This is a genomic window from Nocardioides sp. NPDC023903 (genome assembly GCF_040639295.1).
Lineage (GTDB): Bacteria > Actinomycetota > Actinomycetes > Propionibacteriales > Nocardioidaceae > Nocardioides.
In genome coordinates this window covers 1-113648 of record NZ_JBEZZS010000012.1, presented here as the reverse complement: position 1 = coordinate 113648, position 113648 = coordinate 1, and the positions used below count along the sequence as shown (strand labels likewise).

Genomic DNA, 113648 nt, shown 5'->3' with positions numbered 1-113648 from the left:
GTCGTCTCCCACCGTCCCGCACCGGGCTTCCCGGTGCCGACCGTGATCGCCGTGGTCGAGCTCGAGGAAGGCCCACGGATGATGACCAACCTGGTCGAGGCGGATCCGGACGCCCTCGAGCTCGACATGCCGGTGGAGGTGCGCTTCGAGCAGCGCACAGGCGTCGCCGTGCCCGTCTTCGCCCCCGTGAAGGAGTACGCCTGATGAGCCGCGACGTCGTCATCATGGGTGCCGCCGAGACCGACATCGGCAAGCTGCCCACCACCTCGACCCTCGAGCTGCACCTCGAGGGCGCCCGCCGGGCGCTCGCGGACGCGAACCTGACCAAGGACCAGGTCGACGGCATCGCCTCGGTCTCGATGCCCGGCCCGATCCAGGTCGCGCACAGCCTCGGGATCACGCCGACTTACATCGACGGCACCGGCGTCGGCGGCTCCTCGTTCCTCTTCCACGTACGTCACGCGACGGCAGCGATCAAGGCGGGCTACGCCGACGTCGTGCTGGTGACCCATGGCGAGTCCGGCCGGTCCCGGGTGGGCGCGCCGATGCACCCCCGTGCCAACGACTCGGTGATGGCGCAGTTCGAGATGCCGTACGGCATCACCGGTCCGCCGACCAGCTTCACCGTGCCCGCTCGCCGGTTCTTGCACGACACCGACAACACCCTCGAGCAGCTCGCCGAGGTCGCGGTAGCGCAGCGGCGCTGGGCCTCCCGCAACCCTCGGGCCATGTTCCGCGACGAGGTCAGCGTCGACGACGTCCTCGGCGCCAAGATGATCGCCGACCCGTTCACCCTGCTGATGTGTTGCCTGGTGACCGACGGTGGTGGCGCCCTGGTCGTCGCCTCCCGCGAGTTCGCCGAGGCGCACGGCAGCGACAAGCCGCTGGTCCACATCCTCGGCACCGGCGAGGCGGCCACCACGCCGCTGATCTCGCAGATGGAGGACATGACCCGCTGCAAGCAGTTCACGCTGTCCAGCCAGGCGGCGTTCAAGGAGTCGGGCACCTCCCCTACCGACATCGACCATCTGATGATCTACGACGCCTTCGCGCACGTCCCGCTCTACGGCTTGGAGGACATGGGCTTCGTCGGCCGCGGGGAGTCCGGTGCGTTCGTCGCCGACGGGCACACCTCACCCGGCGGACGCCTGCCGATGAACACCAACGGCGGCGGCCTGTCCTACACGCACACCGGCATGTACGGGATGTTCGCGATCCAGGAGTCCGTACGCCAGCTGCGCGGCGAGGCCGCCGCGCAGGTCGACGGGGTCGGCACCAGCCTGGTGCTCGGCAACGGCGGCATGTTCATGAGCGCGGCGACGCTGATCCTCGCCAACCAGCGCTGACCCACCACCCGAAGGAGCAGACCCATGGCAAGCACCGACCGACAGGTCGTCATCATCACCGGGGCGGGCCGCGGCCTCGGCCGCGCGCATGCGCTCGAGTTCGCCCGCCGCGGAGCGGCGGTCGTGGTCAACGACCTCGGCGCCGGCCTCGACGGCACCGGCAAGGCCGACGACCCCGCGCAGCAGGTCGTCGAGGAGGTACGCGCGCTCGGCGGCGAGGCGATCGCCAACGGCAGCGACATCAGCGATCCCGAGGGCGCCGAGAAGCTGTTGCAGGACGCCCTCAACGAGTGGGGCAGGGTCGACGTACTGGTCAACAACGCCGGCATCCTGCGCGACCGGATGCTGGTCAACATGTCCATCGATGAGTGGGACGCGGTCATCAAGGTCCACCTGCGTGGCACTTTCGCGCCGATGAGCGTGGCCGCCCAGCACTGGCGTGAGCTCTCCAAGCGGGGCGAGGACGTCGACGCCCGGATCATCAACACCACCTCCTCCTCCGGGATCTACGGCAACCCGGGGCAGATCAACTACGGCGCCGCCAAGGCCGGTATCGCGGCGATGACCGTCATCGCCGCCCAGGAGCTGCGCCGCTACGGCATCACCGTCAACGCGATCGCTCCTGCGGCGCTGACCCGGATGACCGAGAACCTCAACCCCAACCGGCCTCAGGTGGCCGAGGGCGAGTGGAACCCGGGCGCACCGGAGAACGTCTCCCCCGTGGTGGCCTGGCTGGCCTCGAAGTCCGCGCGCGACGTCACCGGCCGCGTCTTCAACGTACGCGGCGGACACGTGAGCGTCGCCGAAGGCTGGGTCGCCGGCCCGACCGAGGAGAAGGACGGCCCGTGGACCGTCGAGGAACTCGACGTGGTGCTGCCCAGCATGATCGCGGACGCACGGGCGAACTCGCTCACCAGCGGAAGGACGCCCGAGGCATGAGCCTGGACCAGTCCGTCATCGGCGTGCGCTCCGAGCCCGAGAAGCGGTCCTGGACCAGTGCCGACACCCTCCTGTACGCCCTCGGGGTCGGCGCCGGGCACGACGACCCGCTGACCGACCTGAGCTACACCAGCGGGCACGGCGACGATGCCTGCCCGGAGCAGAGGGTGCTGCCCACGTTCGGGGTCATGGTCACCTGGGGCGCCAGGCGCGGTGGGCGGAGGATGGGCGTCTTCAACCCGGCCATGCTGGTCCACGCCGAACAGGAGGTCGTCCTGCACCGGCCGCTGACCGCCGAAGGCACCGTCTCGCTCACGTCCCAGGTGACCGGCATGTACGACAAGGGCTCGGGCGCCCTGGTCGCGAGCCAGGCCGAGGCGGTCGATCCGGCAACGGGCGAACCCGTCGTGACCACGCGCAGCTCCGTGTTCATCCGGGGTGAGGGCGGCTTCGGCGGCGACCCGGGGCCGAAAGTCGCCTCGCCGATTCCCGAGCGCGATCCCGACGAGCTGGTGACGATGCCGACCTGGCCCGGCCAGGCTCTGCTCTACCGGCTCAGCGGCGACCGCAACCCGCTGCACTCGGACCCGCGCTTCGCCGCGCGGGGTGGTTTCGAGCGGCCGATCCTGCACGGGCTGTGCACCTACGGGGTCACCGGCCGGGCGCTGATCGGCACGATCGCTGGAGGCGATGGGGACGCGATGGCCTCGATGGCCGGCCGGTTCTCGGCGCCGGTGCTTCCCGGCGAGACCCTGCAGGTCGCGATCTGGCGGGTCGACGAGGTGACGACCGCCTTCCAGACCTGGAAGGAGGACGGCACCGTGGTCATCGACCGCGGGCTGGCCACATGGCGCTGATCCTCCGAAGCTCCCCGGGAGCTACTCGGCCACCTGAGCCACGGGCTCGGCGACCTCCCCGACGAAGAGGCGTTGGGCCAACGCGATCGCGTGCCGAGCCACCCGCCGAGCCTGGCGCTTGGTCTCGCACGCGGCCGTCATCCGGGCCGCCTCACCGATGAGCGCGGTCAGGATCGCACCGAGCAGCTGGTTCTCGTCGCTGACGCCGAGGCCGAGCACCTGCAGGTTGCGACGGATCCACTCGATGTTGCGCTGGCGGCGCATCATCTCGAATCCCGGCGGGCCGTCGCCGGCGTAGAAGACCGGCAGCAGCTCGCGGTCCTCCCAGACCGCGTCGAGGTAGGCCAGCGCACCCGCCTCGAACTGGTCGAGCGGCGCCTCGACGCCGCTCTTGCGCGCCTTCGCGACGCTGGCGGCCGCAGCCGCGGCCAGCCGGTCGACGTACTCCTCCCACAGGGCGAGGTAGAGCTGCTCCTTGCCACCGAAGTGGTGGTAGACGCTCCCGACGCTGGAGCCGGCACGGGCCACGACGTCGGAGACGCTGGCCACCGCGTAGCCCTTCTCCGCGAAGACCTCGCGCGAGGCGTCCAGGAGCTGACGGCGCGTCTCCTCGGTCTTCGCCCAGCGACGCCCGCCCGGGCGCTGCGATTCGACCTCTAGGGCCATCGTTCACTCCTCGTCGTGGTGCCGGGATCTTCTCACAATATGCGGATTTCCTCTTGACGACGAACCGCTACTGCGTGACTCTTCTCATAGTCCATTCTAGAAAACGATTCTAGAAACTCACTCTAACCGAAGGAGCGGGCAATGATCGACTTCGCGCTGGGAGAAGAGCATCGAGCAGTCAAGGAGGCCGTGCGCCAGTTCGTCACCAAGGAGGTGATGCCGCTGGAGGACCAGGTCCTCCTCAACGAGCGCAACGGTCGTCCCGCGCTCGAGCCGGGACAGCTCAAGGACCTGCAGGCCAAGGCCCGGAAGTACGGCTACTGGGGCATCAACACCCCGGAGGAGTACGGTGGCATGGCCGCGGGAGCGGTGATGTCGGCGATCATCGCCGGTGAGGCCGGCCGCACCTTCGTGCCGTTCCGCTTCGGCGGCAGCGCGGACAACATCCTCTACGCCGGCACCGAGGCGCAGAAGCAGGAGTACCTCATCCCCACCATCGAGGGTGAGCGCCGCAGCTGCTTCGCGATCACCGAGCCCGGCGCCGGCTCCGACGCCCGCAGCATCCGGTCCAGGGCGGTCCGTGACGGCGACGACTGGGTGATCAACGGTGAGAAGGTCTTCATCACCAACGGCAACGAGGCCGACTTCGTGATGGTCTTCGCCGTCACGGACCCGGAGAAGGGTGCCGACGGCGGCGTCACCTGCTTCTTGGTCGACCGGGCGATGGGCTGGGAGTCCACGCCGATCCCGACCATGGGTGAGTGGGGCCCGGCGGCGCTGAGCTTCCAGGACGTACGCGTCCCGAACGACCACATCCTCGGCGAGGAGGGCAAGGGCTTCGAGCTGGCGATGCAGTGGATCGGCAACGGCCGCTTCATGATCCCGGCCGGGGCCATCGGCGCCGCGGAGCGCATGCTCGAGATGGCCATTGAGCACGCCAACAACCGGCACTCGATGGGCCAGGCGATCGCCAACTACCAGTTCATCCAGGGCCACATCGCCGACAGCGCCGTCGAGCTGGAGGCCGCCCGCTGGCTGACCCTGCACGCCGCGTGGCAGGTCGAGAACAAGATGGACGCCCGGCACACCTCCTCCATCGCGAAGCTGTACGGCACGAACATGGCCAACCGCGTCGTCGACCGTGTCCTCCAGATCCACGGCGGGATGGGTTACACCAAGGAGCTCCCGCTCGAGCGCTGGTACCGCGAGCTGCGGCTGCTGCGCATCTTCGAGGGGACCGACGAGATCCAGCGCCGTACGATCGCCCGAAATCTCCTCAAGGGCAACGTCAAGGTGGGAGCGTCGTTGGCATGAGCACCGTCGACGCCGACCGACTGCAGGAGTTCTTCCGCCCGAAGTCGGTCGCCCTGGTGGGGGCGACCGACAAGTCGGGCTGGTCACTGAGCACCTACAACAACCTTCTCCAGCACGGCTTCTCCGGTGACGTGCACCTGGTGAACCCCAAGACGCCTGTCGTCCACGGTGTCGAGACCCACCGCAGCCTCTCCGCCATCCCGGGACCGGTCGACCTCGTCTACGTCATGACGCCGATCGAGGTCGTACCGCTGGTCCTCGAGGAGGGCGCTGCCCGCGGCATCCGGAACTACGTCATCCTCACCGCCGGCTACGGCGAGGTCGGTGAGGAGGGCGCGGTCCGCGAGCAGGAGGTCGCCGACATCGCCCGCAGGCACGACCTCACCGTCCTCGGCCCGAACGGCAACGGGTTCATCAACGCGGCCGACTCGATCACGCCGTACGGGCTGCCGATCCCGCCGCCGCTGCTGGGTGGGTCCGTCGGGGTCGTGCTGCAGAGCGGTGCGCTGGCCAGCAACGTGCTGGCCTTCGCCCAGGCCCGCAACATCGGGATCTCGCTCCTGGTCTCGATGGGCAACGAGACCGCGATGTCGGTGACCGACGTGATGAACGCGCTGGTCGACTCGCCGCAGACCAAGGTGATCGCGCTCTTCCTGGAGAGCATCCGGCACCCGGAGGAGTTCGCGGAGATCGCCCGGCGGGCGCTGGCGGCGGGCAAGCCGATCGTGGCTCTCAAGATCGGCCGCAGCGCCAAGGCATCTCGGACCGCACAGGCCCACACGGGTGCGTTGGTGGGTGACGACAAGACCGTCGACGCCGCCTTCCGTCAGCTCGGCGTGATCCGCGTGGGCTCGTTGGAGGACCTGATGGTCACCGCCGGCATGCTCGCCGAGACCGGCCCGCTCCCGGGCAACCGGATCGGCGTCGTCACCCCCTCGGGCGGCGCCTCCGAGATCATCTCCGACCGCGCCGAGGACGAGGGACTCGAGCTGCCGGAGTTCGCCGAGGCGACCACGGCAGCGCTACGAGAGGTGCTGCCACCCTTCGCCACGCCGAACAACCCGCTCGACGTCACCGGCTACGTGCTGCTCGACCGCCAGCTCATGTCGAAGGCACTCGGCGTCGTCGCCGCCGATCCCGGTGTCGACGTCATCATGCTGCTCCAGGACATGCCCCGGACGACACCCGACTTCGACCTCGCGGTGGAGACGTACCGGCACACGGCCGGGGTGATCCGTTCTTCGCCGAAGCCGGTCGTGATCGTGGGCAACGTCCTGATCGACGTGAGCGAGACGGGGCGGGCCCTTCGGGAGGCGGCGAGCTACCCGCAGATCGCGGGTGGCATCGAGCACGGGATGACGGCGCTGGGCCACGCGGTCCGCTGGTCGCAGACCTACCGGCGCCATCAGGCCGGTGCGGATGCGCCGGTCGAGGTCGAGGTGTCGGTGGCGGACGGGCTGCCACCGCGCACTGGGACGTGGACCGAGCGTCATGCGTCCGCGTTCCTTGCTGCCAACGGTATCCCGATGGTGCCGTCCCGGGTGGCCACCTCCCCCGACGAGGCCGCGCGCCACGCCGAGGAGGTGGGCTTCCCCGTGGTGCTGAAGGCGGCCGCCGACGATCTGGAGCACAAGAGCGACCTCGGCGGCGTGGAGCTCGGGTTGCAGGACGCGGAGTCGGTTCACGCCGCGGCGACGCGGATCGCCGCCTCCCTCGCGAAGGCGGGCCACGACGGCACCACGACCGTCGTTCAGCCGATGCGCTCGGGTGGCACGGAGCTCCTCGTCGGTGTCGTCCGCGACCCGTCGTGGGGGCTCACCCTGGCGGTCGCGATGGGCGGCATCTGGGTCGAGATCCTCGGCGACTCCCAGCTCCGCCTGCTGCCCGTCTCGGAGGCCGAAGCCCGACAGGCGGTCGAGTCGCTGCGCAGCGCCGCCATTCTCCGGGGCGCCCGCGGCCAGGCTCCGGTCGACCTGGACGCACTCGCCGGCGTGGTGGCCAGGATCGGCGCGATCGCCGTGGCTCTCGGCGACGAGCTCGAGTCGCTCGAGGTCAACCCGCTGCTGATCTCAGGGGATCGGATCGAGGCGCTCGACGCGCTGATCACCTGGCGGAGCTGACCCGCTCACGAGGCCCGGGGCGCGAACAGCGCCTCGGGCCGGAGTGGCCTCGCGACGACCGGTCTCGGCGTCGGCTAGATTGCCGTGACCGCAAGCCCGAGAAGGAGCTCAGATGACCACCCCACTGGCACGTACGGCACAGATGATGGCGATCGCATTCATGACCATGGTCGTGGGCCTGGGGGTCATCGTCGCGCTCAGCATCCCCGACGCCGACCTGCAGCTGCCCTCGGCGTACGTCATCGGCGGGCAGGTCGCGGCAGGCGTGGTCATGGCCGTGCTGTGCTCGGCGATCGGCTTCCGCACCGTTCCGGTCACGCCCGGGACTGCGCCGGAGAAGGCGACCAGCGAGGGCCTGCAGAAGCACCAGACGTCGATGATCCTGCGGCTAGTCCTCAGCGAGGTCGTCGCGCTCGTCTCGCTCGCCCTGGCCTTCGTCCTCACCGAGGGACAGCTGATGACGTACGTCATCGGCGGGGCCATCTCGCTGGTCCTGATGGCCTACTTCGCCTACCCGTCGGCACGCAACGTCCGCAAGGTGGAGGCCAGCCTCGACAGCGCTGGTGCGCCGTCGAGGCTGGCAGAGGCGTTCGGCGTGGGTGATGGTCCGGCCAGCACCCACAAGGTGCTCTAGACCGTCAGGTCGATCCCCTCGGCGGCGAGCGCCTCGCGGTAGGCCTCGACGTTGCGCATCTTCACGTTCTCGTAGCCCCGCACCATGTCCGGGAGCTCCGCGAGGCGGACGGCCCGGGCGTAGGACTCCTCGGTGAGGTCAGCGGCGAGGCCGGTGACGAGCGCGGAGTAGTGCGCGAGCAGGGCCCGCTCGGTGCGGCGTACGTGGGCCTGACCGAACGGGTCGAGGAACGTGCCGCGGAGGAACTTCATGGTCGCCAGCAGGCGGAGCATGAAGTGGGTGCGCGGACCGAAGGTCATCTTGCGACCCTTCAGGAACGCCCCGAACACCGGCGGGGAGAGCTTGAAGCTGATCTTGCCCTGGACCTCGGCACGGACACCGTCCAAAGCGGCCGGCGCGGTGAGCAGCCGGGCGACCTCGTACTCGTCCTTGTAGGCGGTGAGCTTGAACAGGTAGCGGGCAACGGCCTCGGAGAAGCGGGTGTCCGTGGTCACCGCGCGCTCGGCGTTCCAGATCCGGTCGACGGTCTCGACGTAGTCGCGGGCGGTCGCCTGGTTCTGGAAGGCGACGAGCTTCGGCGCGCGGACCTCGGCCAGGCGGCGCACCTCGCCGTCGAACGACGCTCCGTCCAGAGCCGGTACGGCGACCTGCTCGACCGGCGCGGTGGAGGTGCCGGTGACCTTGGCGAACTCCTCCGGCGCGGCGACCGAGGCGCGGCCCCAGCGGAAGGCGGCGACGTTGGCGCTGACCGCGACCCCGTTGATGCCGATGGCCTCCTCGATCGCCTCGGCGGGGATCGGAAGCGCGCCGGCCTGGTAGGCGGCGCCGACCAGCAGGAAGTTGGCCGCGGCTGTGTTGCCGAAGAGGGTCTCAGCGGCGGCGAGCGCGTCGAAGGCGCGCAGCGAGGACGTCGCGCCGTTCACCCGGGTGAGCAGCTCGTCGTCGGCCGGGTAGGCGATGTCCTTGTCGTAGACCATCGGCCCGGTCGGCGTCTTGCTGGTCGACACGACCGCCCGGGTCAGCGCCGGGTTGCCGTAGGCGAGGTTCTTGCCCTCGGCCAGGGTGAGCAGGTCGAAGCCGAGCAGAGCGTCGGCCGACCCCGGAGTGACCCGGTTGGACGGATCGATCGCGCCCGGGCCGAACCGCAGGTGAGCCGTCACCGGGCCCGCCTTCTGGCTCATCCCGACCTGGTCGAGCGACTCCACGCCGAAGCCGGCGCGCAGCGCGGCGGTCGCGAGCACCTGGTTGACCGTGACGATGCCGGTGCCGCCGATGCCGGCCATGAAGACGCCGTACGTCCGCTCCAGCTCGCCGTAGCCCGGGTCGGCCACCGTCGGCGGCTCGGGGGTCGACTTCTTCGCCTTCTTGACGGTCGGGTCGGTCTCGACGGCCATGAAAGAGGGGCACTCGCCCTCGACGCAGGTGTAGTCGGTGTTGCACGAGGTCTGGTCGATGCGGGTCTTGCGGCCCAGCTCGGTCTCGACCGGCTGCACGGAGAGGCAGTTGGACTTCACGCCGCAGTCGCCGCAGCCCTCGCACACGGCCTCGTTGATCACGATCTTGGTGTTGCGGGCCTCGATCGTGCCCCGCTTGCGCTGACGCCGGGCGTCGGCGGCGCAGTGCTGGTCATAGATCAGGACGGTCACGCCCTCGACCTCGCGCAGGTCCCGCTGGGCGTCGTCGAGGCGGTCGCGGTGCCAGAGACGTACGCCTGCGGGGAAGTGGGCGCGGCGGTAGCGCTTGGGCTCGTCGGCGACGACGATGATCGCCTTGACGCCCTCGTTCATCAGCTTGTGGGTCAGCTGTGCCATCGCGACCTCGCCCTGCCGCTTCTGGGCACCGGTCATCGCGACGACGTCGTTGTGGAGCAGCTTGTAGGTGATGTTGACCCCGGCCGCGACGCACGCCTGGATGGCCAGCTGCGCGGAGTGGAAGAAGGTGCCGTCACCGACGTTCTGGAACGTGTGGCCGGCGTGGCTGTAGGGGGCCTGCCCGATCCACTGCGAGCCCTCGCCGCCCATCTGGGTGATGCCGACGACCGCGCTGTCCTCGCGCTGCGAGGCGGTCACCAGGGTGTGGCAGCCGATGCCGCCGCCACCCAGGCTCCCATCCGGGAGTGCGGTCGAGCGGTTGTGAGGGCAGCCGGAGCAGAAGTACGGCGTGCGCGAGGTCGAGAGCAGCGGCAGGTCGATCCGGGCGGGCCCGGCGGCCTTCAGCTGGGCGTGGCCCTTCAGCGCACGGCGCAGCGGCGCGAGCAGGCGGCCGGCGGTCAGCTCACCGTCGAGCGGCACCAGCGGAACGCCGTTGCGGTCCTTCTTGCCGATGATGACGGGAGCCGACGGCTCGCCGTAGAGGATCTCGCGGATGCCCTGCTCGATGAAGGAGGTCTTGTCCTCGACGACGATGATCTCCTCGAGCCCGTCGGCGAACTCCGAGACGATGGTCGGCTCGACCGGCCACATCATGCCCAGGCGCAGCACCCGGACACCGGCGGCCATCAGGTCGTCGTGGCCGAGGCCGAGGTCCTTCAGGCCCTGGCGCATCGAGTCGTAGCACGAGCCGGAGGCGACGATGCCGACCTTGGCGTTCGGCGCCTTGACCTCGATCCGGTTGAGCCGGTTCTCGGCGGCGTACGCCTTCACGACGCCCATCCGGGGGCCGTAGAGCTTCGCCTCGGCGCCGACGATCCGGTCGGGGAAGAGCTCGATCTTGGTCGGCTCGTACGTGTAGGGAACGCCCTCCCACTGGGTCTTGGGCGTGACCGGGTCGAGGACGCCGATCTCCGGGTTGACCACCCAGGCGCCGTCGGCGACGTCCGCGACGATCTTGAGCGCGACGACGCAGCCGGAGGCGCGGGAGAGGGCGATGCCCTCCATGCCGTACTCGACGATCTCGGCGGCGTTGCGCGGGAACAGCACCGGGATGCCGAGCGAGGCCAGGGTGCGCTCGCTGACCGCGGGCACGGTGGACGACTTGGCGGCCGGGTCGTCGCCGACCAGCATCAGCATGCCGCCGGTGGGGTGGGCGCCGTACATGTTGGCATGACGCATCGCGTCGAGCGCGCGGTCGACACCGGGACCCTTGCCGTACCAGACCCCGGTCACGCCGTCGTAGCGCTCGGTGTCGAGGGTGACCGCCGACTGCGAACCCCACACCGCGGTCGCGGCGAGCTCCTCGTTGAGGCCGGGGACCACGGTGATGTCGGCGTCGGCCATCTCCTTCGGCAGACCCAGCAGCAGCTGGTCGAGACCACCGAGCGGGCTGCCCGGGTAGCCGGAGATGAAGGTGCCGGTCCGCAGGCCGCGGCGCTGGTCGAGTGCGCGCTGCTCGACGAGCATCCGCGCGATCGCCTGGATCCCGGTGAGCAACACCGGGCCGGCTCCGACTCGATAGCGGTCTGCCAGGTCATAGGCCTCGAACGAGGTCCCGGGCTCGAACACTGCGGTCATATGGGTGACTCCTCAATCTGCCGGGCGGCGCTGGTGGTCCGTCTGGAGCGTTGTGCCGGGACTGCCGGGTGAGGCTGTCCCGAGGAACCACCCGCAGGGTGTGCGGGTGGCCTGAGTCACATCATCATGGATGGGGCGGGCGTGATGCCAATCACCAGGCGACGCTGAGGTACTGCGTCTCCAGGTACTCCTCCAGCCCGGCCCGCGCGCCCTCGCGCCCGATGCCGCTCTGCTTCACCCCGCCGAACGGCGCCGACGGGTCGGAGACGAGGCCGCGGTTGACCCCGACCATCCCGGCGTCGATCCGTTCGGCCACGTGCAGCGCCTCGCCCATCTCGCCGAAGACGTACGCCGCCAGGCCGAACTCGGTGTCGTTGACGGAGGCCAGCAGCTCCTCGGTGTCGTTCCAGACCACGATCGGGGCCACCGGCCCGAAGATCTCCTCGCGCAGCAGCGGCGAGTCGGCCGGTACGTCGGTCAGGACCGTGGGCGCGTAGAAGTAGCCCTCCGAGGTGGGGACCTCGGCGCGGTGGGCGATCACGGCTCCGGCGGCCACGGCGGCGTCGACGAGGCCGGTGACGGTGGCGTACGCCTTCGCGGAGATGAGCGGGCCGATGTCGCTGCCCTGCTCGGCGGGGCCGACCCGGAGCGCCTCCACGGCCGCACCGAGGCGGGCGGTGAACTCCTCGGCGACGTCGGCGTGGACGTAGAGCCGGTTGGCCGCGGTGCAGGCCTGTCCCCCGTTGCGGAACTTGGCGACCATCGCGCCCTCGACCGCAGCGGCCACGTCGGCGCTCGAGGTCACCACGAACGGCGCGTTGCCGCCGAGCTCCATCGAGGTGTTCACGACCCGGTCGGCGGCCTGGCGGAGCAGGATGCGGCCGACACCGGTCGAGCCGGTGAAGGAGATCTTGCGGACGCGTACGTCGGCGAGCCAGGTGCTGACGATGGCGGGAGCGTCCAGGCCGGGCACCACGTTGACGACGCCGTCGGGCACGCCGGCCTCGGCGATCAGCCGGGCGACCGCGAGGGCCGTCAGGGGCGTCTCGGCGGCGGGCTTGAGCACGACGGTGCAGCCGGCCGCGAGGGCCGGGGCGATCTTGCGGGTGGCCATCGCGGCCGGGAAGTTCCACGGCGTCACGAGGGCGGCCACGCCCACCGGCTTGTGGGTGACGATGGTGCGAGTGCCGCCGGCCGGCGAGGGACCGAAGTCGCCGTGCGGACGTACGGCCTCCTCGGCGTACCAGCGGAAGAACTCGGCGGCGTACACGACCTCGCCGCGGGCGTCGGCCAGGGACTTGCCGTTCTCGAGCGCGATCAGGGCGGCGAGCTCGTCGGCGTCGCGCAGCATCAGGTCGCGTACGCGGCTGAGCAGGTCGCTGCGGGTCCGCGGCGGCAGCGCCGACCACGCGGGAAGTGCCGCGGCGGCAGCGTCGACGGCCGCGGTCGCGTCCTCGGTGCTGCCGTCGGCGACGTCGGCGACGAGCTCACGGGTGGCGGGGTTCTCGACCGCGAAGACGCCGGCGCCGCCCGGACGCCACCGGCCGCCGACGAGGACTCCGCTGCCGGGCTCGAGGGCGTCGAGGTAGCTGGGCTCGGTGTTCATCGGCTGGGTGCTCGTGGTCACTTGGTCTCCTCCAGTGCGGTCGTGAGTACGTCCAGGGCCTCGTCGAGCAGCTCGTCGGAGATGCTCAGCGGGGGCAGGAAGCGGATGACGTTGCCCCAGGTGCCACAGGTCAGGGTGATGACACCCTGGCTGTGAGCGTAGGCGGCGACGGCCTTGGCCACCGCACCATCCGGGTTGCCGGTGGCCGGGTCCACGAACTCGGCGGCGATCATCGCGCCCCGGCCGCGTACGTCACCGATGCGCGGGTCGCCCGCCTGCAGGTCACGGAGCCGGCCGAGGAGACGCTCCTCGATCGCGCGGGCCCGGGTGAGCAGGTCCTCGGCCTCGATGGTCTCGATCACGGCCAGCGCGGCGGCGCAGGCGAGCGGGTTGCCGCCGTAGGTGCCGCCCAGACCGCCGGGGTGGACGGCGTCCATGACGTCGGCGCGGCCGGTCACCGCGGAGAGCGGCAGACCACCGGCGATGCCCTTGGCGCTGACGACCAGGTCCGGGACGACGTCGTCGTGCTCGACGGCGAACCAGGTGCCGGTGCGGCCGAAGCCGGACTGCACCTCGTCGGCCACGAAGATCACGTCGTTGGCGCGGCACCACTCCGCCAGCGCGGAGAGGAAGCCTGGCGCCGGGACGATGAAGCCGCCCTCGCCCTGCACCGGCTCGATCACGACGGCGGCGAGGTTCTCGGCACCGACCTGCGTCTCGATGAGGGAGGTCGCCCGGGCCGCAGCCAGCTTGCCGTCGATCTCGGGGGCGTCGCGGAACGGGTAGGACATCGGCGCGCGGTAGACCTCGCCGGCGAAGGGCCCGAAGCCGTGCTTGTAGGGCATGTTCTTCGCGGTCATCGCCATGGTGAGGTTGGTGCGCCCGTGGTAGGCGTGGTCGAAGACGACGACCGCGTCCTTGCCGGTGTACGAGCGGGCGATCTTGACCGCGTTCTCGACGGCCTCGGAGCCGGAGTTGAACAGCGCCGTGCGCTTATCGTGGTCGCCGGGAGTGAGCCGGGCGAGCTGCTCGGCGACGGCCACGTAGCCCTCGTAGGGCGTGACCATGAAGCAGGTGTGGGTGAAGGCCGCGACCTGGTCGGCGACGGCGTCGACCACCCTGGCGGCGCTGGAGCCGACGGTGGTCACCGCGATGCCGGAGCCGAGGTCGATGAAGCGATTGCCGTCGACGTCCTCGACGATCCCGCCGGCCGCGCGGGCGGCGAAGACGGGCATGGTCGTGGCCACACCCCGGCTCACGGCCGCTACCTTGCGGGCCATGAGCTCCTGGGAGCGCGGGCCGGGAAGCGGCGTACGCAGGAGACGGGACTGTTCGAGGGTCGAGGGCTCGGTCATGGGTTCAGCATGATCCTCCACGACACATGTCGTCCAAGACCTTTTGACTACTACAATCATGTCTCGTGAGCATGGATCTGCGGCTGCTGCGCTACTTCGTCGCCACCGCTGACGCGGGCTCGGCGACGCGTGCCGCCGAGGTGCTGCACGTGACCCAGCCGGTCCTGTCGCGGCAGCTTCGTCAGCTCGAGGCGAACCTGGGCGTGCCGCTCTTCGCAAGGGAGGGACGGCGGCTGCGCCTCACCCGGACGGCCGAGGATCTCCTCCCCCGCGCCCGCGACCTGCTCGCACACGCCGACGACCTCGAACGCGCCGTCGAGGTGCTCGCCTCCGGCAGGCTCGACGAGCTCCATCTCGCCGTGCCCTCCACGACGCTCACCGACGTGCTCGCGCCGTTCCTGGCGACGCTCGGGCCCGACGACCCGGTCGCGATGGTCCGCGAGCTCGACCCGCGCGGCGCGGTCGCGGCCGTCCGCGCCGGCGCCGACCTGGCGATCGTCACCCGGCCGCCGGCCCGGTCGCTGGCCTCGCGCGCCCTCGCCGTGCTGCCGGTGTGGGCCTATGTCCGGCCCGACGACCCGTGGGCGGGGCGGGGGTCCGTGGACGTACGCGATCTGGTGGCGCGGCCGCTCGTGCTGCTCACCGAGGACCTGCGGCCGCGGCCGCTCCTGGACGCAGCGGTCGAGGACGCCGCCGTGGGCTACGGCGACGTCCTCGAGGTGTCCAACGCCCAGGTCGCGCAGGCGCTCGCTGCCTCGGGCCGCGGGATCGCGGTCGTCTCCGACGACCCGCGCTTCGGGTTGGTGCCGCTGCACATCGAGGCACCGCCGGGGAGGGTCCGGATCAGGCTGTACGCCGCCTGGGACCCGCAGCACCACGCCGCCGAGGCGCTCGCGGCCCTGGCCGAGCGGCTCTCGGCGTTCTGCGTCGAGCGCTACGGCGCCGAGGTCGCCGTCCGCTGAGCTGACATCGCCGTCAGGGCGGTCAGGATCCGCTCGGTGACCTCGTCGACCGGACCGAGGCCGTCGACGATCGCGAGCAGGTCGCGCTCGGCATACTCGTCGCTGAGTGGCCCGGTCTCGGCGGCGTACACCTCCAGCCGCCGGCGGATGACCGACTCGGTGTCGTCGGCGCGGCCCTGCTCCCCGGACCGAGCCAGGAGCCGGCTCACCAGCTCGTCGGGGTCCGCCTCGAGCAGCACCACAGCGTCGAGCCCGACGCCGGAGAACTCGAGGAGCGAATCGAGCTCGGCGACCTGCTGCGGGGTGCGCGGATAGCCGTCGAGGAGGAACCCGCCGGCACAGTCACGCTCGGCGAGGCGGTCGGCGACCATGGCGTTGGTGATCTCGTCCGGGACGTACTCGCCCGCGTGCATGTACGTCTGTGCTGCCACGCCCAACGCGGTCTGCTGGGCGACGTTCGTCCGGAAGATGTCGCCGGTGGAGATCGCCGGCACGGCGAAACGCTCGGCGATGACGGCGGCCTGGGTGCCCTTGCCGGCACCGGGCGGTCCCATGATGAGGAGGCGCATACGAAGGGTGGACCTTTCTCGAGGGGTGGCGCGCTCACCCCCACGATGAGCGCGCCAGGTCGGAGGCTAGGCGTCGCTTCGCTGCGATCACGTTGCATCCGGGCAGACCTCAGGCAGACCTCTCGGTCAGCGGCCGTCGATCCGGCGAGCGATCTCCTCGCCCACACGTACGGCCCCGTCGACGTGCTGGAAGCCGTGGCCGGCGACATCGCTGCTGCCGAACTCGATCGGCCCCAGCGGCTCGCGCAGCACCGCACCCCAGCGGGTCAGGCCGCCCAGGTCGAAGCTCGTCCCGTACGCACCGCCGGTGAGCTCCTGGTGCTGCCAGTCGCTCTCGACGAAGGTGAGCGGCTCGAGCGCCACATCCCCGAAGTACGCCGCCAGCGACTCGAGCACCTGGCGGCGGCGCTCGGCGTCGGAGAGCCGGCCGACCGCGTCCGCGCGCTCGTCGGAGACGAAACCGACCAGCGTTCCGCGCTGCTCGCCCTCGGGGGTGTTGTCGTAGACCTCGTGGACCAGCTGCCACGGCGCGAAGCCGGTGCCGCTGAGGCCGTCGGCACGCCAGAACGGCGTCTCGTACTGCGCCTGCACCTTGATGACCAGCCCGAACGACTGGTGCTCGCGAGCGATCCGGTGCTCGGCCGGCAGCTCGGGGCTGAACCGGATCCGCTTGACCAGGGTCGGCGGCACCGCGAGGACCAGCCGGTGCGCGGCGTGGATCTCGGTGCCGACGTGGACGACGGCGCCGTCCTCGTCCCACTCCACCAGCGTGACGTCCTGCCCGAGGCGTACCCGGTCCCCCAGCCGCTCGGCCAGGGCCAGCGGCACCCGCTGCAGGCCGCCGACGACCCGGCGGTCGAGGATCACGTCGGCGTCGACGAGGTTGCTGAACGACCCCGCGCTGGCGGCCATCTGCACGGCTTGGAGCGCGGAGAACGAGTGGGCGGGCTTCGTCAGCATCGCCGGCCCGATGTAAAGGGCGATGTTGTCGACGGCGACCGGGTCGTCGCACTGCTGCTCGAGCCAGGCACGGAACGAGACGCTGTCAAGGTGGTCGGCGTCGTCGAGCTCCCACGGCCGGGCCGGGTCCATCGCGGCGGCCAGGCCATCGAGCGTCTTGGTCAGCTGCGCGATGGCGGCTGTGGTGGCCGCCCCGACCGGCAGGTCGTCGGCGAAGCGGTGCGCCACCCCCGCCTTGTCGACGTAGAGCGACTCGCCCTCGCGGAAGCGCGGGTAGGTCGGCAGGCCTAGCTCGTCGAGGATCCCGATCAGGGCGTCCTGGTCCGGCGAGACCCACTGGCCGCCGATCTCGAAGTCGGCCTCTGCCCCGGGCGCACCGTGTGCCTCGGTACGCAGCCGGCCGCCGACGCGGTCGCGCGCCTCCAGGACGAGCACGTCCTGGCCCGCCTGGGCCAGTCGCCAGGCCGCGGTCAGGCCGGTCACACCGGCGCCGACCACGATCACGTCGTGGGTGGTCATGTCAGTTCTCCTGTTTGTCAGTGTCGGTGGGCCGCCGGTCAGGGCGCTGGGCGAGCAGCGGAAGGCTCGGGTCCCAGCGGGTCCCGTCGGCCTCGTCGCGCTTACGGCGGGCGATGCCCGAGAGCGCCTCGAGGACGACCCGGTTGGCGAGGAACGAGGTGATGTCGGCGTGGTCGTAGGGCGGTGAGACCTCGACGACGTCGATCCCGACCACCGGCAGCTCGTAGGCGATCCGGCGGACCGAGTCGAGCAGCTGACGCGCGGTCAGGCCGCCCGGCTCCGGGGTGCCGGTGCCGGGCGCGTGGCCGGGGTCGCAGACGTCGATGTCGACCGAGAGGAAGACCCCGTCGCACTCGTCGGTCGCGATGGTGAACGCCTCGGTGAGGCACTCCTCTAGACCGCGGTGCACGATCTCGGTCATCTCGTAGGACCGCATGCCCTGCTCGGCCATCCAGTCCAGCGTCTCCGGCTCGGGCCAGTAGCCGCGCAGCCCCATCTGCAGGAACCGGTCGCCGCGAAGCGCCCCGGACTCGATGAGCCGGCGCATCGGCTGGCCGTGCCCGATCAGTGAGCCGAACTCGATGTCGCCGGTGTCGGCGTGGGCGTCGAAGTGGATCATCGAGACGCGTCCCTGACCGAGGTGCTGGGCGACGCCGGCGGCGTCGGGCCAGGCGATCGTGTGGTCGCCGCCCAGCACCAGCGGGATGGCGCCGTTGCTCGTCACCGCGTGCACGGCCTCCTGGAGGTCACGCACCGAACGCTCGGCGTCGCCGGAGTACATCTCCACGTCACCCGCGTCCAGCACCTTCAGGTCCCGCAGCGCGTCGACCCGCATCGCGAGCGAGGGCCGCGACCCGTCGTGGGGCAGGTAGCAGGTCTGCCGGATGAACTGCGGGCCGAACCGGGTGCCCGACCGGTGCGACGTACCTCCGTCGAAGGGAGCTCCGAGGATGACCACGTCGGCACCCTCGTACGTCGCGGGGTCGGCCCAGTCACACCGGTCGACACCCAGGAAGGTGATGTCGGGGCCGAACTGGGTTCCGTAGCGAGCCATGGCGTTCTTCTCTCTCGTTCGATTCTCGTGATGGGTGGATGTTTCTAATCCTCGGTCGGGTCGACGACCAGGAACCGCTCGCCGGGACGACGGGCGAGGTAGAGGTAGTAGTAGGCGAGGGCGGCGACGACGACACCGGCCGTGATCAGGATGTCCATCCGCGCGGAGCCGGCCAGCGCGTAGCCGATCGCGCCGATGACGACCAGCGGCGGCAGCGGCCACAGCGGCATCCGCCAGCCCTCGACAGCGGGACCTCGGCGACGGGCGCGGAGCGCGGCGATCGCCACGACGACGTACATCGTGGAGATGACCACCGAGGTCACCCCGAGCAGCGCCTCGATCTCGACGGCGCCGGCGAGGATCGCGCCGGGGATGCCGATGACGAGGGTGGCCAGCCACGGGGTGGCGTAGCGGGGGTGCAGCTTGGTGAGGACGCCGTTCACCGGTGCGGGCCAGGAGCGGTCACGCGCCGAGGCGTAGACGACCCGGGCGTTCTGCAGCACCATCACGATGACGGCGTTGAGGATCGCGATGGCGATGGCGACGTTCACGCCGACCGCGACCCGCTCGCCGCCCCAGGCGGCGACCCACTGGGAGAAGTTGCCCGAGGCGAGGTCGCTGAGGTCGTCGACCGCGAGGACCGTCGTCACGGTCGGGATGAGGATGACGAGGCCGCCCAGGCCGAGGGTCCAGAAGATGACGCGGGCGACGTTGCGACGCGGGTCGACGATCTCCTCGGAGAGGTAGACGGTGGTGCCGAAGCCGCTGACCAGGAACGTGCTCACGGCGAGACCCGAGATGAGGATCGCCAGGGTGAAGGGCTCCAGGCCGTTCTCACCGATGACGTGCGGCGAGACCAGCTCGCCGGGGCCGCGCTGGATGTGGCCGAGCCCGAGCACGGTGACGACGACGGCGGCGATCATCTCGAGGGCGAGGAAGGTGCCGGTGACGACGGCGTTCGCCTTGATGTTGAGGATCGCCGTGGCGGTCGACAGCAGCATCACGATCGCGCCGGTCGCGGCCCGCGGCAGCTCCACCAGGTCGGCCAGGTAGTCGGCCGTGCCGAGGGCGAAGATCGGCGGGATCAGCCAGAGCAGCACGCCTGCCAGCGAGAACGTCAGCCAGCCCATCGACTTGCCGAGGGTCTGGGTGACCATGGCGTACTCGCCGCCGGAACTGGCGGTGCGGGTGCCGAGCTCGGCGTAGCACGCGGCGATCGCGATCGAGACCGCGAAGCCGGCCACGACGGCCAGCACCGCGCCGCTCCCCTGCGTCGCGAACAGCTCCGGCACGATGATGAACAGACTCGAGGCGGGCGTGATGCACGACAGCACCAGCAGGACCGCGGCGCCGGGTCCGAGCACCCGCGCGAGCCGCCGCCGTGCCTGCGCCGGCTTCACCCCGTCGGGGCTCACCTGCATGGATTCGATCATCGCGGGTCTCCTTGTGATGAGGGTACAGCGTGTTTTGAACGCTGTACAAAACTTTGAACGGCATTCAAAGTGACCCAGATCACCGCTAGAGTCAAGGGGTGGGACCGAAGATTTCACCCCGCGAGCACAAGGAGACACTGTCGAGGTGACGCGTACACGCTCCAACAGACGCCTGGAACGACCGCGCGAGCAGGTGCTCGCGGCCACGCTGGAGATGGTGGCCGAGCAGGGGCTCGCCAAGGTGACGATGGCCTCCCTCGCCGCCCGCCTGGGCACCAGCGGCGGCCACCTCCTCTACTACTTCGGCACCCGCAACGGCCTGCTTCTCGAGACCCTGCGATGGAGCGAGAACGAGTACGCAGCACAGCGGGCGCCGATCCTGGAGAAGGCCGAGAAGGACCGCTCCGGAGGTGTCGACGCGCTGGTGTCGTTCACCGACGTCTACCTCGCCCTCGACGAACGCGACCCGCGCTGGCTCCTCTGGCTCGAGCTGTGGGCACGAGCGCCGTACGACTCCGAACTCGCCGCCGCGCAGCGCGCGATGGACGACGAGTGGCATGCCGACCTGGTCCGGCTCTTCGCCGCGGCGCTTCCCGAGGTGCCCGAGCGGGAGGCCCTCTCCGAGCGGCTGCGGGCGATGTGGGACGGCTTCAGCATCGGCATCGTCACCGGCGGCGGCACCACCCTGCGCGAGCACGCCCTCGCGCACACCCGCGCCGCCGTCGCCGGGCACGAGGGGTAGCGGGCATGCCGATCGCCTCCTGGTTCCCCGAGGCCCAGCTGGGCATCTTCGTCCACTGGGGCATCTACAGCGTCGACGGCGTCGCCGAGTCCTGGTCGTTCTACGACGGCCGGGTCCCCTACGCCGACTACATGGCCCAGCTCGACGGCTTCACCGCCTCGAAGTTCGACGCCGACGCCTGGGCGGACCTCTTCGAGCGGGCCGGGGCGACGTACGCCGTGCTCACCGCCAAGCACCACGACGGGGTCGCGCTCTACGACACCGACGCCAACGACCTCTCCGTGGTCGCCAGGACCCCGGCGGGCCGCGACCTCGTCGCCGAGTTCGTCGAGGCCGTACGCCGCCGGGGGCTGAAGGTCGGCATCTACTTCTCCCACCTCGACTGGTCCCATCCCGACTACGCGACGGTGCGTCCGGCCGTCCAGCATCCCGTGGTCCAGGACAACCCGTACGCCGTCCCGCGCCCAGGCGACGAGGAGCCCGAGCGCTGGGAGCGCTACCTGGAGTTCCACCGAGCCCAGATCCGGGAGGTGGTGACCCGCTACCGGCCGGATCTGCTCTGGTTCGACGGTGAATGGGAGCGCGACGAGCGGCAGTGGCGGATGCGGGAGCTGCGTGCGGAGCTGCGCGAGCTCGCGCCCGAGATGGTCGTCAACGGCCGGATGCTCGGCCACGGCGACTACGTGACCCCGGAACAGGGCGTTCCGATCGTGCCGCCGGACGGCCCGTGGGAGCTCTGCCTGACCATCAACGACTCCTGGGGCTGGCAGCCGCAGGACGACAACCACAAGTCACCGCGCCAGCTCGTGCGCACCTTCGTCGAGACCATCGGCGGTGGCGGCAACCTGCTGCTCGACGTCGGGCCACGCGAGGACGGCACCATCACGCCCGAGCAGACCGAGCGGCTCGAGGCGCTCGGCGACTGGATCGCGCGCCACTCCCCCGCGGTCCGCGACATCCGCCGCGGTCTTCCCCACGGCCACTTCTACGGCCCGACCGCCATCTCGGCCGACGGCCGGACCCTGTTCCTCTACGTCCTCGACCGGCCCAACGACTACGTCGTGGTCCGCGGCCTGCGCAACCAGGTCCTCAAGGCGTACGTCCTCGGGACCGGCGCCGAGCTCGACCATCAGCGCATCGGCGGGCTCCACGAGGTCCCCGGCTGGGAGTACGTCTTCACCACCGACGACGACCTCGACCCGCTGTGCACCGTGATCGTCCTCGAGCTCGACGGCGAGGCCTCGGTCCACCGGGAGCACGAGGCGCACTAGAAGCGATGTCCGAGGACTGCCGTCGTCAGCGCTAGCCCTGACTGCAGCATGACCAGGAGAGCCAGCGCCATGAGCACGGCCGCGACCCACCCCGGGTGCCCAAGGAAAGGGGCATCACGGGAGGCGCCACCGACGATCCCAATGGCGAACGCGGAGGCCAGCTAGACCTGCCGTACCGACGGACACATCCAGGTCGACAGGGATCGCGGGGATGAGCCCCGCGAACATGAATTGCGGGTGCCCGTGACCAAGACCGCCAGCGCAGGCATGTAGGAGGCGAAGGCATCGAGTACTCCGAGGTGAGAGATCACCGGGACACCATCGGGTCACCAAGGGGGCCGGGCGTGCTCAACGTTTTCAGGGCTGGCGGTCTGACCGGCAGCCCCTGAACTGTCCGCTCGGGACTCGAGATTCCCCGGACACTGCCCGAAGACATCACGACGATGTCGGCTCATGTGCGTCTGGTGAAGCGGATGTCGCCGTTGGGTAGGCGTTCGTGGAGGTATGCCGCGTCGTGGGCGCGGTGGTGGTGATGGGCACAGAGCAGTGATGCGTTATCGATGTCTGTCAGGCCGCCTTGGGCCCAGGCGATCCAGTGGTGGGCCTCGGCCCAGGTGCCGGGGATGTCACAGCCCTCGGCCTCGCAGGTCGCCGACCGCAGCAGCAGGGCTCGGCGTTGGGCGGCGGTGAAGAAGCGTTCCTTGCGGCCGAAGTCGAGGACCTCGGAGGCGCCCCCGAGGACGGCGGGGATGATGCCTGCGGTGCAGGCCAGGCGTCGTGCTTCGGCGGCGGTGATCGGGCTGCCGCCGATGATCTGGGCGATGCCGGCTTCCTTGCGGAGTTGGTCGATGTCGATCGTGACGATCACCGTGGTCGCATCGCCGCCGTGGATGGGGAGCCGGGATGGGTCGAGGGTTTCGAGGAGCTGGCAGAACGCGCGTCCCAGGCGCCGGTCGTAGGGCAGGTACTCGCCGGTATCGGTGCGGGTGCCGTCGTCGCGTCGGGGTGAGGCGAAGGCTTCGAGGTTGGTGGCCAGCCGGTCAGCGGCCGCGTCCGGGACCACCGCGGAGATGCGGGTGGTGCCGTCCCCGAGACGGCGCATCGCCAGCCGGGTCTTCTTCCGGGCGTGGGCTTCCTCGGCCGCGAGCCGTCGGGCTTCTTCGGCCTCAGCGATCTCCGGGGCGATCAGATCCAGGATCCGGCGCCCCAGACGGCGCAGCTGGGTCGGGTCGAACTGGGTCGCGTAGGCAACCAGTGCTTCTTCGGCCTTCGTCTTGATCTCGGGGTCGAGGTCGGTCGGGAGGTCGTCGAGGGCGTCGACGATCACCTGGGCCTGGGCCGGGTTGCAGGCGCCGGCGCGCATCGCCGCGGCGACCAGGGTGTAGGTCCGGTCCAGGGCCTGAGCGAGCCGGACGTCGGCGCGCAGGGCTTCGGGGCGCTGGTGGGTGTGGTGATGGAGCCAGGCCGCGACGTCCCGGGCGGCACTCTCGGCGGCGACGTCATCAGCGGCGGCGAGCACCCGCAGCTTGAGCTCGGCCAGCTGCGCTTTCGCGCGGGCGATCTCGACCAGGGTGGCGGCCTTCTGATCGGTGGCCATGAACGCCGGGTTCGCGTCCGCAACCGCATCAAGGGAGGCGGTGATCGCGACCACGGCCCCCAGCACAGGGTGTTGGGGTTGTTGCAGCGTGGTCACCTCGGTCACCTCCCGACGTACGAACTCTTCACACCCGCGCATGCGGATGTGTTTGGTTCGCTGGTCTCGGAGGCCCGGCAGTACGGGCTATTACTTACCCTCGCAGCTCGGCGTTCACGCCCCTGGTTCCCCTGGATTACCCCACACCCGTTGTGTCTCGGGCAGAAGGGGCACGCCTCATTCGAGGTGGTCGGCCTTCACGTTTACGCCTGCGCCGAGCCTACCACACAACGCAAAACAACCAAACCCAATCAGGGACAGGTATCCCAAACCCAAAGCCAGACCGCTGCTGGAAGCCCGCAAGACACCCAAATGGCACCCAACCCAGACACCCTGCTTCTAAATCTCCCAACCCAATCCCGGTATTGGCCCCACCCACGCTGGAACTCAGGCACAAGGCACCAGCCCGCGAACCCCCGCGGCCACGCCATCAGTCCTCGAGGACGTACCGCAGATATCTCGCCGGGTCCGCCAGGAACCGACGGGTCAGATTGACCGGTTCGGCGTCGTCGTAGGAGACCTGCCCGATACGCCCGTCCTCGTCGAACTGGAGGATCCTCGCTCCCGGCACCGAGAGCAGGACCGGGGAATGGGTGGCGATGATGAACTGGGATCTCTCGTCGGCGAGCTCGATGATCCGCGCGACCAGCGCCAGGCAGCCCTTGACCGAGAGCGCGGCCTCGGGTTCGTCGAGGATGTAGAGACCGCCGGGCCCGAACCGGTGCATCACCAGGTCGAGGAACGACTCGCCGTGGGAGCGCTCGTGCAGCGAGACGCCGCCGTAGGCATCCGAGGTGTCCAGGTCGAGGCGCTCGATCTCGGTGGCGACGTTGTAGAACGACTCCGCGCGCAGGAAGTAGCCGGTGCGCGGCCGCTTGAGCCCGCGCTGGATCATGATGTAGTCGGCGAGGGACGACTCGGTCGCGCGGGTGGCGAACCGGAACGACGTGGAGCCGCCCTCGGCGTTGAACCCCGACGCGACCGCGATCGCCTCGATGATCGTCGACTTTCCGGTGCCGTTGTCGCCGACGAGGAACGTGACCCGTTCGTCGAAGTCGATCCCGTCCCCGCCGGCCAGCTCGCGGACGACCGGCAGGGTGAACGGATATCGGCCGGTGTCATGGCGCGGGTCGAGCGTGACCCGGGCGATATAGCGTTCGTCGAACCGCATGGACGCTCAGCCGATCTCCTTCTTGAACTGGGCGAGGATCTGCTGGGCGGCCTGGATGCCGATGCCGCTGAGCAGGTCGTCGTTGATGTCGTGGACCTGGCCGGCCTCGACCGCGGGGATCCGCTGCCACAGCGGTCCGCCGAGCACCTTGGCCTTGTCGGTGTCGCCCTCCGGCCCGTAGGTGCTGACGTAGAGGTGGTCGGCCTGGGCGGTGGTGACCTGCTCGGGCGAGATCTCGAGGTAGGTGTCCTCGCCGACCGCCTGCTCCGGAACGGTCAGGCCCATGTCGTCGAGGATGACGCCGGAGAAGGACTTGTCGGAGTAGAGCCGGATCTGGCCGGGGAGGAACCGGACGATCGACAGGGTCTTGCCGGCGCCGACGGTCTCACCGAGCGCGGCGGCGTCGCTCTCGAAGTCGGCGAGCATCTTGTTCGCCTCATCGGTCTTGTTGAGCGCGTCGGCGTACAGCATGAAGTTGTCCTTCCAGGTGTCGCCGAGGTCGGGGGCGAGCACGGTCGGGGCGATCGCGTTCAGCTGCTCGTAGATCGCCTCATGACGGACCGTGCTGGACAGGATGAGGTCCGGGTCGAGGGCCGCGATCTTCTCGAGGTTGGGCTCGGAGATGGTGCCGACCTCCTCGATCCCCTCGGTCTGGTCGCCGAGGTAGCTGAGGAAGTCGGTGGCCACGTCGACGCGTACGGCACCGACGGGCTTCACGCCGAGCGCGAGCGCGTCGTCGAGCTCCCCGGTGTCCAGGACCACGACCCGCTTGGGAGCAACAGGCACCTCGGCCACGCCCTTGGCATGCTTGACCTCGCGGGTCTCGGCGGTGGCCTCCGAGTCCGAGGAGCTGCTGCCGCAGGCGGTGAGGACGAGGGCGGCGGCGAGCATGGCAGCGACGCCGGTGAGGTGCTTGCGCACGTGGTTTCCTTTCATCATGGCGTTCCCAGGTCTTCCGGGGAACGTTCAGTGCTGGACGGTGGGCGCGGAGCGGCGTACGCCGATCGGGACGATCATCGGGCGGCCCGAGACCGGGTCGACGAGCACCTGGCTGTCGAGGCCGAAGACGTCGCGGAGCAGCTCTGCGGTGATGAGCTCGTCGGGCGGGCCGGAGGTGACGATGCGCCCCTCGCGCATGACGATCAGGTGATCGCTGTAGCGGACGGCCAGGTTGAGGTCGTGGAGGACCATGACGACGGTGCGCTCCAGGTCGGCGTGGAGCATGTCCACGAGGTCGAGCACCTCGACCTGATGAGCGAGATCGAGGTACGTGGTCGGCTCGTCGAGCAGCAGGATGTCCGTCTCCTGCGCCAGCGCCATCGAAATCCACGCCCGCTGGCGTTGCCCGCCGGAGAGCTCGTCCACGGGGCGGGCGGCGAGCTCCTGCATCCCGGTCAGCCGAAGCGCCGCGTCGACCTCGGTCTCGTCGTCGCTGGACCACTGGCGCAGCCACGACTGGTGCGGGTGACGGCCCTTGGCCACCAGGTCGGCGACGGTGAGGCCCTCGGGGGCGGTGGGCGACTGCGGCAGCATGCCGAGCACCTTCGCGACCTCACGGGTGCGCATCGAGGTGATCGCCTTGCCGTCGAGCAGCACCTGCCCGGAGCGGGGCTTGAGCAGTCGCGCGACGGCCCGCAGGAAGGTCGACTTGCCGCAGCCGTTGGGGCCGATGATCGTGGTGACCTTGCCGGACGGGATCTCGGTGGTGAGCCCGTCGGCGACGATCCGGTCGCCGTAGCCGAGGACCAGGTCCTCGGCCGTGATCTGGTGCTCGCTCATCGCGACAGCCTCCGGTTGGTGCGGATGATCAGGTACATCAGGAAGGGGCCTCCGATGGCGGTGGTGACGATCCCGACCGGGAGCTCGACGGGCAGGAGCACGCGCGCGACGTAGTCGCTGCCGACGACCAGGGCGGCGCCGGTGAGCGCCGAGGCGAGCAGCGGCGGCCCGGCCGTGCGGGCGATGCGGAGCGCGACCTGAGGTGCGACGAAGGCGATGAACCCGATCGGGCCGGCGGCCGTGACGCACATGGCGGCCAGCAGGACGGAGGCGATCAGCAGGACCGACTGGCTGAGCTGCACCCGTACGCCGAGCGCGCGGGCGGTGTCGTCGCCCAGCTTGAGCGCTGAGAGCTGGAAGGTCGAGGACAGCGCGACCGTGCCGATGGCACCAAGGGCGATGGCGGCGGGCACGGCGTCGCTCCAACCCCGGCCGTTGAGCGACCCGTTGAGCCAGACGGTCGCCTCCTGCGCGTCCCAGATCTCGCCGATGACGAGCATCCAGTTGGTCAGCGCGAGCAGGATGCCGTTGACGGCCACCCCAATCAGGACCAGCCGGAAGCCCTCGATACCCCGGCGCCAGGCGAGCAGGTAGATCACGACCCCGGTCAGCAGACCGCCCGCCATGGCCGCCGCCGGCACGCCGATGGTGGTGCCCAGGAAGGCGGTGCCGCCGAAGACGATCACCGCGACCGCACCGGCGCTGGCGCCGGCGGTGATGCCGAGCAGGTCCGGGCTGGCCAGCGGGTTGCGGGTGATCGACTGCCAGATCGCCCCTGACATCGCGAAGCCGGCGCCCACGAGGAGGCCGACCACGGACCGCGGCAGGCGCAGGTCCCAGACGATGAAGCGCTCGGCGTCGTTGCCACCGCCGAGGATCACCTTGGCCGTGTCGGGCACGCTGATCGGGTAGTCGCCCTGGCCGACGTTGAGGCACACCAGCAGGAAGACCAGCACGAGGAGACCGACGTTGACCGCGACCAGGCGGGGGCGCCAGACCATCGTCACCGGCCCCCACCCGAAGCGCGGACGACCGGGCACGAGCGTCGTCACAGGGTCACCAGCTTCCGGCGGCGTACGAGAGCGATGAAGAACGGCGAGCCCACCAGGGCGAGGACGATGCCGACCTGCAGCTCTCCGGGGCGCGCGGCGACCCGGCCGAGGATGTCGCAGGTGATGAGCATGACGGCGCCGATCAGGGCGGAGCACGGCAGCAGCCACCGGTAGTCCGGCCCGGTGAACGCCCGCGCGATGTGGGGCACGGCGAGGCCGATGAACGCGATCGGCCCGCAGGCCGCGGTGGCCGCACCGGCGAGCAGGGTGATCGCGGTGATCCCGAGGGTTCGGTTCAGCGCGACGTTGGTGCCGAGCGAGCGGGCGACCTCCTCGCCCAGGCTGAGGACGTTGAGCCCGGGAGCGTTGACCATGGCGAGGATGAAGCCGAGGGCGAAGAAGGGCAGCAGCGGCACCAGGATCTCGAGCCCTCTGCCGGCGACCGAGCCGACGATCCAGAAGCGGTAGGCGTCGAGGGTGGTCTGGTCGAGCAGCACCACGGCGGAGGTGATGGCGGAGAGGAAGGCCGCCACCGCGGCGCCGCCGAGGACGAGGGAGACCGGTGAGGGGCTGCCGCTCCCGACAGAGGAGAGCCCGAAGACGGCGAGGCTGGTGATCAGCGCGCCTGCGAGCGCGAACCAGATGTAGCCGACCGGGCTCGTCACCCCCAGGAACGTGATCGCCAGGACCACCGCGCAGGCGGCCCCGGCGCTCACGCCGAGGATGCCGGGGTCGGCGAGCGGGTTGCGGGTGTGTCCCTGGATGAGCCCGCCGGCGAGGCCGAGCGCGATGCCGGTGACGAGGCCGAGGAGGGTTCGAGGCGTACGCAGGTCGCGGACGATCAGGTCGGCCTCGGTCGGGGTCGTGTCGTACGGCGGGAGGAGACCGTGCCAGATCTCGCCGAAGCTCAGCGGCCGTGACCCGACGGCGACGCTCGCCAGGAGCAGGACCGCCAGGATCACCAATAGCGCGAGGAGGCCGGTGATCCGGCGCAGACGCAGCTTCGCCGGGGTGAGGTCGACCTCGATCTCGGCGAATCCCTCGTCCATGGCCGTGATCCGGCGCACGACCTGCCGCGGCGCGAACAGCAGGCTGCGGCGTACGCCGAGCGGGCGGCCGTCGTGGCCTCGGGCGATCAGCCCGAGCCAGGTCTTGCCGGTCGATGCTCCCCGTCGGCCCTGGGCGAACCCGCGGTTCCACACGAGGACGGCTGCCGCGACGGCGAGCGCGAAGCCGCCGAAGACCACCCGGTCCACGGTGCCGCCGCCGTTCGCGTCACGCAGCGAGTGCACGACCAGCGCTCCGACGACCAGCGGCAGGACCACCAGGGCGAGGTCCACGACAGCCGCGGCTGCCCGGAGGGCGATGGGGGCGGGCCCACGCGGGACCTGCACCCTGGTGTGGTCCGCGCGCGCCGTGACGGCCTCGCCCGAGGCGAGGTCACTGAGACGCACGTTGTGCCCGTCAGCTCTGCTCGAGGACCTGGGCGGCCTCGAGCTGGTCGGCGTAGCCGCTGAAGACCTCGGCGTAGGCCTGGTAGCTGTAGGGCGCGGCGGGGTACCAGAGATCCTGCTGACCACCGGCGACGGCGGGCAGCCGCTTGAAGATGTCCTTCGTCTTCAGCTCCTCGAGGCCACCGGGGTCGCGAGCGTCGATCAGGAGCACGTCGGCGTGGTACTTGCTGATGTTCTCCAGGCTGACCGGCTCGAAGATGCCCTGCTCGTCGGGGCTCACCTTCGGGAACTTCACGCCGAGCTCGGCGAGGTAGGCGAGGTCGGGGTGCTCGGGCGCGTTGGCGAAGTAGATCTCCTCGCCGTAGGTCGACGCCGCGACCACGGTCACGTCGGGGTTCTTCTTCACCGCCGCCTTGATCCGGGCGACTGCGTCCTCGAACTCGGCCTTGGCCTCGTCGATCTCCGGGTCGGCGCCGAGGTCCTCGGCCAGGGCGTGGAACGCCTCGATCTGCTCGGTCACCGAGAGCCCGGTCAGCGGCATGGCCAGCGTGGGAGCGAGCTTGTCGACCTGCTTCTCGACCTCGCCGGCGTACCAGAGGGTCTTGCCGTCGAAGGTCATGTCGATCAGCAGGTCCGGGTTCATCGCCGCGTACTCCTCGACGTTGAACTCACCCCAGGCCTTGCCGAGGACCTTCGTCTTCGAGACGTCGAGGTTGCCGGTCAGGTAGTTCGGCGGCTCGGGCAGGTCGCCGTAGACGCCGGCGACCTGGTAGCCGTTGTCCCACAGCGCCGCCGCGGCGCTCGCCTGGGCGACGACCGTCTTCGGGGTGCCGTCGATCTCGACCGTCTTGCCGCGGGCGTCCTTGTGGACGAAGCCGGACCCGGTCCCGTCCTCCCCCTCGGAGGCGTCGGTGGAGGCACCGCACGCGGTGAGTACGAGGGCGGCGGAGGCTGCGACGGCCGCGAGCGGGGCCATGCGGAGACGACGATTCACAAAGGTTAGGGTAACCTAAACCCATCCGGCGCATGGACGCCCTCCCCTCCGCGGATCCTCAGCCTGCCTCGGGGTCGATCGGCGGCCTTCTCGCGCCGGTCGGATCCAGCCGGTCGAGGATGGTCCCGGCGATCTCGGCGAGCTGGTCCACCTGCTCCGGGCTCAGCGAGTCGAAGACGTACTCGCGCACGGCGTCCACGTGACCGGGGGCCGAGGCGACCATCTTCTCGTGGCCGGCCTCAGTGAGACGTACGTTGGTCGCGCGGCGATCACCCGGGCAGGTGTGGCGCTCGATGAGGCCGCGGTCGACCAGGCGCTTGACGACGTTGGAGAGCCGCGGCAGCGTCGAGTTGGTGTAGCCGGCCAGCTCGGTCATCCGCAGGGTCCGGTCCGGCACCTCGGAGAGCATGGCCAGCACGCCGTAGTCGAAATGGGTCAGGCCGGCGTCGCGGCGCAGCTGGGAGTCGAGAGCGCCCGGAAGCAGCTCGAGCACGGCGATGAGGCGAACCCATGCCGCCCGTTCTGCCGGCGACAGCCAGTTGCCCTCCACGCCAGGGAGTGTGCCGCAGAAAGTTGCCCGGAACAAACAACGGTCGCCTAGAGTTAGTTCAAGCAACAACTATTGGGCCGAACCGCAGGAGACCGCCATGACCACCGCACCCGAGAGCACGACCGCCGCCGCGGACGCCCGCCTCCCCCAGGCGCATCCCTTCGCCCAGCACCTGCGGGCGGTCCAGGAGCGAGAGGCGACCGATCCGCATCGCGTCTGGACGCCGGCCGACGGGCCGCTGCCGAGCCTCTACCTTTCCCACGGCGGTGGTCCGCTGCCGCTGCAGAGCCCGGAGTGGCTCGACCCGCTGCACTCCTGGGCACGGTCGCTCCCCCGGCCGAAGGCCATCCTGGTCATCTCCGCCCACTGGGAGTCGGCGCCGCTTTCGATCAGCGCGACCCGCCCGGACGAGCTGGTCTACGACTTCGGCGGCTTCGACCCGATCTACCACACGGTGCGCTACGACACCCCGGACGCGAGCGAGCTCGCCCGCACCACCGCGGCGCTGATGCCCGACGCCGAGACCGCTCACCAGCACACCCGCCGCGGCCTCGACCACGGCGCCTGGGTGCCGCTGAAGATCATGTACCCGGCCGCCGACATCCCGGTCGTGCAGCTCTCGCTGCCCACCGAGGACCCCGACAAACTGCTCGCCCTCGGCGAGCGCCTGCGGCCGCTGCGCGAGGAGGGTGTGCTCGTGGTCGGCTCGGGCCACATGACCCACGGCCTGCCCTTCATCACCCGCGAGATGATGACCGAGAACAAGCCCGCCGGCTGGTCCTCCGACTTCGACTCCTGGGCCGCCGAGGCCCTGGACCGCGGCGACGTCGCCGAGCTGGCCAGGTTCCGCACCGCCGCCCCCGGCATGCCGTACGCCCACCCGACCGTCGAGCACTTCACCCCGCTCTTCGTCACCCTGGGCGCGGCCACGGACCCGACGGCTCCGGTCACCACGACCCTGGACGGCTACGGACTCGGGCTCTCCCGGCGCTCGTTCCAGGCTGCCTGACCCTCACCCACCCGAGCCAGCTGCACCGACAGCACCGGCGCCAGCGGCAGCCGGGCGAGCAGCAGGGCCTGATAGGCGTGGTAGACGTCGGGCTTGCCGTGCCAGATCACGTGCGAGGGACGGTTGTGCTCGTCCAGTTCGTGGTGCCAGCTGCCGAGCTCGCGGTCGATCAGATGCGCCTCGATGTACGCCTCGAACCGCTCGCGCCACTCGTCATAGGCCGCCTCGCCGGTGCGCGTGTGCAGGGCGCCGGCGGCGGCGAGCGCCTCCGCGGCGACCCAGTGCAGCCGTAGCCGGGTGACCGGCGCTCCGTCCCACGAGGTCGTGTAGACGAAGCCGGGCCCGGCGTCGCCGGAGTCGACCCAGCCGACCTCGACCGCGCGCTCGAAGAGGGCCCGCGCGTCCTCGACCAGCCACGACGGCGCGTCCGGAAGGCTCGCGTCCAGGTGCAGGAGCAGCCGCGACCACTCCAGCAGGTGCCCGGGCGTACAGCCGTAGGGGCGGAACGGGTCACCGGGACGGTCGGCGTTGTAGTCCAGGAGCGGCGCCCAGGAGAGGTCGAAGTGCTCGGGTAGGTCGTAGCCATGGGAGCGCGCGACGCCGTGGATCAGGTGCTCGGCGATCGCCAGCGCCCGCTGGTGCCAGGCAGCGTCGCCGGTGACGTCGCCCGCGGCCAGGAACGCCTCCACGGTGTGCATGCTGGAGTTGGCGCCCCGGTAGGCCTCCCCCGAGCGAAGGTCGCGCTCGAGGCTGTCGACCACCCGGCCGGCGTCGTCGAGGAAGTGCTGCTGCATCACGCCGAGCGCCTCGTCGAGCAGCGCGTCCGCACCGGGCACACCGGCCACGACGCCGCTGCTCGCGGCGAGGATCACGAAGGCGTGGGCGTACGCCTCCTTGAGCGTGCCGACCGGCTCGCCCTCGGCCGAGACCGAGGCGTACCAGCCACCGAGCTCGTCGTCGCACAGCGCGCCCGAGAGCGCCCGGATGCCATGAGCGGCGAGATCGGCGGCGTCGTCGGCGTCCCCGCGCAGGTGCGCGAGCGCGAAGACGTGGGTCATCCGGGCGGTGATCCAGGTGTGCACCGGCTCTGACGGGTCCGGTCGACCCGACTCGTCGAGCCACCAGAACCCGGCGGGCGAGGCCGCCGACGGCCGGGCGAACCCGGCCAGCCGGCGGCACTCTGCGTCCGGATCGATCATCCCTTGACCGAGCCTGCCATCAGCCCGCCCACGAAGTAGCGGCCGAGCAGGATGTAGATGATCAGGGTCGGTACGGACGCGATCAGGGCGCCCGCCATGCTGGCGGAGTAGTCCTGCATCTGACCGCTCGCCAGGAAGTTGAGCGCGATCGTCACCGGCCCGTTGCGCGAGGTGGAGAAGAAGAGCGCGAACAGGTAGTCGTTCCAGGCCGAGGTGAACTGCCACATCAGCACGACCACGAACGCCGGCGCGGAGATCGGCAGGATGATCGAGGCGTACGTCCGGAGCATGCCGGCGCCGTCGACCCGAGCGGCCTCGACGAGCTCGACCGGGACCCCCGCGTAGTAGTTGCGGAAGATCAGCGTGGTGATCGGCAGGCCGTAGACCACGTGCAGCACGATCAGGCTCGGGACGCCCGAGGGGACGCCGAGGTTGCTCATCAGCTGGACCAGCGGAACCATCACGGCCTGGTAGGGGATGAACATCCCGAACAGGATCAGCGTGAACACCACGTCGGCACCGGGGAAGCGCCACTTCGAGAGCACGAACCCGTTCATCGAGCCGAGCACCGAGGAGATGATCGAGGCCGGGATGACCATGGCGAATGTACGTCCCAGGGCCGGCCCGAGCTGCTCCCAGGCACGCGACCAGCCGGCCGTCTCCCAGGACTCGGGAAGCTTCCAGGCGTTGGCGGGGGTCGCGTCGCCGACCCCCTTGAAGCTGGTGACCAGCAGGACGTACGCCGGGATCAGGACGATCAGCGCGAAGATGATCAGCAGGACGTACTTGATGGTGCGCCAGACCCCGCGCGAGCGTACGCCCGGGATCTTGGTCGTGACGGCTGCCGGGATGGCATCAGTAGTCATCGGCGGCGCTCCTGACGGTAGGTGGAGACGAGGTAGGGAACGATCAGGATGGCCACGATCACGAGCAGGATGGTGCCGATGGCGGCCGACTTGGCGTAGTCGCCTCGGGTGAACTCGACCCACATCTGGGTGGCCGGCACCTGCGTCGTGTAGTTGGTCTGACCCGCGATGGCCATGATCAGGTCGAAGACCTTCAGCGACATGTGGCCGATGATGATGATCGCCGAGAGGGCGACCGGGCTCAGCTGCGGGAAGATGACGTGGCGGTAGAGCTGCCACTCCGAGGCGCCGTCCATCCGGGCCGCCTCGCGCAGCTCCTCGGGGATCCCGCGGAAGCCGGCCAGGAAGAGCGCCATCACGTAGCCGCTGAGCTGCCAGATCGCGGGGACCGCGATCGCGAGGATGCCCCACCGCTCGTGGGTCCACCACGGGTTCTGCAGGAAGCCGAGATGGAGCGTCTCGAAGAGCCGGTTCAGGCCGGAGGCGCGGTCACCCTCTGCGTTGTTGAGCAGCCAGCGCCAGACCACACCGGAGGCGACGAACGAGACCGCCATCGGAAACAGGTAGATCGCCCGGAACAGCGACTCGCCGCGGGCCTTGCGCTCCAGCAGCCACGCCCACAGGAACCCCAGGCACAGGGTGCCGACGAGGAACGCGGCGGTGTAGAGCAGCAGGTTGCGCAGCGAGTAGATGAAGTCTTCGTCGGTGAACAGGTCCCGGTAGTTGTCCAGGCCGGCGAAACCCTGGGACGGCCCGATGTTGTGGCGGTCCTGCAGGGACGTGTTGATATTGGACCCGATCAGGCCGTAGACGAAGACACCGATGACGATGACGGTCGGCAGGATCAGGAGTACGGGTGCGACCCACCCGTGGCCGCCGATGCGGCCCTTGGGCCGTCGTGGCCGCTTGACGGCGCTGGGCACCGTGGAGGACATGTGTCCGTCCTTTCACAAGGGGCGGCCGAGGGGCCACGGCGGATGGTGCGGCCGTAGCCCCTCGACCAGATGAATCTCGTCAGGCTCGAATGAGCCCCGGTCACTCGGGCTTGTTGTCCTCGGCGGCCTCGACGAGGCCCTCCTGGAGCTCGGCGACATCGTTGTTGCTGCCGAACTTCGCGACGGCGGAGGTGACGTCGGTCAGCCAGTTGACCGAGGTCGCGGCGCCGTGGGCGAGCGAGGAGACGATCTCGTCCTCGCCCCACGACTTGATCGCGGTCTGCTGGTACTCACCGAAGTCGGCGGTGTCGGCGGTCGTGCTGGCCGGGATCGAGCCCTTCGCCTTGTTGAAGGCCACCTGGCCCTCGTCGCTGGCGATGGTGTCGAGCCAGGCCTCGGTGCCCTCGGGGTTGGGACCGTCCACCGGCATGGTGAACGAGTCGGCGAGGAAGTCGAAGACGCCCTCGGTGCCCGGGACCGGGACCGCGGTGTAGTCGGTGCCGAGCGTCTTCTTCTGCTCCTGGAAGGCGGCCTCGGCCCAGTCACCCATGACGTTGAACGCGGCCTCGCCGTCGATGACCAGCTGGGTCGCGTCCGGCCAGTCGAGACCCTGGCGGTCGGTGTTGGTCAGCGAGAGGAGCGTGTTGTAGTCCGCCAGCGCGTCCTTGACCTCGCTGCCGCCCCAGTCGGTCGTGCCGTCCCACAGACCGTTGTACGCCTCGACGCCCAGATCGGCGAGGAGCACGGTCTCGAGCAGGTGGACCTGGGTCCAGTCGGTCGCGATCGAGAGCGGGATGATGCCCTTGGCCTTGATCTTCTTCAGGTCGGCGATCCAGGCGTCGAGCGAGTCATAGGTCTTGTTGGCCTCGATGCCGGCCTTCTCCAGGACGGCCGGGTTGGCCCAGAGGACGTTGGCACGGTGGATGTTCGAGGGGACGGAGTAGATGCCGCCGTCCTGGGTCAGTCGCTCGAGGAGACCCTCGGGGAACTGCTCGTTCCAGCCCTTCTCCTCGTAGAGGTCGGTGAGGTCCTCGATCTGGCCGGCGTTGATGTAGTCGGTCAGCTCGGCACCCGCGTGCGCCTGGAAGGTGGCCGGCGGCTCACCGTTCTGCAGGCGGGACTGGAGCACGTTCTTCGCGTCGCTGCCGGCACCACCGGCGACGGCGCCGTTGACGAACTTCAGGTCGGGGTTCTGCTCATCGAACACCTTGACCAGGGCGTCGAGCCCGGCCTTCTCACTGCCCTCGGCCCACCAGGTGAAGACCTCCACCTCATCGGTGCTGCCGCTCTCGTTGTCGCTGCCGCAGGCGGAGACCGCCAGCAGGCTCAGGGCGGCCAGGCCGGCGGCCAGGGCCTTACGCGTTGCGTTCATCTTTGATCCTCCGGTTGCGCGACCGCCACGTCGGTGTGTGATCTGGGTTACTCGCGGTCGCGTGCCGGGCAAACGTACGCCTCTCGGTTCTGTCCAGTCAACGCATAACGCAGGACGTTTTCAACCTGAGATCTGTCGCAAATCGACATAATCCCCTACAGTCACGCCCATGACCACTCCTGAGTCGCGGCTGCGCGTCGCCAACCGTTCCCAGGTTCTGGAACTGCTGGGACGGTCGGCGCCGGTCAGCCGCGCCGAGCTCGCCCAGCGCACCGGGCTGTCCCGCAGCACGGTGTCGAGCATCGTCCAGGAGCTGCTCGCCTCCGAGCAGATCGTCGAGACCACCGGCGCCGCGCTGGCCCGCGGCGGCGGGCGGCCGCCGTCGCTGCTCACCATCAGCGGCTCCCCCGGCACGCTCATCGGCGTCGACATCGGCCACCGCCACGTCCGGGTCGCGGTCGCCGATCTCGCCGCGAAGCCGCTCATCGACCACGAGATCCGGCTCGACGTCGACAACTCCGCGGTCGAGACCATCGACCGTGCCGCGGCCCTCGTGCGCGAGTGCCTGGCCGAGGTGGGCATCGACCCGAGGACCGACCGTGTCCTCGGCGTCGGCATGGGAATTCCCGGCCCCGTCGACCCGCACAGCGGCATCGTCGTCTCCCCCATCCTCGGGAACTGGATGGACCTGGCCCCGGGCGAGGAGCTCGCCCGCCGCATCGGCCTGCCCGTCCAGATCGAGAACGACGCCAACCTCGGCGCGCTCGCCGAGGTCGAGTACGGCGCCGCGCGCGACGTCGATGACGTCATCTACGTCAAGGCGTCCAGCGGCATCGGCGCCGGGCTGGTCCTCGCCGGCAAGCTCTACCGCGGGATCACCGGGATCGCCGGCGAGATCGGCCACGTACGTTTCGAGGACAACGGCCCGATCTGCCGCTGCGGCAACCGCGGCTGCCTGGAGAAGGCCTTCGGCGGGTCCCGGCTGGTCGAGCTGCTGCAGCCCGCCTATGACGAGACGCTCACCGTCGAGCGCCTGCTCGAGCTCGCCCAGGAGGGCGACATCCGGGTCAACCGGATCCTCGACGACGCCGGCCGCGCGGTCGGCCGGGTGCTGGCCGACCTCTGCAACCACCTCAACCCGGCGCTGATCGTGGTGGGCGACACGATGCGCCAGTCGGAGTCCTTCGTGCTCGGCATCAAGGACTCGATCGACCGCTTCACCCAGCCCGACACCGCCGCGGCCCTCGACGTCGTTCCCAGCGAGCTCGGCGACAACGCGGGCGTCATGGGGGCGCTGGTAATCGCCGGCTCGGCCGCTCCGGCCACGCCGGGAACAATATGAGCGACCGCTCAGTTAGGCGCGATGTGACTTCACTCTTCTCGCAGCTGAGCCTGGGTTCGACAACCCTCCCCAACCGCGTCCTGATGGCGCCACTGACCCGGATGCGTGCCAGCCGGCCAGGCGACGTACCCAACCCGTTGATGGCCGACTACTACCGGCAGCGCGCCTCGGCCGGGCTGATCATCTCCGAGGGCACCCAGATCTCGCCCCAGGGCAAGGGCTACATGGACACCCCGGGCATCTACTCGGCGGAGCAGGTCGAGGGGTGGCGGCACGTCAACGACATCGTCCACGAGGCCGGCGGCCGGATCGCGGCGCAACTGTGGCACACGGGCCGGGTCTCCCACGAGTCCTTCCACGACGGCGACCTCCCGGTCAGCGCCTCGGCGCTCCCCTACCGCAACCGCACGACCGTACGCGGCGAGGACGGCACCCCGATCCGGGTCAACTGCCCCACGCCCCGCGCCCTGGAGACCGCCGAGATCGCGGACCTGATCGAGGACTACCGCCGCGCCACCCGCAACGCCCGCGAGGCCGGCTTCGACCTCGTCGAGATCCACGCCGCCCACGGCTACCTGCTGCACCAGTTCTCCAGCGCGAGCAGCAACGAGCGCACCGACTCCTACGGCGGCTCGCTGGCCAACCGCGCCCGGCTCACCCTCGAGGTGCTCGACGCGGTCATCGCCGAGTGGGACGCCGAGCACGTCGCCATCCGGATCTCCCCGATCGGCTCGTTCAACGGCCTCGAGGACCCCGAAGGCGCCGAGATGGGGCTCTACCTGGCCGCCGAGATCAGCAAGCGCGGCATCGCGTTCCTGCACCTGTCCGAGCCCGACTGGGCCGGTGGCCCGGAGCTCACCGACGACTACCGCAAGCAGCTGCGCGCCGCCCACCCCGGCCCGATCGTGGCCGCCGGCTCCTACACCTCGGAGAAGGCCTCCCGCCTGCTCGAGGCCGACCTCATCGACGCCGCCGCGTTCGGACGTACGTTCATCGCCAACCCGGACCTGCCCCGGCGCCTGGCGGAGAGCCTTCCGCTCAACGAGCCCGACCTGTCGACCTTCTACGGCGGCGGCGAGGCCGGCTACACCGACTACCCCGAGTGGACCGCCTGAGTTCAACTCGCTCTCACCTGAACCCGCATGGCGAAGGACGTTCCTCTGGAATCGTTCTCCGCCATGCGGGTTCTTGCGACGTGTGCCTTGTCCCTCGCGCTGCTGGGCGGCGCGTTCACTCCGTTCTCGGCGGCCCGGGCCGCTGCGCCGCCCGCCGGTGATCCGGTGGCGCTCGTCGACCCGCTGATCGGGTCGTCGAACGGCGGCAACACCTACCCCGGAGCCGTACGTCCCTTCGGGATGCTCTCCTTCAGCCCGACCTCCACGGCGGGCGACCAGACCAACACCGCCGCGTCGAACGGCTACTCCTACGACACCACGCGGCTGCGCGGCTTCTCGCTGACCCACGTCAACGGCGCGGGCTGCCACCCCGGTGCCGCCGGGGACGTGCCGATCTTCCCGCACACCGGCGAGATGACCGGCTCGCCCACCGCGGACGTGACCGATGCGACGTACGCCTCGAACTTCAGCCACGCCGACGAGCTGGCCGAGCCGGGGCGCTACCGGCTGGGCCTGGCCAACGGCGCCGAGGTCGACACTGCGGTGACCACTCGGGCCTCGGTCAGCGACCTGACCTTCCCGGCCGACAAGCCGGCCAACCTGCTCTTCCGCACCTCCAACTCGCTCAACGGCAGCGAGACCGCGGTGACCCGGATCGACGAGGCGAAGCGGACCGTCAGCGGCTCGGTGCTCACCGGCGCCTTCTGCGGCCGGCGCGGCAACGGCGGCGGGAGCAACAAGCGCTCCTACTACCGCCTCTACTTCACCGCGCAGTTCGACCGCGGCTTCGCCGGCCACGGCACCTGGGTCAACGGCGAGCTCCAGCCGGGCAGCACCGAGGCGCGCGGCGGCGAGGGCTACGAGACCGGCGCTGCCCGCCAGGGGCAGGGCTCGGGCGGCTACGTCTCCTTCGACCCGAGCAACGACCAGAGCGTGCGGATGCGGATCGGGATCTCCTACACCAGCCAGTCGGCGGCCGAGGCCAACCTGGCCGCCGAGATCGGGCGGCGCGACACCGTCTCCTCTGTCGCCTCGGATGCCAAGGACGAATGGCGCCGGGCGCTCTCCTCGATCGAGGTCGCCGGCGGAACCGATGAGGAGCAGACCGCCTTCTACACCGGCCTCTACCACTCCTACCTGCAGCCCAACGTGATCTCTGACGTGGCCGGCACCTATTGGGGCAGCGACCAGGAGATCCACCGGATCGAGCGCGGCCAGCAGGCGCAGTACGGCAACTTCTCCGGCTGGGACCAGTACCGTGCCCACACCCAGCTGCTCGCGCTCCTGGAGCCACGGGTGGCCGGCGACTTCGCCCGCTCCCTGCACGCCTACTCGCGCCAGCACGGAGGCGTCTGGGACCGCTGGGTCCACCTCAGCGGCTGGACCCACGTGATGACCGGCGACCCCAGCGCACCCACGCTGGCCGGCTTCTACTCGCTCGGGGTGCGCAACTTCGACACGCAAGGCGCCTACGACTCGCTGGTCCGCCAGGCCACGGTCCCGCACCCCGACGGGCTGTCCAGCTATGGCTGCCCCGGGCAGTGCATCGGCCAGCGGCCGAACCTGGCCGAGTACCTCACCAAGGGGTACGCACCTCAGGACACCTGCCGCTGCTGGGGCGGAGCCGCGGAGACCCTCGAGGACGCCGTCGCCGACTACTCCCTCGCCGACTGGGGCCGCCGCCTCGGCGCCGACCGGGCCGAGACCGACTCGCTGATGGAGCGGGCCGGCTGGTGGCAGCACACCTTCAACCCGGCCGCGACGGCCACGGACGGCTACCAGCAGGCCCGCAACGCCGACGGGAGCTGGGTCTCCGGCTTCACCCCGTCGACCCAGACCGGCTTCGCGCAAGGCAGCAGCGCGACGTACACCTGGATGGTTCCGCACGACGTCGCCCGGCTGGCCGAGGCCGTCGGTGGGCGGGAGCGGGCGATCCAGCGGCTGGACGCGTTCTTCCACAAGGCCGACGGCTCCTGGCAGTACACCGGCGGCGACGCGCTGCGCTACGACCCGACCAACGAGCCCGGCATCCACGTCCCGTGGATGTACAACGCGCTCGGCGCTCCCTGGAAGACCCAGGAGACGGTGCGGGCGATGGCCGACCTCGCCTACGGCACCGGCCCGCGTGGCCTGCCCGGCAACGACGACCTCGGCACCATGTCCGCGTGGTACGTCTTCTCCGCGATGGGCATCTACCCGCAGGACCCCGCCCGCGCCGAGATGCTGCTCTCCAGCCCGGTCTTCGAGCGGGTGGTCATCCACCGCGGCAACGGCGTCGACATCACCATCGAGTCCCCCGGCGCCGGCGCCGAGAACATCTACGTCCAGTCGGTCACCCTCGACGGCGCGCCCCGCATACAGTCGTGGCTGCCCGAGTCGGTGATGAACCGCGGCGGCACCGTCCGGATCGACGTCGGCGCCGAGCCGAACCGGGGCTGGGGCACAGCGGACGCGGACCTGCCGATCTACCACACCAACTGACCGTGCACTTGATGCGAATTCATAATGCACTCATAATGAGTGCATGGCCTATCTGCAGATCCGCGACATCCCCGATGACGTACGCGACGTCCTCGCCCAGCGCGCGAAGGACCGTGGGCAGTCGCTGAACTCCTACCTTCGGGACGTCGTCCTCCGGGAGGCGTCGTTCGCCAACAACCAAGCCCTGATCGACCGCGTGATCGCCAGCAGGGGCGATTCTAAGTTCACCACCGAGGACGTGCTCGCCGCACGCGACACGGCTCGAGGCGCGCGCTCCCAAGGCGCCGCGTGATCGTCCCCGACGCTTCCGCAGTCACTCTTCTCTTCGCAGACCCCGACACCGACTCCCGGGTGAACGCGGCGACCAAGATCCTCGCCGACGACCCCGAATGGGTCGTCCCGGAGGTCTGGCGCACCGAGGTGCTCAGTATCTTTCGCGGACTCCTTCTGGGCGGCAAGGTCACCGACCTGGACGCCGAACAGGCGTTGCATTGGCTCCAGGCGATCACTGTGATCACCGCACCGACCGGCCCGTGCCTCACCCGAATGTGGGAACTGCGCAGCAACCTGTCGACCTACGACGCCAGCTACGTCGCAGTCGCCGAGTCACATGACCTCACCCTCGTCACCGCCGACGTACGCATCGCGAAAGCCGGTGTCGCGCGCTGCCCCGTGAGAACGATCAACTGACAGGTTCACGAGAGACGTGCCTGGATCACCGCGTGGGTCCCGTCGGTGCGCCAGCCAGGTTCATGCGCTTCCAGGAGCGCGAGGCGATCCTCCGGGATACCGACGGCCAGGTCGGACTTCAGTGTCCGCAGCGCCACCAGCGGCGCTGGGAAATACTTGACGAGGTCGGTGAAGCTCGAGGTGGGCGCCCAGTGCCGGTCGCCGACGAGGCGTCGATAGTTGAGGTCTCCCTTGATGATCACGAGTTTGGACTCTCTGATCTCATCGGTGAGGTCGCCGGGGATGTCGTGGAAGGTCAACGGACTGCACCAGAAGGCATGGGTCCGGACCTCGATCCGTCCATCCGTGATCGCTGCGCCGAGCCGGGCTGCCATGTCGGCCGTCGCCCCGGTGTGGCTGCTGAGGTGAGCAAGGATCGTGAGGAGGTCATGGACGGTGGCGTCGGATACGAAGTAGGGCCGTGGCTTCAGGTGCATGACCACGCGTCCTGCCCGGCGGGTGCTCAGAAGGCGGTCGATGAGAAGGAGGTCAGAGACGAGTTCGCGGCCGGCGTTGTCGGCGATCAGGTCCACCCTTCCCGGCTCACCCTCACCCAGATGGGCCCAGACCTGGCTCGAGTCGTCGACGATGAGTTCATCGACCTGCGCCGCATCGGCAGCAAGCGGCTTCGAGAGCCGGAACCCGAGGTCGGCTCGGTTGCCCCACAACGACGCGAGCAGAGCACTGTGCAGCCCGTCATCCTCTGGCGCGGAGAGGACTCTCGCAAGCTGGTCCAGGTCACGAACGAGGTCGGCCGAGCCGAGCTCGGCGTCCTTCTGTGGTTTGAACGGGTCGACCCCAGCCCAAGGAACATCGCGAAAGTAGTCGGTGGCCTGCAACAGAAGCCGATAGAAGTACGACTCCGCCCACAGGAACGGAACCTCGAGCCAGGTGCGACCCACGTACGGAGCTGTCCATGACTCCCACTCGGCTCGGTCCGCCGAGGGCTCGGTGAACGGTGGTACGACGCCCTGGATCACCTCATCAAGCCGGTCGAGGTTGCGCTGGACTGATGGTGGGTACGGGATGCCCGACCTCACCTTCGCGATCAACTCCGGGTGTCGACGGGTCAGCACGCCATGGGCGAAGGATCCGGGCTCCTCAGAGTCGATCTCCTCAGCGGTCGCGCTCTGGCCGATCCCCGCCATCAGGCTTCTTCCATTCGTGACTTCTTCCGTTCGTGATCAGCCTGTGCCCCTGGCGTCCTTCGGCCATGCACTCAGTATCTGCGAAGATGCGGGGCGTGAGCACCTCGACGCCATCACGCACCAACGCTCTTGACCGGTTCTTCCAGATCAGCGCCCGCGGCTCAACGGTCGGGCGCGAGGCCCGCGGTGGCGTGGTCACGTTCTTCACGATGGCCTACATCGTCGCGCTGAACCCGCTGATCCTCGGGTTCGCGGAGGACGTGAACGGCGACCTCCTCGGCGGCACCAGCGGCGACAACCTCGCTGCTATCGCGGCCGGAACCGCGCTGGTGGCGGGCGTGATGACGATCCTGATGGGCGTCGTCGCCAACTACCCGATGGCCCTGGCGACCGGGCTCGGGCTCAACGCGTTCGTGGCGTTCTCGATCGCCGGCCAGATGACCTGGGCCGACGCGATGGGACTGGTGGTGATCGAGGGTCTGGTGATCCTCGTACTGGTCCTGACCGGGTTCCGGGAGGCCGTCTTCCACGCCGTCCCGCGCGAGCTCAAGACCGCGATCTCGGTCGGTATCGGTCTGTTCATCGCGGTGATCGCCTTCGTCGACGCCGGGTTCGTACGCCGCATCCCCGACGCCGCGAACACCACCGTCCCGGTGCAGCTCGGCCCGACCGGGCAGCTCGCGGGCTGGCCGGTCCTGGTCTTCGTAATCGGTCTCGCCCTGGTGATCACCCTGTGGGTGCGCAAGGTGCGCGGCGCGATCCTGATCTCGATCGCGGCGACCACGGTGCTGGCCATCATCGTCGAGGCCATCGCGGACCTCGGCGCGAGCAGTGCCGAGAACCCGACCGGCTGGTCGCTCAACGTCCCGGCGATGCCGGACAAGATCGTCGACTGGCCGTCGTTCGCGACGCTGGGCGAGTTCAACCTGCTCGGCTCCTTCGAGAGCGTCGGCATCGTGACCGCGGTGCTGCTGATCTTCACGCTCATGCTCGCCGACTTCTTCGACACCATGGGCACGATGACCGCGATCGGCTCCGAGGCCGGGCTCCTGCGGAAGGACGGCACCCCGCCGCGTACGCGCTCGATCCTGGTCGTCGACTCGCTGGCCGCCGCGGCCGGCGGCGCCGGCGGTGTCTCGTCCAACACCTCCTACGTCGAGTCGGCCTCCGGTGTCGGCGAGGGCGCCCGCACCGGTCTGGCGGCGGTCGTCACCGGCGTGCTCTTCCTGCTCACCACCTTCCTGGCTCCGCTGGTCACGGTGATCCCGTCGGAGGCGGCGGTGCCTGCTTTGGTGCTGGTCGGCTTCCTGATGATGCAGCAGGTCAAGGACATCAACTGGGCCAACCCGGACATCGCCATCCCCGCGTTCCTGACGATCGCGCTGATGCCGTTCACCTACTCGATCTCGGTCGGCATCGGCGCCGGCTTCCTGGCGTACGTGCTCATCCAGGTCGTCCGCGGCAACGCCAAGAAGGTGCACCCGCTGATGTGGCTGGTCGCGGCCATGTTCGCCGTCTACTTCGCGATCCATCCGATCTCGAACTGGATCGGCTGATGAGCGAGCTCGCGCCGGATCCGGCCACCCGGCAGCCGTTGCGCGAGGTGGTCGCTCGCGACATCCGTCGCAAGATCATGGCCGGTGAGCTGGCTCCCGGCGACCGGCTGCGCGAGCAGGCGCTCGCCACGGAGTACGGCGTCTCCCGCGTCCCGGCGCGGGAGGCGCTGCACGTGCTGGCCCAGGAGGGGTTCGTCGACACCGTCCCGCGGCGCGGTGCGACGGTGGCGTTCCCCTCGGCACAGCGGACCCGGCAGCTCATGGTCATCCGGGAGAACCTCGAGGTCCTCGCGGCGGGCCTGGCGGCGCGGCGCCACGGTGGCGACCAGGGCGAGGAGCTCACCGAGGTGCTCGAGCTCGGCACCCGGGCGACCGCCACCGGCGACTATGCCGCGCTGCCGGAGCTGATCGCCCGGTTCCACGACGCCATCGGGATCGCCTCGGGCAACGACGAGCTCGCCAAGATGACCCGGTCGCTGCGGATGCAGGTGCGCTGGGTCTTCGAGATGCAGCTCGAGGAGCGCTCGGGCCAGTCCTGGAAGCACCACCAGGAGATCGCCGAGGCGGTCCTGGCCGGTGACCAGGAGCGGGCCGAGGCCTCGATGCGTGCCGATGTCACCCGTGACGCCGACCTGCTCGTCGACCTGCTGGTGGCTCGCGCGGAGCGCCAGCAACCCTGACCTCGGCTTGAACTCGGCGTAACCAGACCGGCCGTCGTCTGAAACGGGGACGAAACCGCGCCCTGTTTGTATACAAGAATGATCGAACGGTATACGGAGCCGCCCGTGCTGGTGGCCGGCAACAGCGTCACCAGGTCGTTCCCCAACGGCACCACCGCGCTCGCCGAGGCGAGCTTCGAGATCCGCGCCGGTGAGTTCGTCTCCTTCGTCGGGCCCTCGGGCTGCGGCAAGTCGACGATGCTCCGCATGGTCGCCGGCCTCGACCTGCCCACCAGCGGCAGCGTCGAGCGCGGCGACGGCGAGGTCGGCTACGTCTTCCAGGACGCGACGCTGCTGCCGTGGCGTACGGCCCTGGGCCATGTGGTCCTCCCGCTGCGGCTGGCCGGGACCAAGAGGGCGGAGGCCGAGGAGCGGGCACGCGCGGCGCTCGAGGTCGTCGGGCTGGCTGCGTACGCGGACCATAGGCCGGCTCAGCTCTCGGGCGGGATGCGGATGCGGGTCTCGATCGCTCGCTCGCTGGTCCAGCGGCCGGAGCTGTTCCTCTTCGACGAGCCGTTCGGCGCCCTCGACGAGATCACCCGCCAGGATCTCAACAGCCAGCTCGACACCCTGATGGCGACCGACCCGTTCACCGGGATCTTCGTGACCCACTCCGTCCCCGAGGCGGTCTTCCTCTCCGACCGGGTGCTGGTCTTCTCCTCCCAGCCGGGACGGATCGTCGCCGACCTCCGCATCGACCTGCCCCGGCCGCGGCCCGAAGGACTGCGCTTCAGCAGCGAGTACGCCGAGCTGTGCCGTCAGGTCTCCGACGCGCTCGCCGGCGCCCACGGCAGCACCGAGGAGGCGGCATGACCACGCTGGTCGAGACCAAGCCGGAGACCCGCGCGCTGACGACGGTCCCGTTCCTCCGCTTCGACCCGGGCCACGGCAGCCGGACCGTACGCTGGGTCGCCCCCGTCCTCACCCTGGTGGTCGTCCTCGGGGTGTGGACGCTGGTCAGCACCCAGCTCCTCTCCCCCACCCGCCAGTTCCTGCTGCCCTCTCCCTGGGAGGTGCTCGAGGCCGGCTTCCTGGAGCAGGCCGGCCGCACCGAGATCTTCACCGCGCTGTGGTCGACCACGAAGGTCGCCCTGGTCGGTCTGCTGCTGGCGATGGCGATCGGCGTCCTCTTCGCGATCGTGATGAGCCAGGCCCGCTGGGCGGAGGCGTCGTTCTACCCCTATGCCGTGATCCTGCAGACCATCCCGATCCTGGCGATGGTGCCGCTGCTCGGGTTCTGGTTCGGCTACGAGTTCACCTCGCGACTGGTCGTCTGCGTGCTGCACTCGCTGTTCCCGATCATCACCAACACGATGTTCGGCATCGCCTCGGTCGACGACAACCTGCACGACCAGTTCTCGCTCTTCCGTGCCTCGCGCTGGCAGCGCCTCATCCACCTGCAGCTGCCCGCCGCGCTCCCGGCGGCCCTCGCCGGCTTCCGGATCTCGGCCGGGATGGCGGTGGTCGGCTCGATCATCGCCGACTTCTTCTTCCGGCAGGGACAGCCCGGCATCGGCCGGCTGATCGACACCTACCGGCAGAGCCTCGACACCGACCTGATGATGGCCGCCCTGGCCGCCTCCTCGCTGGTCGGGATCACCCTCTTCCTGCTCTTCGGCGCCGTCCTGCGCGCCGTCGAGGCCCACCGTTCACCTCGCCGCTGACCCCCACCTTCTGGAGAGAACCCCATGACGTACGCCCGTTGGACCCGGATCACCGCAACCACCGCCCTCGCCGCGCTCGCGCTCACCGGATGCGGTGGCAGCGAAGAGGCGATCGGCGACCCCGACGCCCCGGAGGGATCGCTCGCCGCCGTCTGCCCGGCGACCGTGGTCATCCAGACCGACTGGTACGCCACCCCCGAGCGCTCCCCCGCCTACAACCTGATCGGGCCCGACGGCGAGATCGACGTCGACAAGGGCGCCTACATCGGCGAGATCGGTGACACCGGCGTCACCGCCGAGATCCGGCTCGGCGGGCCGTTCATCGGCGGCCAGCCGGTGACTGCGCAGATGTACACCGACGACACCATCGACCTCGGCGTGGTCGCCACCGACATCGCGATCCGCGACTACGAGAAGTTCCCCACCCGCGGCGTGTTCACGATGATGCAGAAGTCGCCGTTCATGGTGATGTTCGACCCGGCCAAGTTCCCCGAGGTGAAGACCTGGGACGACGTGAAAGCCACCGGCGCGCCGGTCCTGCACGCCCAGGGCGTCAGCTGGGTCGACTACCTGGTGCACGAGGGCCTCGTCGACGAGAAGCAGCTCGACGGCTCCTTCGACGGCAGCCCGAGCCGGTTCGTCGCCGACGACGGTGCGCTTTTCCAGCAGGGCTACGTCAGCAACGAGCCCTACCGCTGGGAGCACGACGTCGCCGAGTGGGCGAAGCCGACCGCCCACCTGATGCTCGATGACGCCGGCTACCAGGTCTACCAGCAGGCGTACGCGGTCCGGGCGGACGACGAGGAGACGCTGAGCCCGTGCCTGGAGGAGCTGGTGCCGCTGCTGCAGCAGTCGGAGATCGACTATCTCAAGGATCCGAAGCCGGTCAACGACACCCTGATCGAGATCGCCGACGCCATCAAGGACGGTCCCCCGATCACCCCGGGAGGCAACGAGAACTCGGTGAAGGTCCAGGTCGAGGCGGGGCTCGTCGCGAACGGCCCGGACGGCACCTACGGCAGCTTCGACGTCGCTCGCGTCGACAGCGTGATCGAGACGATGACCGCGGTGCTGAAGGACGGCGGCAAGGACGTCCCGGAGATCACCGGCGACGAGCTGGTCACCAACGACTACATCGACCCCGAGATCAAGCGTTGACCACTCCCATTGCTCGCATTCTCGGGGCCCGTACGTCCACCGGTCTGGTCGATCTCGGGATCGATGCCGGAGTCATCTCGACAAGCTCGATACACCGGATCTCGACGGTCTCCGGCCTGTCCCCCATCGGGCCGGAGACCGTCCTGGACGCCGCCGGGGCGGTCGTGATGCCCGCCTTCGTCGACGCCCACGTCCACCTCGACAAGGCCCACCTGCTCGGTGCCGGTGGGCTCGAGCCCACCGGCCCGGGCGTGGGTCCGGCGATCGCGCTGATGCAGGAGGTGCGGCGTACGCAGCCCGCGGGGATCGTCGAGGTCGGCGCCCGGCGAGGCGTGGAGTCGCTGGTGCGGCACGGGGTCGTGGCGGCGCGGGCGCACGTCGAGGTCGACGCCGACATCCGGCTCGACATGCTCGACCTGCACATCGCGCTACGCGAGGAGAACGCCGAGCGGATCGACCTGCAGCTCTCGGTCTTCCCCCAGAACGGGCTCACCCGCGAGGTGACCGCGCTGATGAGCGCCGCGCTGCGGCACGGCGGCGGTGTCGTCGGCGGCTGTCCGTACGTCGATGACGACCAGGAGGCCCACCTCGACACCGTCTTCGGCCTGGCCGAGCGGTTCGGGCTCCCCGTCGACCTGCATCTCGACTTCGACGACGACCCGGCCGGGTCGATGGTCGCGGCCGTCGCCGAGCGCACCCGCGCACTCGGCATGCAGGGGCAGGTCACCATCGGGCACGTCACCAAGCTGGCGGCGATGCCCGTGGACGAGCAGGAGGTGGCGTACGCCCTGATGGCGCAGGCCGGGATCTCGCTGGTCGTCATGCCGGCGACCGACCTCTACCTCGGCGGGGCCGGCGAGCCCGGCAGCCGCAGCCTGGCTCCGCTGGAGCGCGCCCACGCCGCCGGCGTGCGGGTCGCGGTCTCGAACAACAACCTGCACAACGCCTTCTCCCCCTACGGCAACGGCAACCTGCTCCAGGCCGCGTGGACCGCCGGGCTGACCCGGCAGCTGGTCGGCCCTGAGATGCTGGACCTGCTCGTCGCCTCGATCACCGACCACCCGGCCGGCATCCTCGGTCGGCCCCCGCACGGCACCACCGCGGGCGACGTCGCAGACCTGGTGATCCTCGACACCGAGGATCACCACCTCGTCCCGCTGCAGGTCCCATCCGTCTTGGCCTCGATCCGGGCGGGCGCGCTCGTGCACGAGCAACGAAGCATTCGTACGCAGACCATGGAGGTCACCTCATGACCGGCAGCAGGACACTTCGCAACGCCACCCTGACGGACGGCTCCCGGGTCGACGTCTCGGTGGCCGACGGAAGGATCTCGGCCGTCTCGCTCGCCTCCGGGTCGATGGCCGGCGCAGATCTGGACCTGGGCGGCGCACTCCTGCTGCCCGCTCTCGTCAACGGTCACGCCCATCTGGACAAGACTCTGGTCGGCTCCGGCTGGCAGCCGCACCGCCCCGGCACGACCGTCCGCGAGCGGGTCGCAGCCGAGCACACGCTGCGCGGCGAGGTCGGCGTGCCCGTGGTGGAGCGTGCCCGCGCGCTGGCGGAGCAGATGATCTCGTTCGGCACCGGGACGGTGCGTACGCATGTCGACATCGACCCCGACGTCGGCCTGGCCGGACTGGAGGCGGTGCTGGAGGTGCGCGAGGCGCTGCGTGACCGGCTGCGCATCGAGATCGTCGTCTTCCCGCAGAGCGGGATCACCACCTCGCCCGGCACCGAGAAGCTCCTCGACGAGGCGCTCGCCGCGGGTGCTGATCTCGTCGGCGGGCTCGACCCGGACGGCTTCGACGGCGACGCCGAGGCCCACCTCGACATCGTCTTCGGTCTCGCCGTCCGGCACGGCGCCGGCGTGGACATCCACCTCCACGACCTGGGCGCGAGCGCCGTACGCCAGTACGAGCTGATCGCCGCCCGTACCCGCGCCGAGGGACTGGGCGGGAAGGTGAACGTCAGCCACGCCTACGGCCTCGGCTCGATCCCCCTCGAGGAGGCCCGCCGGGTCGGTGGGCTCTTCGCCGAGGCGGGCATCTCGGTGCTGACCAACGGGCCGGCCGGGCCGATGCCGCCGGTGCTGGCGCTGCGAGAGGAGGGCACCACGGTGCTCGCCGGCTCGGACAACATCCGCGACGCCTGGTGGCCCTACGGCGACGGCGACATGCTCGCCATCGCGCGCCAGGTCGCCTACCAGTCCGGGTTCCGCACCGACGAGACCCTGACCGTCGCGCTCGACCTGGTCACCGACGCGGCCGCTCGGGCGCTCGGGCTGGAGGCGTACGGCATCGTCGTCGGGGCTCCGGCGGACCTGCTGGTCCTCGACGTGCACACCGCTGCCGCGGCCGTCGCCGCCAGCCCCACCTCGCGGACAGTCCTGCATGCCGGCGAGGTGGTGGCGACGCGTGTGGAGACCGTCGAGGTCAGCCCAGCATGTCCTTGACGAGCGGCACGACCTGGGTGCCGTAGAGCTCGATCGAGCCCATCAGGTCCTCGTGGCGCACCTGGCCCTGGTCGTACTTCAGGTCGAACCGGTCGACGCCGAGCACCTTGATGGTGCCGGCCAGCTTCCGGGCGACCGTCTCCGGCGAGCCTACGTAGAGGGACCCACCCTCGATCTCGCGCTCGAAGTCGCCGGGCGAGGGCGGCGGCCAGCCGCGCTCACGGCCGATCTGGGTACGCATCGCCAGCCAGCCCTCGTAGACCGTCTCGCGCGCCTGCTCGTCGGTCGCCGCGACGAACCCGGGCGAGTGGACGGCGACGCGCTGGCGCGGCACCCCGAACTCGTCCTGGGCGCGCTCGAAGAGGTCGATGTAGGGCGCGAACCGGTCGGCCGGACCGCCGATGATGGCCAGGAAGAGGCCGAAGCCGTGGCGGGCGGTGCGTACGACCGACTCCAGGCTCCCGCCGACGCCAACCCATGCGGTCAGGCCGTTCTCGGTGCGCGGGAAGACCTCTTGGTCGGTGAGCGCCGCGCGGGTGCGGCCCTCCCAGGTGACCTTCTCCTCCTTGAGCAGGGTGGCGAGCAGCTCGAGCCGCTCCTCGAAGAGCTCCTCGTAGTCGGCGAGGTCGAAGCCGAACAGCGGGAACGACTCGGTGAACGACCCACGCCCGGCGACGATCTCCGCGCGGCCCTGGGAGACCGCGTCGAGGGTGGCAAACCGCTCGAAGACCCGTACCGGGTCGTCGGAACTGAGCACGGTCACCGCGGAGCCGAGCCGCAGTCGCTCGGTGCGGGAGGCGACCGCGGCGAGCACCATCTCCGGGCTGGAGACGGCGAAGTCGCGGCGGTGGTGCTCCCCCACACCGAAGAAGTCGAGCCCGACCTGATCGGCGAGCACGCCCTCCTCGACGATGTTCCGGATCACCTGCGCGTGGTGCTGCGGCTTGCCCTCGGCGTCGCGGGTGACCCCGCCGAAGGTGTCCAGGCCGAACTCGATGTCAGTCACGACTGTTGAAACCTCAACCAGTTGTGGCGCATTCCCAGGGCGCTGCCGGGACCTCGTGGGTCTCGCCGGCCAGGTGGCGCCACAGGGTGCCGCCGCACTCGAGGTCGAGCCGGCCCTCCAGGCACACGTCAGGCGGTACGTCTCGCCCGAGCGCCGTGACCGACGCGAGCACGCGGTGCTGGCCGAGGATTCCCGGGGCCAGCGAGCTCGCGTCCAGGTCGAGGGACTCGATCAGGAGCGGTCGCCCGTCGTCCTGATGGGCCGACCAGGTGGTGGCCACCCGGCCGGGGCGCTCGCCGTGGCGGCCGAGGACGAGGGTCTCGCGCAGGGCGAGCCTTGCACTGGTAGCGAGAGTGACCTGGGTGTCGCGGGTGACGTCGGCGCCCGCGGAGACCACGAAGGGCTCACCGGCCCAGACCAGGGTGGCACCCGCGGCGAGGGTGATCGCGACCGACCAGGACGCGTGCCCGCCGTCCATGTCGTACGCGACCGTCCCGGCCGGCTCGACCAGGGTCAGGCTGGCGCCCTCCTCCACCTCGACCTCCACCGTGACGTCGTCGCCGGCCAGGAGCATCGCGCCGTCGGGGACCAGCGAGATCCGCGCCGAGCGGGCGTCGCTGGAGAGCAGCATCGGCCGCAGGGCCGGCGCGGTCGAGGGTCCGGTGACGTCGGTCTCCACGCGCACCCGGCCGCCGTCGACCGCCCCGACCCGCACCCGGGTCAGCGAGCCGCTGGCCAGCTCAGGCGTGCTGGTGGCCACGGACGTGCTCAGCCTCATCGTCATGGACATGACTGGTGCCGTCCGCGTGGAAGTGCGGCGCCATCGGCCCGGGGTCGGTCGGAACCAGGGCACCGCCGCGGTGCCGGGTCAGCTCGGACCTCACCCACTCCACCAGCGCCTCGACCGAGGCCGGATCGGTGCGGGAGAGCGCGATGACCGGACGGCCCTCGCGGACCGACCCCGCGTCGGAGACCATCGCGACCGGGTCGACACCGACGTACGGGGCCAGGTCGGTCTTGTTGACCACGAGCAGGTCGGCGCGCTCGATGCCCGGGCCTCCCTTGCGGGCGACGTCGCCACCGCCGGCGACGTCGATCAGGAAGATCTGGGTGTCGACCAGCGCCGGGGAGAAGGTGGCGGTGAGGTTGTCGCCGCCGGACTCGACCAGGACCACGTCGAGCGGAGCGAACTCCTCCTCGAGCTCCTCGACGGCGATCAGGTTGGCGGTGACGTCGTCGCGGATGGCGGTGTGTGGGCAGGCGCCGGTCTCGACGGCCCGGATACGGGCCGGGTCGAGAACGCCGGCGGAGCGGAGGAAGCGGGCGTCCTCGTCGGTGTAGATGTCGTTGGTGACCACACCGATCTCCAGGTCGGCGGAGAGCTCACGGCACAGCAGCGCGATGAGCGAGCTCTTGCCGGTGCCGACCGGACCGCACACACCGATGCGCAGTCCCCTGCCGTTCCTCGTCGTGTTTTCAGGCACTGAACAACCTCCTGGTCGTATGGGCGTGGGTCTGGGCCCACAGATCGAGCTGGGGCGCGCTGGGCGCCGGGATGTCGTGGGGATCGGTGAGCGGAGCCACCTCGGTGGCGAGCCGCTCGGCCTCCGGGAGCAGGTCGTGCACCCACGAGGTGGCATCGAGCGGGTCGAGGGGCAGCAGCTTGAGGGCTGCCGAGGCGACCGTCTGCAGATCGTCGTACGCCACCAGCCGGCCCAGCGAGGCCGGCGCGAGGCCAGCGGTGGCGGCCGCCGCGGCCAGGACGATCGGACGGCAGGGCCGCTCGAGGCCAGCCACCGCCGCGAGGTGCGGCGAGTCCGGGAACAGGCGCCTGACCAGCCGCAACATGGCGCGACCGAGGGTGCGCGAGGTGTCCCGCATCGGGGCTGCGGGGGTGCGGGCCGCCCACGCGTCCAGTACCGGCTCCAGCGGCAGACCGGCGCGCAGCCGGTGCAGCGCCACCACCGCCGTGCCCGCCTCGACCCTCACGACGCTGGCCAGCCGCGACCGCATGAAGACCAGCACCTGCTCGGCGGTGAGCCCGGAGCGTACGGCTGCCTCCAGCTGGCCCGACTGGGTGTGGCCGGCGACCGGGAGGCGGGCGTCGGCGAGCAGCATCATGAGCAGGTCGTCGGACATCGCGCTCAGAACATCGAGTAGAGCTGCGTCAACGGCAGCTCGGTCGCGGGGGCGGGCTCGATCAGCTCGCCGTCGACGTGGATGCGGAACGTCTCGGGCTCGACCCGGATCTCGGGGGTCGCGGAGTTGTTGATCATGTCGGCCTTGCCGACCGCGCGCGTGGGCGAGATCCCGACGAGACGGCGGCGCAGGCCGAGGCGATCGGCCAGCCCGGCCTCCAGCGCGGACGGCGCGACGAACGAGACCGCGTGGTCCGCTCCCGGCCCCACCAGCGTCGGTCGCATGAGCACCGGCTGCGGGGTCGGGATGGAGGCATTCGGGTCGCCGAGGGCACCCCAGATCAGGGCGCCGGACTTCATGACGACCTCGGGGCGGATGCCGAAGAACCGCGGGTCCCACAGGACCAGGTCGGCCAGCTTGCCGGGCTCCACGGAGCCGACCTCGGCGGCGATCCCGTGCGCGATGGCGGGGTTGATCGTGTACTTCGCGACGTACCTCTTGGCTCTGATGTTGTCCGCCTTCCCACCCAGCGAGCCGAGCCGGGCCTTCATGGCGTGGGCGACCTGCCAGGTGCGGCAGATGACCTCCCCGATGCGGCCCATCGCCTGCGCGTCGGAGGAGGTGATCGAGAGCGCGCCGAGGTCGTGCAGTACGTCTTCGGCGGCGATCGTGGTCGCCCGGATCCGGGACTCGGCGAAGGCCAAGTCCTCGGGCACCCGCGGGTTGAGGTGGTGGCAGACCATCAGCATGTCGAGGTGCTCGGCGACGGTGTTGACGGTGTGCGGCAGGGTCGGGTTGGTGGAGCCGGGGATGATGTGGGGCAGCGAGGCGACCGAGAGGATGTCGGGCGCGTGCCCTCCCCCGGCGCCCTCGGCGTGGAAGGCATGGATGGAACGGCCGGCGATCGCGGAGACGGTCGACTCCAGGTAGCCAGCCTCGTTGAGCGAGTCCGAGTGCAGCGCGACCTGCAGGCCGTGCTCGTCGGCAGCCTTGAGAGCGGCATCGATCGCTGCCGGGGTCGAGCCCCAGTCCTCGTGGACCTTGTAGGCGGCGGCGCCTGCCAGCGCCTGCTCGGCCAGCCCGGCCGCGGAGACGGTGTTGCCCTTGCCCATCAGCAGCAGGTTGACCGGCATGTCGTCGAGCGCGCGGTGGATGGTCTCGAGGTGCCACGGTCCGGGGGTGACCGTGGTGGCCTTGGAGCCCTCCGAGGGTCCGGTGCCGCCACCGCCCACGGTGGTGATCCCGGTCGAGATCGCCTCGACGATCTGGGACCGGGACAGCAGGTGTACGTGGACGTCGATCGCCCCGGCGGTGAGGATCTTCCCCTCGCCGCTGACCACGTCGGTGCCCGGTCCGATGACCAGCTCGGGGTGGACGCCGTCGGCGATGTCGGGGTTGCCGGAGCGACCCAGCGCGACGATCCTTCCGCCGCGGATCCCCACGTCGGCCCGGACGATGCCCCAGTGGTCGAGCACGAGGGCGTTGGTGATCACCGTGTCGAGGGCACCCTCGGCCCGCGGCACCGTCGACTGGTTCATCGACTCGCGAATCGACTTGCCGCCGCCGAAGACCGACTCCTCGCCACCGGCGGTCAGGTCGTCCTCGACCTCGATCCACAGGTCGGTGTCACCGAGCCGCACCTGGTCGCCGGTCGTGGGGCCGTAGAGCGCGGCGTACTCGCTCCTGCTGATCTCCACCATCACGCCTCCTTGATCTGAATGCCAGGCACGACCCGGGCGCCCTTGAGCGCGACGATCGCGACCTCACGCGACGCGCCGGGCTCGAACCGGCGCGAGGTGCCGGCCGGGATGTCGAGCCGGAACCCCTCGGCCGCCTCGCGGTCGAAGTCGAGGGCGGAGTTCACCTCGGCGAGGTGGATGTGGGAGCCGATCTGGACCGGCCGGTCGCCGGTGTTGAGGACCACCAACGTACGCCGCTCCGACTCGCTCCGGTCGGTGTTGAGCCGGATGGTGCCGTCGGCGACGCGTACGGCTCCGGGACCGCTGGACTGCATGGACATCTCCGCTTCAGGCGATGGGCTGGTGGATGGTGACGAGCTTGCGGCCGTCGGGGAAGGTCGCCTCGACCTGCACCTCGACGAGCATGTCGACCACGTCGGGCATGACCTGCTCGCGGGTCAGCACGGTGCGTCCCCGCGTCATCAGGTCGGAGACCGAGGCACCCTCGCGCGCGCGCTCGATCACCCAGGTGGAGATCAGGGCGACGGACTCGGGGTAGTTGAGGAGCACCCCACGGGCGAGCCGGTCGCGAGCGACCATCCCGGCCACGGACAGCAGCAGCTTCTCGGTGTCGGACGGGGTCAGATGCATCTCGCCAACTCTCTGGACGGCCGGCCTAGACGGCCAGCTGGGATCGGACGTGATCGTGCGCCTCGGAGCCGCCGTCACCGCGCGCGGTGATCCGGCCGGACTCGAGGATGTAGTAGGCAGAGGCCGTACGCAGCGCGAACCCGACGTGCTGCTCGACCAGCAGCACGGTGAGGTCGCCGCGACCGGTGAGCTCGGCGATCACCCGCTCGATCTCGGCGACGACGTTGGGCTGGATGCCCTCGGTCGGCTCGTCGAGGATGAGCAGCCGCGGCCTGGTCAGCAGCGTACGCGCGATCGAGAGCTGCTGGCGCTGACCACCGGAGAGCAGCCCGGCCCGCCTGCCTAGCAGGTCCTTCAGCGCGGGGAACAGGTCGAGCATCTCGCTGATCCCGGCCCGGTCGCCGACCAGCTGGAGGTTCTCCAGCGCGGTCATGTCGCCGAAGCTCTGCTGACCCTGCGGGACGTAGCCCAGGCCTCGCTTGACGCGTGCGCTCGGGCGCAGCGCGGTGACGTCCTCGCCGTCGAGCAGCACCCGGCCGCTCTTGGCCCGGACCAGCCCGACCGCCGCCTTGAGCAGGGTCGTCTTGCCGGCGCCGTTGTGTCCCATCAGCGCCACCGCGGCCCCGGTCGGGACCTCGAGGCTGACCTCGTGGAGCACCGTGGTGCGGCCGTAGCCGCCGGTGACCGACTCGATCCTCAGCATCAGGCGTCCTCCTCTGTGGTTTCGGTGACCGCGGCGACGGTGTCGCCCAGATAGACCCGCTGCACCTCGGCGTCCTCCCTGATATCGGCGGCAGTGCCCTCGGCGATCACCTTCCCCGCGTGCAGCACGGTCACGATGTCAGCGAAGCGTCGGACGAAGTCCATGTCGTGCTCGATGACCACGACGGTCCGCTCCGGGCTGATCCGGCGCAGCAGCTCCCCGGTCGCCTCACGCTCCTCGGCCGACATCCCGGCGACGGGCTCGTCGAGCAGCATCACCGAGGAGTCCTGCACCAGCAGCATGCCGATCTCCAGCCACTGCTTCTGCCCGTGCGAGAGCACGCCCGCGGGCCGGTCCGCCAGCTCGGTGAGCCCCACGGTCTCCAGCACCTCGGCAACCTGCTCGGGCATCCCCCGCCGCGGCAGCATCAGCCGCCACCGCGCCCGGTGCACGCCGGCGGCGATGTCGAGGTTCTGCAGCACGCTGAGCTCCTCGAAGACCGTGGCGGTCTGGAACGTACGTCCCACCCCGAGGCGGGTGATCCGGTGCGATGCCAGCGAAAGCAGATCGCGTGTGCGATAGCGCGCTTCACCACTTCCGTTCGCCAGGCCGGTCAGGGCGTCCACGAGCGTCGTCTTCCCGGCGCCGTTGGGGCCGATCAGGAAGTGCAGCCGGCCCGGCTCCAGGGTCAGGGACACTCCGTCGATCGCCACGAACCCGTCGAACTCGACCCGCAGGTCGCTGACCTCCAGCGTCTCGATGCTCATGCCGTGACCTCCTCAGCCACTCGCGACTCGGGTTCCTCGGACCTCTCGGGCTCCGAACGCCGCGAGAACAGGCCTCTCACCAGCCCCAGCAGCTGCGCCAGCCCGCCCGGCAACAGCAGGATGACCAGCACGAACAGCGCGCCCTGGAAGTACGACCACGAGCCTGGGAAGGCCTCGGAGAGCGAGGTCTCGGCGTAGCCGATCAGGAGCGCACCGACGGCCGGGCCGAGCAGCGAGGCCCGCCCACCGAGCGCGACTCCGGCGAGCAGCCCGATGGAGGCGACCACGCCGACGTCGTCGGGCGAGACGATCCCGGCGATCGGCACGAAGAGCGCACCGCCGATCGAGGCCAGGACGGCCGCGATGACGTACGCCGCCAGCTTGACGTTGGCCGGGTCAGTGCCGAGGAACCGGACCCGCTCCTCACCGTCGCGGACGGCAACGAGCAGCTCGCCGAAGCGGGTGCTGTAGAGCCAGGCCATCACCAGGATCGAGACCAGCAGGATCCCGGCGGCGATGAAGTAGAGCATCCGCTTGTTGGCCGGGTCGAACAGTGCGTACCCGAAGAAGCCCTGGAAGTTGTTGAGGCCGTTGGCGCCGCCGGTGGTCTTCACCTGGCCGACGAGCAGGATCGCGAAGGCGGCGGCGAGCGCTTGGCTCAGGATGGCGAAGTACGCCCCCTTGATCCGCCGCTTGAACACGGCGAGCCCCAGCAGGCCCGCCACCAGTGCCGGCAGGACCAGGATGACGACGAGCGCGAGCCCGCCGTTGCGCAGCGGCTCCCACCATCCCGGCACCGTGGCGTCGCCGTAGAGCGCCATGAAGTCCGGCACCCCACCCGGGCCGGCGTCGGCGAGCTTGAGATGCATCGCCATCGCGTAGGCGCCGATGCCGAAGTAGAGCCCCTGGCCGAGCACGAGCATCCCGCCACGGCCCCAGGCGAGGCCGATGCCGACCGCCGCGATGGCGTAGCAGCAGTACTTCGCGAGCAGACCCAGGCGGAAGTCGGACAGGACCGCCGGGGCGAGGACGAGCAGGGCGACCGCGAGCAGCAGCCAGCCGGCGTAGGGGTAGACCTTTTTCATGCCAGGCTCCTGGTCCGGACCGAGAGGATGCCCTGCGGACGCAGCTGCAGGAACGCGACGATCGCCAGGAAGACGATCACCTGGGCGACCGAGCCGGTCAGGGCGTGGGCGAGGAAGGCCTGCAGCAGACCAATCCCGAGAGCCGCGACGATCGTGCCCTTGAGGTGCCCGATGCCGCCGACCACGACCACCAGGAACGCCTGGACGATGTAGGACGTGCCGAGGTTGGGGCCGGTCGAGCCGAGCAGCGTGAGCGCCACCCCGGCGACACCGGCCAGGCCGGACCCGATGAAGAAGGTGGCCCGGTCGGTGCGGCGGGTCGAGATGCCGATGGTCTCGGCGAGGTCGCGGTTGCCGACGGTCGCCCGGATCTGCCGCCCGAGGGCGGTGAAGCGGAGCACCGCCAGCAGCGCGGCCACGCACGCCGCGGCCAGGACGATGATGAAGAGCCTGGTCAGCGGGAAGTCGTAGCCCAGGATCGGGATGGACCCGTCCAGCCAGCTCGGCGCGGGCACCTCCTTGGCCGGAGCGCCGAAGATGTCGCGCGCGACCTGCTGCAGGATGAGACCGACGCCGTAGGTGACCAGCAGCGTGTCCAGCGGACGGGCGTACATCCACCGCAGCACGCTCGCCTCGAGCGCCAGCCCGAGCAGCCCGCCGATCACGAACCCCACAGGGAGCGCGATCAGCAGACTCAGCTCGGTGCTGGCGACGATCGTCGAGACGACATAGGCGGTGTACGCGCCGGCCATGATGAACTCGCCGTGGGCCATGTTGATCACGCCCATCTGACCGAAGGTCAGGGTGAGCCCGAGGGCGATGAGGAGCAGGACCGCACCGGCAGAGATGCCGGTGAAGACCTGGGCGAGCAGCGTGTCCAACGGGCTAGTTCTTCCACCAGTCGTAGGACTTCAGGTACGGGTCCGGCTCGATCGGCTTGTCGCTCGACCAGACCGTGTCGATCAGGCCCTCGGAGTTCACCTGACCGATGAGCGCAGTCTTGGCGATGTGGTGGTTCTCGCCGTCGACCTCGACGGTGCCCTCCGGCGCGTCGTAGGTGACGCCGCCGGAGGCGTCGATGACGTCCTCGACCGCGAACGAGTCGGCCTTCTCGACCATGCCCTTCCACAGGTGCAGCGAGGTGTACGCCGCCTCCATCGGGTCGGAGGTGACCGCCTTGGCGCCGTTGGCCGCCTTGAAGTCGGTCACGAACTTCTGGTTCGCCGGGCTGTCGATGGTCTGGTAGTAGTTCCAGGCCGTGTACTGCCCCTCGAGGTTGCCCACACCGACGCCCGGGACCTCCTCCTCGGCGATCGAGACCGAGAGCACCGGCATCGCCGAGGCGGTCAGGCCCTTGCCCTTGTACTCCTTGAAGAAGGCCACGTTGGAGTCGCCGTTGAGGGTGTTGAAGACCGCGTCCGCGCCAGCGGCCTTGACCTTGTCGACGACCGTGCCGAAGTCGGTCGAACCCAGGGGCTGGTACTCCTCGCCGAGGACCTCGATGCCGTTGGCTTCTGCGTACTGCTTGATGATCTTGTTGGCCGTGCGCGGGAAGACGTAGTCGGAGCCGACCAGGAAGATCGACTCGATCTTCTTCTCCTGCTTGAGGAAGTCGAGGGCGGGGATGATCTGCTGGTTGGTGGTCGCGCCGGTGTAGAAGATGTTGTGCGAGGACTCCAGGCCCTCGTACTGCACCGGGTAGAAGAGCAGCGCGTCGTTGCCCTCGAAGACCGGCAGCATCGCCTTGCGCGAGCTGGAGGTCCAGCCGCCGAAGACGGCCGCGACGCAGTCGTCCTGGATCAGCTTGGTCGCCTTCTCGGCGAAGACGGTCGGCTCGGACTGGCCGTCCTCGCTGACGATCTCGAGCTTCTTGCCGAGCACGCCACCATCGGCGTTGATCTCCTCGGCAGCCATCGACAGGGACTTGAAGACGGTCGTCTCGCTGATTGCCATCGTCCCCGACAGGGAGTTGAGGAAGCCGATCTTGATGGTGTCGCCGCTGGTGTCGACGCAGCTCTCGCTGGTCGCGGTGTCACCGGTCTTGGCGCCGCCGCAGGCGGTCGCGGTCATGCCCAGGGCGAGCACCGAGCTGGCCGCGAGGAGGCGGCTCGAGAATTTCGTACGCACGGGATGGGGGTCCTTCCATCGGACAATTGCTCTCGAATGGAAGGAATCTAGGGACGGGTTGTTTCGCCGATGTATCGGACTCTGTGAGGATTTGTTTCCAGGCGGAAACGTCTTCAGTGGGCCGAGCTCACGGGAGGGTGTCGAGGACCGTCCGCAGGTCGCGGGCGACCTTGGCGACGGCCTCGTTCTGCTGCCGGGCGCGGATCTCCCGGGCCGCCGAGGCGCCCACCGGAGAGAGTGCGACCACGGCGCGGCGCTTGTCCTCGGCATGGACCTTGCGCAGCACCAGCCCGCGCTCGACCAGCCGGTCGACATGCCTGGTCAGGGTGCCGGCCGGGAGCGCGGCGCCGTCGGCGAGGCGCGTCATCGTCTTGCCCGGATCGTCGAGCAGCACGCTGAGGATGCGCCACTGCTCCGCGGTGAGGTCGAAGTCGGCGTACGCCTCGGCGAGCGCTCGCTCGATCCGGCGCTGTGCTTGGGCGAGCAGCACGGCGAGATCCGTGACGGCCGTCTCGGCCACCTCCATGGCGTCCTCCCACGAATGTCTGCTGGATGCCCGCTGCGCCGAGGGCCCGACTCCCGTACCCTAACCATCCATCGGCTCAATGGTGAGTCATCCCGTCTGGTTCGTCTCGTCCGGTTCGTCTGGGAGCAGGTGCCGATGTCTCCGCCGTCGTTCACCCCGGCTTCCCATGCCCTGCTGGGCCTCGCACCCCGTCCGCCGGGCGCCCTCTCGATCGCGTTCGTGGTGCCGATGCAGGGTCCGACCGGCCTCTACGGCCCCGGCTGCCTGGCCTGCGGCGAGCTGGCTGCCGAGGAGCTCAACGCCGGCGGCGGGATCGCCGGGAAGCCGGTCGAGCTGGTCGCGATCGATGCCGGGCGCGCTCCCCACGAGGTCGCCGCCGAGGTCGCTCGGCTCGTCGAGCTCGGCCGGGTCGACGCGATCGCCGGCTGGCACATCTCCGCCGTACGCCAGGCGATCACCGCCCGTGTCGGCGGCCGGACCCTCTACGCCTTCGCCGCCATGCACGAGGGCGGCGACGACACTCCTGGGGTCTTCATGATCGGCGAGCGCCCGGTCAACCAGCTGCTCCCCGCCACCGCCTGGATGCGGGCCAACCATGGGGTCTCCCGCTGGGCGGTGGTCGGCAACGACTACGTCTTCCCGCGCGTCACCGGGTCGACGGCCCGGGCGGCGCTGCGCGGGTCGCCCTCGGAGGTCGTGAGCGAGACGTACTTCCCGCTGGGCACCCGCGACTTCGCCGGCGTGCTGCGTGGTCTCGAAGGTGGCGAGCAGGACGGGGTGATCATGCTGCTGATGGGGCAGGACGCGGTGCACTTCAACCGCCAGTTCGCCGCTGCCGGGCTGAGCTCGTCGCTGACCCGGTTGAGCCCCGCGGTCGAGGAGAACACCCTGCTCGCCGGTGGCGCCGGCGCCAATGCCAACGTCTTCGCGGCCGCTGCCTACTTCGACAGTCTCACCACCCCCGAGTCGGCGGGTCTGGCCGAGCGCTACTACCGCCGCTTCGGTGAGTACGCGCCCTCCCTCAACGCCGTGGGCGAATCCTGCTACGAGTCGTTGATGTTCCTGCGCCAGATCGGCGATGCCTGCGGTGGGCTCGAGGTCGAGGCCGCGCTGCGCCTCACCGACCACCACACCTACTCCAGCCCTCGTGGCCTGATGCGGATGCACGGCAACCTCGTGGACCAGGACGTCTACATCGCCGCCGCCGACGGCCTCCGCTTCGAGATCCAGGAGCAGATCGCGTACGCCTCCTGAGCCCTGCGTCGGCCCGTTGACTTCGAGTGCGCTCCAACTCCTAGCGTGCGCGGCATGACCCACGAGAACCCGACCCAGGACCCCACCGCCCGCGCCGCCCGCCACGACCACGGCCGCCAGATCCTCGACGCGGTCGACGGCGAGGCCGGCGCCCGAGTGATCGACTCCCTCGCCGACATCGCCCCAGAGCTCGGCCACCAGGTGGTCGCCTGGGGCTTCGGCGAGATCTACGCCCGCCCCGGCCTCGAGCCACGGGACCGACAGCTCGTAACCCTCGGCATGCTCACCGCCCTCGGTGGTTGCGAGCCTCAGCTCGAGGTCCACATCAACGCCGCCCTCAATGTAGGCCTGACCCCCGAACAGATCATCGAGGCATTCCTCCACTCCGCGGTCTACTGCGGCTTCCCCCGCGCCCTGAACGCCACCTTCACCGCCAAGAAGGTCTTCGCCGAACGCGACCTCCTCCCCCTCGCCTGACCGCGACATGGGTCAGGCGGCGAGGGTGTGGTCGACGAGTACGTCGCGCAGCCCGAACTCTGCCCGGGACAGTGGCGGTGGATCCGGTTTCCAGGTGTCGGGTGACGGGCTGACATAGGTGTGCCCGGTGGGCGTGGTGGTGATGATGCTGCCGTCAGGCCCTGGTCTGGCTCGCCAGCCGAGGGCTTCCTTGGCCTGGTTGCACCTTTCGCACAGCCCCTGCAGATTCTCGGCGTTGGTCTCGCCGCCGTCTGTGTGGCGTTCGACGTGGTCGATGTTCCGGATCGGGGCGTCGCAGCCGTTGGTGCGGCAGATCCCGCCGTCACGGGTGGTGATGAACTCCGCCAGCCCGTCGGGGGCTTTGCGTGAGCGGGACTCCATCGCGACCAGCTGCCCGGCGGGGTCGGTGAACAGCCGCCGGACGAAGACCTCGGCGTCGTTGAGTGCTTCGCGGGCCCATCCGGCGGGGACGGGTCCGTAGCCCTCGACTATGGCCGGCTGGTCGCTGGTGTTGGCAAGCGAGTCGCCGGTCATCACGATCTTGACCTCGATCCGAGGCTTCGCGTCGGCGGCGTTACGGCCGGTGACTCGGTCGACGAGGGTGTCCGCCATGACCTGACCACGGGTCCGCTCGTCGCCGGCGGCTGCAGCGGCTTTGGCTGCCTGATCCAGGGCCGCGAAGACGGCCACGCCGTCCTTGACCGGCAGCAGCGCGCCGAGCCAGGTCATCGTGTCGGGTGCCGGCCGCAGGCTGACCCGACGGTCCTTCACTGCGTTGGCGGCGCGGGCGACGACGGATGCTTGGTCGAGGGTGATGGCGAGCTTCTTGGCGGCGTTCTCGAGCTGTCGCAGCCCCATCGGCACCGCTCGAGGCGGTTCCCCGTCTGGACCGGTGGCGCAGAGTTCTTGATCGATGACCCGACGGTCCTCCAAGGACAAGCAGGCGGTTTCGCGGGCGAGGATGGTGGCCTGCCACTGGGAGAAGAGCCCGGCCTTCATCAACGCGAACGTGTGGGGCATCTCGGCGATCAGGATCTTCGCCAGCCCGAGGAGTTTGGCGCCTTTCTCGGGAGAGACCCGCCGCGCGAGCGCGACCTGGGAGGCGACCCCTTCGCCGAGTTTGCGGGCAGGAACCCCGGCCTCTACCTGGCGTGCCCGGACGGCTTCGTCGAGACGTACCGCCGCTTCTGCCTGAACAGCCTCGGCAGTGCACTTGATCTCTTCGAGACCAGCGAGCCAGTCGACCAACTCACTCTCGGACGCACCGGGAGGCGGCCCAGCGAGGAGGCGGTCGAGGGTCTCGTACATGAGCCTTATTATATGCGAAAAAGCACCACGAAGCGACCCATTTAAGCAGGTCAAACCCAAGTTACGCGGTCAGCGAACAAGACACCTGAGCGCTGCGCCACTCTCTCGCCGCCGCCCCGATACAGGCGAAATCTTTCTCGATCGTGTGTCGAGTCAAGGATGGCCGAAGGCCACCGCGCAGCGGCGCCCGAAGGGCGTCCTTGACGCGGCGCACGATCGAGAAACACTCAAAGACCGGGTCGGCGGCGAACGTAGAAACGAAGAACAGTCGCTATGCGAGCTCTCCCGAGGAAGCGAACCGTGTTGGTCTCGACACGCCTCCGCCTAGCGGCTCCGGCGGCTCGACCAGCGGAGCAAGGCGGCTCGACCAGCGGTGTGTAGAGGGGCGTCATACACGAAAGCCCCGGAGCGCGACGCGCTCCGAGGCTCTCATGCCATCCGGCGAGAATCAGGCGATGTAGAAGTCGCTCACATTGACGTCGACGGCCTCGACGTCGATGTCGAAGTAGTCCTCGACGGCCTCGATGACCTGGGTGCGAATGGTGACGGCGTTGGCCTTGACCGGGGTGCCGTACGCGATCACGTAGGACACGGTGATGTTGGCGACGTCGTCGGCGATGTCGACGGTGGTGCCCGCCTCGTCGATGGCGTGTACGCCGTCGACCTTGGCCACGATGTGGTGGACCAGGCGCTCGACGAGCCCCTCGCTCACCGTCGACTTCCCGCGCTCCTCGCGGGCGGCACGGGCGGCGCGCAGCACGCCGGTCAGGGTCGAGTCAGCGGTCGGCTCCGGCTCGATGACCGGCTCAGGGGCGAAGCCGGGCGCGGGGGTCTCGGACACGATCTCCTCGACCGCGGCGGGCTCCTCGACCGACTCGGTCTCCTCGGTGTCGGTGTCGACAGCGTCGGCGATCTCATCGGCGGGCGCCTCGGCGACGATCGCCTCGGTGTCCTCGACCTCGGTCTCGGTCTCCTCGGGTGCCTCCTCGACGACGTCGGTCGGCTCGACGGTCACGTCGGCGTCCTCGGCGTCGACCTCCACCTCGGTCACCTCGTCGGTCTCCGGAGCTAGGACGGCGTCCTCGGTCTCCACCGGCGCCTCCTCAACAGCGGCCTCCTCGACAGCGGCTTCCTCGGCCGGCGCCTCGTCCTCGACGACGTCGACGATCTCCGCGTCGCCCTCGACCGACTCGGTCACGTCAGCAGCCTCGTCGACAACCTCGTCGGCCGGCTCGGCGGCGGCCTCCTCCGACTCGACCAGGTCGGCCGACTCGGACGACTCCTCGGCCTCGACATCGGTCAGCTCGTCCTCCGCCTCACCGACGGTCTCGTCGGTCACCTCGGCGTCCGGCTCGAAGGACTCGACGACGTCGACCTCGGACTTCTCACCCTCGTCCGCGGTCACCGCGGCGTCCTCGACCTCGGTCGGCTCCTCGACAACGACCTCCTCGGCGAGCGCCTCACCCTCCGGCTCGACGACGGTCTCCTCGACGCCACCCTCGACGACATCGGCCACCTCGACGTCGGACTCGGCGGACTCGATCGTGTCAGCGGGCACGAAGGTGTCCTCGGCGTCGACCTCGACCTCGGTCACCTCACCGGTCTCGGTGGCCTCGACAACGTCGTCGGTCGCAGCTTCGACGGCAACGTCCTCAACCGTGTCCTCGGCAACCTCTTCGGCGACGACCTCGTCCGCGGCGTCGGTCACCTCGGCGTCGGTGGCGTCGACAACGGCCTCGGTCTCGACCGGCGCCTCGTCGACCGGCGCCTCCTCGACAACGGGCTCCTCGGCAACGGTCTCCTCGACCTCCTCGGTGGTCTCGGCGGCAGGGGCTTCGGCGTCGACGCCCTCGAGCGGCGCCTCGTACGTGCCCTCGGTCTCGACCGCCTCGGCCGGAACCTCGTCAACAGGAGCCTCGACGGGCTCGGTCACGGCGACCTCACCGACGACCTCGTTGTCCACCTCGCCACTGATCTCAACGGTCTCGACGGCGAGCTCGGCCACCTCGGCGGCCGGGGCCTCCTCGGTGTCGGTGACGACGTGCTCGGGGTCGGAGAGCGGGTCGACCGCGGGGACCTCGGAGATGGGCTCGATGACGGGTTCGGTGACGGTCTCAGCAACCGGCTCGGCGACCGGCTCGGTAACCGGCGAAGCGGGAGGCTCGGTGACGTACACGCTGGCCTCGGTGGTGGCCAGGTTCTCGCCGTAGCCGGGGGCGGAGACGTCGGTCGACTCGCCCTCCCCGGCCTTTGGCTGCTCGTTCTTGTGACGGTTGAAGATGCCGCTGATGAAGTCGGACATGGCTTCGCATTCCTTCGAGTGAGGGGAGGGTTTTTGGTCGAGCGCTCACAACTGGGCGTGATGCTAGGGCTGGCACGCAGTGAGTCGGGTCACGCGTCTTTGATTCCCTTGTCTTGTACCCCAACGGTGACCGGGATGAGGAGTGCCTGTGTCAAACCTTCCGGGGACATTCGCCCACCGTTCAGCCAACGTCGGAGACCCACCGGAGCACGCGCTGTAGAACGACGGAAGAGCACGTACGTCACGACAAAACCGCTCGGGGAGAGACGATGAATCCACTGCTGCTCCCACTGGTCGCCGCACAGGCCGCGTACGTCAACCGGACCATCGGAAAGGAGCCTCGTCCGGAGGGCCCGACGAAGGGTTTCGTGACGGCACCGGAAGCCGAGGACGGATCCATTCCGCTGCGTCTGCTGGTGATCGGCGACTCGTCCGCATCGGGGCGCGGCGCACCCACGCACGACCTCGCCTTCGCCGGTTCGATGGCGCGCGCGATCGCGAAGCGGACCGCGCGTCCGGTCGAGTGGCGGGCGCTCGGGAAGTACGGCGCGACCAGCGAGCGGATCCGGCACGGCGTCCTCACCAAGGTCACCGGCGAGTGGGACCTCGCCGTGCTCCTGGTGGGCGTCAACGACATCCTCGCGCGCCGCTCGGTCGAGGCCTGGACACGCGATCTGACTGCGATCGTCGAGACCCTCCAGGAGCACGCCGCTCACACGGTGCTCCCGGGGATCCCGGAGTTCGGTGCGTTCCCCTCACTCCCCCGCACCCTGCGGCGCTACCTCGCCGAGCGCGGGAAGGCGCTCGACGTGGCAGCGCGGCTGGTCTGCGCCGGACGTACGACGGTGCAGTGGGTCAGCTCCGCCGACCTCGGTCCCGCGGAGCCGTCCTTCTTCGCCGCCGACGGGTTCCACGCCTCGCCGGCGGGCTATGAGCGCTGGGCGCAGGCGATCTGCGACCACCTCGATCTCTAGGCCGTGTCTCCCAAAGACACGGCGGCCGCGAGCGGCGTTTCGGGCCGATCTGGCAAGGCGGCGCCGCGAAGGCATCCTGGAGGCTGTCGAGTGGCGGCAACGCAGCCAGATCGGATGCGAAACGTCGCGTAGCGGGCGTGGATTTGGGAGACACGGCCTAGCTGGGCACCACCAGCTGCGCGAGCGGTACGTGGTGCTGGCCGGCGTGGGTGTCGCGGTCGCGCAGCGAGCCCTGCGAGACCGGGCGCGGATAGGAGATCTTGACGACGTTGAGCGACGGGATCCGGAAGATCTGGACCGACCCGGGATCGACCCGGTAGAGGCCGGCGACGACGTCCTCGTCGAGGAACGTCTCGTCGGCCGCGATCCGGTAGCCCTCGGCGTCACGCATGAACACCTCCATCGTGATCCAGAACGGCCCGGCGTTCTTGGAGCGCACCTCGGTCGCGAGGTCCCCCAGGGTGGTCTCAGGCATCGCGCATCTCTCCGATCTCGGTGCTGAACTCGGTGCGGAACATGGCAGTCGGGGTGAGGCTGTCGACGGCATGGTTGAGTACGAACTCGTACGCAGCGCCGCGCTCGACCTCGGCCGGCGACCCGGGGAACGCCAGGCTGGGCAGGTAGTCCATGTCCTGGGCGGGCAGGTGCAGCATCAGCGGGTTGGCGACCTTGGCGACCGCGGTGGCCAGGGCCTGGTCGACAGCCCGGACGAGCAGCATCACCCCGACCTCGCGCGGCGGCTCGGTGGACGGGTCGAGGTCGCCGAGGACCGCGTTGTAGCCGTAGAGACGCAGGTCGTAGTCGTAATCTTCCCTGGTCAGGCCGAGGGTCTGCTCGACGCGCTGGGTGAACACGACATCCATCAGCGAGGCCCAGCCCTCGATGTCCTTCAGGATCAGCGGGTCGCGGATCGCGGAGAACGACATCGTCTCGTAGCCGGTGATCCGGGCACCTTCGAGCTTGATCGTGTGCTGCTCCGCGTGATGGAACCTCGACCCCTCGACGCGCACCCGGCGCTCGTCGAGCGCGGTGTAGACGGCATCACGCACGTCCAGCGTGCCGTCCGGCTCCCGCATCTCGAACGGGTTCGCCGTCTCGTACAGCATGTGGGCGGCCACCGAGATCGGCGTGCACGCGGCGCTCTCGTCGAGCGGCTCGATGGTGAACCCGGACCGGTCGATGGTCGCGAAGACGCCGCCCATCCGCGGGTTGGTCGTGCACTGGCCGCCGCACTCGACGATCTTGGCCGCGTGCCAGGTCGGCCCGGCGGGCATCCCCTTCAGCAAGGCGTACGCAGCGGCATTGGCCGTGTCGGTCGCCCGCCCGGCCAGGACCACCTGAGCCCCCGCCGAGAGAGCCTCGGCGATCGGCTCGTGGCCCATCATGGCGACGATATGGGTGCAGTCCTCGAGGGTCGCGCCGTCGAGGTCGCCCAGCGGCGGCAGCGGGTGGATCCGGCCGGCCTCGAGCGGCTCCTTGAGGTCGGCGGCGCGCTGCTCGCTGTAGATCCGGGCGACCTTCATCGACAGGCCCTCCTCAGCGATGAGGCCGGCGACGATCCCGGCGACCCAGTCGACGCCGTCGTCGGTGCCGCTGGTGCCGCAGGAGCCGACGATGAGCGGGATCCCGGCACCGGCCGCCGCGCGGAGCAGGAGCCGCAGGTCGCGGGCGACCGCGGCGGCCGTGGTCTTCGGCTTCGAGGCACCCAGGTAGTAGGGACCGGAGTCGGTGGAGCCGCCGTCGACGGCGATCACGTCCGCCCCCAGCGCGATCCCACGGGTGATCGTCTCCTCCGGGAACCCGGCGCCGAGCATCCCGCTGGGCACCAAGATGCTGACGGAGTCAGCGTTCTCGCTGGTCATCTGTTGTCTCTCTCCTCGATCAGGTGGGCATTGACGGCATGTTTCGGGCGGCCCGCGAGGGCGTCGAGGAGCTCGCGGGCTCCCTCGACGCCGGCAGCCCGGCGGGCCTGGGCGGTCTGCCCGGCCAGGTGGGAGTGGACGACGATGCCGGGCACCCCGCGCAGCGGGCTCGCGGCCGGCAACGGCTCCTCGGCGACCACGTCGAGCGCGGCTCCGGCGATCCGGCCCTCGCGTACGGCGGCGACGAGCGCGTCCTCGTCGACGATCGCGCCGCGGGCGGTGTTCACCAGCACCGCCCCCGGCTCCATCAGCGCGAACGCGGCGGCGTCGATCATCCCCCACGTCCGCGGGGTGAGCGCCGTGTGGACAGACACATAGTCGGCGGACGTCAGCAGCTCGGGCAGCTCGACGAACCGGACCTCCGGGTCGGTCCGCTCGGCCTCGGCGACGGCGGTGGTGCACAGCACCCTCATCCCGAACGCCCGGGCCAGCGGCACGACCGCACGGGCGGCGGCGCCGTAGCCGATCAGGCCCAGGGTCGAGCCGCGGAGCTCGCGACCGTCCTCGCGTGGCCAGCCGCCGGACGCGACACCGGTCGCGCTCTCGACCAGCCGGCGGGAGGAGGCGAGGAGCAGTCCCATCGTGTATTCGGCGACCGCGTTGGCGTTGATCCCGGGCAGGTTGCTGACCGTGATCCCGGCACGCGCGGCCGCTTCGACGTCGATCGCGTCGTAGCCGACCCCGGTGCGTACGACCGCCCTCAGACGGTCCGCGGACGCGAAGACCCCGGCGGTGAGCGGGTCGTGACCGACCAGGGCGCCCTCCACCCCGGCGAGGTCCGCGACCAGGTCTCCGGACGGGTAGCGCGTCTCGTGGCCCCGGGAGCGGAGGAGTTCGTCGACCTCGTCGCCGGGCCGCAGGTAGTCGGTGGTGATCAGGATCCGGGCCAACGCGCTCACACCGCCCGCTCGACGTCGCCGCGCCGCTGGAGACGGTCGATCCGCACCACGATCACGACCGCGACCGCCGCGACGACCGCGATGTCGAGCAGCATCGTCTGCCAGCCCAGGATGTCGACGGCCCCGCCGATCAGGGCCGGGCCGAGGAAGGCACCGCTCTGCCAGCCCACGGCATAGAGCGCTGCGTACGTCCCGAAGACCCGCGCCGACGGCGCCAGGTTCCACAGCACGACGACGGCGTTGACCAGGAAGGCAGAGGCACCGGCGGCGCCGATGCAGAACGCCACCACGGTGCCGGTCGGGGTCTGGAACAGGGTGCCGAGGAGCATGGCGGCCGCGAAGATCGCCATCCCGGCGATCATGGTGCGCAGCCTGCCGAAGCGCTCGGCGAACAGCGCGGTCGGATAGGCCGCCAGCAGGAACGCGACCCCGCTCGGCAGCGTGATCCCGCCGGCGTCGCCGCGCGAGAGTCCGAGGGTCTCCATGCCGTAGGGCGTGACCAGCGCGCGCGAGCCGGCCCAGGCGCTGCCGAAGACCAGGATCGCCACGATCAGCAGCAGCCGGCTGCGGTCGGTGTCGCGCACGATCTCCCAGATGGTGTCTCGGATGCGTGCCTGTCCGACCGCGGTCGACTCCTCGGCGGCGTCCTCGGCCACCGCCGCCTGGTAGCCGGGCGAGGAGCTGTCGCGGATCGAGAGGCACAGCACTGTGACCGAGACGAGCGTGATCAGCGCGATCACCGCGAAGGCGAGGGCCGGGTGGTCGTCGACCAGCACGATGCTGACCACGGCCGCGACGATGACGGTGAGGCTGGAGGCGATCTTGACGGCGGCGTTGGCACGGCTGCGGCGCTCGGGGGCGATGAAGTCGGGCACGAGCGCCTCGCCGATCGGCTTGAACGAGTTCGAGACCAGCGCGAACGCGACGATGACGACGATCAGCAGCGGCAGCGAGTCCGCGGTGTGCGGCAGGGTCACGAACAGCAGCGCCGCCAGCGGCATCCCGACAGCGAGGTAGGGCATCCGCCGGCCCCAGCGCGTGCGGGTCCGATCGGACCGGTTGGCCATCCACGGCTGGATGAAGATGCCGAGCAGGTTGTCCATGCCCATGATGAAGCCGACGAGGGCGGCGCTGGCCAGGTGGTCGCGCAGCAGCGGCGGCACCTGGCTGTCGTAGAAGTTCCACATCGACTCCTGGGCGAAGACCGCCAGCGCGACGAGGAGGGTGATCCGGCGCGGCCCGAGCTGCCGTGGTGGTGCGGTGGGGATGGTGGTGCTCACGAGACGGACCTCCGTGATCTCTGCATGGTCCCGGCATGGACCCTGCGAACTGTGGCGGCGCTCACAGTAGTTTTGCTACAGCAAAACAGTCAAGAGGCGGCACTGTTGGAAAAGTGGCCTAGGATCAGGACCATGTCGATCTCCTCCCCCGAGACCACGCCGGAGACCACGACCGTGGCCGAGCGCGTCTATCAGGCCTTACGCAGCCAGATCGGCTCCGGCGAGCTCGCGCCCGGCGCCAAGGTGACCGAGCGAGGCATGGCCGAGCGCCTCGGCGTGAGTCCGACCCCGGTCCGCGAGGCGATTCGGCGGCTCGAGCTCGACGGCCTCGTGGAGCGGGTGGGACCGCGTACGACGCTGGTGGCCCGGATCGAGGAGGACGCCAGCCACGACCTGGCCGAAGTGGAGGTCGCGCTGCGTGGCCTGGCCGCCCGGTTCGCCGCCCGGCACGCGACCGACGACGAGCTCGACGAGCTCGACCGGCTGCTCGACGAGGCCGACGACCTGGTGATCCTGATCCGGGCCCGCCACCGCGACGCCAAGCCGGTGGAGAAGCATGCCGACCGCTTCCTCGACGTCCTCGGCCGCTTCAACGAGCAGGTCAACGCTGCGGCCCACAACCCGGTTCTCGTACGCCTCCTCGAGCAGTCCCGCTCGCTGAGCCGGTCACGCCAGCGGGAGATCTCCCGGGCGCACCTGCTCGCCGGCGACGAGTTCGGCGCCGACCGCTACGCCGAGCACCGCGCCCTCGTGATCGCCCTGCGCGCCCGCGACGCCGCCGAGTCCGAACGCATCGTCACCGAGCACGCCGCCCGCGGACTCCTCGACCTGCGGCGCGAGATCTAATCCGTGGCAGGGGTCTTCACCGGCTTCGCCACGATCACCGTCCTCATCGCCCTCGGCGCCCTGCTCGCCCAGCTCCGAATCCTGGACGAGCGCGGCCAGCGGACGCTCTCGACGGTCGCGTTCTACGTCGCCAGCCCGGCGCTGCTGATCACGGTCATGGACGACAGCGACCTCGGCTTCGTGCTCTCGGGCAACCTGGTGGCGGTCGCCGGCGGCGTACTCGTCGCCGCCACGCTCGTGGCCACCGTCGAGACGCTGCGCCGCCGCGGCCTGGGCGACACGGTGGTCGCGGTCCTGTGCGGCTCCTACGCGAACGCCGGCAACCTCGGCCTGCCGATCGCGGCGTACGTCCTGGGCGACCCGGTCCTGGTCGCGCCGACCTTGCTGCTGCAGATGCTGGTCCTCCAGCCGCTGGCACTGGTCCTGCTCGACGCCGACGCGAGCACGACGAAGCTGTCGTTCTGGGACGTGATCCGCCGCCCGCTGACAAACCCGATCACCGTCGCCTCCTTGATCGGGGTGGCCCTCTCCGTCACCGACCTCGACCTGCCCACACCGGTCTCGGATCCGCTGGAGCTGGTGGCCGGCATGGCGGTCCCCTCCATGCTGATCGCCTACGGCGTCGCACTACGGCTCGGCCCGCTGCCCGGGCGCGGCGTCCCGGCACTCGACCTGGCCGCCGTGGTCGCGACCAAGCAGATCGTGCAGCCGGTGGCGGCGTACGTCATCGGGCGGTTCGTGCTCGGCCTCGACGCCGAGGCACTGCTGGCCGTGACCGTGCTCTCCGCGCTGCCGACCGCCCAGAACGTGTTCGTCGTCGCGCAGCGCTACAACCGGTCCACCCTGCTGGCCCGCGACGTCATCTTCGTCAGCACGCTCGCCACGGTGCCGGCGATCCTGCTGGTCGTGCTGCTGCTCACCTAGCCCCAGAGCCAGCCACAGAGTCAGCCCCGAGCCGACGAAAGTCCCTTGCGGCGGCATCTCTTCAGGCGTACCCTCGCGATATATCGGGACACTACGCCGACAGTCGATGCAGCTTTCACAAGGGAGATGACATGAGCAACCTCGACAACCTGCGGGTGAGCGAGGCCGATCGGGAGGAGGCGTCGGCGAGGCTCGCCGAGCACTACTCGACCGGCCGGCTCACCGACGACGACTACTACGAGCGCCTGGACGCGGTCTGGTCCGCGAAGGTCCGCGCCGACGTGGAGATGCTCTTCACCGACCTGCCGAAGAGCGCGCCGCAGCCGCCGCAGGTCGCTCGCCGACAGCGCAAGGGTCGCCCGCGGGCCTTCCCGCTGGTCGCCTGCTTCCTGCTCGTGGCGATCGGGCTGGTCGTGATGGGCGTGCCGTGGTGGGTCTTCGCCGCGATCGCGGTCGGGGCGCTCGTCTTCCGCAAGAAGCACCACCACTCCCATTCCAACCGCCAGCACTGCCATCGTTCCGTGCACTGAATTCCGGAATCGATGGCCTCCCCAGGGGCGCACCACTAGGTTGTGCCGCGGTCGCTACCCCATAGCCCCGAGGAGTTCCCCCATGAACCGCTCCCCTGCCCGCACCGCGCGTCGCGGTCTGGCAACCGCGCTCGTCCTCGCCCTGCCGCTCGCGCTCAGCGCGTGTGGTGGCGGGTCCGCGGATGAGGGTGCCGGCGGCGCCACCGAGATCACCGTCGGCGTGATCCCGATCGTCGATGTCGCCCCCATCTATCTCGGCGTGGAGAAGGGCTTCTTCACGGAGCAGGGCCTCGACGTCAGCCTCGAGCTCGACCAGGGCGGTGCGGCGATCGTCCCCGCGGTGGCCAGCGGTCAGTACCAGTTCGGCTTCTCCAACACGACCTCCCTGCTTCTGGCCCAGACCCAGGACGTCCCGATCGAGGTCGTCACCGCCGGTGTCAACGCCACCGACGACCCGGCGGCCGACATGGCCGGCGTCCTGGTCAAGGCCGGCAGCGACATCGCCTCCCCCAAGGACCTGGAGGGCAAGAAGGTCGCGGTCAACACCCTCAAGAACATCAACACGACCACCACCAACGAGCTCGTCCGTCAGGACGGTGGCGACCCGACCAAGATCGAGTACGTCGAGCTGGCCTTCCCCGAGATCGGCCCGGCCATCGAGAAGGGCGACGTCGACGCGGGTCAGGTCGTCGAGCCGTTCCTCACCATCGGCACCCAGGGCGGCATGACCGACCTAGGCTCCAACTTCGTCGCCGCCGACCCGGGCCTCGCGGTCGCGGAGTACTTCACCTCGACGAGCTACGCCGAGTCCGACGCCGACACCGTCGAGGCCTTCACCGCCGCGATGAACGAGTCGCTCGACTACGCCCAGCAGCACCCGGACGAGGTCAAGAAGATCCTCCCGACCTACACCGACATCGACATCGACGAGGAGGTGCTCGCCGAGCTCAACATGCCTCAGTGGAGCTCCGAGATCGACACCGAGTCGATCCAGAAGCTGGCGGACCTCTCGAAGGCCGACAGTCTGTTCGCCAAGGACCCGGACGTCGACGCCCTGCTTCCATGACCCTCGCCGGCCGCGGCCGGGACGCCGCCCTGGGCGTACTCCAACCGGCCGATCCAGAGGCCAAGAAGGGAGAGCGCCCGGCCCAGGATCACTAGCCCGGAATCACTCGACCGAGGGCGCGATGATCCAGACCGCCGCGTCGGTGGGCAGGTCGCCCACGACCGGGTCGCCGCTGTACATCACGATCTCGCCGTCGGGAAGCGGCGTCGGCTCCATGCCGCAGTTGAGGACGACGATCAGGTCGGTCCTGGTGTCCGGGGACCCACCGACCCCGCCACGCCGGAACGAGACGACGCCCTCGGGCGCGTCCAGGATCTCCACGTCCTCGTCGGCACCGAGCGCGAATGCCCGGCGCGCCGACAGCGCCGCCCGGTAGAACTCCAGCGTGGAGTCCCGGACGCCGTTCTGGGCAGCCACGGTGAGGTCCACCCACTCGGCCGGCTGCGGTAGCCACGGCTGCGTGGGCAGGTCCTCGTCGGGCACCTGGCTGAACCCGAAGGGCGGTTCGAACCCGCTCCACGGCAGCGGCACCCGGCACCCGTCACGACCGCCTTCACCGGTCTCCGACCACGGATCCTCCTGATACTCAGGCGGTAGATAGACCTGTGGCAGGCCTAGCTCCTCCCCCTGGTAGAGGTACGCAGACCCCGGAAGCGCCAGCATCGTCAGTGTGGCCGCGCGCGCCCGGTGGAGCGCCTGCAGTCCGTCGCCATAACGCGAGCGGTGGCGTACGACATCGTGGTTGGACAGGACCCAGGTCGGCGCCGCGCGCGAAGGACCGAGCGCCTTCAGCGTCGACCCGATGACCTCCTTGAACGCCTCGGCCGACCAGGGCGCCTGCAGCCAGGAGAAGTTGAACGCCTGGTTGAACTCGTCCGCACGTACGTAGCGCCGCAGCTCCGCCGGGCCGGGGGTCCAGGCCTCGGCAACCATCATCCGGTCGCCGTCGAAGGAGTCGATCAGCTTGCGCCAGGCGCGGTAGATCTCGTGGACGCCCAGGTTGTCCCACATCGGCGCGTCGGTGACGCCGCGCTCGTACATCACCGCGGCGTCCGAGGTCAGCGCGAGGCCCTCTGGGACGACCTGGTCGCGCAGTTCCTTGAAGAGCCCGTGGGCGATGTCGACCCGGAAGCCGTCCACGCCCCGGTCGAGCCAGAAGGTGAGGATCTTGGTGAACTCCTCGACCACCTCGGGGTTGTGCCAGTTGAGGTCGGGCTGGTCGTCGTCGAAGAGGTGGAGATACCACTGCCCGTCCTCGATCCGCGTCCACGCCGGACCGCCGAAGACCGAGCGCCAGTTGGTGGGCGGCTCCTCGCCGTTCTCGCCGCGGCCGTCGCGGAAGATGTAGCGGTCCCTTTCCGCGGATCCCGGCTCGGAGGCGCGCGCCTCCACGAACCACGGGTGTGCCGAGGAGGTGTGGTTGGGCACCAGGTCGACGATCACCTTCAGGGCGAGCTCGTGAGCACGCGCGATCAGGTGGTCGGCGTCGGCCAGCGTGCCGAAGATCGGATCCACGTCGCAGTAGTCGGCCACGTCGTAGCCGTGGTCGTTCTGCGGCGAGGTGTAGAACGGGCAGATCCAGATCGCGTCGACGCCCAGCGCGGCGAGGTAGTCCAGGTGGTCGGTGATCCCCTGCAGGTCACCGAGCCCGTCGCCGTTCGAGTCCGCGAACGAACGCGGGTAGATCTGATATGCGACGGCTTCGCGCCACCATGGCTGGTCCACGTGGACCCCTATTCTCGTCGGTTGGCCACCAGTACCCCGATCTTGTCGATGTGATGCTCGGGGTTGTCAAAACCGGGCGGCCCACAGCGGCCCGTTTTTCGATCGGATCCGGCGCCTGAAACGCCGAAAAACAGGGGTTGCCCGAAGTCGGCTTGTGGGATGTAGGCTTGTCCGCGTTGAAGGAGGCGTCCCCACGCGCTTCGCGGTTGCTCTCGGTGACCGTTCGTGTAGCACTTGGTCTTCCGCAGAAGCAGAAATCAGGACTCGTGGATTCAACGCCCAAAGGGCGGCACGGAGTCGCCCTGTGTACACAAGGATTAGATTCATGACTCAGGGAACCGTGAAGTGGTTCAACGGCGACAAGGGCTTCGGCTTCATCGCCCAGGACAACGGGGGCGACGACGTCTTCGTGCACTTCTCCGCGATCCAGACCAACGGCTACAAGACGTTGGACGAGAACCAGCGCGTCGAGTTCGACGTCACCCAGGGCCCCAAGGGCCCGCAGGCCGAGAACGTCCGCCCGGTCTGACCAAAGACCTAGCTGACCTTTCAGCAAGGCAGCCCCGCCCCTGCTTCGGCAGGGCGGGGCTGTCCCCCTTTTTGGTGTCGGTGCCTACTCGGGAAGCTTCGTGACGTCGACCCAGCCCCGGGCCTCGCTGATCGTCTCCAGGTCGCCGAGGGTGAGCGCGATGGTCGTGTTGGCGCTGCCCGCGGCCGGGTAGACCATGTCGAAGCGCTTCAGCGAGGCGTCGAGCCAGACCTCGGCCGACACCGGGTTGCCGAACGGGCAGACGCCGCCGATCGCGTGGCCCGTCATCGGCTCCACGTCCTCGGCGGCCAGCATCCGCGCCTTGGTGCCGAAGTGGGCCTTGAACTTCGCGTTGGCGATCTTGGCGTCGCCGGCCGCGACGATGAGGATCGCGGCGCTCCGGTCCTCGGTGTAGAGGCTGATCGTCTTGGCGATCTCCGCAGGCGAGACGCCGAGGGCGGCCGCGGCGAGCTCGACGGTCGCCTTAGACTCCACCGACTCGATGATGTCCCCACCGCGTCCGAATCGGTCCAGGTGGGTGCGGGCCAGCTCGATCGACATGCCCGCCAGCCTAGCGGCGCGTCCCGCCCCCGAAGGAGTCGGCGACGGCGCGGTCGGTGAAGATCCGGTACTCCATCGGGGAGGGCGATCCGAACGGCGAGTCCGGCACCGTGCCACAGACGATGACCAGGTTGCCGGCGCGGCGGCCCTTCATCGTCGCCGGCTCGACACCGACGACCATGTCGCCGAGTTCCCGGGCCGTCGCGACGAAGTCACGCGCCTGGGGGAACGGCGCCCGGTCGACGAGGTTGGCGACGAAGACCCCGAAGGGGGCGAGCACGCGGCGTACGTCCTCGATGAAGGCGGCGGAGGTGAGCTCGTCCGGGGTGCGGCCGCCGTCGAAGGCGTCGAGGATCACCATGTCGGCGAAGCCGTCGCGTACGCCGCCGATGCCGCTCTTCCCGTCGACGGGACGCACCTTGATGCCGCTGCGCGGCGGGAGCGGTGCCTCGCTGCGTACGCGCTCGATGATCTCGATCGACGGCTCGAGCACGATCTGGGAGGAGCGCGGGCGGGTCGCGTGGACGTAGCGCGGCAGCGTCATCGCGGCGCCACCGATATGCAGAACTTTGACTGGCCCTGGAGGCAGTCGGTCGATAACATCCCCGATACGCCTCATGTAGTCGAACACCAGGCGGGTCGGATCCCCCAGATCGACAGCCGATTGCTGCATCTCGTCCAGCTCGAGCACATATACATCGTCGGCCATAGCGGACATACCCTACCCCCCACGTGGAAATGGGGGACCTGTTCCTCTATTGTGACCTGCGCAACGACGGAACGATTGCCCGCTATGGATGCATCTCGGATACCCCTTGGGGCATCCACGCATGTCTCCAGATCTACCTCGCCGATCCCCCACACCCCGTCCGGCGAGGAACGAGAGGAAGTCAAAGCAGCGTGACAAGCATCGAAGAAGTCACGATCGGGGCGTTCAGCCAACCCCTGGTCGGGATGTCGTTCATCATCTCCGTACTCGGCTCATGGGTCGGTCTGACCTGTGCGACCCGCGCTCGCCGTCGTGGCGCAGGCGCCGGCGCCTGGCTCTGGCTCTTCGGCGCGGCGGCCTCGATCGGCGGCGGCGCGATCTGGTCGATGCACTTCATCGGCATGCTCGCCTTCGACAGCCACGTGGCGTACGCCCTCGACGTCGGCACCACGCTCATCTCGCTCGCCGTCGCCATCAGCGCGGCGATGGTCGGCATGCTCATCGCGACCGCCATGCGCGGCAACGCGGGCTACATCGTCGGTGGCCTGGTCACCGGTGCCGGCGTGTGCGCGATGCACTACACCGGCATGTACGCGATGGACATGAGCGCCGACATGGTCTGGAAGCCGGCGGTGGTCGTGGCCTCCGTCGTCATCGCGCTGGTCGCCTCGGCGCTCGCGCTCTTCTTCGCCTTCAACGTCACCACACCGCTGATGCGCGTGGGTGCCGCCATCATCATGGGCATCGGCGTGTGCGTCATGCACTACACCGGCATGCTCGCCCTCGAGATCCACAGCTCCCCCGACGACAAGCTCGGGCACGTCAGCGGTGCCGACCCGGTCTACCTGGCGATGCCGATCTTCGCGATCTCAGCCGGCATGCTGATCGTGATCGGCTTCGCCACCATGTTCGCGGGCATCAACGACGATCTCGACGACCCGTGGACCCCGGACCAGCGGCCGGCGACCTCCGACTCCGGGCCCCACGCGATGATGCCGCAGCGGCCGGCCCTGGGTCAGTCCTTCGCCGGTCACGAGCCCGACATGCTCCAGCAGCCGCGGCAGCCGCTCCAGCCGCTCCCCACGCGCCAGCCGGCCGCCTCCGGCAGCCCGCAGGCGAACCAGCCCGCCGGCGGAGGCATCAGCAGCATGTTCTCCCAGCGCCCGCAGAGCCCGGGCGAGCGCCCCCAGCGTCCGACCCAGCTGCGGCCGCAGAACGGACGCTGGACGCCCCGGCCCTACGCCCAGCAGCCCTCCAACGGCTTCCCGGAGCGACGGACGGATATGTTCAACCCGCAGGGTGGACAGCCCGACGACGAGGCGAACAACCAGCCGCCGGCCCAGCCGCAGCAGCCTCGGCCTCCGCGCACGCCCGGCTGGCTGCCGCCGCGCAACGACAACAACCTCTAAGGCCTACTCCCAGAAGACGCGCTCGACCACACCGTGGGCGAGCCGGGTCATCCTCAGGTAGTCGTTGACCAGCTCGTCGGTCGCGCCTGCCGGATAGCCGAGGATGGCCGCGACGGCGTGCTGCTCGACCGGCCCGGCGGGCAGTGAGTCCGCCGGGCGGCCGCGCGCGAGCGTCACCGCGTTGCGGACCCGGCTGACCATCCGCCAGGCCTCGATGAGGGTCTCGGCGTCGTCGGCCTCGATCAGCGACGCGTCGCGGGCGGCCTGCAGCGCCTCGACGGTGCGTGGCGTACGCAGACCTGGGACGGCGTACGCATGCCGCATCTGCAGCAGCTGGGCGGTCCACTCGATGTCGGCGAGCCCGCCGCGGCCGAGCTTGAGATGGGTGTTGGGGTCGGCGCCGCGCGGCAGCCGCTCGTGGTCGACACGGCCCTTGATGCGCCGCACTTCGACGATGTCGTCCTCGCTGAGCCCGCCCTCGGGGTAGCGCAGCGGGTCGATCATCTCGGTGAACGCCTCGCGCAGCTGCGGGTCGCCGACGACGGCATCGGCGCGCAGCAGCGCCTGCGACTCCCAGATGCCCGACCACTTCGCGTAATAGGAGGCGTACGCCGGCAGCGTCCGCACCAGCGTGCCCTGCCGCCCCTCGGGGCGCAGGTCGGCGTCGATCTCCAGTGGCGGGTCAGCGCCGGGGAGGGCGAGCAGCCGGCGCAGGTCGGCGATGACCTTGAGCGCGAACTGGGTCGCCTCTCCCGGGTCGGCGCCCTCGACCGGTCGATGGACGAAGAGCACGTCGGCATCCGAGGCGTAGGAGAGCTCGAACCCGCCGTAGCGGCCCATCGCGATGATCGCGATCCGCGTCGGCGGCCCGTCGATCCCACGGCGGGCGACCTCCTCGGCCACGACCGTGCGCAGCGAGGCCTCGAGGGTGGCGTCGGTCAGCCGGGACAGGGCGGCGCCGATCGTGTCGATCCCGGCCTCGCCGAGGAGCTCGGCGGCCGAGATCCGGAACAGCTCCCGGCGACGGATCGCCCGGATGTGGCGTACGGCCTCCTCGGCGGAGGTGGTGGTGCGCCGGCGGGCGGCGCGGGCGACCATCTCGTCGGTCAGCGCCTCGGCCGAGAGCGGCGCGAGATCATGGCCCAGGAGACGCAGTGCCTCGGGCTCCCGCTCGAGCAGCGCGGTGGTGTAGCGCGAGGTGGACAAGATCGTGGCGAAGTATTGGGCGACCGAACCCTCGTCGCGCAGGGAGCGCAGATACCAGGGCGTGGCGCCGAGGGCGTCGGAGATCCGGCGGAACCCGAAGAGCCCGGCGTCGGGATCGGAGCCCTCGGAGAGCCATTGCAGCATCACCGGCAGCAGCGCACGCTGCAGCGCGGCGCGCCGGGAGACGCCCGTGGTGAGCGCCTCCAGGTGGCGCAGCGCGGCCTTGGGGTCGGCGTAGCCCAGCGCGTTCAGCCGCTCCTCGGCAGCCTTCGAGGAGAGGTGGGCCTGGCCGGACGGGATCCGGGCGACCGAGTCGAGGAGCGGTCGGTAGAAGAGCTTCTCGTGGAGGCGGCGTACCTCGATCCGCTGGTGCCCCCACTCCTTCTCCAGCCGCACCACCGGGTCGCGCAGGTAGCCGAGCGAGCGCGCCAGCCAGCGCAGCGACTCCTCGTCGTCGGGGACGACGTGGGTGCGCCGCAGCCGGTAGAGCTGGAGCCGGTGCTCCATCCGCCGCAGGAACGCGTAGGCCTCGTGCATGGCCTCGCCGTCCTCGCGCCCGACGTAGCCGGCGCGGGTCAGCGCCGCCAGCGCGGAGAGGGTGGTGGGCTGGCGGATCCCGGTGTCGGTGCGGCCGTGGACCAGCTGCAGCAGTTGCACGGCGAACTCCACGTCGCGCAGCCCGCCGGCACCGAGCTTGAGCTCGCGGTCGGCCTCCCGCGACGGAATGTGGGCGATGACCCGGCGCCGCATCTTCTGGGTGTCGGAGACGAACCCGTCGCGCTCGGCGGCCTTCCACACGAACGGGTTGACGGCGTCGACGTACGCCCGGCCCAGAGCGAGGTCGCCCGCGGCCGGGCGAGCCTTGAGCAGCGCCTGGAACTCCCAGGTGCTCGCCCACCGCTCGTAATAGCCGACGTGGCCGGCGATCGTGCGCGAGAGCGCGCCGGCCTTGCCCTCGGGGCGCAGCGCGGCGTCGACCGGCCAGATGGTGCCCTCGCCGGTGTGGGCCGAACAGACCTGGATCAGGTTGCTGGCGAGCTGGGTGGCGACCCGCAGCGAGACGTCGTCGCCGACCCCGTCGGCGGCCTCGTGGGCGAAGATCACGTCGACGTCGGAGACGTAGTTGAGCTCGTGGCCGCCGCACTTGCCCATCGCGACGACGGCCAGCCGGACGGCGTTCGCCTCCTCCCCCACCCGCGCGCGGGCGACCGCGAGCGCGGCGTCGAGGGTCGCGCAAGCCAGGTCGGAGAGCTCGGCGGCGACGTCGTCGACCGGGAGCTGGTGGGCGAGGTCGCGGGCGGCGAGCCGGAGCAGCCAGCGGCGGTACTCCACCCGCAGCGCGTCGACCGCCTCTGCGTCCGGGACCGTGGCCACCGGGCTATCGTCACCCCGCTTAGCGCCGACGGCCTCGAGCAGCGAGGCCCGGAAGACGTACGCAGCGGGCCTGGTCGTGCCGAGGGTCGGGTCGGCCAGCTCGCGCCAGTGACCGGGATGACGGGCCAGGTGGTCGGTCAGCGCGGGTGAGGCGCCGAGCACCGAGACCAGCCGCATCGCGGTGCCCTCGTCGGCGGCGAGCTCCTCGACGAAGCCGTCGCCCTGGGACTCGGCGAGCATGACCAGTCCGGCCAGCGCTGCGTCGGGGTCGGCCGCCTGGCCCAGGATCGCCAGCAGCTCACGGGTGCCGGCGCCGAGACCTGCCAGATCCGCCAGGGCCGTGTCCGGATCGTTGAAGCCGAGCCGGAGCAGCTCGCCCTTGCCTGGCAACGTCATGGCCCCGATTCTGTCACTGGCGCTTTTCAGGCGCTCCAGGGCCTGAGGGTCGAGATGACCCCTCCACGGGTGCCGCCAGGGGCGACGGCGGCGCTGCGCTCACGGACCAGGCGAGCGAAGCCGAAGGCCAGCGGCTGCCAGGTCTTGATCAGCTCCTTCTCGGCGAAGGTGGCCGTCGCGACCACGTCGTCGACGCTGCGTCCGATCTGCTCGAGCTCCTCGACGGACTCCTCGGCCCAGACCGCAACCGCGGCTGCGTCGACCTCGGGGTGGAACTGCACGCCCCACACGGTCGGGGCGAACCGGGCCGCCTGGACGTGCCCGTCGATCGAGGTGGCCAGCTCGACGGTGCCCTCGGGCAGCTGACCGACGACGTCGCGGTGCCAGTGCAGTGCTCGGTCGTCGCCCGCCAGCAGGCGCATCAGCGGGTCGAAGAGAACCTCGGGCTCCCAGGTCACCTGGCGTACGCCCACAGTCAGCCCGAACGGGCTGCGCTCCACGGTGCCACCGAGGGCCATCGCGGCCAACTGGTGGCCCAGGCAGATCCCGAGCGTCGGGATACCGGCCTCGGCGGCCTGCGCGATCCGCTCGCGAGTGACCTGCAGCCAAGGATGCTCGGCGTCGGAGTCGGCGTCCATCGAGCCACCCATCACGAGCAGCCCCGAGTAGGAGGCGTCCAGCGACGAGAGCGGCGGAATCGGCTCGGCGTACGCGCGACATACGTCGACACACATGCCCGCCTCAGCCAGCCAATGGCCGAACAACGCCGGCGGAACTGTCTCCTCGTGCTGGATGACAAGCACTCGGGGAAGACTCAACGACATCACTCCCACTCTCCCGTTCGATCCAGTGTGGCAGCACCGGATCGGAAGTGTGGAATCGGGCTAGAGTTTCCCTGTCAACCAGTTTGCGGACTCAGATGACTGGCAGCATCCGGGAGCGCTCGTAGGCGGTCACCTGCTCGCGGTAGGCGGCCCACTCGGCCCTCTTGTTGCGCAGGAAGAAGTCGAAGACGTGCTCGCCCAGGGTCTCGGCGAGGAGCTCGGAGTCCTCGGCCATCCCGATCGCCTCGTCGAGGTTCTCCGGCAGCGGGTCGATGCCGAGGCTCTTGCGCTCGCGCTCGGTCAGCGCCCACACGTCGTCCTCCGCCTCACGCGGAAGCTCGTAGCCCTCCTCGATCCCCTTCATGCCCGCCGCCAGGATCACGGCGAAGGCGAGGTAGGGGTTGCAGGCGGCGTCGAGGGTCCTGACCTCGATGCGGGTCGACTGGCCCTTGAGCGGCTTGTACATCGGCACCCGAACCAGCGCCGAGCGGTTGTTGTGGCCCCAGGCGACGTGAGCCGGCGCCTCTCCCCCGCCGATCAGGCGCTTGTAGGAGTTGACCCACTGGTTGGTCACCGCGGTGATCTCGCCGGCGTGGCGGAGTACGCCGCCGATGAAGCTACGACCGGTCTTGGAGAGCTGGTATTCGGCGCCCGGCTCGTAGAACGCGTTGGCGTCGCCCTCGAACAGGCTCACATGGGTGTGCATCCCCGAGCCCGGGTGCTCGGTGAACGGCTTGGGCATGAAGCTCGCCCAGATGCCCTGGCTCAGCGCCACCTCACGGATCACCGTACGGAAGGTCATGATGTTGTCGGCGGTGCTCAGCGCGTCGGCGTAGCGCAGGTCGATCTCGTTCTGGCCCGGCCCGCCCTCGTGGTGGCTGTATTCCACCGAGATCCCCATCGCCTCCAGCATCGTGATCGCCTCACGCCGGAAGTCGGCGCCCATCGACTGGGCGGTGTGGTCGAAGTAGCCGCTGGAGTCGACCGGGGTCGGCTCGCTGCCGTCCCTCGGGTTGTCCTTGAAGAGGTAGAACTCGATCTCGGGGTGCGTGTAGAAGGTGAAGCCCTTCTCCGCGGCGTTGGACAGAGTGCGCTTGAGCACGTAGCGCGGGTCCGCGTAGGACGGCGAGCCGTCGGGCATCACGATGTCGCAGAACATCCGGCCCGTGGACGGGCCATCGGTACGCCACGGCAGGATCTGGAACGTGCTCGGGTCCGGAAGGGCCAGCATGTCGGCCTCGGTCACCCGAGCGAACCCCTCGATCGCGCTGCCGTCGAAGCCGATGCCCTCCGCAAAAGCGCTCTCGAGCTCGGCCGGCGCCACCGCGACCGACTTCAGATAACCGAGCACGTCGGTGAACCACAGCCGCACGAAACGTACGTCTCGCTCTTCGAGTGCCCGGAGCACGAAGTCCTGTTGCTTGCCCATGCGTGAACACTAACGGTCCGACGTTACAGCCGGGACCACCGCGCCACGGTCAGCGGCCGGGACCTCTGAAGATCGAGATCACCAGCGCCACCCCGAACCCCGCCAGGGCCGCTCCGAGGACCGACCAGGCGGTGCTCGTGCCGCCTCCGCCGAGATAGCCCATGCCGGTCAGCGCCAGCGCTCCTCCGGCCAGAAGAAGCACGGCCGCCACCAGGAGCCCAAGAGCCTTACCCACAGTCATGACACCGCAATCTAGGTGATGACCAGGGCGAGGGTCACCAGCGAGGTCATCCAGGAGACGAAGCTGCCGACCAGGAAGTACTCGGTCACGTCGTTGATGCTCGGCCCCTCGTGCTCACCGCGGAACGACTGCAGCTCCGGCCAGCGGATCAAGCCCTTGGCCGCGACCACCAAGCCGGCGGCAGCGAGGTTGCCGGTCAGGCCGAGCCCGAAGATCGTCAGCCGCTCGAGCGGTCCCAGGAGCCGGCCACCCTTGAGGTTGTTGCCGGCGACCCCGTCGAGCGGGTTGGACACCTTGGCGACGTCGAGGACGAGCTGCACCACGACGTTGCCGGTCGAGACCTGGACCAGCAGGCCGCCGAAGACGAGCAGCACGGCCTCGGGGCGCGCCGCCTCGACCCAGACCCAGGGCGCCTGCTCCGCCCAGGCGGCGACCGGTCCGCCGACCTCGCCGGCCACCGGGGCCAACAGGATCCCGACGAAGATCGCCCCGCCGAGCAGAGCCAGCGGGAGCCCCGGACGGGGGTTCTTGTCCGAGCCTTCGGGCGGATGGGCCAGGAATCCCCACAGCACGGTGATCCCGGCGATCACGATCACGGCCGCCAGGTCACCTCCGAAGAGGGCCGAGAGCAGGCCGAAAGCGATCACCGCGGCTGCCCCGATCGCCTCGGGCACCCAGCGGATCCGCCTGAGCGGGTCGATGAGCGAGTGAGCGAAGTCGACCGTCCCGACCCCGATCAGCAGCAGCGCTATCCAGCTCATCGCACCTCTCCCAACAGTTCGTCGGCGCGCACGATCACGGCGATGCCGTCGCGGCGGACGCGCTGGGAGACCGCGGAGGGAGTGATGTCGAGCTCGGCGGCGATGGCCTTCTGAGGCATGGCGGAGAGCATGCCAGAAAGCACCGACACCGAGGACCGGTCCAGGCGAGAAAAGAGCTCGTCGCGCGAGACCAGAGCGGCGTTGACCGCGGCCGGGTCCGGCCCGCCCGCCTCCTCCGCGGGCTGATACCAGGTCCGTACGCTGCGGGAGGCCGCCTTGTTCTCGGCGTTCTCCGCCGCCTCGATCGCCGCTCGCGCGGCCCACCACCCCGGTCCGTCCTCGACCCGGGGGTCGTCGCTGAGCACCCGGGTGGCTCCCCAGCTGATGCCGTGACGTACGCCGACCACGGGGTCGAGCGCGATCCGCAGCCGGAACGTGGCCTGGATCGCGGCGCCGACGGTCTCGAAGGCTCCCTGGTACTCGTCGCCGACCGTGATCCGCAGCGGGGTGACCGGCTGCCACGTCTCGTTGATCTCCTCGACGGCCTCAGCGAAGGCCTTGTGGACCTGCGCGCGGTTGGACTTCGTGCGCGACCCCACGAGGTCGCCGATCACAGTCGCTACAGACACCATGTGAAGATCATACCTTCATTGTGGCGAGGTGAAGGTATTTGCTTTATTCAAGTCAGGTGAAGCTATCGCCTTCACCGCGAAGCCGTGGGCATCACGGCCGCCCCAGGTCCGGTGAGCTCGCCGGATCCCACCGGGCGGCCGGACAGCGCGAGCACGAGCGCGATCGTGGTGCCGCGGACCTCAGGGCCGGTCCCGATCACCGTGTCGGCGTCGGTGGCCACGAGACGTACGCGCTCGGCTCGCTCCTTGCCCCCGCCCCACTCCTCCGAGGTCTTGGCCAGGTAGCCCAGCGCCGTGACGACGTGCTCGACCGGGTAGTCGCGCTGGAGGCCCAGCGGCCGCCGGATGTCCTCGCCGTGGGCGAACTCCTCGACCAGGCGGGTGGCGAGCGGGGCCGGCGGTGTCGCCGTGCGGCCGGCGACCCGGCGGAACGCCGCCAACGTCTCCGCCGGATCCTCGGCGCGCTCGCGGTCGACGCCGGTCTGGTTGTCGAGATCGAAGTCTCCGCGAGCGGCGATCATGCGGCGTACGAACCCCAGCCGTGTCGTCGTCGCGACATCGACCATGTGGGCGAGCACGTCGTGCACGCTCCACCCCACGCACAGCGAAGGCGCCGCCCACTGGGCCGGGGTGAGCGTGGCGAGGTCGCTGATCAACGCCTCCCGCTCGGCGTGCACGACGGGCCAGACCTTGCTGCCGGATGCCATGCGCGTGACGCTACGACCCGCCCGGGCGACCCGTCCATCGCAATCCCTACTCCACAGGAACCCGAGCCTCGATCTCGGCGAGCCAGGCCGCCGGGGAGGCGTCCGAGGGCATCCGCCAGTCACCGCGGGGCGACATGGTGCCGCCGTTGGAGACCTTGGGACCGTTGGGCAGCGCCGAGCGCTTGAACTGGTTGGCGAAGAAGCGCTTCACGAAGACCTCGAGCCAGGCCCGGATCTCCTTCATCTCGTACGCCGTCCGCTTCCCCTCCGGGAACCCCGGGGGCCACTCGCCGGCCTCGACGTCGTGCCAGGCATTCCAGGCCAGGAAGGCGATCTTCGAGGGCGTGAAGCCGTTGCGGACGGTGTGGAAGAGGGTGAAGTCCTGCAGGGCGTACGGCCCGATCTTCTGCTCCGTCGACTGCAGCTCCTCCCCCGGCACGAGCTCGGGCGAGATCTCCTGGTCGAGGATCTCCTGGAGGACCTCGTCAGCGGCGCCGTCGAACTGCTCGGTGGTGATCACCCAGCGGATCAGGTGCTGGATCAGGGTCTTCGGCACGCCGGCGTTGACGTTGTAGTGCGACATCTGGTCGCCGACGCCGTAGGTCGCCCAGCCGAGCGCGAGCTCGGAGAGGTCGCCGGTGCCGAGGACGATGCCGCCGCGCTGGTTGGCGATGCGGAAGAGGAAGTCCGTACGCAGCCCCGCCTGGACGTTCTCGAACGTGACGTCGTAGACCGGCTCGCCGTCGCCGGCCGGGTGGCCGATCTCCTTGAGCATCTGGGTGGCCGTAGGGCGGATGTCGAGCGTCTCGTAGGTCGTGCCGAGCGCCTCCATCAGGTGGATCGCGTTGGACTTGGTGTCGTCCGAGGTCGCGAAGCCGGGCATCGTGAATGCCAGGATGTCGCTCGCCGGCCGGCCGAGCCGCTCCATCGCCTTGGCGGCCACGATGAGCGCGTGGGTGGAGTCGAGCCCGCCGGAGACGCCGATGACGATCTTCGTGTCGGGGCCGATCGACTGAAGCCGCTTCCCGAGCCCGGAGACCTGGATGTTGTAGGCCTCGTAGCACTCCAGCGCGAGCTTGTCGGGGTCGTCGGGCACGAACGGGAACCGGTCGACCTTGCGCCGCAGCCCGCCGCCGGTCAGTGGCGGGCTGAGCTCGAACTCGACCTCGGAGTGGTAGGCACCCTCGGCCCGGCGGTTGTCGTCGAAGGTGCTCTGCCGGATCCGTTCGGCACGGATCCGCTCCAGGTCGACGTCGACCACGGTGCGCCGCGGCCCGTCCGGGAACCGCTCGGTCTCCCCCAGGAGCTCGCCGAGCTCGTACGCCATCGTCTGCCCGTCCCAGGACAGGTCGGTGGTCGACTCGCCCGGCCCGGCGGCGGTGTAGACGTACGCAGCAGCGCACCGCGCGCTCGCCGACTGCACCAGCAGGCGGCGCGCGTCGGAGCGCCCGACGGTGACCGGACTCGCGGAGAGGTTGAGCAGCACGGTCGCCCCGGCCAGCGCGGCCTTGGCGCTCGGTGGCACCGGGACCCACATGTCCTCGCAGATCTCGACGTGGAAGACGAGATCCTTGACGTCGGTGCAGCGGAAGAGCAGCTCGTTGCTGAGCGGCACCTCCTCGCCGCCGAGCATGATGGTGCCGTCGGCGCCGTCGCCCGTGCCGTACCACCGCTTCTCATAGAACTCTCGGTAGTTCGGGAGGTGGGTCTTGGGCACCACCCCTAGCACCTCGCCGCCGTGGATCACGACCGCGGTGTTGAGCACCCGGTCGCCGTGGCGCAGCGGGGCGCCGACGACGATCACCGACAGCAGCTCCTCGGAGGCCACCACGATCGCGCTGATCGCGGCGTGCACGGCGTCGAGGAGCGTGCGCTGCAGGACGAGGTCGTCGATCGAGTAGCCCGAGAGGCACAGCTCCGGGAACACCGCGACCGCGACCCCCTCGTCGCTGCACTCGCGGGCCTGCGCGATCACCTCGCGTGCGTTGGCCGCCGGGTCGGCGACGGAGATCGGGATGGTGCACGCCGCGACCCGTGCGAAGCCATGGGAGTAGGCGGAGTAGAAGTCCACGCCCCCGAGTCTAGGCGCGACCGGCTACAGGTCGCGGATGCGGATGTTCCGGTAGGACACCACGTCCGGGGTGCTGCCGTGCGCCTGGACCCCGACGTGACCGGTCAACCCTCGGCTGCTGGAATCGGGGTCGTTCGGACGACCGGGGAACGGCAGCCCGGGCAGGTTCTCGAACTCGTTGATCACGACACCGTTGCGGATCACGGTGTACTGCTGTCCGACGACGCGGATCTCGAGGTCGTTCCAGGTGCCCTTCGCGGTCGGTCGCGCCTCGGCCAGGGTGAGGTCGGCGAAGCCGTAGATCGACCCGGTCTTGCGGGGGTCGTTGCTTCCACTCTCCGGCGAGTCGTTGACCTGGATCTCGTGGCCACAGTTGACCGCGATCCAGGAGAGGTTGCCGGTCTCGCTGCCGTTGAACGTGGTCGGGCACCCCTCGACAGGGCCCCACAGCTCGGGGAAGCGCACCTGGACGCCGCTGTTTGCGCGGGCCGCACCGGGTGCGTCGTCACGGAACTGCAGTCGCAACGAGAAGTCGCCGTACTCCTGGTTCGGGTACCACAGGGTTCCGAACCCGCCACCTACGCCGGCGCGGCTGCGGATGGTGCCGTCCGCCACCAGGTCGAACCCGCCGTCGCCGGCGTACGCCCAGTCGTCGAAGGAGTCGGCCGAGCCGTCGAAGAGCCAGTCGTAACCCTCGACCTTCCCCACCTGCGAGCGGGCGGCAGCGGACCGCAGGCGGCTGGCCTCGGCCCGGGTGACCTCACCGGTGGCGACCAGGTCGGCGGTGACACTGCGGACGTGCGTCACGAAGGCCCCGTGAGTCGGCCACGTCCGCTCGTCGTCGATGACGTCGTTGATGGTGCAGCCGGAGCGCAGGGTGCTGTTGGCGACGCCGCTGTCGAGATCGAGGAAGACCACGCTCGAGCGGGCATCGGGCGCCGGGCAGGTCGCTGTCGTCGAGGGTGTCTCAGCGGGAGTCGCGGAGGCGGCTCCGATCGGACCGCCCAGGCACAGAGCGGTGATCCCGAGGACGGCGGACCCGACGGCGAGCCGGGTCCGAGTGCGGCGTGAGTGGAGGAAGTGGGACATCGAGACTCCGAACGTCAGGACGCCAAACGAGATGTGATGCGCGTCACGCTGGATGCTAGTGCCGGCCGCCGTCGACTTTCAACCGTTTCCGAACGACTTTCGCCAACAATCTTCGAAAGTGGCTCAGCCTGCCGGCCGCTCCATCACGATCTCTTCCGGGCCGTCATCGATGGGGCTGGGAACCGTGGCGGACTCGACGAAACCGAGCCGCTCGTAGACGGCGTGGGCGCGGTCGTTGCCGACGAGGTGGGTGAGGCGTACGGGCAGGGCTCCGGCGCGGGCGATCACCTCGCTCAGCAGCGCGCTGCCGGCACCGGAGCCCTGGGAGTCGGGGAGGACGTACAGCTTCCAGAGCATCAGATGGTCCTCGCGGAGGGAGTAGGAGGCCATCGCGACGACCTGGTCGTCGGCCTCGGCGACGAGGACGGTGCCGGCCCTGATCCCCGGGAGCACCGCATCCGGGGCCCACCACTTGGCGATGCCCTCCTCGACGTACGCCTCGCCGGTGATCGGCGGGTACGTCGCCCGCCAGGTCGTCACTCCGACGTGGATCACCGCGTCGAGGTCCTCCGCCGTCGCCTCTCGCACCCGCATGGACGCGACGATAACCAGGAGCGCCGGGGCTGTCGTTCGGTTTAGCGTCGGACCGTGCTGATCCGACGTGAACGTCCCGAGGACGTGGCCGACATCCGTGCGGTCACCGCCGCAGCCTTCTCCGGTGTGGAGCACTCCGCGCCGCCGATCGAGCCCGACGGGGCGCCTGGCGAGGCGACCCTGGTGGGGTGGCTGCGTGAGGATCCGGGCTGGGTCCCGGAGCTCTCGCTGGTCGCCGAGGCCGACGGCGAGATCGTCGGCCATGTCGTGGCCACACGCGGGACGCTCGCCGATCGGCCAGCGCTCGGTCTCGGTCCGGTCAGCGTCTCCCCCGCGAGGCAGCGCGACGGCGTCGGCTCGGCGCTCATGCACGCGATCCTCGGTGCCGCCGACGCGATGGGCGAGCCGGTCGTCGTCCTCCTCGGCTCCCCCGCCTACTACGGCCGCTTCGGCTTCGTGCCCGCCTCGACCCTCGGCATCGAAGCCCCCGATCCCGCCTGGGGCGACTACTTCCAGGCACGGCCGCTGGCGGCGTACGACCCGTCTGTCCGCGGGATGTTCGCCTACGCCGCGCCTTTCGATCGGCTGTGACTACCACCACAGCGCGTACGACATCTTCTCGACATACGCTGGGAACAGTCCGTGGACTCCATCAGGGAGCTGCGAGATGACACCAGAAAGGCTCGATGATGAGCACGAACCCCTCTGCTGAGGAGACCGCCCCTTACGGGACCGGAGCTGCCAGGAACACGCCGGCCAAGCCCGTACGCAAGGTGCGCACGCATCATCTTCGCGAGATGAAGCAGCGTGGCGACAAGATCACGATGCTGACCTCCTACGACATGTACACCGCCCAGATCTTCGACGAGGCCGGGGTCGACCTGCTGCTCGTCGGTGACTCGGCCTCCAACAACGTCCTCGGCAACGAGACCTCGCTTCCGGTGACCGTGGACGAGCTGCTGCCGCTGACCCGTGCGGTCTCGCGCAGCGTGAAGCGGGCGATGGTCGTCGGCGACCTGCCTTTCGGCTCCTACCAGGCCTCGCCGGAGCAGGGCTACCTGACCGCGGTGCGGTTCATGAAGGAGGCCGGAGCGCACTGCGTGAAGCTCGAGGGCGGCGCCGAGATGGCTCCGGTGATCAAGAAGCTGGTCGAGGGCGGCATCCCGGTCATCGCCCACATCGGCTTCACCCCGCAGTCCGAGCACGTGCTCGGCGGCTACCGCGTCCAGGGTCGCGGCGACACCTCGGACCGGATCATCGACGACGCCAAGGCCGTCCAGGAGGCCGGCGCGTTCGCGGTCGTCATGGAGATGGTCCCCGGCGAGGTTGCCGCGCAGATCTCCAAGGAGCTCGACATCCCCACGATCGGCATCGGCGCCGGTCCCGACTGCGACGGCCAGGTTCTGGTCTGGCAGGACGCCTTCGGCATGCGCAGCGGCAAGATGGCCCGCTTCGTGAAGCAGTACGCCGATGTGAAGTCGGTCCTGTCCGAGGGCGCCGAGGCGTACATCTCCGACGTCAAGGGCTCGACCTTCCCCGGCCCCGAGCACACCTTCTGACGATCTACGCTTGAGAAGTGGTCAATTTGGGCCGTCCGCCGGCTCATCGCCGGGCCCAAATTGACCACTTCTCGGATCCTGTTCCCACAGGGAACCACGCCACAGGGCGTACCAGGCGTCCAGGCGGGTCGGGTCGTAGGTCCGGCCGAGCGCCTCGTCGGCCTCCCGCAGGATCATCGCGGCGCGGAACCGGACATCCGGCGCCACGTAGCCGTGGCGCACGTAGCCCGCATCCGCCAGGCGCGAGTCCCGGCGGCGGTCGCGGGCATACTGACCACGGTCGCGATGCACGGCTCCGTCGTACTCCTGCAGCGTACTGGTCCCGGTGATCAGCAGGTCGGCCCGCGCGACGAAGCCACCGGCATCGTCGAACAGCTCTGCCTGAGGCTGCACCGGCACCTCGCACGCCTCGTGCAACATCCGCAGCAGCGACTCCCACGGCGACTCCGACCTGCCGTCGGCCAGAGCCAGGGCCTCGCGCAGCCGTGGCCCGCCCCGGCGACCTCGCGCCACGACCGCTAGATCCTCGCGAGTGCAAGCCCGCTCGTGCAGCACGCCGTCGACCATCACGACCAGGTCCAGCAGACCGAGGCGGGGAGCCGCGGCGAGCACGGTCTCGGCGACCGTCGCGATCCGTACGCCGTCGATCCCGTGGCTGTGCGGAGGAAGCCGATGGCGGGTGACGTCCACCTGCGGCCGACGCACCCGCACCCCACTCGGGACCGAGACCTCGAGGGGACGGTCCGGAGCCAGCGGCGGCAGCCAGAGCTCGTACGCTTCCGCCGCCGTCAACCCGGTGAAGACCGTGCCGTCCGGCAGCCGCTCCGCCCAGGCCCGCATCCGGGCCCAGACCGGAGCCTCCTCACCGACGTCGCTCGCGAGCCGAACCCCGGACCCGAGACTCACCCAGCGGCCGCTGCGCCGCCGCGGAGGCCGACGCTTCGTCGTCTTCCCCATGCGCCCACGGTGCATCGGGGCGGCCGCTTCCGCCATCGCAATCCGCCGACCTGTGGATAACGCGCTCGCACGCGCTCTCTCGGCCTGCTAGACGTCGAAGCGTCGAGCCCTGGCGGCCGCCAGCCCGACCAGGCGGGCGACCACCATGGCGACGTAGAAGACTCCGGCGATCTGCTCGAGCATGACGACCGAGCGGGCGTGAGGAAGCACGGGCACGATGTCGGAGAGGCCGACTGAGGTCAGCGTCGTGAACGAGAGATAGAGCAGATCGAACCACTGCCTGTGGTCACCGAAGGAGCCGGGCCAGATCACCTGTACGGCGGCATACAGATAGGCGAAGGCCCAGGCGACCACGGTGAACGCCGCCCCGGTCGCGAAGAGCTCGTCGCGAGTCACCACATCGTCGTGGAACAGGTAGCGGATCAGCGCGTAGGAGACGAAGAGATAGAACGGCACGTGGAAGAAGGCCGAGGTCAGCACGACCCAGCCCTCGTCGGGCGCGACCGACTCCCACACCGCGAAGATCGTCGCCGGTCCGCCGAAGATGATGGCCGCCCAGGAGAAGGCAGGGGTGAGGCGTACGGCTGCGACTGCCGCCAGCAGGAGCAGCAGCTGCAGCACGCCGAGCCCCGCGCGACCGGCGGTGGAGTCGTCCAGGAACGGGTAGGCGAGCACAGCCACGACCTGGCCGAGCAGCAGTACGGCGGAGGGGTGGTCACGCATCGACCGGATCACGTTGGCCATAACCACACAGGCTATGGGCGGCGCCTGTAGTTTCTAGGCATGCGCGCCGTTGCCGCCCTGGTCCTCGCTCTCGGTCTCGGCTCGACTGCGGCGTGCGCCGGTGATCCCACGCCGGCCGCCACTCCCCCACCGCTGAACCCGTCGGGCTCGCCGAGTGCCTCCGCGAGCTCCTCCTCGTCGGCCCCTGCGGCCGTGCTGCCGACGTCCGACCGGGTCCCGGAGCTCGACGTCGAGGTGGTCAACGACGAGCTCGACCATCCCTGGGACGTCGCCGACATCGGCGAGGACCGGTTCCTGGTCACCGAGCGCGACCGAGCGGTCCTGTCGCTGGTCGAGGGCGGCGAGCGGCGCGAGATCTCCCTCGAGGACAACGACATCTGGGTCTCCGGCGAGACCGGGCTGATGGGCCTGGAGGTCGACCCCGGCTTCGCCGAGAACCGGCGCATCTACACCTGCCAGGGATGGAACGGCGGCGAGGACGTACGCGTCATCTCCTGGACCCTCGATGCCGGACTGACCAGGGCCACCCAGGAGCGGACGCTGATCGACGGCTTCCCCACCAGCTCCGGGCGCCATGGTGGCTGCCGGCTGCTGATCAGCGCCGACGGTGCGCTGTGGGTCGGCACCGGCGACGCGGCGAACGAGGAAAACCCGCGCAGCCTCGACTCCCTGGGCGGGAAGACGCTCCGCCTCGACCCGGAGACCGGCAAGCCCTGGCCCGGCAACCCCTGGGCCGGTGACCAGGGGCCCCGGCGCTACATCACCTCGTTCGGCCACCGCAACGTGCAGGGTCTGGCAGAGCGGGCGGACGGCACGATCTGGTCGATGGAGCACGGCCCCGACCGCGACGACGAGGTCAACGAGATCACCCTCGGCGGCGACTACGGCTGGAACCCCGGCGCCGGCTACGACGAGTCGGTGCCGATGACCGACCAGGGCCTGCCCGGAAAGCAGATCGAGGCGGCCTGGAGCTCCGGCAACCCGACCATCGCCACCGGTGGCGGCACCTTCATCCCGGTCCAGGAGCGGTGGGGCTCCTACGGCGGGGCGCTCGCGGTCGCCGTGCTCAAGGACCAGGAGCTACGGATCATCTCCTTCGACGAGGCCGGCAAGCTCGCCGATGACAATTCACCCGAAGTCATGCAGGACTACGGACGGCTGCGTACGGCCTCGCTGGCCGCCGACGGCGACCTGCTGATCACCAGCGACAACGGCGGCGAGGACGTGCTGCTCCGGGTGACCCCGCGCTGAGGATCACCCGGAGCTGAGGATCACTTGTCTTCGGTGCCCGCGTCGCCCTCCCAGGCCTTGTCTTCCTTCTCCCAGCGCTCGTTGTTCTCCTGCACGTGCTCCAGCGCTCGGGAGGCCTCGGCGTGGGAGGCGTAGGGGCCGAGACGGTCCTTGGCCTTGCAGCCCTCGTACGGCTCGACGGTCTTGTGCTTGAGGCAGTAGTAGTACTCGCCCGCGTGCTCGTCGCTCATGTGAGCCAACTTACCGTTGCGCTAGATGTTCGCGTGGGCAACAGCGCTGTTACACGGATTTCAGTAGGTTGCCTCCATGAGCCAGATGTTCGACGCCTATGAGACGCGGGATCCGGCCTATGACGAGATGTTCGTCGGCAGCGAGCTCCGTCCTCCGTATCAACGGCTGGGTGACTCACTGCGAAGGCTCAGCGCGGCGGAGCTGATCAGCCGGGTCGAGGCCATGCAGGCCAGCTATCTCGACCAGGGCGTCACCTTCGACATCGGCGGAGAGGAGCGGGCCTTCCCGCTCGACATCGTGCCGCGGGTCATCGAGCGGGACACCTGGGCGACGATCGACAAGGGCGTCCAGCAACGGGTCAAGGCGCTGGAGCTGTTCCTCGCCGACATCTACGACGAGGGCAAGGTCTTCGACGACGGCGTGATCCCGCGCGAGGTGATCACCACCTCCAGCCACTACCACCGCGCTGCCGCCGGGGTGCACCCGCCCAACGGCGTACGCGTCCAGGTCTCGGGCATCGACCTGGTCCGGGACAACACCGGTGAGTTCCGCGTGCTGGAGGACAACGTGCGGGTTCCGTCGGGTGTCTCGTACGTCATGACCAACCGTCGTGCGATCTCGGCCGCGCTCCCGGAGACGATCGCCGAGCATCGGATCCGGCCGGTGGCCAACTACCCGCAGAAGCTCCTCGCGGCGCTGCGCGCGGCCGCTCCCGCCGGCGTCGCCGACCCCAACGTGGTCGTCCTGACCCCGGGCGTCTACAACGGCGCCTACTTCGAGCACGCGCTGCTGGCCCGGACGATGGGGGTCGAGCTCGTCGAGGGGCGCGACCTGGTCTGCCGCAACGGGCAGGTGCTGATGCGTACGACCAAGGGGCTGGCCCCGGTGCATGTCATCTACCGACGCATCGACGATGAGTTTCTCGATCCGGTTCACTTCCGGCCCGACTCGATGCTCGGCTGCGTGGGGCTGATCGACGCCGCCCGGATGGGCAACGTGACGCTGGCCAACGCGGTCGGCAACGGGGTCGCCGACGACAAGCTCGTCTACACCTACATGCCCGACATCATCCGCTACTACCTCGGCGAGGACCCGGTGATCCGCAACGTCGACACGTGGCGGATGGGCGACGCGTCCTCACGCGAAGAGGTCCTCGACCGGCTCGACGAGCTCGTGCTCAAGCCCGTCGACGGCTCGGGCGGCAAGGGGATCGTGATCGGGCCGGCGGCCTCCGCGCGCGAGCTGGAGGTGCTGCGCGGCAAGATCCTGGAGGACCCCCGCTCCTGGATCGCGCAGCCGGTGGTGCAGCTCTCGACGGTCCCGACGTTCACCGATGGAGATCTCGGGGCGCGGCATGTGGACCTGAGGCCGTTCGCGGTCAATGATGGCGACAAGGTCTGGGTTCTTCCCGGTGGCCTGACTCGGGTGGCGCTCGCAGAGGGCGAGCTGATCGTGAACAGCTCCCGTGGCGGCGGCTCGAAGGACACCTGGGTGCTCGCCGGACCGACGTCCTCTCGGCCGCACGGCCGGAGTCAGTCTCAAACGCAGGGGGTTGCGTAGTGCTGAGTCGCATCGCCGAGTCGATGTTCTGGATCGGGCGTTATGTCGAACGTGCCGAGGACACCGCGCGCATCCTCGACGTACAGACCCAGCACATCCTCGAGGACGCAGCCACCGACGAGGAGACCGCCTGCCGCTCGCTGCTCGCGGTGATGGGCATCGAGCTCTCCGAGGAGGAGAAGGTCGGGCTGCCGCAGATGCTGGACATGCTCGCGTACGACACCACCGCACCGACCTCGATGGCCTATGCGCTCGGCGCGGCCAGGGAATCGGCCCGCGGGGCGCGGGAGACGCTCTCGGTGCCGTTGTGGGAGGCGCTCAACACCACCTACCGGGCCATCCCGGCCGGCCAGTTCAAGCACATGCGGGCCCCGTTCATCTTCGGCTGGGTACGCGACCGGGTGGCCCAAATCAACGGAACCGCCGACGCCACGATGATGCGCGATGAGTCCTGGCAGTTCCTGATGCTCGGGCGCTACGTCGAGCGCGCGGACATGACCTCTCGGCTGGTCGCGACGACGTCGCTGACCTCGGCCGCCGGCGGTGTGTCGCAGTGGAACTCCACGCTGCGCGCCTGCGGGGCGTACGACGCGTTCCTGCGGGTCAACAAGGGGGTCGAGACCGAGCAGGCGGCTGCCGAGTTCCTGCTGCTGGACCGGATCTTCCCGCGCTCGGTGGTGCACGCGCTGCAGCGCGCCGAGGGGGCTCTGGACACCCTGGAGGGGACGACGCGTCGCGCCGGCTTCACCGACGAGGCCCACCGGCTGATCGGCCGGATGCGGGCGTCGCTGGAGTACCGCTCGCTTCACGATCTGCTGGCGGACCTGCCCGCCGAGATGGAGCGGCTCCAGGTCACCTGCGCCGAGGCCACCGAGGCGGTCACCAAGCGCTACTTCGCCGGTGCCGAGGCGCTGGCCTGGCAGCCGGTCTGAGGAGTCTGATCGAGATGAGCATGCAGTTCCGCATCGTGCACACCACGACGTTCGCCTACGACGGGCCGGCGGTCGCCTCCTACAACCAGGCGCGGCTGACTCCGCTGACCACGCCCGACCAGATCGTGGTCCACCACCGGATCGACGTCTCGCCCAAGCCGTGGACTTATGAGTACAAGGACTACTTCGGCAACGAGGTCACCGCGATCGAGGTGCTCGAGGCGCACCGGGCCCTGAAGGTCTCCGCGACCAGCACCGTCCGGGTCGACCGGAAGCCCAGGGTCGCACCGGTGCTCACCTGGGAGGAGGCCGCTCTGCCCGGGGTCGCGGACCGGTTCATCGAGTTCCTGGGCCTACCCATGCTGGTGGTGCCCGACGAGGAGCTCGCGACTCGCGCCAAGACCATCGCGGCCGCTGCGGCGCTTCCGGGTGAGGCGGCGGTCGAGATCGCCAAGGTGGTCGCCGACGGGGCGGCGCCGGATGCCGCCCACCAGCTGCTCGGGGCGCTGCGTACGGTCGGGATCCCGGCGCGCTACGTCTCCGGCTACGTCTACCCCGGCGGCGCCCACTCCTGGGTGGAGTGGTGGGACAACGGGTGGCACGGCATCGACCCCGCGACCGGCGCCGAGCCCGGCGACGCGTACGTCGGTGTGGCCACGGGCCGTGACCACACCGACGTCAAGCCGCTGGGCGGGATCTACTCAGGTCCCGAGGAGCCGACCGTCGAGGTCACCGTCGAGATGACCCGGCTCGCCTAGAGCGAGCTCTCCGCCGCGAGCCCGTTGATCACCTTCGCCAGTGCGATGTCACGGCTGGTGACGCCACCGGCGTCGTGGCTGGTGAGCCGGATCTCGACGTACGGATAGCGCAGGTCGATGTCGGGATGGTGGTTGGCCTCCTCGGCCTTCGCCCCGATCGCGTTGACCAGCGCGAGACCGGTGATGAAGTCACCGGTGTCCACGCGGGCGACGATGCTGTCGGCGTCGCCACTCGTGTCGAACGTCCAGCCTGCGAGCTGCTCCTGGGCGACCTGCTCGGCGTTGAGGGTCGTGGTGTCAGGTTCCATGCCCCCACCTTGCCACCGCCGAGGCCGCCGCGTCATCCGGGCCACTCCTGGGCTCACTCCTGGCGCTGCGCGAGCCGGTTGCGTACGCGGTAGACGGCTGCGTGATGGTCGTAGTCGTCGCTCATCACGGCCGCCAGGCGCAGCGGGCCGAGCGCGTCCTCGAGACGGTCCTGGCGCTCCAGGACGCGACCCAGCGAGTGCTGGCTCCAGGCGTCGCTCGGGTCGCGCTCGACGAGCCAGCGCAGCTCGGCCTCGGCCTTGGCGAGCTGGGCCCGCAGCATGTAGGCCCACGCGAGCATGCTCCGCAGCCCGATGTTGTCGGGGTCGTCGGCCAGCGCCGGCTCCAGGATCTCCAGCGCCTCCACCGGGAAGCGCCGCGAGAGCAGATCGTGCGCCGTCCGGTAGGCCACCTCATGGGCGCTCTGCCCTGGGAAGACCACAGCCGGGGCTACGTACTCGAACTCTTCGTTCTCCGTCATCACACCCTCCGAACGTGATACCCCCACGCGGTATTCCATCCGCACCCACCATGGGAGCACCATTGTGACGGTTAGGAGGTGAACGCGCATGCACGCATCAGTAGGTGACCACCTCGTCGTCATGGGCCCACACGTCGGCGACCACACACGAGAGGCCGAGATCATCGAGGTCAGCCACCCCGACGGCAGCCCTCCCTACCTCGTACGCTGGAGCGACAGCGACCACGAGTCGCTGGTCTTCCCCGGTCCGGATGCCCACATCGAGCCCGCCGCACACTAGACTTTTGCTGCGGACGGGCTGGCCGGGCGATCGCGTCGTAGAGATACGTCGAGGAAAGTCCGGGCTCCACAGGACAGGGTGGTGGCTAACGGCCACCCGGGGTGACCCGCGGGACAGTGCCACAGAGAACAGACCGCCTCTACCCTCCAGGTAGCGGTAAGGGTGAAACGGTGGGGTAAGAGCCCACCAGTCCTCGTGGTGACACGAGGAGCTAGGTAAACCCCACCCGGAGCAAGACCAGACAGCGTACGTTTGAGGGCGGTCCGCCCGAGTGCGCGGGTAGGTTGCTAGAGGCCATCGGCAACGATGGCCCGAGATGGATGGTCGCCGACTACAGAACCCGGCTTACAGGCCAGCCCGTCCGCTTCACCTTGGTCCCCGATTCCGGGGAACCTGCATATCGACCTCCTCCCCTGTCACGAGATCTCGCTACGGTCCTTGGGCAGCACACGCGCCCAAGCGGCTCATACGACGTCGCCGCAGGAGGGAGCAGCGTCGTGGCAGGCCTCCTCGGTCGACTCGGGGGCTTCTGTGCCCGGCACAGCCTCCTCGTCATCGGCGCCTGGGTCCTGGTGCTCGTCACCGTGGTCTTGGCCGTCTCGAGCCTCGGCGCCAAGACCAGCAACGACCTCGCGCTGCCCGGCACCGGCAGCCAGGAGGCCAAGGACCTGCTCTCCGACCGGTTCCCGCCCCAGCAGAACGGCGTCAACCCGATCGTCTTCCATGTCAGCAAGGGGAAGCTGACCGACTCCGCCAACAAGCAGGCCGTCGACGACGCGGTGAAGGAGATCGGCAAGCAGCCGCACGTCGACACCGTCACCAACCCGCTGAGCAGCGACGGGCAGACCGCCGGCCTGTTGTCGAAGGACGGCCGGACAGCCTTCGCGCCGGTGCTGATGAACGTCGGGTCCGGTGACCTGACGGAGAAGATCGCCGGCGACGTCCTGGACGCCACCCACCCCGCACAGGAAGCGGGCATCACCACCGCGGCCGGCGGCTCCATCGGCTCGACGCTGTCGACCGACGAGTCCAGGACCAGCGAGGTCGTCGGGATCATCGCAGCGATGATCATCCTCAGCCTCGTGCTCGGGAGCCTGGTGGCGATGGGTCTGCCGATCATCACCGCCGTCGTCGGGCTCGGCGTCGCCCTGGCCACCGTCGGTCTGGTCGGCCACCTCCTCGCGATCCCGTCCGCCGGGCCGACCCTGGCCACCATGATCGGCCTCGGCGTGGGCATCGACTACGCCCTCTTCCTGATCACCCGCCACCAGGACCAGATGCGCGACGGGATACCGATCCGCGAGTCGATCGCGCAGGCGGTGGCGACGTCCGGCAGCGCCATCGTCTTCGCCGGCTGCACCGTCGTGGTGGCCCTCCTCGCGCTGGGCGTGGCCGGCATCCCGCTGGTCTCCGCGCTCGGGTACGCCTCGGCCATGGCCGTGGTGGCGGCCGTCCTGGTGGCGATCACCCTGCTGCCTGCGTTCCTCGGACTGCTGGGCCACCGGATCTGCTGGGCCTCGCTGCCGGCGTTCTTGCGTCCGGGACGTCGGCGCGACCAGGGCCTGTGGGCGAGGTGGGCGGGAGTCGTCCACCGCCACCCGTGGGTGGTCGCGGGCCTCTCGCTCGCGGCCCTGGCGCCACTCATCATCCCGGTCTTCAGCCTCGAGCTCGGCCAGGAGGACGTCGGCGCCACCTCGAAGGAGACGACCGAACGACAGGCGTACGACCTGATCAGCGCGGGCCTGGGCGTCGGCTACAACGGTCCGCTGCAGATCGCCTCGTCGCTCGACCCACCTGCGGCCCCGAGCGACGACTACACCCAGAAGTACGACAAGGCGATGTCGCTCAAGTCCGACCTCGAGAAGAAGCAGAAGGAGCTGCCCGAACAGCAACAGCAGCTCGAGGACGAGCAGGCACAGCTCGAAGCCGAGCAGGCGTCGCTGGAACAACAGAGCGCGCAGCTGCAGGCGCAGCAGGCCGCCCTCGAGCAGCAGGCCGACGCGTTGCGCGGGCAGCAGGCGGACCTCGAGCGGCAGGCCGGCCGGCTCCGCGCCGAGCAGCGAACCCTCGAGGCCGAGCAGGCACGCCTCGAGGCCCGCCGGGACCAGCTGCGACGCGAGGCGAGACGACTGGCGACGCAAGCCCGGCCGCTCGTCCGGGAGCTCGTACGACTCCGCGCCCACGAGCGCGTCCTGGAACGCCGCATCGCCCGCGCCGAGCAGGACGGCGACGAGGCCCGGGTGGAACGGTTGCAGGCTCGCCTCGACGCGGTGGAGGCCGAGCAGGCCGCCGTCCAGAAGAAGCTCGCGCCGCTGGAGAAGGAGGCCCGCAGCCTCGCCCGGCAGGCGCGCCAGCTGCAGGCGCAGGCACAGCGCCTCCAGCAACAGGCCGACGCGCTGCAGCGCGAGGCCGACTCGCTCACCCGGCAGAAGGCCGAGCTGGAGCGTGAGGCAGCATCGCTGCAGGCCCAGGGCGACGAGCTCCAGGCCGAGGCCAACTCGTTGCGGCGGCAGGGGGACGCGTTGGAGCAGCAGGCGCAGGAGCTCCAGCAGAAGGCCGACGACCTCAAGGCTGAGCAGCAACAGGCTCAGCAGGAGCAGAAGGAGGCCGAGCAGCTGCAGGACGAGCTCACCCAGATGATGACGGCGGCGGGCGGCGACGCACGCGGCACCGATCTCCGCGTGGTGAACCTGCAGAACGGTCTCTCCGGCACCAACGGGGTCGCGACCCTCACCCCGCCGCAGATCAACAAGAAGGGCGACGTCGTCCTCCTCTCCGCCGTGCCGAAGACCGCGCCCGCCTCGGACGACACCGCCGACCTCGTCGGGCACGTCCGCGACTCCGTGCTGCCAAAGACGAACAAGGGCGAGGACATCACGTCGTACGTCGGTGGCTACACGGCGTCCTACGTCGACCTGGCCTCGCTCATCTCGGCCCGGCTGCTGCTCGTCATCGGGACTGTCATCCTGCTCGGCTACCTGCTGCTGATGGTGGCCTTCCGTTCGTTGCTCATCCCGCTCCAGGCAGCGGTGACCAACCTGCTCTCGGCGGCCGCCGCGTTTGGCGTCCTCACCGCCACGTTCCAGTGGGGCTGGGGCATCGACCTGCTCGGCATCGACACGGCGTCGTCGACGGTGCCGATCGCCAGCTACGTACCCCTGATGATGTTCGCGGGCCTGTTCGGGCTCTCGATGGACTACGAGGTGTTCCTCGTCAGCCACGTCCAGCAGCACGTCCACGAGGGGGCCGAACCCCGGCAGGCGGTCCACTCGGGACTGGTCTCCAGCGCCCGGATCACCACGGCCGCGGCCCTCATCATGGCGTCGGTGTTCGCCAGCTTCATCCTCGACCCCGACCCGACGATCAAACAGTTCGGCGTCGGTCTCTCCGTCGCCGTGCTGCTCGCCGGCATCCTCGTCGTCACCCTTGCGCCGGCAGCGCTGGTGATCTTCGGACGCGCTGCCTGGTGGCTGCCCGGATGGCTCGACAAGGTCCTTCCCCACATCTCCATCGAGGGCGAGCCGGCGCCGCCCGCCGGGACTCCGGACGCCCCGGAGACCTCGCCCCGTCACCGGGGCGACGAACGCACTGGGGTGTCGTCCGAGCGGTGACCCGCGCCCCGACATGGGGGCGCCCTGAGGCTTGCCGCGCACAGCCTTGGAGTGCGACGGGTCAGGTGCCGTCGTCCCCCAAGGCCGTGGAGGGTGACGGCAAAACATCTTGGTTAACCGCTTGACCAGTGAGGCGCGTCACATCTACGATTCCTGCGTAACCGGTTAACCAATAGATGAGGTGCCATGAATCAGCAGGGGTTCTACCGACCGCAGGGGGCATGGGTAGGAGATGTCATCCCGTGGCAAGAGGACGGAGCCTTCCATCTCTTCTATCTGCGCGAGACTCGCCTGACTCCGGCCGAGGGTATGCCGTGGCACCGGGTGGTGACGGACGATCTCGTCTGCTTTCGCGAGCTCGGCGAGGCCATCGCATCGAACGGTGCCTCGGCCGCTGACTTCAACATCTACACAGGCAGCATCGTGCTCGGCCCCGATGGCACCCATCACGCCTTCTACACCGGCCAGAACCCCGCCAACACGGGCGCGGATGGTCGGCCGCTGCAGCTGGTCATGCACGCCACGAGCCGCGACGGCATGCACACCTGGCAGCGGCATCCAGGCGAGACGTTCGGCGCCACCGACGGCTACGAGACCGGCGACTGGCGCGACCCCTTCGTCTTCTGGGACGAGGAAGCGCAGCTGTGGCGGATGCTCATCACCGCGCGCCACGCGAAGGGGCCGGCACGGCGACGCGGCGTGATCGCGCAGTGCCTCTCGCGCGATCTGGCGCACTGGGAGCCGGCCGAGGCCTTCTGGGACCCGCAGCGGTACGTCGCGATGGAGTGCCCCGAGGTCTTCCAGTGGGGCGAATGGTGGTATCTCGTCTACTCCGAGTTCAGCGACGCCTTCACCACCCGCTACCGCATGTCGCGCAGCCAGCACGGCCCGTGGATCGTCCCGGAGCACGACACGCTCGACGGACGTGCCTTCTACGCCGCCAAGTCGGCGGGCCGCGACGGTCGCCGCTTCTTCTTCGGCTGGATCGCCTCACGAGAGGGATCCAGCGACGACGGCGCGTGGCAGTGGGCAGGCACGATGTCAGTGCTCGAAGCCGACCAGCGCGCGGACGGAACCCTCGCCTTCCACCCGACCACCGCATTGCGCGAGACGTTCGACGCCGAGATCGGTGATGTCGGGATCGGTGCGGGGACTGTCGTAGATGCCCCTGACGGCTACGCGGTCGAGGTGACCCCGGCCAAGACCCCGAGCGCCTTCCGGTCCGTTGTCAGGTTCGACATCGCCGACGGCACGACGGAGTGTGGTCTGCTGCTGCGTGCGAGTGCTGATGGGGACGAAGGCTATGTGCTCCGTCTCGAACCGAAGCGCGGCCGTCTCGTCCTCGATCGCTGGCCGCGCCGGAGCACGGGCACCGAGCAGTGGCAGATCTCCGGCGACGTACCGTTCGCCGTCGAGCTGGAGCGTCCCTGCCGGATCGAACCCGGGGCGCACGAGCTCGAGGTCATCGTCGACGGCGATCTCTGCGTGGTCACCCTCGACAACGCGACCGTGCTGAGCACTCGGATCTACGACCGACCGACGGGCCACCTCGGTGTCTTCGCCGGCGAGGGCACGGTCACGGTCGACACCTTCACCGTGTTCGCCCGCGCCGAGCGCGGTCATCAGCCCACCGTCTCTAACCACGATCTGATCGCTGCCGCAACCTGACCCTCTCCCCCGTTCGGCCCTACCGACTCAGCCCACTTCCGACCAAGTCAACGGAGACCAACAATGCCCATCACCACTCCCAAGACGGCCCTGTGTGCCGCCCTGACCGCCGCCGCGCTAGCGCTCACCAGCTGCTCGGGCACAGCTGGTAGCGCGGACCCCACCGACATCGATCCCGAGGGCAAGGTCGAGCCTCGCGAGATCTCCTGGCTTCTCTCGCGCCCGGCCGATGGCGGCGTGATCACGGCGATGGAGCAGATCGCCGAGGAGTACGCCAAGGACAACCCGGGGTTCTCCCTCAACCTGATCACGACTCCCGACCGGCCCTCCTACATCCAGAAGTACGAGACTCTCGCCGCAGCGAACAAGCTGCCCGAGTTGTTCGACACCGATGCGACGCCGTTTGCCCAGAAGCTCGCCGACCAGGGCCGCATGCTCGACATCGAGCTGCTGCTGAAGGACCTCGGCCTTGCCGACGAATACCGCGAGGCGGCGCTGAACTACCAGCGGTTCGACGACGGCGCGCTCTACATGGTGCCGTTCGAGTTCCAGCTCGAGTTCTTCTGGTACAACTCCGCGCTCCTCGAGCGCGCGAACGTCGAGGCCCCCAAGACGCTCGACGACTTCCCCCAGCTGTGCAAGGACCTGCGAGCCGCCGGTGTCACTCCGATCGCCCTCGACGGGCAGGACCAGTGGCCGCTGGAACGCTACCTGGCCTACTACCCGTTCCGGATGGCCGGTCCGGAGTACGTCCAAGACCTCAAGAACGGTAAGGCCAAGTTCGCCGACCCTGCCGGCCGCGCCGCAGCCGAGTGGCTCTACGACCTGGGCCAGGCCGGGTGTTTCCAGGAAGACTTCTCCTCGACCGGGTACGCGGATGCCCAGGGGCTGTTCACCTCGGGCAGGGCCGCGATCTACAACATCGGGACCTGGGAGCTCGCCAATCTCGCAACGGATGCGCTCGACCCCGCGGTGCGTGAATCGGTCGACTACTTCACCCTGCCCACCGTCGACGGTGCCGTCACCGACGACAACGCGTACGTCACTCCCTCAGGCATCGGCATGGCGGTCAACGCGGAGACCTACGACCCGCTGGTGCGTGACTTCCTCGCCTACGCCCTCGAGCGCTACCCAGAGCTGTACGCCTCGACCGGTGCGCTCTCTCCCACCACGAACGTCGAGACCTCGATCCCCGACAGCGCGACCGACCTCTACGCCAAGGCTGTGAAGCAGGCTGACGGAGTCGGCGCGGACAGCGCGATGCCTTGGGACACCCAGCTCGACCCAGCCACGAACACGCGCCTGCAGCAGGAGCTGACGCTGCTGGTTCAGGGAGACATCGAGCCGGACGAGTTCATCGAGACGATGGACGCGACCCTCGCGGAGAACAGCGATGGCTGACCTCGCACAGACCAGGCTCGGCGCGGGCCGTTCGGGTCCGCGCCGACGCCGGAAGCCAGCGGCACCATCGATGCTTCCGCGCCGATCCGGACTATCGGTGGTCGTCTTCTTGGTCCCGCCGCTGCTGCTGTACGGCGTCGCGGTGCTGCTTCCGATCGTGCAGTCGCTGTTCCTCAGCCTGTTCAGCTGGGACGGCATCACGGAGATGACGTTCGTCGGCCTCGACAACTACGTCAAGATGTTCGCCCGCGACGACGTCTTCTGGACGGCGTTCGGCAACGCGCTCGGATATCTGGTGATCTGCCTGGTGTTGCAGCTCGGTGGCGCCCTCGCCGTCGCGGCGCTCCTGACGGCGCTGCCCAGGGCCCGGGAGCTGGTGAAGACGCTCTACCTGCTCCCTGCGGTCATCTCGACGGTCGCGATCGCATTCCTCTTCCAGCGGATCTACTCCTTCGACCCGGTCGGCCCGCTGAACCAGCTGCTCGCCTGGATCGGTCTCGAAGGCGCCCAGACTGCCTGGCTCTCGAATGTGAACACGGTCCTCGCGGCCGTCTCCGTTCCGGAGGGCTGGCGCTTCACAGGCCTCTACATGCTCATCGTGTACGCAGCACTCATTGCCGTGCCCCGCGAGCTCGAGGAGGCAGCGCGACTCGACGGCGCATCGTGGTGGCAGACGTTCTGGCGTATCCGGTTTCCCTACATCCGGCCCGTGTGGATCACGACCACGGTCATGGCGACGACCTTCGCGCTGCGCGGCTTCGACATCCCCTACCTGCTGACGAACGGCGGCCCTGGCCAATCCTCTGAGCTGCTCACGACGTACATGTACAAGACCGCCTTCGTGCACACCGACTACGGCTATGCCAGCGCAATCTCGGTCTTCATCGTCGTCGAGTGTCTGGTCGCGGTCGGCATCATCTTCCTGCTGCTTCGTCGAAGGGACGACTCGTGACCACGCCCGTGCTCACTCGACCGCCGGAGGCCACCGTGCCGAACCCGCCCAAGCCCAGAGCGGCAGCGCGTCCGCCAAGGCTCCGCGTCCAGCGCGCCCTGCTCACGATCACGATCGCGCTCATCGTCATCGTGCAGGTCTACCCGTTGCTGTGGCTCTTCCTGACGAGCTTTCGCACCGCCGCGGACTTCACCGGTGGCAGCCCGTTCGCGCTGCCCTCGGACTACACCCTCGACAACTACGAACGAGCTTTCGCGACCGGGAATCTGTGGCTGAACATCCTGAACAGCTTCATCGTCACAGCAGGTGCGAGCCTGCTGATCGTCGTCGCGGGGATGATGGCCGCGTACGCCCTGCAGGTGCTCGGGTTCCGGTTCAGCGGCGTCGTACGCTCGTTGTTCCTGCTCGGGATCGTCGTGCCGGTGCAGATCGCGCTGGTGCCGCTGTTCATCGACTACTCGCAGATCGGGCTCCTCGACACCCATCTGTCGATGATCATCCCGCTGGCCGCGTTCTCGCTCCCGATGGCCGTCTATCTGTTCTCATCGTTCTACGAGTACATCCCCCGGGAGCTGTACGAGGCCGCATCGCTCGACGGGGCGGGGCCGTACCGGATCTTCGCGCAGATCACCTTCCCGCTGTCGGCGAACACGATCATTACGGTCGTACTCGTGAACAGCATCTTCATCTGGAACGACTTCATCTTCGCGAACACCTTCGTGCTCTCTGACGGACTCAAGACCATCCCACTCGGTCTGCAGAACTACATCGGGGCAATGGGCAACACCGACTGGACGGCAACGTTCGCAGCCGTCTGCGTGACCGTGACGCCGCTGCTGCTGGTCTTCCTCGTCCTCAACAAGGCGATGATCCAGGGCCTCGAGAGCGGGGCGACCAAGGGATGAGCACCTCCGAACCCGAGCCCAACAAGGTTGGCTCGAATGTGACGATGCGGGACGTCGCCAAGGCCGCGGGCGTATCGGTCGCGACCGTTTCCCACGTCGTCAACAACAAGCCCGGGGCGCGTATCGGCGACGAGGCCAGGCGCAGGGTGCAGGAGGCCGTCACAGCACTCGGCTACCGGCCCAACGCCCTGGCCAAGACGTTGTCACGTGGCGGCTCGCGATTCATCGGCCTGGTCGCGGACGCGATCGCGACCACTCCGTTCGCCGGTCAGATCATCCACGGCGCACAGGATGAGGCCTGGGCTCACGGCTACGTGCTGCTCGTCGCCAACACCGACGGCAACGAAGCAGCCGAGAACGAAGCCATCGCGATGATGCTCGAGCACCAGGTGCGGGGCATCCTCTACTCGAGCTGGTACCACCGCGAGATCGTCGTGCCCGAGATGCTGCACCAGGTCGACACCGTGCTCGTCGACTGCTTCGCCGAGGGCAGCGGCCTGCCTGCCGTGGTCCCTGACGAGGATCAGGGCGGCAGGACGGCGACCGAAGAACTGCTGGCCGCGGGTCACCGCAGGATCGCGTTCATCAACACGACAACACCGTCGCCAGCCCAGAGCGGCCGCCTCGCCGGATACCGCAGCGCTCTCGAGACAGCCGGCATCGACTTCGATGACTCACTCGTGTTCCCGGCCGAACCTGCGCAGGAGGGCGGATACGCCACCGCATCCCGCATCGTCGAGTCGAAGGCCACAGCCGTGTTCTGCCACAACGACCGCGTGGCAATGGGTCTCTACGACGGGCTGCGCGAACACGGGCTGGGCATCCCGGGCGACATCGCAGTCATCGGGTTCGACAACCAGGACGTCATCGCCGCTCACCTGCGCCCCCCGCTGTCGACGGTCGCGCTTCCGCACTATGACCTCGGCGCTGCCGGCGTCCGAGTGCTCCTCGGCATCGAGTCGTCGTCCACCGACGAGCACCTGATGCGCGTCACGTGCCCATCCGTTCCACGGCAGTCGATCTGAGGAGAGCGATGCCCGACTCGCCCGTCGTGCCGAGGCCGACCTTCCACTTCACCCCGCGACGCAACTGGATGAACGACCCCAACGGACTCGTCCACGACGGCGGTCTCTGGCACCTCTTCTACCAGTTCAACCCCGAGGGCTCTGACTGGGGGAACATGAGCTGGGGGCACGCGACCAGCACCGACCTGCAGCACTGGACCGAGCACCCCGTCGCACTGCGGTTCCGCGACGGCGAGCAGATCTTCTCGGGGTCGATCGTCTCGACCCCGACCAAGGATGGCACCGAGCTGACGGCGTACTACACCAGCGCTTACGCAAACGGCCGTCAGGCCCAATCGCGAGCGACCAGCAAAGACGGCGGGTTCACCTGGGAACTCGACGCCGACAACCCGGTGCTCGACCGCGGCACGAGTGCATTCCGGGATCCAAAGGTCATCCGCTACACCGACGAAGCGGGCCGGCTTCGCTGGATTCTGCTCGCCGTCGAGGCAGAGGACCGACAGGTGCACTTCTACACCTCGGACGACCTCCGATCGTGGGAACACGCGAGTGCCTTCGGGCCGCTGGGCCCGACCGGCGTCGTCTGGGAATGCCCGGATCTCGTTCCGCTGCCGCTCGACGGCGATCCCGATGACATGCGCTGGGCGCTGATCCTCAGCACCAACCCGGTCGGCGACGACGCGGATCGCGACGGTTCCTCGATGAGCTACGTCGTTGGCCGCTTCGACGGGACCAGGTTCACGGCAGACTCCGCAGAGCTCGTCCGCCTCGACAGCGGCCGCGACTTCTACGCAGGCGTCACCTTCGACAATGCCCCACAAGGGGCGGCCATCATGGTCGGCTGGATGAGCAACTGGCGCTACGCAGAAGCATTTCCCTCCACGCCGTGGAAGGGCGCGATGTCGCTGCCACGACAGCTCACCCTGCACACCGTCCGGGGTCGACCTCGGCTCGTCCAGCGGCCACCCACGTTCCTTCTCGAACAACTCACTCGGGTGGAGGCCACGGTGGTCCTCGCCGAGCAGCCGGTCGACCTCTCCCTCAGCGGTCACAGCGTGCTCGACCTGCGATGGGATCCAGCCACCACAGGGATTGTCAGCGTGCGGCTGCACGGTGATGCCGACGGGTGCGTCGAGCTGGAGCACTCGGGAGGAACGCTCCGGGTCACCCGCCGTGGTTCCGCGGCCGAGGCGGTGCATGCCGACTTCCCCTCGACGAGCGTCACCGAGGTGGCGATCGGAGGCCCGGTCCAGCTGCTTCTCAGCCTCGACGGACCCCTGCTCGAGGTCTTCGCGAACCATGGCGAGGCGACCGTCTCGAACCTTGTCACCCTCGGACTCGGACCCATCGTCGCAATCGTTGGCACCGAGCGCCCGGGAGCGGTCGCGTACACCGCTGTCGACGTCGCGACACCGCTTCACGCTCCGCAGGACCAGCCCGCAACCGCACTGTGACAACAGCCGATGTGCCCGACACATCGGGCCGAGCCGAAGGAGTCATCATGCCCCACCCCATCTCACGACGGAGTCTGCTGCAAGGCGCCGGCGCCGGTTCGCTCGCGTTCTTCGCGGTGCACGCCACACCGATCGCCGCGCACGCAGCGGCGCAGACGTCACTTCGGGCGGTCTACCACATGACGCCTCCCTCCGGATGGCTCTGCGACCCGCAGCGCCCGGTCACCACTCGCGGCGCCTACCAGCTCTACTACCTGCACTCGACGCAGAACAACGGCCCCGGCGGCTGGGACCACGCGACGACGACCGACGGTGTCGCCTTCACCCACCACGGCACCGTGATGCCCCTTCAGCCCGACTTCCCGGTGTGGTCCGGGTCGGCCGTCGTCGACACGGCGAACACGGCCGGATACGGCGCCGGAGCCGTCATCGCGCTCGCGACGCAACCCACCGACGGCATCCGCAAGTACCAGGAGCAGTACCTCTACTGGTCGACCGACGGCGGCTTCACCTTCACCCGGCGGCCCGATCCGGTGATCGTCAACACCGACGGGCGAACCGCGACAACGCCCGCCGAGATCGAGAACGCCGAGTGGTTCCGGGACCCGAAGATCCATTGGGACGCAGCCCGCGGCGAGTGGGTGTGCGTGATCGGACGGGCACGGTATGCAGCCTTCTACACCTCCTCGAACCTGATCGACTGGCAGCTGAAGCGCAACTTCGACTACCCGAACCACGCCCTCGGCGGCATCGAGTGCCCCGACCTGTTCGAGATGACCGCGAACGACGGCACCCGACACTGGGTGCTCGGCGCCAGCATGGACGCCTACAGCATCGGGCTGCCGATGACGTACGCCTACTGGATGGGCACCTGGAACGGCGAGGAGTTCATCGCCTATGACCTCACCCCACAATGGCTCGACTGGGGCTGGGACTGGTACGCCGCCGTCACCTGGCCCGCCGTAGAGGCTCCGGAGACCAAGCGCCTCGCCATCGCCTGGATGAACAACTGGAAGTACGCCGCACGGGACGTGCCGACCGACGCCTCCGACGGCTACAACGGACAGAACTCGATCGTGCGCGAGCTGCGCCTCGAGCGGCAACAGGGCGGGTGGTACTCCCTGCTCAGCAGCCCGGTGAGCACGCTCGCGGACTACGTGACAGCTACCACGACTCTAGGAGACCGCACGGTCGACGGCAGCCTCGTGCTCCCATGGAACGGACGGGCCTACGAGCTAGAGCTCGACATCTCCTGGGACACCGCCGCCAACGTCGGTGTCTCCGTCGGACGCTCCGCAGACGGATCACGGCACACCAACATCGGCAAGTACGGGGCCGAGATCTACGTCGATCGAGCCCCCTCCGACCTCTCCGGATACTCACTGGCGCCCTACACGCGAGCCGCCGCGCCCATCGACGCCGCTTCACGATCAGTGCACCTGCGGATCTTCGTCGACACCCAGAGCGTCGAGGTGTTCGTCAACGCCGGCCACACCGTGCTCTCCCAACAGGTACACTTCACCGAGGGCGACACCGGTATCTCCCTTTACACCGACGGCGGACCAGCAGACTTCACCGGCATCACCATCCGCCAACTCCGGAGCATCGGCTGACTCGATTGCCGTCCTACCTCATTGATCGAGGTTTCGGACAGTAATGCCTTCCAGCGCCCTCTTGACTGCCTTCTCCACGGCCGAGGCGGGAACGCCGGCGGGAACGACGAGCATCCCGATCGATGCGTCGTTCTCGTCGGCGAAGGTGCGGTGGACTGCGGCCAGCGCCTGCTCGATCTCCCGTTGCGGGTCGGTGCACTCGCGGCGGAGCCAACGGCGAAGTACGCGGTTGTGTGCCGCAACGACTGCCGCTGCTGTCATCTCGGCACGGAGCTCCGCTTCTGGCGAGGCGTCGGCCCAGTGGCTCAGGTAGCGACGGAAGAGGCGCTGGTAACGGGCGCCGCTCACCAGCTCGCGCTCACGGAGCGCCGGCACCGTGGAGGTCAGCCCATAGCGCTCCCGCGCACGCTCGCCCTCCGCGACGTAGTGGAACAGCACGATCTTGACCGCGTCGGTGACGGCGGCGAGCCCGGCGTCCGAGGGTGAGGAGCGCAGTCGCTCCTCGATCCGGGCGAGAAGCTCGTCGTGGTCGGGAAAGATCACGGCTTCCTTGGAGCCGAAGGAGCGGAAGAAGGTGCTGCGACTGACGCCGGCCTCGGATGCGATGTCGTCGACGGAGGTGGTCGCGTACCCCTGGATCCCGAACAGGCGGAACGCCGCATCCGAGATCTCGTCACGCGCTGCTGCCATCACTCTCCCTTTTGGATCGTTCCCTGGACATCATGCCGTATGACACTTAGTCTCATTCATTGACACTGAAGTTCACAAGGAGTCCCGTTGAGCGCCGAGCCCACCACCGCACCCGATTCCTCGGGCGCCGAGATCGATCTGCACACGACTGCCGGGAAGCTGGCCGAGCTGGAGCGTCGTCTCGATGAGGCCGTCCATGCTGGTTCTGCGAAGGCGGTGGAGAAGCAGCACGCCAAGGGCCGTCAGACCGCGCGGGAGCGGATCGAGATGCTGCTCGATGAGGGCTCCTTCCAAGAGGTCGACGAGTTGGCCCG

General features: G+C 69.6%; 107 protein-coding genes and 1 other RNA gene (1 of these 108 running past the window's edge). 49 read left to right on the top strand and 59 right to left on the bottom strand.

The window, feature by feature from the left end; all coding sequences use genetic code 11:
* The 4 genes in view from AB0F44_RS15050 to AB0F44_RS15035 are tightly spaced (at most 24 nt apart) and all read left to right on the top strand, a layout consistent with a single transcriptional unit that may run on beyond the window.
* Positions 1-204: the 3' portion of a Zn-ribbon domain-containing OB-fold protein gene (locus AB0F44_RS15050; RefSeq protein WP_357356667.1), read on the top strand. 225 nt of this gene lie to the left of the window's left edge; 204 of the gene's 429 nt are visible here — the last part of the coding sequence; the start codon falls outside the window, past its left edge; the stop codon is at positions 202-204.
* Entirely contained in the window at positions 204-1346 is a 1143-nt protein-coding gene (locus AB0F44_RS15045) for a thiolase (protein WP_357356665.1), read from the top strand. The genes AB0F44_RS15050 and AB0F44_RS15045 overlap by 1 nt, the downstream gene beginning before the upstream one ends.
* Before the next feature lie 24 nt (positions 1347-1370).
* Entirely contained in the window at positions 1371-2285 is a 915-nt protein-coding gene (locus AB0F44_RS15040) for an SDR family oxidoreductase (protein ID WP_357356663.1), read from the top strand.
* Positions 2282-3142: a MaoC/PaaZ C-terminal domain-containing protein gene (locus tag AB0F44_RS15035; protein ID WP_357356661.1), complete on the top strand. Its 861-nt coding sequence runs from the start codon at positions 2282-2284 to the stop codon at positions 3140-3142. The genes AB0F44_RS15040 and AB0F44_RS15035 overlap by 4 nt, the downstream gene beginning before the upstream one ends.
* A gap of 21 nt (positions 3143-3163) precedes the next feature.
* On the opposite strand, the gene AB0F44_RS15030 is transcribed toward AB0F44_RS15035, so the two are convergent.
* Positions 3164-3808, bottom strand: a complete 645-nt coding sequence (locus tag AB0F44_RS15030) for a helix-turn-helix domain-containing protein (RefSeq protein ID WP_357356660.1) — start codon at positions 3806-3808, stop codon at positions 3164-3166.
* A gap of 141 nt (positions 3809-3949) precedes the next feature.
* Here AB0F44_RS15030 and AB0F44_RS15025 point away from each other — a divergent pair, with 141 nt between their 5' ends.
* The 3 genes from AB0F44_RS15025 to AB0F44_RS15015 all read left to right on the top strand — a co-directional run bounded on the left by AB0F44_RS15025 (position 3950) and on the right by AB0F44_RS15015 (position 7876).
* A complete protein-coding gene (locus AB0F44_RS15025) occupies positions 3950-5122 on the top strand; it encodes an acyl-CoA dehydrogenase family protein (protein WP_355225165.1) in 1173 nt (390 codons plus the stop codon).
* A complete protein-coding gene (locus AB0F44_RS15020) occupies positions 5119-7242 on the top strand; it encodes an acetate--CoA ligase family protein (protein WP_357356657.1) in 2124 nt (707 codons plus the stop codon). The genes AB0F44_RS15025 and AB0F44_RS15020 overlap by 4 nt, the downstream gene beginning before the upstream one ends.
* 112 nt (positions 7243-7354) lie before the next feature.
* Positions 7355-7876 carry a hypothetical protein gene (locus AB0F44_RS15015; protein ID WP_357356656.1) on the top strand — a complete coding sequence of 174 codons (522 nt, stop codon included), beginning with the start codon at positions 7355-7357 and terminating at the stop codon, positions 7874-7876.
* On the opposite strand, the gene AB0F44_RS15010 is transcribed toward AB0F44_RS15015, so the two are convergent.
* From AB0F44_RS15010 to gabT, 3 genes are all read right to left on the bottom strand, one after another.
* Positions 7873-11325: an indolepyruvate ferredoxin oxidoreductase family protein gene (locus AB0F44_RS15010; RefSeq protein WP_357356654.1), complete on the bottom strand. Its 3453-nt coding sequence runs from the start codon at positions 11323-11325 to the stop codon at positions 7873-7875. The two genes, AB0F44_RS15015 and AB0F44_RS15010, sit on opposite strands and share 4 nt — an antisense overlap.
* Positions 11326-11476: 151 nt before the next feature.
* Positions 11477-12952 carry an NAD-dependent succinate-semialdehyde dehydrogenase gene (locus AB0F44_RS15005; protein ID WP_357356652.1) on the bottom strand — a complete coding sequence of 492 codons (1476 nt, stop codon included), beginning with the start codon at positions 12950-12952 and terminating at the stop codon, positions 11477-11479.
* Positions 12949-14286: a 4-aminobutyrate--2-oxoglutarate transaminase gene (gabT, locus tag AB0F44_RS15000; RefSeq protein ID WP_357356651.1), complete on the bottom strand. Its 1338-nt coding sequence runs from the start codon at positions 14284-14286 to the stop codon at positions 12949-12951. Before gabT ends, AB0F44_RS15005 begins: the two co-directional genes overlap by 4 nt.
* 71 nt (positions 14287-14357) lie before the next feature.
* On the opposite strand from gabT, the gene AB0F44_RS14995 reads away from it, so the two are divergent.
* On the top strand, positions 14358-15248 hold the full coding sequence (locus tag AB0F44_RS14995) for a LysR family transcriptional regulator (RefSeq protein WP_357356748.1): 891 nt from the start codon (positions 14358-14360) through the stop codon (positions 15246-15248).
* Here AB0F44_RS14995 and AB0F44_RS14990 read toward each other — a convergent pair.
* The 4 genes from AB0F44_RS14990 to AB0F44_RS14975 all read right to left on the bottom strand — a co-directional run bounded on the left by AB0F44_RS14990 (position 15221) and on the right by AB0F44_RS14975 (position 19783).
* Positions 15221-15817 carry an adenylate kinase gene (locus AB0F44_RS14990; RefSeq protein WP_357356649.1) on the bottom strand — a complete coding sequence of 199 codons (597 nt, stop codon included), beginning with the start codon at positions 15815-15817 and terminating at the stop codon, positions 15221-15223. The two genes, AB0F44_RS14995 and AB0F44_RS14990, sit on opposite strands and share 28 nt — an antisense overlap.
* A gap of 126 nt (positions 15818-15943) precedes the next feature.
* Positions 15944-17296: an NAD(P)/FAD-dependent oxidoreductase gene (locus tag AB0F44_RS14985; RefSeq protein WP_357356647.1), complete on the bottom strand. Its 1353-nt coding sequence runs from the start codon at positions 17294-17296 to the stop codon at positions 15944-15946.
* Position 17297: 1 nt separating this feature from the next.
* The gene (gene speB, locus AB0F44_RS14980; protein ID WP_357356645.1) at positions 17298-18350 is read right to left on the bottom strand and encodes an agmatinase; all 1053 of its coding nucleotides are present in this window, start codon (positions 18348-18350) and stop codon (positions 17298-17300) included.
* Between the two features lie 44 nt (positions 18351-18394).
* On the bottom strand, positions 18395-19783 hold the full coding sequence (locus AB0F44_RS14975) for an APC family permease (protein WP_357356643.1): 1389 nt from the start codon (positions 19781-19783) through the stop codon (positions 18395-18397).
* Between the two features lie 145 nt (positions 19784-19928).
* Between AB0F44_RS14975 and AB0F44_RS14970 the strand changes: the two genes are divergently transcribed.
* Together AB0F44_RS14970 and AB0F44_RS14965 are read left to right on the top strand one after the other, a co-directional pair.
* Positions 19929-20525 (top strand): TetR family transcriptional regulator C-terminal domain-containing protein, encoded by a 597-nt coding sequence (locus tag AB0F44_RS14970; protein ID WP_357356641.1) that lies wholly within the window; start codon positions 19929-19931, stop codon positions 20523-20525.
* 5 nt (positions 20526-20530) lie between these two features.
* Positions 20531-21796 (top strand): alpha-L-fucosidase, encoded by a 1266-nt coding sequence (locus AB0F44_RS14965; RefSeq protein ID WP_357356639.1) that lies wholly within the window; start codon positions 20531-20533, stop codon positions 21794-21796.
* Positions 21797-22247: 451 nt separating this feature from the next.
* Here the strand turns inward: AB0F44_RS14965 and AB0F44_RS14960 are convergent, their stop codons facing one another.
* From AB0F44_RS14960 to AB0F44_RS14925, 8 genes are all read right to left on the bottom strand, one after another.
* Positions 22248-23489, bottom strand: coding sequence for a DUF222 domain-containing protein (locus tag AB0F44_RS14960; protein WP_357356637.1), 1242 nt, complete (start codon positions 23487-23489; stop codon positions 22248-22250).
* 430 nt (positions 23490-23919) lie between these two features.
* Positions 23920-24660 (bottom strand): AAA family ATPase, encoded by a 741-nt coding sequence (locus tag AB0F44_RS14955; protein ID WP_357356635.1) that lies wholly within the window; start codon positions 24658-24660, stop codon positions 23920-23922.
* A 6-nt stretch (positions 24661-24666) separates the two neighbouring features.
* A complete protein-coding gene (locus tag AB0F44_RS14950) occupies positions 24667-25581 on the bottom strand; it encodes an iron-siderophore ABC transporter substrate-binding protein (RefSeq protein WP_357356633.1) in 915 nt (304 codons plus the stop codon).
* Positions 25582-25626: 45 nt separating this feature from the next.
* Positions 25627-26439 (bottom strand): ABC transporter ATP-binding protein, encoded by an 813-nt coding sequence (locus tag AB0F44_RS14945; protein ID WP_357356632.1) that lies wholly within the window; start codon positions 26437-26439, stop codon positions 25627-25629.
* Entirely contained in the window at positions 26436-27491 is a 1056-nt protein-coding gene (locus tag AB0F44_RS14940; RefSeq protein ID WP_357356630.1) for an iron chelate uptake ABC transporter family permease subunit, read from the bottom strand. Before AB0F44_RS14940 ends, AB0F44_RS14945 begins: the two co-directional genes overlap by 4 nt.
* Entirely contained in the window at positions 27488-28945 is a 1458-nt protein-coding gene (locus AB0F44_RS14935) for an iron ABC transporter permease (protein WP_357356628.1), read from the bottom strand. Before AB0F44_RS14935 ends, AB0F44_RS14940 begins: the two co-directional genes overlap by 4 nt.
* A 10-nt stretch (positions 28946-28955) precedes the next feature.
* Positions 28956-29939 (bottom strand): ABC transporter substrate-binding protein, encoded by a 984-nt coding sequence (locus AB0F44_RS14930; protein WP_357356626.1) that lies wholly within the window; start codon positions 29937-29939, stop codon positions 28956-28958.
* A 58-nt stretch (positions 29940-29997) separates the two neighbouring features.
* Positions 29998-30489, bottom strand: coding sequence for a MarR family winged helix-turn-helix transcriptional regulator (locus AB0F44_RS14925; RefSeq protein WP_357356624.1), 492 nt, complete (start codon positions 30487-30489; stop codon positions 29998-30000).
* Between the two features lie 97 nt (positions 30490-30586).
* Here AB0F44_RS14925 and AB0F44_RS14920 point away from each other — a divergent pair, with 97 nt between their 5' ends.
* Positions 30587-31498, top strand: coding sequence for a class III extradiol ring-cleavage dioxygenase (locus AB0F44_RS14920; protein ID WP_357356622.1), 912 nt, complete (start codon positions 30587-30589; stop codon positions 31496-31498).
* On the opposite strand, the gene AB0F44_RS14915 is transcribed toward AB0F44_RS14920, so the two are convergent.
* The 4 genes from AB0F44_RS14915 to AB0F44_RS14900 all read right to left on the bottom strand — a co-directional run bounded on the left by AB0F44_RS14915 (position 31456) and on the right by AB0F44_RS14900 (position 35870).
* Positions 31456-32697, bottom strand: coding sequence for an AGE family epimerase/isomerase (locus AB0F44_RS14915; protein WP_357356620.1), 1242 nt, complete (start codon positions 32695-32697; stop codon positions 31456-31458). The genes AB0F44_RS14920 and AB0F44_RS14915 overlap by 43 nt on opposite strands.
* Positions 32694-33563 carry a carbohydrate ABC transporter permease gene (locus AB0F44_RS14910; protein ID WP_357356618.1) on the bottom strand — a complete coding sequence of 290 codons (870 nt, stop codon included), beginning with the start codon at positions 33561-33563 and terminating at the stop codon, positions 32694-32696. Before AB0F44_RS14910 ends, AB0F44_RS14915 begins: the two co-directional genes overlap by 4 nt.
* The gene (locus AB0F44_RS14905; RefSeq protein WP_357356616.1) at positions 33560-34498 is read right to left on the bottom strand and encodes a sugar ABC transporter permease; all 939 of its coding nucleotides are present in this window, start codon (positions 34496-34498) and stop codon (positions 33560-33562) included. Before AB0F44_RS14905 ends, AB0F44_RS14910 begins: the two co-directional genes overlap by 4 nt.
* 100 nt (positions 34499-34598) lie before the next feature.
* Positions 34599-35870 carry an ABC transporter substrate-binding protein gene (locus AB0F44_RS14900; protein WP_350659191.1) on the bottom strand — a complete coding sequence of 424 codons (1272 nt, stop codon included), beginning with the start codon at positions 35868-35870 and terminating at the stop codon, positions 34599-34601.
* Positions 35871-36039: 169 nt separating this feature from the next.
* Between AB0F44_RS14900 and AB0F44_RS14895 the strand changes: the two genes are divergently transcribed.
* The 5 genes from AB0F44_RS14895 to AB0F44_RS14875 all read left to right on the top strand — a co-directional run bounded on the left by AB0F44_RS14895 (position 36040) and on the right by AB0F44_RS14875 (position 41498).
* Positions 36040-37212 (top strand): ROK family transcriptional regulator, encoded by a 1173-nt coding sequence (locus AB0F44_RS14895; RefSeq protein ID WP_357356613.1) that lies wholly within the window; start codon positions 36040-36042, stop codon positions 37210-37212.
* Between the two features lie 23 nt (positions 37213-37235).
* Positions 37236-38327, top strand: a complete 1092-nt coding sequence (nemA, locus tag AB0F44_RS14890; RefSeq protein ID WP_357356611.1) for an N-ethylmaleimide reductase — start codon at positions 37236-37238, stop codon at positions 38325-38327.
* Between the two features lie 63 nt (positions 38328-38390).
* Positions 38391-40808: a GH92 family glycosyl hydrolase gene (locus tag AB0F44_RS14885; RefSeq protein ID WP_357356610.1), complete on the top strand. Its 2418-nt coding sequence runs from the start codon at positions 38391-38393 to the stop codon at positions 40806-40808.
* A 43-nt stretch (positions 40809-40851) separates the two neighbouring features.
* Positions 40852-41100 (top strand): hypothetical protein, encoded by a 249-nt coding sequence (locus tag AB0F44_RS14880; RefSeq protein ID WP_357356608.1) that lies wholly within the window; start codon positions 40852-40854, stop codon positions 41098-41100.
* Positions 41097-41498 carry a type II toxin-antitoxin system VapC family toxin gene (locus tag AB0F44_RS14875; protein WP_357356606.1) on the top strand — a complete coding sequence of 134 codons (402 nt, stop codon included), beginning with the start codon at positions 41097-41099 and terminating at the stop codon, positions 41496-41498. Before AB0F44_RS14880 ends, AB0F44_RS14875 begins: the two co-directional genes overlap by 4 nt.
* Positions 41499-41503: 5 nt before the next feature.
* Here the strand turns inward: AB0F44_RS14875 and AB0F44_RS14870 are convergent, their stop codons facing one another.
* Positions 41504-42685 carry a damage-control phosphatase ARMT1 family protein gene (locus AB0F44_RS14870; RefSeq protein ID WP_357356604.1) on the bottom strand — a complete coding sequence of 394 codons (1182 nt, stop codon included), beginning with the start codon at positions 42683-42685 and terminating at the stop codon, positions 41504-41506.
* Positions 42686-42771: 86 nt separating this feature from the next.
* Here AB0F44_RS14870 and AB0F44_RS14865 point away from each other — a divergent pair, with 86 nt between their 5' ends.
* From AB0F44_RS14865 to AB0F44_RS14835, 7 genes are all read left to right on the top strand, one after another.
* Positions 42772-44241, top strand: a complete 1470-nt coding sequence (locus AB0F44_RS14865; RefSeq protein WP_357356746.1) for an NCS2 family permease — start codon at positions 42772-42774, stop codon at positions 44239-44241.
* On the top strand, positions 44241-44921 hold the full coding sequence (locus AB0F44_RS14860) for a GntR family transcriptional regulator (protein ID WP_357356602.1): 681 nt from the start codon (positions 44241-44243) through the stop codon (positions 44919-44921). The genes AB0F44_RS14865 and AB0F44_RS14860 overlap by 1 nt, the downstream gene beginning before the upstream one ends.
* A gap of 78 nt (positions 44922-44999) precedes the next feature.
* Positions 45000-45773 (top strand): ABC transporter ATP-binding protein, encoded by a 774-nt coding sequence (locus AB0F44_RS14855; protein WP_357356600.1) that lies wholly within the window; start codon positions 45000-45002, stop codon positions 45771-45773.
* Positions 45770-46624: an ABC transporter permease gene (locus AB0F44_RS14850; protein WP_357356598.1), complete on the top strand. Its 855-nt coding sequence runs from the start codon at positions 45770-45772 to the stop codon at positions 46622-46624. Before AB0F44_RS14855 ends, AB0F44_RS14850 begins: the two co-directional genes overlap by 4 nt.
* A gap of 24 nt (positions 46625-46648) precedes the next feature.
* Positions 46649-47782 carry a hypothetical protein gene (locus tag AB0F44_RS14845; RefSeq protein WP_357356596.1) on the top strand — a complete coding sequence of 378 codons (1134 nt, stop codon included), beginning with the start codon at positions 46649-46651 and terminating at the stop codon, positions 47780-47782.
* Positions 47779-49035, top strand: a complete 1257-nt coding sequence (locus tag AB0F44_RS14840; RefSeq protein ID WP_357356594.1) for an amidohydrolase family protein — start codon at positions 47779-47781, stop codon at positions 49033-49035. The genes AB0F44_RS14845 and AB0F44_RS14840 overlap by 4 nt, the downstream gene beginning before the upstream one ends.
* Positions 49032-50234 carry an amidohydrolase gene (locus tag AB0F44_RS14835; protein WP_357356592.1) on the top strand — a complete coding sequence of 401 codons (1203 nt, stop codon included), beginning with the start codon at positions 49032-49034 and terminating at the stop codon, positions 50232-50234. Before AB0F44_RS14840 ends, AB0F44_RS14835 begins: the two co-directional genes overlap by 4 nt.
* Here AB0F44_RS14835 and AB0F44_RS14830 read toward each other — a convergent pair.
* The 13 genes from AB0F44_RS14830 to AB0F44_RS14770 form a co-directional block, all read right to left on the bottom strand.
* Positions 50215-51240: an LLM class flavin-dependent oxidoreductase gene (locus tag AB0F44_RS14830; RefSeq protein ID WP_357356590.1), complete on the bottom strand. Its 1026-nt coding sequence runs from the start codon at positions 51238-51240 to the stop codon at positions 50215-50217. The two genes, AB0F44_RS14835 and AB0F44_RS14830, sit on opposite strands and share 20 nt — an antisense overlap.
* Positions 51241-51253: 13 nt before the next feature.
* Positions 51254-52000, bottom strand: coding sequence for an urease accessory protein UreD (locus AB0F44_RS14825; RefSeq protein WP_357356588.1), 747 nt, complete (start codon positions 51998-52000; stop codon positions 51254-51256).
* The gene (gene ureG / locus AB0F44_RS14820) at positions 51981-52724 is read right to left on the bottom strand and encodes an urease accessory protein UreG (RefSeq protein ID WP_357356586.1); all 744 of its coding nucleotides are present in this window, start codon (positions 52722-52724) and stop codon (positions 51981-51983) included. The genes AB0F44_RS14825 and ureG overlap by 20 nt, the downstream gene beginning before the upstream one ends.
* The gene (locus AB0F44_RS14815; protein WP_357356584.1) at positions 52717-53379 is read right to left on the bottom strand and encodes an urease accessory UreF family protein; all 663 of its coding nucleotides are present in this window, start codon (positions 53377-53379) and stop codon (positions 52717-52719) included. The genes ureG and AB0F44_RS14815 overlap by 8 nt, the downstream gene beginning before the upstream one ends.
* Positions 53380-53384: 5 nt before the next feature.
* Positions 53385-55079, bottom strand: a complete 1695-nt coding sequence (locus tag AB0F44_RS14810; protein ID WP_357356582.1) for an urease subunit alpha — start codon at positions 55077-55079, stop codon at positions 53385-53387.
* Positions 55079-55393, bottom strand: a complete 315-nt coding sequence (ureB, locus tag AB0F44_RS14805; RefSeq protein WP_357356580.1) for an urease subunit beta — start codon at positions 55391-55393, stop codon at positions 55079-55081. The genes AB0F44_RS14810 and ureB overlap by 1 nt, the downstream gene beginning before the upstream one ends.
* Positions 55394-55406: 13 nt before the next feature.
* Positions 55407-55709: an urease subunit gamma gene (locus AB0F44_RS14800; RefSeq protein WP_350659205.1), complete on the bottom strand. Its 303-nt coding sequence runs from the start codon at positions 55707-55709 to the stop codon at positions 55407-55409.
* Between the two features lie 25 nt (positions 55710-55734).
* A complete protein-coding gene (locus AB0F44_RS14795; protein ID WP_141805280.1) occupies positions 55735-56412 on the bottom strand; it encodes an ATP-binding cassette domain-containing protein in 678 nt (225 codons plus the stop codon).
* Positions 56412-57179, bottom strand: a complete 768-nt coding sequence (urtD, locus tag AB0F44_RS14790) for an urea ABC transporter ATP-binding protein UrtD (RefSeq protein WP_357356577.1) — start codon at positions 57177-57179, stop codon at positions 56412-56414. The genes AB0F44_RS14795 and urtD overlap by 1 nt, the downstream gene beginning before the upstream one ends.
* Positions 57176-58264: an urea ABC transporter permease subunit UrtC gene (gene urtC, locus AB0F44_RS14785; RefSeq protein WP_357356575.1), complete on the bottom strand. Its 1089-nt coding sequence runs from the start codon at positions 58262-58264 to the stop codon at positions 57176-57178. Before urtC ends, urtD begins: the two co-directional genes overlap by 4 nt.
* Positions 58261-59145, bottom strand: a complete 885-nt coding sequence (gene urtB, locus AB0F44_RS14780; protein WP_350720885.1) for an urea ABC transporter permease subunit UrtB — start codon at positions 59143-59145, stop codon at positions 58261-58263. Before urtB ends, urtC begins: the two co-directional genes overlap by 4 nt.
* Positions 59146-59149: 4 nt before the next feature.
* The gene (gene urtA / locus AB0F44_RS14775) at positions 59150-60391 is read right to left on the bottom strand and encodes an urea ABC transporter substrate-binding protein (RefSeq protein ID WP_357356572.1); all 1242 of its coding nucleotides are present in this window, start codon (positions 60389-60391) and stop codon (positions 59150-59152) included.
* Between the two features lie 127 nt (positions 60392-60518).
* Positions 60519-60917 (bottom strand): MarR family transcriptional regulator, encoded by a 399-nt coding sequence (locus AB0F44_RS14770; RefSeq protein WP_357356570.1) that lies wholly within the window; start codon positions 60915-60917, stop codon positions 60519-60521.
* Between the two features lie 135 nt (positions 60918-61052).
* Here AB0F44_RS14770 and AB0F44_RS14765 point away from each other — a divergent pair, with 135 nt between their 5' ends.
* Together AB0F44_RS14765 and AB0F44_RS14760 are read left to right on the top strand one after the other, a co-directional pair.
* Positions 61053-62171: a substrate-binding domain-containing protein gene (locus AB0F44_RS14765; RefSeq protein ID WP_357356568.1), complete on the top strand. Its 1119-nt coding sequence runs from the start codon at positions 61053-61055 to the stop codon at positions 62169-62171.
* Positions 62172-62225: 54 nt separating this feature from the next.
* Positions 62226-62648: a carboxymuconolactone decarboxylase family protein gene (locus AB0F44_RS14760; protein WP_357356566.1), complete on the top strand. Its 423-nt coding sequence runs from the start codon at positions 62226-62228 to the stop codon at positions 62646-62648.
* 12 nt (positions 62649-62660) lie between these two features.
* Here the strand turns inward: AB0F44_RS14760 and AB0F44_RS14755 are convergent, their stop codons facing one another.
* Positions 62661-63956, bottom strand: a complete 1296-nt coding sequence (locus tag AB0F44_RS14755) for a DUF222 domain-containing protein (protein WP_357356565.1) — start codon at positions 63954-63956, stop codon at positions 62661-62663.
* A 448-nt stretch (positions 63957-64404) separates the two neighbouring features.
* Entirely contained in the window at positions 64405-66258 is a 1854-nt protein-coding gene (locus AB0F44_RS14750; protein WP_357356563.1) for a hypothetical protein, read from the bottom strand.
* A gap of 269 nt (positions 66259-66527) precedes the next feature.
* Between AB0F44_RS14750 and AB0F44_RS14745 the strand changes: the two genes are divergently transcribed.
* A complete protein-coding gene (locus tag AB0F44_RS14745; protein ID WP_357356561.1) occupies positions 66528-67232 on the top strand; it encodes an SGNH/GDSL hydrolase family protein in 705 nt (234 codons plus the stop codon).
* Between the two features lie 157 nt (positions 67233-67389).
* Here the strand turns inward: AB0F44_RS14745 and AB0F44_RS14740 are convergent, their stop codons facing one another.
* From AB0F44_RS14740 to AB0F44_RS14725, 4 genes are read right to left on the bottom strand one after another with little or no spacing between them, the layout of a single operon-like run.
* Positions 67390-67707: a DUF4387 domain-containing protein gene (locus tag AB0F44_RS14740; protein ID WP_357356559.1), complete on the bottom strand. Its 318-nt coding sequence runs from the start codon at positions 67705-67707 to the stop codon at positions 67390-67392.
* A complete protein-coding gene (locus AB0F44_RS14735; RefSeq protein ID WP_357356557.1) occupies positions 67700-69094 on the bottom strand; it encodes an acyclic terpene utilization AtuA family protein in 1395 nt (464 codons plus the stop codon). Before AB0F44_RS14735 ends, AB0F44_RS14740 begins: the two co-directional genes overlap by 8 nt.
* On the bottom strand, positions 69091-70053 hold the full coding sequence (locus AB0F44_RS14730; RefSeq protein WP_357356555.1) for a phosphoglycerate dehydrogenase: 963 nt from the start codon (positions 70051-70053) through the stop codon (positions 69091-69093). The genes AB0F44_RS14735 and AB0F44_RS14730 overlap by 4 nt, the downstream gene beginning before the upstream one ends.
* Entirely contained in the window at positions 70050-71333 is a 1284-nt protein-coding gene (locus tag AB0F44_RS14725) for an MFS transporter (RefSeq protein ID WP_357356553.1), read from the bottom strand. The genes AB0F44_RS14730 and AB0F44_RS14725 overlap by 4 nt, the downstream gene beginning before the upstream one ends.
* Positions 71334-71465: 132 nt before the next feature.
* Here AB0F44_RS14725 and AB0F44_RS14720 point away from each other — a divergent pair, with 132 nt between their 5' ends.
* The 4 genes from AB0F44_RS14720 (at position 71466) to AB0F44_RS14705 (ending at position 74699) form a co-directional block, all read left to right on the top strand.
* On the top strand, positions 71466-72179 hold the full coding sequence (locus AB0F44_RS14720) for a GntR family transcriptional regulator (protein ID WP_357356552.1): 714 nt from the start codon (positions 71466-71468) through the stop codon (positions 72177-72179).
* Positions 72180-72182: 3 nt separating this feature from the next.
* Positions 72183-73103, top strand: a complete 921-nt coding sequence (locus AB0F44_RS14715; RefSeq protein ID WP_350659223.1) for an AEC family transporter — start codon at positions 72183-72185, stop codon at positions 73101-73103.
* Positions 73104-73234: 131 nt separating this feature from the next.
* The gene (locus tag AB0F44_RS14710) at positions 73235-73633 is read left to right on the top strand and encodes a DUF1707 domain-containing protein (RefSeq protein ID WP_357356550.1); all 399 of its coding nucleotides are present in this window, start codon (positions 73235-73237) and stop codon (positions 73631-73633) included.
* Between the two features lie 82 nt (positions 73634-73715).
* Positions 73716-74699 (top strand): ABC transporter substrate-binding protein, encoded by a 984-nt coding sequence (locus AB0F44_RS14705; protein WP_357356548.1) that lies wholly within the window; start codon positions 73716-73718, stop codon positions 74697-74699.
* A gap of 102 nt (positions 74700-74801) precedes the next feature.
* Here the strand turns inward: AB0F44_RS14705 and AB0F44_RS14700 are convergent, their stop codons facing one another.
* Positions 74802-76424, bottom strand: coding sequence for an alpha-amylase family glycosyl hydrolase (locus tag AB0F44_RS14700; RefSeq protein WP_357356546.1), 1623 nt, complete (start codon positions 76422-76424; stop codon positions 74802-74804).
* 325 nt (positions 76425-76749) lie between these two features.
* On the opposite strand from AB0F44_RS14700, the gene AB0F44_RS14695 reads away from it, so the two are divergent.
* Entirely contained in the window at positions 76750-76953 is a 204-nt protein-coding gene (locus AB0F44_RS14695; RefSeq protein ID WP_091053181.1) for a cold-shock protein, read from the top strand.
* A gap of 84 nt (positions 76954-77037) precedes the next feature.
* On the opposite strand, the gene AB0F44_RS14690 is transcribed toward AB0F44_RS14695, so the two are convergent.
* Both AB0F44_RS14690 and AB0F44_RS14685 read right to left on the bottom strand, forming a co-directional pair.
* Entirely contained in the window at positions 77038-77514 is a 477-nt protein-coding gene (locus tag AB0F44_RS14690) for a YbaK/EbsC family protein (RefSeq protein WP_357356544.1), read from the bottom strand.
* Between the two features lie 10 nt (positions 77515-77524).
* The gene (locus tag AB0F44_RS14685; protein ID WP_357356542.1) at positions 77525-78223 is read right to left on the bottom strand and encodes a fused MFS/spermidine synthase; all 699 of its coding nucleotides are present in this window, start codon (positions 78221-78223) and stop codon (positions 77525-77527) included.
* A 191-nt stretch (positions 78224-78414) separates the two neighbouring features.
* Here AB0F44_RS14685 and AB0F44_RS14680 point away from each other — a divergent pair, with 191 nt between their 5' ends.
* Positions 78415-79632, top strand: a complete 1218-nt coding sequence (locus AB0F44_RS14680; RefSeq protein ID WP_357356540.1) for an MHYT domain-containing protein — start codon at positions 78415-78417, stop codon at positions 79630-79632.
* A gap of 3 nt (positions 79633-79635) precedes the next feature.
* Here AB0F44_RS14680 and AB0F44_RS14675 read toward each other — a convergent pair whose 3' ends face one another.
* The 10 genes from AB0F44_RS14675 to AB0F44_RS14630 all read right to left on the bottom strand — a co-directional run bounded on the left by AB0F44_RS14675 (position 79636) and on the right by AB0F44_RS14630 (position 90956).
* Positions 79636-82608 carry a bifunctional [glutamine synthetase] adenylyltransferase/[glutamine synthetase]-adenylyl-L-tyrosine phosphorylase gene (locus AB0F44_RS14675; protein WP_357356538.1) on the bottom strand — a complete coding sequence of 991 codons (2973 nt, stop codon included), beginning with the start codon at positions 82606-82608 and terminating at the stop codon, positions 79636-79638.
* Positions 82609-82634: 26 nt separating this feature from the next.
* Positions 82635-83411 (bottom strand): type 1 glutamine amidotransferase, encoded by a 777-nt coding sequence (locus AB0F44_RS14670; protein WP_350659232.1) that lies wholly within the window; start codon positions 83409-83411, stop codon positions 82635-82637.
* 112 nt (positions 83412-83523) lie between these two features.
* Entirely contained in the window at positions 83524-84861 is a 1338-nt protein-coding gene (gene glnA / locus AB0F44_RS14665; RefSeq protein ID WP_350659233.1) for a type I glutamate--ammonia ligase, read from the bottom strand.
* Positions 84862-84910: 49 nt separating this feature from the next.
* Positions 84911-85102, bottom strand: a complete 192-nt coding sequence (locus tag AB0F44_RS14660; RefSeq protein WP_183545993.1) for a hypothetical protein — start codon at positions 85100-85102, stop codon at positions 84911-84913.
* An 11-nt stretch (positions 85103-85113) separates the two neighbouring features.
* Positions 85114-85863 carry a hypothetical protein gene (locus AB0F44_RS14655; protein ID WP_357356535.1) on the bottom strand — a complete coding sequence of 250 codons (750 nt, stop codon included), beginning with the start codon at positions 85861-85863 and terminating at the stop codon, positions 85114-85116.
* Entirely contained in the window at positions 85860-86495 is a 636-nt protein-coding gene (locus tag AB0F44_RS14650) for a SatD family protein (RefSeq protein WP_357356533.1), read from the bottom strand. The genes AB0F44_RS14655 and AB0F44_RS14650 overlap by 4 nt, the downstream gene beginning before the upstream one ends.
* A 71-nt stretch (positions 86496-86566) precedes the next feature.
* Positions 86567-87202 (bottom strand): maleylpyruvate isomerase family mycothiol-dependent enzyme, encoded by a 636-nt coding sequence (locus AB0F44_RS14645; protein WP_357356531.1) that lies wholly within the window; start codon positions 87200-87202, stop codon positions 86567-86569.
* Between the two features lie 46 nt (positions 87203-87248).
* On the bottom strand, positions 87249-89273 hold the full coding sequence (locus AB0F44_RS14640; RefSeq protein ID WP_357356529.1) for an NAD(+) synthase: 2025 nt from the start codon (positions 89271-89273) through the stop codon (positions 87249-87251).
* A gap of 24 nt (positions 89274-89297) precedes the next feature.
* Positions 89298-90362, bottom strand: a complete 1065-nt coding sequence (locus AB0F44_RS14635; protein WP_357356527.1) for a DUF1080 domain-containing protein — start codon at positions 90360-90362, stop codon at positions 89298-89300.
* A gap of 123 nt (positions 90363-90485) precedes the next feature.
* Positions 90486-90956: a GNAT family N-acetyltransferase gene (locus AB0F44_RS14630; RefSeq protein ID WP_357356526.1), complete on the bottom strand. Its 471-nt coding sequence runs from the start codon at positions 90954-90956 to the stop codon at positions 90486-90488.
* A gap of 54 nt (positions 90957-91010) precedes the next feature.
* Here AB0F44_RS14630 and AB0F44_RS14625 point away from each other — a divergent pair, with 54 nt between their 5' ends.
* On the top strand, positions 91011-91547 hold the full coding sequence (locus AB0F44_RS14625) for an N-acetyltransferase (RefSeq protein ID WP_357356524.1): 537 nt from the start codon (positions 91011-91013) through the stop codon (positions 91545-91547).
* 95 nt (positions 91548-91642) lie between these two features.
* Positions 91643-92515, top strand: coding sequence for a 3-methyl-2-oxobutanoate hydroxymethyltransferase (gene panB / locus AB0F44_RS14620; RefSeq protein ID WP_357356522.1), 873 nt, complete (start codon positions 91643-91645; stop codon positions 92513-92515).
* 21 nt (positions 92516-92536) lie between these two features.
* Here panB and AB0F44_RS14615 read toward each other — a convergent pair whose 3' ends face one another.
* Complete coding sequence (locus tag AB0F44_RS14615; protein ID WP_357356520.1) at positions 92537-93472, bottom strand: hypothetical protein; 936 nt, start codon at positions 93470-93472, stop codon at positions 92537-92539.
* An 87-nt stretch (positions 93473-93559) separates the two neighbouring features.
* A complete protein-coding gene (locus AB0F44_RS14610; RefSeq protein ID WP_357356518.1) occupies positions 93560-94216 on the bottom strand; it encodes a potassium channel family protein in 657 nt (218 codons plus the stop codon).
* Positions 94217-94255: 39 nt separating this feature from the next.
* Between AB0F44_RS14610 and AB0F44_RS14605 the strand changes: the two genes are divergently transcribed.
* A complete protein-coding gene (locus AB0F44_RS14605; RefSeq protein WP_357356516.1) occupies positions 94256-95467 on the top strand; it encodes a PQQ-dependent sugar dehydrogenase in 1212 nt (403 codons plus the stop codon).
* 20 nt (positions 95468-95487) lie between these two features.
* On the opposite strand, the gene AB0F44_RS14600 is transcribed toward AB0F44_RS14605, so the two are convergent.
* Positions 95488-95697 carry a hypothetical protein gene (locus tag AB0F44_RS14600; RefSeq protein WP_350659246.1) on the bottom strand — a complete coding sequence of 70 codons (210 nt, stop codon included), beginning with the start codon at positions 95695-95697 and terminating at the stop codon, positions 95488-95490.
* Positions 95698-95773: 76 nt separating this feature from the next.
* Here AB0F44_RS14600 and AB0F44_RS14595 point away from each other — a divergent pair, with 76 nt between their 5' ends.
* The 3 genes from AB0F44_RS14595 to AB0F44_RS14585 are packed head-to-tail and all read left to right on the top strand — an operon-like array spanning position 95774 to position 98948.
* Positions 95774-97258, top strand: a complete 1485-nt coding sequence (locus AB0F44_RS14595; RefSeq protein ID WP_357356514.1) for a circularly permuted type 2 ATP-grasp protein — start codon at positions 95774-95776, stop codon at positions 97256-97258.
* Complete coding sequence (locus AB0F44_RS14590; protein ID WP_357356512.1) at positions 97258-98190, top strand: alpha-E domain-containing protein; 933 nt, start codon at positions 97258-97260, stop codon at positions 98188-98190. The genes AB0F44_RS14595 and AB0F44_RS14590 overlap by 1 nt, the downstream gene beginning before the upstream one ends.
* A 14-nt stretch (positions 98191-98204) precedes the next feature.
* Entirely contained in the window at positions 98205-98948 is a 744-nt protein-coding gene (locus tag AB0F44_RS14585; protein ID WP_357356510.1) for a transglutaminase N-terminal domain-containing protein, read from the top strand.
* On the opposite strand, the gene AB0F44_RS14580 is transcribed toward AB0F44_RS14585, so the two are convergent.
* Entirely contained in the window at positions 98945-99256 is a 312-nt protein-coding gene (locus AB0F44_RS14580; protein WP_357356508.1) for a 4a-hydroxytetrahydrobiopterin dehydratase, read from the bottom strand. The two genes, AB0F44_RS14585 and AB0F44_RS14580, sit on opposite strands and share 4 nt — an antisense overlap.
* A gap of 53 nt (positions 99257-99309) precedes the next feature.
* Positions 99310-99735 carry a tetratricopeptide repeat protein gene (locus AB0F44_RS14575; RefSeq protein ID WP_357356506.1) on the bottom strand — a complete coding sequence of 142 codons (426 nt, stop codon included), beginning with the start codon at positions 99733-99735 and terminating at the stop codon, positions 99310-99312.
* An 88-nt stretch (positions 99736-99823) separates the two neighbouring features.
* Between AB0F44_RS14575 and AB0F44_RS14570 the strand changes: the two genes are divergently transcribed.
* The 10 genes from AB0F44_RS14570 (at position 99824) to AB0F44_RS14525 (ending at position 112644) form a co-directional block, all read left to right on the top strand.
* Positions 99824-100015, top strand: a complete 192-nt coding sequence (locus AB0F44_RS14570; protein WP_350659252.1) for a DUF1918 domain-containing protein — start codon at positions 99824-99826, stop codon at positions 100013-100015.
* 14 nt (positions 100016-100029) lie between these two features.
* Positions 100030-100379: RNase P RNA component class A (gene rnpB / locus AB0F44_RS14565), an RNA gene on the top strand.
* 133 nt (positions 100380-100512) lie between these two features.
* Positions 100513-103626, top strand: a complete 3114-nt coding sequence (locus AB0F44_RS14560; protein WP_357356504.1) for an MMPL family transporter — start codon at positions 100513-100515, stop codon at positions 103624-103626.
* A 186-nt stretch (positions 103627-103812) separates the two neighbouring features.
* A complete protein-coding gene (locus AB0F44_RS14555) occupies positions 103813-105294 on the top strand; it encodes a glycoside hydrolase family 32 protein (RefSeq protein WP_357356502.1) in 1482 nt (493 codons plus the stop codon).
* 63 nt (positions 105295-105357) lie between these two features.
* Complete coding sequence (locus AB0F44_RS14550; protein ID WP_357356500.1) at positions 105358-106695, top strand: extracellular solute-binding protein; 1338 nt, start codon at positions 105358-105360, stop codon at positions 106693-106695.
* Entirely contained in the window at positions 106688-107647 is a 960-nt protein-coding gene (locus AB0F44_RS14545) for a sugar ABC transporter permease (protein WP_357356498.1), read from the top strand. The genes AB0F44_RS14550 and AB0F44_RS14545 overlap by 8 nt, the downstream gene beginning before the upstream one ends.
* Positions 107644-108552 carry a carbohydrate ABC transporter permease gene (locus tag AB0F44_RS14540; protein WP_357356496.1) on the top strand — a complete coding sequence of 303 codons (909 nt, stop codon included), beginning with the start codon at positions 107644-107646 and terminating at the stop codon, positions 108550-108552. The genes AB0F44_RS14545 and AB0F44_RS14540 overlap by 4 nt, the downstream gene beginning before the upstream one ends.
* Positions 108549-109577 (top strand): LacI family DNA-binding transcriptional regulator, encoded by a 1029-nt coding sequence (locus AB0F44_RS14535; protein WP_357356494.1) that lies wholly within the window; start codon positions 108549-108551, stop codon positions 109575-109577. The genes AB0F44_RS14540 and AB0F44_RS14535 overlap by 4 nt, the downstream gene beginning before the upstream one ends.
* Before the next feature lie 8 nt (positions 109578-109585).
* Positions 109586-111031: a glycoside hydrolase family 32 protein gene (locus AB0F44_RS14530; protein WP_357356492.1), complete on the top strand. Its 1446-nt coding sequence runs from the start codon at positions 109586-109588 to the stop codon at positions 111029-111031.
* A 47-nt stretch (positions 111032-111078) separates the two neighbouring features.
* A complete protein-coding gene (locus tag AB0F44_RS14525) occupies positions 111079-112644 on the top strand; it encodes a glycoside hydrolase family 32 protein (RefSeq protein WP_357356490.1) in 1566 nt (521 codons plus the stop codon).
* 18 nt (positions 112645-112662) lie between these two features.
* Here AB0F44_RS14525 and AB0F44_RS14520 read toward each other — a convergent pair whose 3' ends face one another.
* On the bottom strand, positions 112663-113334 hold the full coding sequence (locus AB0F44_RS14520; RefSeq protein ID WP_357356488.1) for a helix-turn-helix domain-containing protein: 672 nt from the start codon (positions 113332-113334) through the stop codon (positions 112663-112665).
* Between the two features lie 87 nt (positions 113335-113421).
* On the opposite strand from AB0F44_RS14520, the gene AB0F44_RS14515 reads away from it, so the two are divergent.
* The coding region (locus AB0F44_RS14515; RefSeq protein ID WP_357356486.1) for a carboxyl transferase domain-containing protein at positions 113422-113648 on the top strand (227 nt) is incomplete at its 3' end.

Coding starts and splice junctions, on each gene's coding strand:
- AB0F44_RS15045 (WP_357356665.1), top strand. CDS start 204: ATGAGCCGCGACGTCGTCATCATGGGTGCCGCCGAGACCGACATCGGC.
- AB0F44_RS15040 (WP_357356663.1), top strand. CDS start 1,371: ATGGCAAGCACCGACCGACAGGTCGTCATCATCACCGGGGCGGGCCGC.
- AB0F44_RS15035 (WP_357356661.1), top strand. CDS start 2,282: ATGAGCCTGGACCAGTCCGTCATCGGCGTGCGCTCCGAGCCCGAGAAG.
- AB0F44_RS15030 (WP_357356660.1), bottom strand. CDS start 3,808: ATGGCCCTAGAGGTCGAATCGCAGCGCCCGGGCGGGCGTCGCTGGGCG.
- AB0F44_RS15025 (WP_355225165.1), top strand. CDS start 3,950: ATGATCGACTTCGCGCTGGGAGAAGAGCATCGAGCAGTCAAGGAGGCC.
- AB0F44_RS15020 (WP_357356657.1), top strand. CDS start 5,119: ATGAGCACCGTCGACGCCGACCGACTGCAGGAGTTCTTCCGCCCGAAG.
- AB0F44_RS15015 (WP_357356656.1), top strand. CDS start 7,355: ATGACCACCCCACTGGCACGTACGGCACAGATGATGGCGATCGCATTC.
- AB0F44_RS15010 (WP_357356654.1), bottom strand. CDS start 11,325: ATGACCGCAGTGTTCGAGCCCGGGACCTCGTTCGAGGCCTATGACCTG.
- gabT (WP_357356651.1), bottom strand. CDS start 14,286: ATGACCGAGCCCTCGACCCTCGAACAGTCCCGTCTCCTGCGTACGCCG.
- AB0F44_RS14995 (WP_357356748.1), top strand. CDS start 14,358: ATGGATCTGCGGCTGCTGCGCTACTTCGTCGCCACCGCTGACGCGGGC.
- AB0F44_RS14990 (WP_357356649.1), bottom strand. CDS start 15,817: ATGCGCCTCCTCATCATGGGACCGCCCGGTGCCGGCAAGGGCACCCAG.
- AB0F44_RS14985 (WP_357356647.1), bottom strand. CDS start 17,296: ATGACCACCCACGACGTGATCGTGGTCGGCGCCGGTGTGACCGGCCTG.
- speB (WP_357356645.1), bottom strand. CDS start 18,350: ATGGCTCGCTACGGAACCCAGTTCGGCCCCGACATCACCTTCCTGGGT.
- AB0F44_RS14975 (WP_357356643.1), bottom strand. CDS start 19,783: ATGATCGAATCCATGCAGGTGAGCCCCGACGGGGTGAAGCCGGCGCAG.
- AB0F44_RS14965 (WP_357356639.1), top strand. CDS start 20,531: ATGCCGATCGCCTCCTGGTTCCCCGAGGCCCAGCTGGGCATCTTCGTC.
- AB0F44_RS14955 (WP_357356635.1), bottom strand. CDS start 24,660: ATGCGGTTCGACGAACGCTATATCGCCCGGGTCACGCTCGACCCGCGC.
- AB0F44_RS14945 (WP_357356632.1), bottom strand. CDS start 26,439: ATGAGCGAGCACCAGATCACGGCCGAGGACCTGGTCCTCGGCTACGGC.
- AB0F44_RS14920 (WP_357356622.1), top strand. CDS start 30,587: ATGACCACCGCACCCGAGAGCACGACCGCCGCCGCGGACGCCCGCCTC.
- AB0F44_RS14915 (WP_357356620.1), bottom strand. CDS start 32,697: ATGATCGATCCGGACGCAGAGTGCCGCCGGCTGGCCGGGTTCGCCCGG.
- AB0F44_RS14910 (WP_357356618.1), bottom strand. CDS start 33,563: ATGACTACTGATGCCATCCCGGCAGCCGTCACGACCAAGATCCCGGGC.
- AB0F44_RS14905 (WP_357356616.1), bottom strand. CDS start 34,498: ATGTCCTCCACGGTGCCCAGCGCCGTCAAGCGGCCACGACGGCCCAAG.
- AB0F44_RS14900 (WP_350659191.1), bottom strand. CDS start 35,870: ATGAACGCAACGCGTAAGGCCCTGGCCGCCGGCCTGGCCGCCCTGAGC.
- AB0F44_RS14895 (WP_357356613.1), top strand. CDS start 36,040: ATGACCACTCCTGAGTCGCGGCTGCGCGTCGCCAACCGTTCCCAGGTT.
- AB0F44_RS14885 (WP_357356610.1), top strand. CDS start 38,391: ATGCGGGTTCTTGCGACGTGTGCCTTGTCCCTCGCGCTGCTGGGCGGC.
- AB0F44_RS14880 (WP_357356608.1), top strand. CDS start 40,852: ATGGCCTATCTGCAGATCCGCGACATCCCCGATGACGTACGCGACGTC.
- AB0F44_RS14870 (WP_357356604.1), bottom strand. CDS start 42,685: ATGGCGGGGATCGGCCAGAGCGCGACCGCTGAGGAGATCGACTCTGAG.
- AB0F44_RS14865 (WP_357356746.1), top strand. CDS start 42,772: ATGCGGGGCGTGAGCACCTCGACGCCATCACGCACCAACGCTCTTGAC.
- AB0F44_RS14860 (WP_357356602.1), top strand. CDS start 44,241: ATGAGCGAGCTCGCGCCGGATCCGGCCACCCGGCAGCCGTTGCGCGAG.
- AB0F44_RS14855 (WP_357356600.1), top strand. CDS start 45,000: ATGATCGAACGGTATACGGAGCCGCCCGTGCTGGTGGCCGGCAACAGC.
- AB0F44_RS14850 (WP_357356598.1), top strand. CDS start 45,770: ATGACCACGCTGGTCGAGACCAAGCCGGAGACCCGCGCGCTGACGACG.
- AB0F44_RS14845 (WP_357356596.1), top strand. CDS start 46,649: ATGACGTACGCCCGTTGGACCCGGATCACCGCAACCACCGCCCTCGCC.
- AB0F44_RS14835 (WP_357356592.1), top strand. CDS start 49,032: ATGACCGGCAGCAGGACACTTCGCAACGCCACCCTGACGGACGGCTCC.
- AB0F44_RS14815 (WP_357356584.1), bottom strand. CDS start 53,379: ATGTCCGACGACCTGCTCATGATGCTGCTCGCCGACGCCCGCCTCCCG.
- AB0F44_RS14810 (WP_357356582.1), bottom strand. CDS start 55,079: ATGGTGGAGATCAGCAGGAGCGAGTACGCCGCGCTCTACGGCCCCACG.
- ureB (WP_357356580.1), bottom strand. CDS start 55,393: ATGCAGTCCAGCGGTCCCGGAGCCGTACGCGTCGCCGACGGCACCATC.
- AB0F44_RS14800 (WP_350659205.1), bottom strand. CDS start 55,709: ATGCATCTGACCCCGTCCGACACCGAGAAGCTGCTGCTGTCCGTGGCC.
- AB0F44_RS14795 (WP_141805280.1), bottom strand. CDS start 56,412: ATGCTGAGGATCGAGTCGGTCACCGGCGGCTACGGCCGCACCACGGTG.
- urtD (WP_357356577.1), bottom strand. CDS start 57,179: ATGAGCATCGAGACGCTGGAGGTCAGCGACCTGCGGGTCGAGTTCGAC.
- urtC (WP_357356575.1), bottom strand. CDS start 58,264: ATGAAAAAGGTCTACCCCTACGCCGGCTGGCTGCTGCTCGCGGTCGCC.
- AB0F44_RS14770 (WP_357356570.1), bottom strand. CDS start 60,917: ATGGAGGTGGCCGAGACGGCCGTCACGGATCTCGCCGTGCTGCTCGCC.
- AB0F44_RS14765 (WP_357356568.1), top strand. CDS start 61,053: ATGTCTCCGCCGTCGTTCACCCCGGCTTCCCATGCCCTGCTGGGCCTC.
- AB0F44_RS14760 (WP_357356566.1), top strand. CDS start 62,226: ATGACCCACGAGAACCCGACCCAGGACCCCACCGCCCGCGCCGCCCGC.
- AB0F44_RS14755 (WP_357356565.1), bottom strand. CDS start 63,956: ATGTACGAGACCCTCGACCGCCTCCTCGCTGGGCCGCCTCCCGGTGCG.
- AB0F44_RS14750 (WP_357356563.1), bottom strand. CDS start 66,258: ATGTCCGACTTCATCAGCGGCATCTTCAACCGTCACAAGAACGAGCAG.
- AB0F44_RS14745 (WP_357356561.1), top strand. CDS start 66,528: ATGAATCCACTGCTGCTCCCACTGGTCGCCGCACAGGCCGCGTACGTC.
- AB0F44_RS14740 (WP_357356559.1), bottom strand. CDS start 67,707: ATGCCTGAGACCACCCTGGGGGACCTCGCGACCGAGGTGCGCTCCAAG.
- AB0F44_RS14735 (WP_357356557.1), bottom strand. CDS start 69,094: ATGACCAGCGAGAACGCTGACTCCGTCAGCATCTTGGTGCCCAGCGGG.
- AB0F44_RS14720 (WP_357356552.1), top strand. CDS start 71,466: ATGTCGATCTCCTCCCCCGAGACCACGCCGGAGACCACGACCGTGGCC.
- AB0F44_RS14710 (WP_357356550.1), top strand. CDS start 73,235: ATGAGCAACCTCGACAACCTGCGGGTGAGCGAGGCCGATCGGGAGGAG.
- AB0F44_RS14705 (WP_357356548.1), top strand. CDS start 73,716: ATGAACCGCTCCCCTGCCCGCACCGCGCGTCGCGGTCTGGCAACCGCG.
- AB0F44_RS14695 (WP_091053181.1), top strand. CDS start 76,750: ATGACTCAGGGAACCGTGAAGTGGTTCAACGGCGACAAGGGCTTCGGC.
- AB0F44_RS14690 (WP_357356544.1), bottom strand. CDS start 77,514: ATGTCGATCGAGCTGGCCCGCACCCACCTGGACCGATTCGGACGCGGT.
- AB0F44_RS14685 (WP_357356542.1), bottom strand. CDS start 78,223: ATGGCCGACGATGTATATGTGCTCGAGCTGGACGAGATGCAGCAATCG.
- AB0F44_RS14675 (WP_357356538.1), bottom strand. CDS start 82,608: ATGACGTTGCCAGGCAAGGGCGAGCTGCTCCGGCTCGGCTTCAACGAT.
- glnA (WP_350659233.1), bottom strand. CDS start 84,861: ATGGGCAAGCAACAGGACTTCGTGCTCCGGGCACTCGAAGAGCGAGAC.
- AB0F44_RS14660 (WP_183545993.1), bottom strand. CDS start 85,102: ATGACTGTGGGTAAGGCTCTTGGGCTCCTGGTGGCGGCCGTGCTTCTT.
- AB0F44_RS14655 (WP_357356535.1), bottom strand. CDS start 85,863: ATGAGCTGGATAGCGCTGCTGCTGATCGGGGTCGGGACGGTCGACTTC.
- AB0F44_RS14650 (WP_357356533.1), bottom strand. CDS start 86,495: ATGGTGTCTGTAGCGACTGTGATCGGCGACCTCGTGGGGTCGCGCACG.
- AB0F44_RS14645 (WP_357356531.1), bottom strand. CDS start 87,202: ATGGCATCCGGCAGCAAGGTCTGGCCCGTCGTGCACGCCGAGCGGGAG.
- AB0F44_RS14635 (WP_357356527.1), bottom strand. CDS start 90,362: ATGTCCCACTTCCTCCACTCACGCCGCACTCGGACCCGGCTCGCCGTC.
- AB0F44_RS14630 (WP_357356526.1), bottom strand. CDS start 90,956: ATGCGGGTGCGAGAGGCGACGGCGGAGGACCTCGACGCGGTGATCCAC.
- panB (WP_357356522.1), top strand. CDS start 91,643: ATGATGAGCACGAACCCCTCTGCTGAGGAGACCGCCCCTTACGGGACC.
- AB0F44_RS14615 (WP_357356520.1), bottom strand. CDS start 93,472: ATGGGGAAGACGACGAAGCGTCGGCCTCCGCGGCGGCGCAGCGGCCGC.
- AB0F44_RS14610 (WP_357356518.1), bottom strand. CDS start 94,216: ATGGCCAACGTGATCCGGTCGATGCGTGACCACCCCTCCGCCGTACTG.
- AB0F44_RS14605 (WP_357356516.1), top strand. CDS start 94,256: ATGCGCGCCGTTGCCGCCCTGGTCCTCGCTCTCGGTCTCGGCTCGACT.
- AB0F44_RS14600 (WP_350659246.1), bottom strand. CDS start 95,697: ATGAGCGACGAGCACGCGGGCGAGTACTACTACTGCCTCAAGCACAAG.
- AB0F44_RS14595 (WP_357356514.1), top strand. CDS start 95,774: ATGAGCCAGATGTTCGACGCCTATGAGACGCGGGATCCGGCCTATGAC.
- AB0F44_RS14585 (WP_357356510.1), top strand. CDS start 98,205: ATGAGCATGCAGTTCCGCATCGTGCACACCACGACGTTCGCCTACGAC.
- AB0F44_RS14580 (WP_357356508.1), bottom strand. CDS start 99,256: ATGGAACCTGACACCACGACCCTCAACGCCGAGCAGGTCGCCCAGGAG.
- AB0F44_RS14575 (WP_357356506.1), bottom strand. CDS start 99,735: ATGACGGAGAACGAAGAGTTCGAGTACGTAGCCCCGGCTGTGGTCTTC.
- AB0F44_RS14570 (WP_350659252.1), top strand. CDS start 99,824: ATGCACGCATCAGTAGGTGACCACCTCGTCGTCATGGGCCCACACGTC.
- AB0F44_RS14555 (WP_357356502.1), top strand. CDS start 103,813: ATGAATCAGCAGGGGTTCTACCGACCGCAGGGGGCATGGGTAGGAGAT.
- AB0F44_RS14550 (WP_357356500.1), top strand. CDS start 105,358: ATGCCCATCACCACTCCCAAGACGGCCCTGTGTGCCGCCCTGACCGCC.
- AB0F44_RS14545 (WP_357356498.1), top strand. CDS start 106,688: ATGGCTGACCTCGCACAGACCAGGCTCGGCGCGGGCCGTTCGGGTCCG.
- AB0F44_RS14535 (WP_357356494.1), top strand. CDS start 108,549: ATGAGCACCTCCGAACCCGAGCCCAACAAGGTTGGCTCGAATGTGACG.
- AB0F44_RS14530 (WP_357356492.1), top strand. CDS start 109,586: ATGCCCGACTCGCCCGTCGTGCCGAGGCCGACCTTCCACTTCACCCCG.
- AB0F44_RS14525 (WP_357356490.1), top strand. CDS start 111,079: ATGCCCCACCCCATCTCACGACGGAGTCTGCTGCAAGGCGCCGGCGCC.
- AB0F44_RS14520 (WP_357356488.1), bottom strand. CDS start 113,334: ATGGCAGCAGCGCGTGACGAGATCTCGGATGCGGCGTTCCGCCTGTTC.